The following is an 83,578-nucleotide window of genomic DNA, read 5'->3' on the forward strand; positions in this document are numbered from 1 at the left end:
TTCAGTTTTCAAAGAACTAAAAGCGGGTGAAGAGAATCGAACTCTCGACCAGAGCTTGGAAGGCTCTTGTTTTACCACTAAGCTACACCCGCGTGGTCGGGAAGACAGGATTTGAACCTGCGACCCCCTGGTCCCAAACCAGGTGCTCTACCAAGCTGAGCCACTTCCCGTAATAAGCGCGCCCGAGAGGAGTCGAACCCCTAACCTCTTGATCCGTAGTCAAACGCTCTATCCAATTGAGCTACGGGCGCTTATTCATGATGTTTTTTCGTCGTTGTAATTTGGCGACTCAATTATCTTATCATGCTACATTTTCAAATGCAAGCACTTTTTAAGATTTTTTTGATGCGGCCGAGAGGACTTGAACCTCCACGGGGTTCCCCCCACTAGGCCCTCAACCTAGCGCGTCTGCCGTTCCGCCACGACCGCGCGGAAAAAACAAAAGTGAGCCATGAAGGACTCGAACCTTCGACCCTCTGATTAAAAGTCAGATGCTCTACCAACTGAGCTAATGGCTCGTAAATGGCTGGGCTAGCTGGATTCGAACCAGCGCATGACGGAGTCAAAGTCCGTTGCCTTACCGCTTGGCTATAGCCCATCGAAATAATTATCTTATTTTCAAAGACAAATGTTATTGTAACATAATGTCTAATAAAAAACAACTGCTATATAGCAGAAGTTAAAATGGCGGTCCCGACCGGGGTCGAACCGGCGATCTCCTGCGTGACAGGCAGGCATGTTAACCACTACACCACGGGACCATTTGGTTGCGGGGACAGGATTTGAACCTGCGACCTTCGGGTTATGAGCCCGACGAGCTACCGTGCTGCTCCACCCCGCGACAATACTATTCATATAAAATTATATGGTGGAGGATGACGGGATCGAACCGCCGACCCCCTGCTTGTAAGGCAGGTGCTCTCCCAGCTGAGCTAATCCTCCGAAGTGGTGACCCGTACGGGATTCGAACCCGTGTTACCGCCGTGAAAGGGCGGTGTCTTAACCACTTGACCAACGGGCCAATATGTATGGCAGAGAAGAAGGGATTCGAACCCTCGCACCGCGTTAGCGATCTACTCCCTTAGCAGGGGAGCCCCTTGAGCCACTTGGGTACTTCTCTGTATGGCTCCGCAGGTAGGACTCGAACCTACGACCGATCGGTTAACAGCCGATAGCTCTACCACTGAGCTACTGCGGAATAATGAAGACAATTTGTATCTTATAAAAATTCTCTCTGTAAGTCAAGAAGTTTTTAACAACATCTTGTTCAAACGTGACATGTTTATAATATACTGGATTGCGTTTTTACTGTCAAGATGTTTTCGATATCGGTTTGAGTTTCCCTTTACACTTTCCACAGACATATCTTTTTATATTTATTTGACGCCTTCTTACATATTGAAGTGAACACTCCATACATTCATACTTATAAATCTTTTTTTCCTTCTCTTCATTAATCATTCGTTTACAAAAACGTGGTGCATCAACTTTCTTTAACAACTCACGAAAATCCCTGTCCCTGTGCTTATACCCTCTTCCTGCAATATGTAAGTGATAATGACAAAGCTCATGTTTAATAATCCCGACTAACTCTTCTTCACCATACAATTCGTAATATCGATAATTCAGTTCGATATTATGACTCTTCAATAAATAACGCCCACCAGTTGTACGTAATCTATTATTAAACACCGCTTTATGTAAGAACGGCATCTCAAAGTATTGTAGTGACACTTCTTCCACTAGTCGCTGAATTTCTTGCTCATCCACTCTCATTCCTCCTAAACAAAAAAATATTTTTACACTTTTCTCCCTTCTTATACATATATTAAATAGTACATATACCCATCCTCATGTAAGAAGCGTGGTTTCTAAAAATAAAACATGAATAGAAATCCACTCACCAACCTCTCATCAATAGCATTTTAGATTTTTGAGAGCAGGATTAAACAAGGAGGGATTCCTATGCCTACGTGGCTAAAAAAACAAATGCAACGTGCATATTTTGAAAAAAACCGGTATCAAATTAAGTTATTAAATGAATGCTGGTTTTATTATAGCAAAATACATCAAAGCTCATAATCCATTACACTTTTTATTTCATAAAAAAAGAGCAGTTTCATCTGCTCTCTTCTCTTACTATTCAATCGGCAACATAGATAGTGCAACGCGTCCTTTTTTTGTATCAATATCATCTACCCATACTTTTACAATTTGCCCTACTGATACAACATCTAACGGATGCTTTACAAACTGTTTGCTAAGTTTAGAAATATGTACTAAACCATCTTGCTTTACACCAACATCAACAAAAGCACCAAAATCAACAACGTTACGAACTGTTCCTTCTAGTTCCATACCACGTTTTAAATCTTCTAATTTCAAAATCCCTTTTTTCAAAAGTGGTTTAGGCAACTCATCCCTCATATCTCGTTCAGGACTAATAAGCGCATCTATAATATCAACTAACGTCGGCTCCCCAACTCCTGTTTCTTGAGATAACTTAGAAATCTCTACTTCTTCCAATCTCTTTTGTAATTGCGGTTGTCCTACGTCATCTATCGATAACCCTAGACTCTTCAATAACAATTCAACATTTTTATATTGCTCTGGATGAATACCTGTTCGATCTAATGGATTTGCTCCTTCTAGTATACGCAAGAAACCTATACATTGTTCATAAGTCTTTGCACCTAAACGTGGGATTTTCTTTAATTCCGTGCGCTTCGTGAATTTCCCATCTTCTTCTCTCTTTGCTACAATATTTTTCGCAACAGTTTTCGATAAACCTGAAACATATTGTAACAATGCAACCGAAGCCGTATTTACATTAACCCCAACTTGGTTAACAGCTGTTTCTACTACAAATGTTAATGACTCATTCAGTCTCTTTTGAGATACATCATGTTGGTATTGTCCAACCCCAACTGATTTAGGATCAATTTTCACAAGTTCAGCAAGTGGATCTTGCAGACGTCTCCCAATAGAAACGGCACTTCTCTCTTCAACTTGTAAATTTGGGAATTCCTCACGGGCTAAATCAGAAGCTGAATATACACTAGCACCCGCTTCATTTACAATAATATAAAAGACATCTCGGTTCACACTTTGTAATACATCTACTATAAACTCTTCTGTTTCTCTAGATGCTGTCCCATTACCAATTGCAATCATTTCAACTTGATATTTATCTATAATAGAAAGAACTTTCGTTTTTGCATCCTCATATTTACGAACAGGTGGATGCGGATAAATAACATCGATATGTAGTACTTTCCCCGTATCATCTACTACAGACAATTTACAACCAGTTCTATATGCCGGATCTACCGCTAGCACGACTTTCCCTTTCATCGGAGGTTGTAATAATAAGTTACGTAAGTTCTCAGAGAAAATATGTATTGCTTGTTCTTCAGCTGTTTCTGTTAATTCTTTACGAATCTCTCTTTCGATTGAAGATTGAATTAATCGTTTATAACCATCTTCAATCGCTAATTGTACATAATGTGCACTTTTCGAATCGTTATCACGAATTACTTTCTTATTTAAGAAGGTTACTATCTCATCTACTGGCGGAACAACAGCAACTCTCAATATATCTTCTTTCTCGCCACGATTCATTGCTAATACACGATGTGGTACTACTTTTTGCAACGGTTCTTCATAACTGTAATACATTTCATATATATTCTTTTCATCTTTTTCTTCATCTTTCACGGAAGAAGACATAACACCTTTTCTAAAAGTAACATTTCGAATCCAACTACGATACGCAGCTTCATCTGAAACCATTTCTGCAATAATGTCTTGTGCACCTTGTAAAGCTTCTTCTGCAGATTGCACTTCTTTCTCTACATTAATAAATTCCACCGCCTTTTTAGCCGGATCTTCTTTCTTATATAACAATAACCATTCAGCTAATGGTTCTAATCCTTTTTCTTTAGCAACTGTCGCTTTCGTTCTTCTTTTCTCTTTATATGGACGATATAGATCTTCTACTTCTTGCAACTTTGTAGCTTTAACAATTTGCTGTCGTAGCTCTTCTGTCAGTTTCCCCTTCTCATCAATAAGACGAAGAACTTCTTCCTTCCTATCTTCAAGTTGCATCATATATTGCCATCTCTCTAAAATCGTACGAATTTGCACCTCATCTAAAGAGCCTGTCCATTCTTTTCGGTAACGAGCAATAAATGGAACTGTGTTACCTTCTTCTGTTAATTGAATAACATGACGAACTTGCTTTTCGGTAAAGCCTAATTCTTTCACTAACATTTTCATTAACGCTTGTCGATTATCTACCATTTCCATATACAACCGTAACCTCCTCTATAATAAAAAAAGTTGCCCTTCAAAGAGAGCAACTTAAACTGCCGATTTAAAAATCTATTAGTCCTAAACTAATTTGTAGCGCTTCATCTACACGAATCATCATCACTTCATCTAAGTGAGTGATTTTGTCCGTTAAGCGCTGCTTATCGATTGTTCGAATCTGCTCAAGTAAAATAACAGAATCTCTCTCAAAACCGTACTTTTTCGCATCAATTTCCACATGAGTGGGTAATTTCGCTTTTTGAATCTGTGCAGTAATAGCCGCTACAATCACCGTTGGACTAAAACGATTTCCGATGTCATTTTGAATGACAAGAACCGGACGAACGCCTCCTTGCTCAGAACCAACAACTGGGGAAAGGTCTGCAAAATACACGTCGCCGCGTTTTACAATCAAAATATTACCCCCCGCTAACTAAGCGTTCTACTGTATGAGCTGCTTCATACTCTGCTAAGAAAGCTTCAGATGCAATACCAAGATTAATTTTTCCCATTTCAATGTACCCACGTCGCATTGATTCATGTTGGTAGCGTTTCTTCGTCTTATGTTGACGCAATAACAATTGTGTTGCCTGGCAAATTAGTTCATGGCGATTCTTATTCTCTTGTTTTCCAATTCCGTCCAATTCCGTTACCATTTGCTTTGGCAACCGAACCACGATTTCAGTAGTTACACTTGATTCGGACACAAAAATACACCTCCACCGTCAACTACACACCCAAATATATATATGACACCTATTGTAATAATACCATTGTATGGAGCCTGTTGCAAAGACTTCCTTATTCCTTGCTTATGTTTTCCAATTCACAAACAAAACATTCATCTTCTTAAATTTTTTATCTCATAACTAACTAAAAACAATAGAACTCCTCTTCAAAACTTACGTGCAACTTATATAAAAAATGATTATAAGTAAAAAGCTTCTCATCAAAAAGAGCTTATTATCCAGCAATGAACAGTCACTCCAATGACAAGAAGCAATCATACTACCTTCTATATATTGTTCAAGTAATTAATTATCTCTACAACCTTACCATTCCGTATAAATATTCTTGGCACACGGAAACTGATCGTTGCAATAATTTCATAATTAATAGTCCCTGAGTATTCCGCAACCTCTGTAGCGCTAATATACTCATCTCCTTGCCTTCCAATAAGCGTAACTTTCGTACCAAGTGGCACTTCACAAGGAAGATGAATCATGAACTGATCCATTGTTACTCGCCCTACAATCGGTACCCTTTTACCATTTATAAGCACTTCAAATCCTTGTAACCTCCTAAGCCACCCATCTGCATAGCCAATCGCTACAGTCGCAATCCATTCTTCAGTTTTCGTTCGGTAGGTGACGTTATAACTAATTCCATCACCTTTAATTACCTGTTTAATATGAGCGACTTTCGTATGAAGTGATAGCGCCGGTTCTAATTCAAATGGTAAAAAAGGACGTATTTCTACAGAAGGAGATAATCCATACATTGCAATCCCAATTCGCACTGCATTAAATGTAATCCCTTGAAAACGTAACGTCGCAGCACTATTAGCTGTATGAACAAACTTAGGATCCACTCCGAATTCTTTCAACCAACTTAACTGCTCTAAGAACGTGTTATATTGCTTATCAAAATACGAAGTCTCAACCTCATCTGCCGTTGCAAAATGCGTGTATACTCCTTCTAACTCTAAAAACGGTGCACCCTCTAAACTCTTTAAAAATTCTTTTAGCTCTTTTCTTTCACGTATTCCAATTCTCCCCATACCACTATCAAAGTTAATATGGAATTTCATTACAGATGAACCATCCCAAAGTTTAATTGCTTCGTCCACCCATTCTTTTTGAAAAACAGTTAGCGCTACATCATTTTCAGCAGCTACATTTACATCACGCGGCGGCGAGGGACCTAACACTAAAATCGGCTCAGTAATACCAGCCCTCCGAAGCACTAAAGCTTCATCTAAAAAAGCAACAGCTAACCTTGTTGCACCTGCTTCTAATGCCGTTTTAGCCACCGGTACATAATCGTGCCCATATGCGTTTGCTTTAACTACAGCAAAAATCTCTACATTACTTGGGATGAACTCTTTAATATGTGTAACGTTGTTATAAATGGCATCTAAATCCACTTCCACCCAAGTGTCACGGTAAAATGGTGCTTCTTCCATAAATACACTTCCTTATACACGATATGCGAAGCTTATTCTTTTATATGCTTCTTTTATGAAATCCACCTTCAAACTAAGAAAAGACGTGGTGCACATATATCACCACGTCTAAGAAGTTTACTTCACCTGCTTCGCTGTAACTGAACGAGCAACCATTAACAGCTCCTTCGGCTCTAAACCTTTAGACACGAGCATATATTCTACTCCGTTATGCGACCACGTTACAGAGTCTTTCGTTAATGCACCAATCGTAAATCCAAGATCAACTGGTTCTCCACTTACACTTACCGCTGATGATGCCTCTGCAACTTTTGCCTTTTCTTGTATTAAAGTAAAGGATTTCTTATTTCCAGTGTATGTGAGTATCGCACGCTTGCCACTGTCTGTCTTCAACTCTTTTTCATCTTGCAGAGTCATACCTTGTGGTGTATCAAGTGGATACAAAATAGCAAACGGTTTGTCTTCTTTTGCTGTTGTTTGAACATCTACCTGCGCTCTAGACATATTTTGTTTCGTATCAAATGCACCTTTATCAAATTTCGCATCGAATTTCACTTTAGAGAAATCTACTTTCACAAGAACATTTTGATCATTATCCATTAACTTCACTGAAACTGGAGTCAAGTCGCTCTTATTCAATGTAATCTCTTGTCTCGGCAACATATTTTGATGTTGATAGTTTGTTTTTGTTTTAAAAATATAATACTTATCTGTTTTCTCAAAAGTAAGGTTTTTCTTGTCCTGCAAAATATCTCTTACAAGTGATTCATATAAATAAGCCTGGCTACTATTTTGCGGCCAATCACTTTGAAAACGGAAGCTCTTATTAAGTGCTGGCGTTAATACAAATACACCTTCTTCATTTCTCAAAATAATTTGGCTCTGATCTTTTTTTGCATTTTTTAAATTCACACGATAAAAAGACGGTTCCTTATGCCAAATCTCTACGTTATACTCTTGAGGCTCATTGCCTGTTTTAATAGATAATTTTGCCTCAGCTTGATAACTTTTCATCCCTTTTACTTTTGATTCTAAATCTCTCACGACATCATCTTGCTTCTTTTCCATACAACCCGCCAACACAAAAACGGTCAACAAACCGACAAGAACTAAAAACAGACGCCTTTTCATCAATTCAGCCCCTTTGCCCCTATAAATGAATGGAAGATGTACCTTCCTTATCGCTACCTCAAATATATGAGACAAAGATATAAAATATGCAGACTAGCGTGACAAGCTTTCTAAAACAACTTGAGCAACAGCAAATTCCTTACTATGACTAATTGATAAATGAACAATATACTCTGTACTTGTAATCAGAATTGGCTTACCTCTTTCATCATTTTTCACTTCAATATCTAAAAAACTCACTTCTTTTCCGATACCAGTACCTACAGCTTTTGAATACGCCTCTTTCGCTGCAAACCTTCCAGCTACAAACTCTGTAAGGCGACTTCCTTTCAGCTCCATAGCAACATTACGTTCATTTTCCGTTAAAATACGTTCCATAAATTTAAGCTTTCCATCTAGCATTTTTTCAATACGATTTAATTCAATAATATCGATACCAATCCCTATAATCATTTCAAAATCCCCTTCTTCTATTTAACTTTCTTCTTTCATATTGATAAGAATAACAGAGAATCTTTCTGATGCAAAAGGGGTGATAGTAACCGTATGCTAATAAGATCCACTCATATTTCTTTACAACCGACTATTCTTACCTTACTGCTTATTCATTTAGTCATGATGATATTAGGCGACTTTTTTCTCTTACCACTGGCAGCCTCTAATGAATATATCGCGAAAGGAGAATGGTGGCGTGTCATAACTTCTCTTCTCGTACACGTAGACTTACAACATTTTCTTTCTAATAGTATTTTTTTGTTTGCTCTTGGTTCTTCTATCGAAAAGCAACTCGGACACTTTTCTTTTTTTATTCTATTTTTTCTCTCTGGAATTTCTGGAAATATTTCTTCTTATATTATTATGCCGCTTGAATATATTCACGCAGGTGCATCAGGTGGTATTTTCGGACTATTAGGTGCACAGTTATTTTTATTGTACAATCGATACCGCTCTTCAAAACCAAAAGAAATTGCCATTTTCTCAATTATGATACTTCTATTACTGCTATTTACTTTCTTTAACCCTTCTGCCAATCCGATCAGTCATTTAACAGGTTTAATAACCGGTGGCATTTTAACCCCTTTTTTAACAAAAAAAAACGATGGTGCAAAGCTTATTTAATATAAAAGCTTGCACCATCGATAATTTCTACATCTACTTGTTCACTTAAATCTCTCATTAATTGAAATAAAGACTCATCCTTCATCTTCGCCTCAATCATACAATCAATTTGCGGAACACTTCCCTTTATCCTTCTTAAAAAAGATAAAAATGCGTCTACATTAATATAATCTGCATGAGCTCTTGGATCTTTTCCCTCTCTAGGGCTAGAGATATGCATTTTAATCGGCAACAAAGACGTTTCCCACGTATGAACAACACGTGCCCAATCTTCATACCAATCTTCTTGCTCATTATTCATCATATGGTGATGCAAGTCAAATACGACGGGAATATCTAATTTTTCTCCTAAATATAATGTTTCCTCTAACGTAAAGGTTGTATCATCATTTTCTAATATAATCATTTCTTGAATACCCCTTGGGACATTCGACCAATTCTCTATAAAGCGCTCTAATGCAAGTTCTTTATCTTTATATCCTCCTCCAACATGCAGTACACATCGTTGCTTATGTTCAATCCCCATGCCTTTTAATAATTTTTTGTGCATCTGCAATGTTTTTACAGATTGTTTAAAAACACTCTCTTCAGGTGAATTTAGTACAACAAAATGATCTGGATGGAAATCAATTCTCATATTCATATGAACTGCATATTCACCTAGTTTTTTTAAATTTTCTTTTAACGGACGAATATAGTTCCACTCTAGCAATTCCTCATGATTCGCTAAAGGAATGAGCTTTGAACTGAGCCGAAAGAAAGATATGTCATGCCCTTTATTATGCTTTAATAAACGTAAACAATTTTCTAAATTGGAATTAGCAATTCTTTCAAGCTTACGAATTGCAGCATCACGATCATCTAATTTCTGAAACTGTGCATACGTCATCGTTTGAGATGGAGATGCATTCTTCAAATGCACACTCATCGCAACGTAACCAAGCCTTACAAGCATATAACAGCCCCTTTTCTATCATAACTATTATGTAGTATGCACAATTATAGAAATAAAAAAAAGAGAATGCCGGCATTCTCTTTTTTTTATTAAGCTTGTGGACGGCTATGATGTTTTCTTTCGCCGCGTCCATTTGAAGACTTATCTATCATAACTATTATGTAGTATGCACAATTATAGAAATAAAAAAAAGAGAATGCCCACAAAGGGCATTCTCTTTTTTTTATTAAGCTTGTGGACGGCTATGATGTTTTCTTTCGCCGCGTCCATTTGAAGAACCAGGGCGACCTTGGCCTTCACCTCTACGACCACGACTACCACCATCACGATTACGATCGCGGTTACCATCACGATTGCGATCACGGTTTCCGTCACGATTACGTCCATCACGGTTACGGTCACGATTACGTCCATCGCCACCGCCGCGTCCATCACGACTACGATTACGGTTACCATCACGGTATCCGCCTCCGTTACCGCCGCGTTTTTTAGAACCGCCGCCTCTTGAAACAACAGGTGGTTCTGATGTTAAAGCGATCGGAGTTGTATCCGGCTCTTTAGTCATCATTTTTAAAGCAGCAGCTACTACTGTTACAGAGTCATTTTCTTCTAACATTTCTTCTGCAATACGCTTGTAGTATGCTAAGTTTTCATTTTCAATTGTGCTTTGAAGCTTTTCAGCGATTAAACGTTGTTGACCTTCTAATGCCTCGTCAAGTGTCGGTGCATCCATACGGTCCATTTTACGTTTTGTTGTACGCTCGATATTTTTTAATTGTCCTGATTCACGTGGTGTTACAAATAGCATTGCAATACCTTTTTTACCTGCACGACCAGTACGACCGATACGGTGAACGTATGATTCTGGATCTTGTGGAATATCGAAGTTATATACGTGCGTTACGCCTGAAATATCAAGACCACGCGCAGCAACGTCTGTTGCAACAAGAACTTCAATAGAACCTTCTTTAAATTTACGTAATACAGACATACGTTTCGCCTGAGTTAAATCACCGTGAATACCTTCTGCAGCATAACCACGTAAGTTTAATGCTTCTGATAATTCATCAACACGACGCTTTGTACGACCAAATACGATTGCAAGCTCTGGAGATTGAATATCTAATAAGCGTGTTAACACGTCAAACTTTTTCTTTTCTTGCACTTCTAAATAGAACTGCTGAATGTTTGGCATTGTTACTTCTTTTGCTTTTACTTTAATGTGTTGAGGCTCAGTCATGAAACGCTCAGCAATACGGCGGATTGGATCCGGCATTGTCGCTGAGAATAGTAATGTTTGATGTGTTTCTGGCACATCTGTTAAAATTGCTTCAATGTCTTCAATGAAGCCCATGTTTAACATTTCATCCGCTTCGTCAAGAACAACTGTCTCTACGTTTTGCAGACGAAGTGTTTTACGGTTAATATGATCTAAAATACGACCCGGCGTACCAACAATAATGTGTGGGTGTTTTTTTAGAGCACGAATTTGGCGGTTAATATCTTGACCACCATAAATCGGTAAAATACGAACGCGTTTATGCTTACCAATTTTGTATAATTCTTCTCCAACTTGAATTGCTAATTCACGCGTTGGCGCGATAACAATACCTTGAACCGATTCTTTATGTGTATCCACTTTATCTAATAGTGGTAATCCGAATGCTGCTGTTTTCCCTGTACCTGTTTGCGCTTGCCCAATAATATCTTTACCTTGCAATGCATGTGGAATTGTTTCAGCTTGAATTGGTGTAGCCTCTTCAAAGCCCATACTTTCAACAGATTGCAGTAAAGAATCACTTAATCCTAATTCTCGAAATGTTGTCAATGTTACTTCTCCTTTTCTATCCTATACTTATCATTTAAAAAAAGGCGTTTTCCGAATTTGCGGAAAAGCCCTTTTCCTGAATGCTCACGTATATAAACGGGCGTATATTCTTCACGAAAATACTTCTAAACGTTATTACACTTTATCAATTATAAGTTTTGTATGTGTAAAAAGCAAACCCAACTGTTACCTTATTTTCATATTCAGAGTTTTTTTCTTCACTTTTATTTTTTTATATTTACTGTAAGCGCTTATTATAAGTTTCTTCTATTTTCGTAACTATCATCCCTATTTATATACACCAATTATTTCAACATCGTAATTACTTCTTCTAATTTCATACCGCGAGATGCTTTTATTAATACAACATCTTTCACATCGAATACTGCTTGTAAATCTTTTACTAACTCTTCTTTATTATCATACGCCTTTACACGTTCATTAGGGAAATTAATTTTTGCTCCTTCAGCAATTTGAGCCCCTAATCTACCGTATGTGAATACATGTGAGATTTTTGCTGGATCGATTAATTTTCCTACCTCATAATGGAACTGTACTTCTTGATCTCCAAGTTCTAACATATCACCGAGCACAACGATTTTTTTAGCAAAACCATCTAAACCATTCATTAAATGGAATGCTGCTTCCATAGCCGTCGGGCTTGCATTATAAGCATCGTTGATAATTGTTAAACCACTATTTGTTTTCACAATTTCCATACGCATGCCCGTCATTTGAAGTGTTACTAAACCTTCTTTCATCTCTTCCCACGTTACACCAAAATGTTTCGCAATTGCCATTGAAGCAAGTGTATTATACACATTATGTTTTCCTAACACCGGTAAGTAGAATGAAATATTTTCATCTCTATTCATTTTGAAATATGTCCCAGTTGCTTGTAATGTTACAGTCGTTGGATAATAATCGTTTGCTCTTGCATCACCAAACGTAACCGTTTCTGCTGCTAAATTCATTCCAGGAACACGATTCGTTAATAAAGGCTCATCTCCGTTATATACGAACACGCCACCTTCTTGTAATCCTGTAACAATTTCTAATTTCGCTTCAGCAATTGCCTCACGAGATCCTAAATCCATTAAATGTGCCTCACCAATATTTGTAATGATAGCTGCATTAGGACGAGCTAACTTAGATAAGAATTCAATTTCGCCTCGGCTTGACATACCCATCTCTAATACTGCTACTTCTGTATTTTCTTCTAAGTTTAAAATGGTAAGAGGTAATCCGATATGGTTATTGAAGTTCCCTTCTGTTTTTTGCACTTTGAATTTAGTCGCAAGAAGACTTGTTACAATATCTTTCGTAGATGTTTTACCGTTACTACCCGTTACACCTACAACTTTAACATCCAATTGATCGCGATAGTTTTTCGCTAACATTTGCAATGCCGATAGCGTGTCTTCTACAAAAATAACCGGAAGATTCTCAGGTGGATTCGCTACATCTTTCATCCATAATGTAGCCACAGCTCCATTTTCAACAGCTTTATCTACAAAAGCATGTCCATCGAAGCGCTCCCCTTGAATCGGAACATACAAGTTTCCTTTTTCAATTTTTCTCGTATCAATAGACACGCCTTGAATAGTAATTCCCTCATATTGCTCTGCTAATTCAGTACCATTTACCATCTGTTCCACTTGCTTTAACATTCGCTTTATCATATATAAACGCTCCTTACATAGAGGAAGCACTATTCCTATGAATAGTGCTTCCTCCTTTTTTGTTAGATTGTATATTTAATTTTTTGTTTTTCTTCGTGACGTTCAATCGCTAAACGAATTAGCTCTTCGATTAATTCTGGATACGGTAACCCAGTATGTTGCCATAATAGAGGGAACATACTGAACGGTGTAAATCCTGGCATTGTGTTTACTTCGTTAATATACACTTCTCCATCTTTCGTTAAGAAGAAATCAGCTCGCGTTAAACCTGCACCGTCTAATGATTGGAATGCAATAATCGCATCACGCTTAATTACATTAGATTCTTCTTCTGTCATTTCAGCTGGAATAATTAGCGCCGTATCACCATCGATATATTTCGACTTATAATCATAGAAGTCCTTTTTCGGAACGATTTCACCTACAACTGAACATTTCGGCTCATCATTACCTAGTACCCCAACTTCTACTTCACGACCTACAATATTTTCTTCTACAATAATTTTGCGATCAAATTGGAATGCCTCTACAAATGCATCCTCAAGTTCTTCACGATTTTTACACTTATTAATACCAACACTTGAACCAAGGTTCGCTGGTTTTACGAAGCAAGGATATCCTAACTTATCTTCTACTTTAGAATAAGCTTCCTCACGATTTTTTTCCCATGCACTACGAATGAAGGATGCATATTTTGCTTGTTTTAAACCAGCCTCTGCAAAGATGTTTTTCATAACAACTTTATCCATACCAGCAGATGATGCTAGAACACCATTTCCTACATAAGGGATATTCATTAATTCTAATAGTCCTTGAACCGTTCCATCTTCACCGTTTGGTCCATGTAGTAATGGGAAAATAACGTCAATAGCGTTCTCCTCAGAAGCTGCAGATGGGATAATTTCTGTACTTAATGATAACGGAGAAATCGCATTTTCTGCACCGCTCATTTTTAAAGCTTCAACATCTGTTACTTCGCCTTCAATACGCTCACCACGTACCCATTGACCTTGTTCTGTAATATAAATTGGATGAATCTCGAATTTATCTTGATTTAACGCTTTAATAGCAGCAAGAGCCGTCTGTAGCGAAACTTGATGCTCAGCTGATTTTCCACCATATAATAAACCTAATTTAATTTTCGTCAATGAAATCACCCTAACCAATTGTTTTCATTTTTCTATTTTAGCACTTTTTATAAAAATAGGTAGTTCCTATTTGAAATAAAATGTAACTTCCATAAATAATTAAATAACATCACTTATTGGTTTTTCATTTCATTTTCTATATAGCTACACAAAATAAAATGGCAATCTAATCTAGTTATGTACCTAAAATATGTAGAAATCCCCTTTTTTGTGTATGTCATCTATTCACTAAGAAGATTGTTTGGTTAGTGTGTCTTTTTGCCTTTGCTCAACAAGGCGATCTAAAGAAACATATACAATACCTGCAACTACACATCCTACAGCTAAAATTGTAAATAGAAAGTGACCAAGTAATCGATCTAATAAAAAACCGCCCAAAAGTGGACCAAATGCGCTTCCTGTAATCCACTGCAAACTTGCAGCTCCCATATAAGTCCCTCTCAAATGCTCAGGGGCCAAATTTGCTACAAATGTCATCTGTACAGGCGACATAATCATTTCACCTAACGTATATAAAGCATAAACGAACAGTAGTGTTATTAAAATAATTGTAGCATTTGTATTAAATTCTCCAAACCACTTCGGTAACCACCCTATAAAAAATAATCCAATCCCGAATAAACATGCACCATATAACATCGTCTTCCCGACCGGTTTATCCGTAGCCCATTTTGAAATTTGAAACTGGAATAAAACAACTAATAGTCCGTTTAACGCCATTAAATATGGATATGGATTGTTCGTTCCAAAAATACGCTTCATTTCATTATCAAAATGTAGTGGCAACATGCCTTCCGTTTGAGAAAACCCCATCGAAATGATAATACCTGCTAATAAGTAAATCATTAATGCCTTATCTCGCATTACAATTTTCCAAACTGCCCCAGATTCCTTTTCTTTATGTTCTTCCTTATCTGTCCTCTTTGGCATCGTCTCTTGAATAAGAAGTAATACAAGTAACGCATAAAATAGCATTGTAGAAGAGGCAATAATAAACACAAGGTTCTTTGACAACACAACTACTGATGCTCCCATTATCGGACCAATCGCAGCACCTATATTGTGTCCCATTCGTAATAAACCATATGCCTCTGTTCTTTTTTCTGGTGCCGTTACATCCGCGACCATAGCTGATGCAGCTGGGTGAAATAAAGAATTACTCAACCCTAAAAAAATAGATAAAATTGCATATGGAATAAACCCTTCTATAAATAGAAAACCGAGCATTAATAATGCATTACTTGCCATAGAAAATATCATAATAGGCTTTCTTCCATATATGTCAGCAATTCTCCCTCCTATAAGTGATCCAAAACTTGCAGCAATTGGAGAAAGCGCCATAATAACCCCAACTTCCAACAACGAATCTACCTTATCTTTTAAATATAATGCAAAAAAAGGCATTAACATCATCATTGCAATTCCATTTAACGTCTCTCCAATAAATCGAATCCATACGTTACGGTCCATCTCCCTTAACTCACGCCACGTATTTTTCATCATTTCACCCCTTTAGTTAGCCAACAATTATCTTATAATAAGTTCAGAAAAATGTAAATTTTCAAATAAAAAAATCCATTCTAACAGAATTAGAATGGATTTTTTCGCTTATAAATTTGCAACATCTTCTTCTTTTTTACTATTATTTAAAGCACTATGTTTTCGGCTATATAAGAAGTAAACCGCTATACCAATAACCATCCATATCCCAAAACTAATCCATGCTGTCCCCGATAATTGAAGCATTAAGTATAAACAGAAGATCACTGTTAATGCTGGTAAAAATGGTACAAGCGGAGCCTTAAATGCCCTTGGTAAGTCTGGATGTGTTCTTCTCATTACGATTACCGCAACAGCTACGAGTGCAAATGCTGACAATGTCCCCATATTTACAAGATGTGCTAAAACATTTAAATCTATTAATCCTGAAATCAGTGCCGCAATAATTCCCGTTGTCCATGTATTTAAAAATGGCGTTTTAAATTTCGGATGAACTTTAGCAAGACGCTTCGGCAGTAAACCATCTCGGCTCATCGCATAAGAAACACGAACTTGCCCATACATCATAACTAGCATTACTGTTGTAATTCCTGTAATTGCTCCTACTGAAATTACCCCCGCTAAACCATCTTGTCCAATAAATTGAAGTGCAAAAGCAACTGGATCTGATATATTTAGCTGTCCGTATGGAACAATTCCTGTCAAAATAAGCGAAACAACGATATAAAGAACTGTACAAATTAATAACGATGCAATAATACCAATTGGTAAATCACGTTGCGGACGTTTCACTTCTTCTGCCGCTGTTGAAACTGCATCAAATCCTATAAATGCGAAGAATACTGTAGCCGCTCCAGCCATTACACCATCTAAACCAAATGGCATAAAAGGCGTCCAGTTTTCAGGTTTCACATAATTAAAACCAGCAAAGATAAAAATAAGAACAACTGCTATTTTAATAAATACCATAATGTTATTTACTCGTGCACTTTCACGAACACCCCTAGATAAAAGAACTGTCATCACTAAAATAATTAGAACTGCAGGTAGATCAATTATTCCACCCTTACCTGTACCAGGAGCCGAGGAGAGAATAGTCGGAATATGAATTCCAAACCCCTTTAATAAAGATTGAAAATATGCAGACCAACCGTTCGCTACAGCAGATGTAGCAAGTAAATATTCCAGCATTAAGTCCCAGCCAATTAAAAATGCGAATACTTCCCCCATCGTCGCGTATGTATACGTATACACACTGCCCGAGACAGGAACTGAAGAAGCAAATTCAGCATAACAAAATGCAGCAAAGGCACAAGCTAGAGCGGCAATCGCAAATGATAATATAATAGCTGGCCCAGAATGTTTCGCTGCCACAACACCCGTTAGAACAAAAATACCAGTTCCAACAATTGCTCCGATTCCAAGCATAGTTAAATCTAGCGCGCCCAATGTTCTTGCTAACGTTTTTTGCTTACTTTCTTGCATTAACTTTGCAATTGGCTTCTTTTGAAAAATTTGCTTCATCTTTCACTCCTCCAAGTTTTAAATTTTCTGAAAATTTTTAATTCGCTTTTTTATTTTACTCATTACGCTTTTCCTAGTCAATACTTTTGTCGAAACAAGTAGAAATTCTTCTGAATATGCACAATCCTTATTATTCTTTCTATATATCTTCCCATTATTTTTTTGGTATTATTATACATGTCGATTCCGTGAAAAAGGCATGCCCCCTTATTGAGAGCATGCCTTTTTTACTTATTTCACAGTATATGAACCTTGTTCAATCCAGCTATACATATACTTTTCATCTTCTGTTTCATGTGCTTGTTTTACAATACGAAGCGGACGGAATGTGTCTATCATAACAGCTAATTCAAGCGTCTCTTTCTTCCCTATACTTGCCTCTGTTTTCCCCGGATGCGGTCCATGGGGGATCCCGCTCGGATGAAGTGTAATAGAACCTTCTTCCACACCTTTGCGACTCATAAAGTTTCCTTCTACATAGTAAAGAACTTCATCACTATTAACATTACTATGATAATATGGTGCCGGAATTGACTCTGGATGATAATCGTATAAACGTGGTACGAAAGAGCAAATAACAAAATTATGTCCTTCAAATGTTTGATGTACTGGCGGTGGCTGATGAATGCGCCCTGTAATTGGTTCAAAATCCTCTACATTAAATACCCACGGATATAAATAGCCATCCCATCCCACAACATCTAACGGGTGGTGTCCTAAAACATGTTTATGCATATAGCCTCTTGATTTTGTCATTACGACAAACTCGCCTTTTTCATCATATGTCTCTAATTTTTCTGGACCACGAAGATCTCTTTCACAAAACGGACTATGCTCTAACAATTGTCCGTATTCATTTCGATAACGACGCGGCGTTGTAATTTGGCTATTCGCCTCTACAACAAGAAACTTAGTCTCTCCTTCATCTGGAATAACACGATAAATCGTTCCAATTGGAATCGTTACATAGTCGCCTTTTCTATAGTGAATCGTTCCAAACATCGTTTCAATTTTCCCTGTTCCATAATGAACAAATAACATTTCGTCGCCATCACCATTACGATAGAAATAATCCATTTTTTCTGTTGGACTCACTACTCCAATTAATAAATCTTCATTTCCAAGTATGAAATTCCGTCCACTTATTGCATCACCACTTTTTTTACTTTCTTTCGTTCGAAAGTGGCGATGAGAAAGGGCAACATCCTCTTCATACTGCAACTGACAAGAATGCGATAATGCAGAATGACCTACTTCTGTCGGCATATAATGATGATACAAAATAGACTGCGTACCAGAAAAACCTTTTGTTCCCATTACCTGTTCACGATAAAGCGATCCATCTTTTTTACGAAATTGTACATGTCGTTTATGAGGTAGTTCTCCCATGTGACGATAAAACATGCCCATCACCCGCTTCCTTTTCTTTTTTGATCGTATTACGTAGTGTACCTAAACCAGTAATCGACAGTTCTACAACATCTCCATCTTGTAGCCACTCTTCTGTACCCAGTTCTAAAATACATCCTGTTCCTACTGTCCCAGAACCAATCACATCTCCTGGATATAACGTAACGTCCTCTGAAGCACGTTCAATCATTTCAGCAAATGTATAGTAAATATCTTGGAAGTTTCCTTTTGATAATAGTTTTCCATTTACATGAGCAGTCATTTCTAAATTATATCGATCACCATTACGATAAACGTCTAATTCCTCTTTCGTAACAAGATGTGCTCCTAAAGAAGTTGCAAAGTCTTTTCCTTTCGCTGGACCGAGACCTACTTTCATTTCTGTTGCTTGTAAGTCTCTCGCACTCCAGTCGTTCATAATACAATAACCAAAAATATATTCCTCTGCTTGCTCACGAGAAATATTTCGCCCTTCTCTTCCTATTACGCAAGCAATCTCCAACTCATAATCAAGCTTTTTAGACTTTTTCGGACCAATTACAAAATCACTGGAACCAATTACAGCACGATGATTAGTAAAATAAAAAACCGGAATATCATACCATTCAGGCACAACATCTAATCCTCTTCGTCCGCGAGCTGTTTTTACATGTTGTTCAAATGCGTAAAAATCTCGAATACTACTCGGATTAGGAAGAGCAGCTGTCAATTGTACTTCTTCTAAAGCATATATACCCTTATTTGGATTCTTAATATTCCGCACTACTTCTACATACTCATCCGCTTTCTCTAAAAAAGCAATCATAGAAGAAGGGATTTTCCCTTCACTAGCAAGATTCATATCTATTACTTTGTCACCTTCAAGCCATCCAGCCCGTAGTTCTTTTGAAGGAAGACGAAATGTAACAAATTTCATCCTGATTCCTCCTTATAAAAATGAAATTTCCACCAGCAAAGGGACTTTTGCTGGTGGATACAAATCTTATAAGTTTCCGCGACGCTCTTGTTCTCTTTCAATTGATTCGAATAACGCTTTAAAGTTTCCTTCACCAAATCCACGAGAACCTTTACGTTGAATGATTTCAATAAATAAAGTCGGGCGATCTACAATTGGTTTCGTAAAGATTTGTAGTAAGTAACCTTCATCATCACGATCTACTAAAATCTTTAATTCTTTTAACTTATCAATTTCTTCATCGATTTTTCCAACTCGTGCAGTTAACTCATCATAATAAGTATCAGGTGTATCTAAAAACTCCACCCCATTTGCACGAAGCGCTTCAACTGTTTTAACAATATCACTTGTTAATAAAGCAAGATGTTGTACACCAGCTCCATTATAGAATTCTAGATACTCTTGAATTTGTGACTTTCTCTTTCCATCTGCTGGTTCGTTAATAGGAAACTTAATACGACTTCCATTCGTCATAACTTTCGACATTAACGCCGAATACTCTGTACTAATATCGTCATCATCAAAATGAATCATTTGTTTAAAGCCCATAACATTCTCGTAATAACTAACCCACTCTTCCATTTTTTCAACATTACCAACTACATGATCAACAGCAATTAAACCAGACTCTTCAAATGGAATATTAAATTCTACCTTTTGGAATCCTGGCATAAATGCCCCTTTATAATTTTTACGCTCTACAAGCGTATGAATTGTATCACCATACGTACCAATAACTGCTTTTTTCAATGTACCGTCCTCATCTGTTAATTCCTGCGGTGGAGCAATTGCGACGGCACCACGTTTCACTGCTTCTGAGTATGCTTTATCAACATCATCAACAAGTAGTGCCACATCCTTCACGCCATCACCATGAGTCTTTACAAACTCTGCAATACGATTTTCACTACTTAAAGCTCCAGACACAACGAAACGCATATTTTTTTGCACAAGAACATAAGATACCTTTTCACGGTTTCCAGTTTCTAATCCAGAGTAAGCCACAATTTTGAATCCGAACGCTCTCGCAAGATAATAACTCGATTGCTTTGCATTCCCTACGTAAAATTCCAAATGATCTACATCACGTACTGGAAAAAAGTCCTCCATTTGTGCAGCTAGCGTATCCATAGATTTTTGTTTCATAATATCTTCATCCCCCTGTAAATAGATTAAATGGTCCATACTTAAAACCAACCGAAAACGCTTCCAACGTTAATTAATAGAAATTAGTTAGCAAGCTAACAAATTCTGACCTTTAAAATTTTCTATCTTTTCTGTCAAATTCCTCTTTTTTTCTTACATATAAAATTCGACTTTTTTCTCTTTGAAATAAAGCGGGATTTTATTCAGTGGATTTTTGATTATTCGTTGAATCAAGTTTCAACCGCAACATTTAATTAGCCATGCATGCTGGATAATGAGGTAACTTTAATACTTGAGGGGATATAAGAAGAATATAAAAAAGACTCCAACATATTAACTACTTACTAATACGTTAGAGTCTTTATTTTTTTTGAATGATTGTATTTATATATCTCATACTAATACATTTGCAAGGAATAGAATAAATGATGTTAATATTACCGCTCCACCTAAGGATCCTAATAAATCTGTTTTTGTTACTTGAAACACTTGTTCACTGTTCATATCCCTCATTCTCCTTCCTTTTTTGTTTGATTTAAAACTTCTATTATACTAATACACTTGATAAAAATACGATTAATGCTGTTAATACTACCGCTCCACTTGCTGATCCTACGAAGTCACCTTTTGTTACTTGTAATACTTGCTCTTTCATATCTTTCATTCTCCCTTCCTTTTCTTTTGTTACAAAGCTTCTATTATACTAATACACTTGATAGAAATACGATTAACGCTGTTAATACTACTGCTCCACTTGCTGATCCTACGAAGTCACCTTTTGTTACTTGTAATACTTGCTCTTTCATATCTTTCATTCTCCCTTCCTTTTCTTTTGTTACAAAGCTTCTATTATACTAATACGCTTGATAGAAATACGATTAATGCTGTTAATACTACCGCTCCACTTGCTGATCCTACGAAATCACCTTTTGTTACTTGTAATACTTGCTCTTTCATACCTTTCATTCTCCCTTCCTTTTCTTTTGTTACAAAGCTTCTATTATACTAATACGCTTGATAGAAATACGATTAATGCTGTTAATACTACCGCTCCACTTGCTGATCCTACGAAATCACCTTTTGTTACTTGTAATACTTGCTCTTTCATACCTTTCATTCTCCCTTTTTATAAGTTATCTATATGTAATTTCTAAGAAATGTTTATTTCATAGTTTTTATGTTAACGTTACATTAAATTTGATAACGTAATGTTTGTAACATTAATGTAACATAACTATTATTACGTTGCAATATAATTACGTAAAATTTATTACACTTTTTTTACGTTTTTTTATAATAATCCTCAAAAGCCTTTATTTAATGCGTTTTTCACTAAGTTCACGTTTGTAACATTCGTGTAACATTACAGTCATAAAGTGAAATGTAGTCATATTCCTCTCTATTTTTGTTACAAATCGTTTATTTAGTGACACTAAACCTATCTAATCTTTACTTACTTTTAATATGAGATAAAATACCGTCTTTCCAAGATAAGTTTATATGTTTCCTCTATATAACTATGTATAATAAAAACAAAGAGGTGGTCATTTTGAAATTAATCGCATTAGATATGGATGGTACACTACTATCATCTAATCTTGAAATCTCCAAAGAAAACCTACAAGCAATCCAAACTGCACAAGAAGCTGGTCATATTGTAATGATCTGTTCTGGTCGTGCGAAAGAGGATGCTTTAAAGCTATTGGAAGAATATAAATTATCTCTTCCAGTCGGAGCAAGCAATGGGGCTATTGTTTATGTGGATGGAAAAGTAATTAACTCGCGTTGTATACAAAACGACAAAGTGTACAAACTTGCAAAATTACTAGAATCTGAAGGTTTCCCATATAAGCTATATACGAATAAAGGAGTTTATTCTCCATATACATGGCAAGATCAAGTGATGCAAGCATTCGAAGAAAATAAGCATGCGCTTGATGTTACATTAGAGGAACTTGAACGAATTACAGAAAAGCAAAAGAAATCGAACCTAATTACTGATTTCAAAAAAATAGAAGATGTTGTAAATAACCAAGAACTAGAAATATCTAAATTCTTCATTTTAACGTTTAATGCAGCGCATCGCGCACAACTATTAAGTATATTACAAGAAGATGCTGATATTATGGTTACAGCATCGGCTCCTACTAACTTAGAAATTATGGATAAGAATGGACATAAAGGAAACGGGATACAGCAGATGGCAGCTCATTTTAATATCCCTATTGAAGATACAGTTGCTATTGGTGATAATTTTAATGATGTACCGATGTTAGAAGTAGCAGGCTTATCTGTTGCAATGGGCAACGCTGAAGAAGATGTAAAAAAGCTATGTGATGTTGTAACACTAACAAACAATGAACATGGTGTTGCTCACGCAATCGAGCAATTTGTATTGAAACAAACTTCATCTATTAAATAAAAAAAGGACTCTTTCAATTTGAAAGAGTCCTTTTTTATACGTGATGACAAGCAACAAAATGCTCTGCACCAACATTATGGAATTCTGGTACTATTTTTTTACAAACATCCGTCGCAAATGGGCAACGTGTATGAAAACGACAGCCCGAAGGTGGATTTGCTGGACTTGGAATATCCCCTTCTAGTATAATTCGCTCTCGCTTCACTGTTGGATCTGGTATTGGAACAGCTGATAACAATGCTTTCGTATAAGGATGTAGCGGATTGGTAAATAACTCATCACGCGGTGCTGTCTCCACAATCGTACCTAAATACATAATTCCGATTTTCGTACATAAATGTTCTACTACACTTAAATCATGCGAAATGAATAAATAAGATAATCCCTTTTTCTCTTGTAACTCACTAAATAAATTAATAATTTGTGCTTGGATAGATACATCTAGTGCCGCCACAGGTTCATCAGCTACAATAAATTCCGGATTTAATACCATAGCTCTTGCGATTACGATACGCTGACGTTGTCCACCAGAAAACTCATGGGGATACCGGTCAATATGATAAGGAGCTAACCCACATAACTCCAATACTTCAATTACCTTTTCACGAACATTTTCTTTCGTCGCTAATCCGTGGGCCAACATTGGCTCTCCAAGCGCTTCTCCAATTCTCATTCTCGGATTTAATGAGCTAAATGGATCTTGGAAAACGAGCTGCATATTAGGGCGATGTTTTCTTAATTCATCCTTGGATAAAGAATGAACATCTTTCCCTTTAAACTTCACTTCTCCCTCCGTTTTTTGAACGAGGCGTAAAATTGTTTTTCCTATTGTTGTTTTTCCGCTCCCTGATTCGCCAACGAGACCAAACACTTCACCTTTATTAATAGTAAAACTTACTCCATCAACCGCTTTTACATGCCCAATTGTTCTACTAAATACGCCACCCTTAATTGGAAAATATGTCTTTAGATTTTTCACCTCTAATAATGGTTCAATCATTGTTCCGCACGCTCCTCATATAGCCAGCAAGCTACTTTATGATTTTCATCATTTACATTTAGATTCGGGGCTTCTTTTCCACATATTTCCATACAATGCTCACAACGCCCACTAAAGTAGCAAAACTCACCTAAACCAACTAAATTCGGAACTTGCCCTGGAATAGAATATAGTTTATCTATTCGTTTTCCCATTACTGGTTTTGATTTCAATAATCCTTTCGTATAAGGATGTTTTGGATTTTGGAATATCTCTAGTACTGGGGCTTCTTCAATAACTTTCCCGCCATACATAACGACAACATAATCAGCCATTTCCGCTACGACACCTAAGTCATGTGTAATTAATAAAATCGACGTTTTAAATTCTTCTTTCACTTGTCTTAGTAGATCCAATATTTGAGCCTGAATAGTAACATCAAGAGCTGTTGTTGGTTCATCCGCAATTAATAACTTAGGATTACAACTAAGTGCAACAGCAATCATAATACGTTGTAACATCCCGCCACTCAGTTCATGCGGATAAGAATGGACGATTTCATCAGCGCGGGCTATGCCAACTTTACGAATTAACTCAATTGCCTTCTTATATGCTTCATTTTTACTAAGTAATTCATGCTCCCTTAACGTTTCTACAATTTGCTCTCCTACAGTGAAGACGGGGTTTAGCGATGTCATCGGTTCTTGGAAAATCATCGCAATATCATTCCCTCGTAAACTACGAAGCTCTTTCTCTTTCATTCTTAAAAGACTTTTTCCTTCATATAAAATATCTCCACCTACTACACTGCCTGATTCAGCAATAAGTCCCATAACAGATAACGCCGTTACACTTTTTCCGCAACCAGATTCACCTACAACACAAACAGTTTCACCTTCTCGAACAGAAAAACTAACATGATTCACAGCTTTTACTGTCCCTTCTTCTGTCTGAAAGTGTGTTTGTAAATCTTTCAGCTCTATTACCGCTTTACTCATATCTCCTCACCTACCGTCTCATCTTTGGATCTAATGCATCACGAAGTGCATCACCAAGTAAATTAATTGATACAACTGTTATAAAGATTGCAAAACCAGGCGGAATCCATAACCATGGACGCTTTTGGAAATCGATTAATGAGTTAGCTGCGCTAATCATGTTCCCCCATGATGGTGTAGGTGGAACGACTCCGAGACCTAAGTAACTTAGTGCGGATTCTCCCAAAATAGAACCTGCAACACCTAATGTAGATACGACAATTAAAATGGGTAAAACATTAGGTATTAAGTGATATATAATTTTCCGGTAATCTTTTATTCCTAACACATCCGCAGCTTGCATAAATGCTTGCTCCCTAAGTGATAAAATTTGCCCTCTTACAAGGCGTGCAAGCCCTGGCCAACCTACTAAACTTAAAATAATCATAATGACATACAAACGATAATCAGACGGTACTTTCCACTCTGATAAAATCGCACCCATTATAATAAGTAACGGTAATCCTGGCATCGACATTAAAATATCTGCAAGTCGCATAATAATATTGTCCACAATACCACGATAAAAACCTGCAATCGCTCCTAATAAAGCTCCAAGTATAACCGATAAAACCATTGAAGCTAAACCAATGGTTAATGAAATACGTCCCGCTTGCATAAGCCTTGTTAAAATATCTCTTCCTAATTGATCTGTACCAAGCCAATGAGAAAAACTAGGTGGTTTGTTAATGAGCGCAACTTGTATTTTTCCTGATGCATATGGAGAAAAGAACGGACCGATAAAACAAAATAAAAACATAAAAATTAATGCATAAAACCCTACAAGTGCCATCTTATTTTTCTTTATCTTTTTAAAAGCTTGTCGCCATGGTGATGATTCATTTCTTCTCTTTTTTTCTTTTTTTTCTGTAATTACTGTAACAGTCTCCATTTCTTTCCCCCCTTACTTCAACCGAATTCTTGGATCAACAACTGCATATACGATATCTGCTAAAAAGTTTGAAACGATTGTTAAACAAGAAAGAAACATCGTAAATGCCATCAATACTGTATAGTCACGGAAATTTAATGCTTCTAATTGAATATTACCAATCCCTGGCCAGTTAAAAATTTGTTCAATAATAATTGCCCCAGAAAACAATCCAGGTAATTCAAATGCTAATAACGTAATTGCCGGTAAAATTGCATTTTTTAATGCATGCTTATAAATAACCGTCTTCTCCTTCAAACCTTTCGCTCTTGCTGTTCGTATGTAATCTTGTCTTACAACCTCTAACATACTTGTTCTAAAATAACGAGTTAGCGAGCCGACCCCAAGAAGTGTCAAAATAAATACTGGTAAAATCATATGTTTTGCAACTTCTATCACGTAAGCAAATCCTGTTGAATTACTGCCAACATCAATCATTCCACCTATCGGTAATAACTTAAAGTCAACCGCAAACACCTTAATTAAAAACAAACCGATAAAGAATGAAGGGAATGACATTGCTGCAAAAACACCGATTGTTACAAGTTTATCGAATAAAGAATGTTGCTTCGTCGCCGAGAATACACCGATAATAAGTGCAATTAGCCAAATAAAAAACAATGCAATAATTGCTACACTAAAGGAATTCCAAATAAATTTATTTAATAATGACGTTACAGGCTCTTGATATTGAAGTGAGAAGCCAAAGTCCCCTTGCAATGCATTACCTAACCAATGAAAATAACGCTCAACAATTGGTTTGTTCAACCCATATAACTCCCTCAGTTCAGCTGCTCTTTCCGGTGTAATTTTCGGGTTTGAATCAATATAATCCCCAGGAAGAAGTGCGAACAGGACGAAGATAATAATTGATGTACCAAGCAGTGTAGGAATCATTTGTAACAACCTACGAACAATATATGTTTTCACCCTTTTTCTCTCCAATCTTATGCTTAAAATAGAAGAACATTTTTTCAAAGCGGCACATTACTAACCGAATGAAAAAATGTCTTCTACTTATACATTCTTATCGTTATTTTTCAAATGATAATACTGGTAAGTTTGCACTAATACTGTTGTACTTTTCAGGATCAATTCCTTTTATATTCCCGTTATAACCAGTAATTGTTCTACGGTAGTTTAATAGAATTACTGGTGGATCATCACTTAATTCTTTATACAATTCTTTATAAATAGGTTTACGCTTTTCGATATCTACAGTTTCAATACCTTTTTGAATTAGCTCATCTACTTTTGCATTCTTATAACCAAGACTAGTTTCATTTGCAGTAGACAAATATTCACCAGCTGTTTCACTCGGATCACTTGTAATCGGTGTCGAAACAGAAGCTAAATCATAATCCCCTTTGTTTACCTTAGAAAGCATCGTATTAAAGTCCATAAATTCAGGATTAAACTCTACACCTATTTCTTTATAATTCTCTTTCGCAATCGGAATTAATAAATCACTATCTTTAGCCGAACTTGGACCGAAATAAGAAAGTTTTAATTTTTGACCATCTTTTTCACGAATTCCATCCGAACCAACTTTCCACCCTGCTTCATCTAATAATTTTTTCGCTTTTTCTTTATCGTATTCGTATTTATTAACTCCTTCTTCCGTATAAGCCCAAGAAGTTGGATGAATTGGTACATTGGCTACTGTACCGTATCCTTTTAACGCTGTATCAACATATTTTTTGCGGTCTAATCCGTAAATAAGTGCTTGGCGAACCTTTTTATCCTTTAAGTAAGGCTTATTATTATTCATATAAATATAACTAAATGACGGTGCTGTTTCGATTTGGATATTGGCGAATTCTAAAGCCTTAGCCTGTTCAAGAACCTCATCACCAGTACCTAAGCCAGTATGGTCAACTTCTCCTGTTTGGAATAACTGAAGCTTCGTATCACCAGAAGTAATTTTATAAATGAAGTTTTGAATTTTTGGTTTACCCGCATAATAATTTTCGTTTGCTACAAAACGAACTTCTTGACCTGGAATATACTTTTCAAATTTATATGGACCCGCAGCTAATGGCTTTCCATATAAATCTTTTAAGTAATCTAAGCTTGTATTTTGCTTATAATCTTTTCCATAATAAGCTTTTGATAGTACTGTACCTCCTAAAACAAATATAGCTTGTGAATTCACTTTTTCAGTTGTAATTTTAATTGTTTGTGGATCAACAACTTGAATACCTTCAATTGAAGTTGCTTTTCCTTCCTTATATTCTTTACCACCTTTAACCGCATATTGAGAGATATCTACTTCACCTTCATATGCCTTATCATGTAAAAGCGTCAATGTGAAAGCTACATCATCCGCCGTTAATGGCGATCCATCACTAAATTTCAAATCTTTACGTAAATGGAATGTATATGTTAACTGATCAGAAGAAACGTCCCACTTCTCAGCTAATTCTGGAATTGGTTTCCCTTGTTTATCGGTTGATACGAGAGATGCAAAAATAACTGAAGTTACGTTTCCATCCCAACCATTTTGTTGGAAGTATGGCAAAAATACGCCGCCTGGCTTACTAATACCAACTACTAACGTATCTTTTCTATTCTTCGCTTTGTCTGGCACTTTCGTTTTATCTGTCGCAGCGATCTTTTCAATTTTCACATTTTTTAAATCCTGCTGTTTAACCGGCTCTGTAGAAGCCGCGTCCTCCTGTCCCCCACAAGCAGACAACACAAGCGAACTACTCATTAATACCGAAAATACACCAGCCCATTTTTTTGTCTTTTTCTTCATTGTCCCCACCCTAACTTTTTATGATTATACCCTCTGAACGAATTACCTTATGTATGCCTCCCACAGCAACATTTATAGCCAATCGGAAAAGTCGGTTTTAATCGTAAAAAAATAGACGTTTTTGAGGGGTAACAATCTTATTCCGACCTTTCCGGTAGACTTTATGGTTATTAGCTTATATCGTTCATTATGTTTTGTCAATTCTTTCTAAATAAATATTTTGAGAATTTTTCCAAAATTATCACTCTACATTTATACTTTAAGAAAACTCAGCTATAATTCGTATTAAAAAACTTAAAAATCTACTTCTATTCCTTCAACATGAAACATAGAATACTAATAACCAATTACCAAAAAGGGGGCGAAAATATGGACAACCTATTCCAATACGTCCTGCACTACGTATTATTAACAATTATGATAGTCGGAGCGCTATTACTATTCCCGTTCTTCCCAAAGTTCGTCCTCTTTTTAGCTTTTTTTATCATGCTCGGGATCGCTATTATAATTTCAACGAGAGAAGATGCCACGCAAAAAGAGAGCAGGGTTCAGCGCGTAAAGCTGTAACTTTGCTCTCTTTTCGTTTTCATTCACTAGTCTCTTTTATACATATTTATCCCGCTATTTGCCGGGCAGTAAGAACCCCACCTCAAAATTCAGCGAAAGCAAAAGAAGTTAGGTCGGGGTCGGGCTGCCCGTAAAAGCCCTCACTTTATCTCTCGGGAAATAATTAGCCTTTGTTTTTGTGATTACTCCTATTGAAAAGCCACTAATGACATTTATTTTTCACCTTATCATTTCATACGCTTCACAAGCTATGCAAATTGAGGAACACGGATTTATCTAAGTTACTGTTTCACGTGAAACACATCGTTTCATTTAATCTTTAAAGCAAAATATCATTATGAAAAAGCCACTTCCTCCAACAAAACTGAAAGGAAGTGGCTTTCTACTCTTTACTCCACAATATTCTCTAACTCACTATATAACTTCGCTCGTAACAACTCTTTCATCGTTTTTTCCTCATATAATTTTTCAAGTCTTTCAACATCAGCTACATGTTCCATTTCACATTCTATTGCATATATATCTTCTTCTACATGCATTAACTCATTTTCAATCTCTTCAAGATTCCTAGCTTTTTTCTCTTTTACTGGAACCATTTCAACACTCTTTCTCCCTTGGCGTTTTTGCTTTATTACTTGCTTCTCAAGCTTTTCTTCCCATTTTTGACGAGCCCATGCATAGTTTCCTGCAAACTCAAATAATTTACATTCATCAATCCAGTACGTCTTTTCAAATAACTTATTTAAAAAATAACGATCATGTGAAACAGCTAGGATTGTTCCATTATATTGCTCAAGGGCTTCCTCTAAAACTTCCCTTGATTCAATATCAAGATGGTTTGTCGGCTCATCTAAAATTAGAAAATTGATGTCTTGATACATAAGTTGCGCAAGTCTTAACCTCATTTTTTCTCCACCGCTCAGTTGCGTTACTTTCTTAAATACTGCTGGACCATAAAATAAAAACTTAGCCAATATATGTCTTGCTTCTCCTTCTGTTACAGCTACATACTCTCTAAACGCTTCCAATACATTACTCTTCACATTTCCATACGTATGCTGTGATAAATAACCAATTTTGACACTACTACCAATTCGAATTTCACCAACGTCTGGATTTATTTCTTCTAATAGTAGTTTTAATAATGTAGTCTTTCCTGTACCATTACGACCAACGATAGCCGCACGCTCTTGAAAACGAACATGTAAATTCGCTTGTTCAAATAAAGGTCGTCCAGCAAAACCTTTACTCACTTCTTTCATTACAACAACATCTTTCCCGCTTCTCTCTTGCCCTTCAAACTGAAGACCCATCTGTTTTCGTTCTAAAATTGGCCTCTTTAATTTCTCTATACGTTCTAACGCACGTTCCATATTTCTCGCTCTTTTATGCAATCCTTCATTCGGAGGGTTCGCTTGATTTGCCCATTCACGTAGACGCTTAATTGCTTCTTTCATTTTCTTTATTTTCTTTTGTTGCTCCTGATAAGCTTGAAACTCTTGAAGTAATCTTTCTTCCTTCTCCTCAACGAACTGAGAATAATTCGTATGGTACACGTGAATCTCTCCATCTTCCAAATCAAAAATTTTCGTTACAACTTCATCAAGGAAATAGCGATCATGTGAAATAACTATAACTGTTCCAGTGTATTCTTTTAAAAATTGCTCTAACCATTCAACTGCAAATAAATCTAAATGATTTGTTGGTTCATCTAATAGAAGTAAATCTGGTTTCTGCAATAGCATATATGCAAGGCTTACTTTCGTCTGTTCTCCTCCACTTAATTCCGTAAATACTCTTGAAAATAAGTCTGTCACTTGTAAGCCATTTGCTACCTTCATTATATTTGCCTCGATTTCATAACCACCGAGAAATGCAAATTTTTCTTGAATGACTCCGTACCTCTCCATTAGCTTTTCCAAAGCAGATTGTTCCTGTTCCACCACCATATTTTTTTCTAAAGCATGCATTTCTTTTTCTAATTCCTTTTCTACTTTAAAAGCAGAACTCAATACATCATATACAGTCATAACCTCATCAAACTTCGGAATTTGTGCGACATGACCAATACGTGTACCTTTCTTCATATGGATGGCTCCTGCATCCAAACTCTCCTTTCCCGTTAGAAGTCCAAAGATTGTTGTCTTCCCACTACCGTTACGACCAACTAACCCAACACGTTCACCATTCTTTATTTCAAGCGATATATTTTCAAATATGATGTTTCCACCAAAAGATTTCATTACATTATTTACACTACAAATAGTCATTTTCCGTACTCCTTTCAATATAAAAAACCATGAGAAAGAAACATTCCCCATGGTTTTCGGCATAGAAAAAGGAAGCCAAATAGCTCCCTTTTCACACGTTTATTAAAAATGGGTGAAGAGATTTCTATCGTTCAATAGTCACTATGCAATTGTTAAAAAAGGGCATACGTATCCCGTTAACAACTACATCATGAAAAATCGCACGACAAAAATAAATAAAATCTAAAAATTTGGCACGCGCAGCTAAAGAACGTTTCATCTCATTCACCCCTTTCGTACGGAATTTAATACTTACTTCTTTATTATACTTTCCAATTTCATGTTTGAATAGTCATTTTTCTGAAAATAATGAAGATAGACTAAACATTTCAATAAGTGACATCAAATCTTACAAAACTGTTATGTTCACGTAATGGAAAGCGATAGTACGAAAAGATGCCTCCCTATACAATAAAGATGTAAACAAGCGAGACAAACAAAAGGAGGCAACAAACATGATGAAAGAAATCGTAAAAGCAATCTTTGAGGTATTAGTGAACGGACAAGCAGTTGTAAAAGAACTAAATGAACTATAAAAAGGAGTGAAGAAATATGATGAACATGGTGAAAATGATTTTACACGCTTTAGTCGATGCAAAAGCAGTTAGCCAAGAATTAAACCAACAATAAAAAGGGGTATATGAATATGAAGAAAGCCATTATTATAATTGCAAGCACAGCAATTACCTTATACACAATAAAAAAGAGAAAAAAGAAAAATAATGAAAATGTTCTATATTATCCATACACACTATTAGAGAAAAAATAAAAGACAAGGTACCCTATCGTAATGAGGATATCTTGTCTTTTATTTTTCCCCTATTCCTTTAGAGGATTTCCTTCTCCTTTTCCCGAATGTATTAAGCGGGATTTTTACACATATTTTAAAGGGGCATATATACAAATGGATACACAACAACTATATTTTTTAAACGATATCGGTAAACAAAAACCAGAAAGTATTCGGAATAGAAGCGCTGCATGTCCATTTTGCGATAAAGAACAATTAACGGATATTTTAGCAACTGATGGTTCTATTATTTGGTTAAAAAATAAATTTCCTACATTACAAGATACATTTCAAACAGTGTTAATCGAAACCGATAATTGCGAAGATCATATCGCAACATATACAGAAGAACATATGAGAAAATTAATGCAATTTTCTATTCAACATTGGTTACACTTACAGAAGAACAAGGAGTTCGCATCTGTGATTTTATATAAAAATCACGGTCCATTTTCAGGTGGAAGTTTGCATCATGCACACATGCAAATTATCGGAATGAAATATGTAGATTATCTTGAAAATATTGAAGAAGAAAATTTCCAAGGGTTAATTGTTCAAAAAAATGAATGCATTGAGCTTAATATTTCAGAGCGTCCCATTATTGGCTTCACTGAATTCAATATAATCATTGATAACATTTCATATATAGATGAAATGGCAAATTACATTCAGCAAACTGTACGTTACATACTGACAGATTTCCATAAAGGATGCAGTAGTTATAACTTATTCTTCTATTACTTAAATGGAAAAATCATTTGTAAAGTTGTACCTAGATTTGTCGTTTCACCATTGTATGTAGGATATAAAATACCGCAAGTTTCTACAAAACTAGAAGAGGTGAAAATACAACTCACGCAGTATTTCACGAAAGAAAAGGATGAAATTATTCATAAAAAAACAGAGTAGGTATAGAAAACCTACTCTTTAATTACACCTTTATTTCGATAGTACACATCTTCTAATCCGATGTTATACTTCATGTTATTATCCGTCCACTCTGGCCCTAAATTCCCTGGCCATCCAGATGTATTCGCTATATATTTCAGTAATGCAAAATCAGTCAAACCTTTTTGCACCCCACGCTTATATCCTTTCATTAAATGTGGCATTGCAATTTGCGCATTTGTACGTGGATCTTTCAGCTCATCATCAGTTAAATGCTCTGGTGCAAGCCCGCCGCCGCGGTGTAGTTGAAACAATCCGAATGAAGTTCCATTATCTCCAACACTTCTTGGATTTAATCGACTTTCATGCTCGGCAATTGCAAGAGGTATCCATTCTGGAAGATTTACTTTCTTCGCTTCCTCTATAATGATTTGTTTCATCTGTTTTGCTTCTTCTGAATCAACATAGCTTGTTCCATTCACTAGCTTATCCATTCCTTCAGACTTTCCTTGGAAATATAAATATACTCCAAGAACAACTAAAAATCCTACAAAGAATTTCTTCACTACCTCTACCTCTTTCTCCGCTGAAATTTGTCCCCTTTCAGCCTTCCCTTTACAATTACCTACATTCTATTACTCTTTTATCATAGCAAATAACTATACATATTATCATCATGCTTTAGACCGATTTTGTGAAAAAACAGCTGGTAAATACGTACAAAAATGTAACTTTCATAGACTATAACGCATTTATTGTATATAATTGTAAACTGAACTCTATATATAGAATAGGAGCATACAAAATGAAAAAATGCCTAACACTCTTGTTCAGCATTTTACTACTCATCCCTACCTACACCTCTGCACAAACATCACCAAAACCAAAAGTACTTGTTTTGTATAGTACACAAGACGATAAATTTTCAAATAATGTCCAAATCCTTAATACTCAATTAGGACATTTTACAAATGATATAACCGTAAAAAACTTAAAAGAAGCAACTTCAATTAATAACGTATCCTCCTATACACATATTGTTTATATCGGTGAAACAAAAGAAGCGTTTTCTGATGAAACGAAACAATTTCTAGAAAACTTCTCCGGCCCTGTATTAGTATTAGGACAAAATGTTGAACAATTATCTAAGCGTTTTTCTTTCATTACTTTGAATAGTGATGATATACGAGTTAATAAAATTGAATATCCAGACAAGAAGCTAAAAAATACCTTAGAGGAGGAACGATTAATTCAATCATTTGATACGAATGGAACTGTGCTTGCTAACGCCTTAAGCTCAAATAACACTAACCCACTAATCGTTCAGCATGAAACATCTTATTATGTTGCAACACCTAACCTCTTTGACTGGATGTCTCATTACGTCGGTGAAATGTTATTTTCTTATTTCAGCCAAAAACCAACGAAAAATAAAGTTGAAGCTTATTTACGCCTTGAGGATGTTCACCCCGCAGCAGATATAAATCAATTGAAAGAAATTGCTGAATTACTAAAAGAGAAAAAGATGCCTTACATGATTACTGTTATTCCAGTATATAAAGATCCAGATACAGGAAAGATAATACATTTAAAAGATAAACCAGAACTAGTTGATCTTTTACGCTCTATGCAAGATGATGGTGCAGCAATTATTATGCATGGTTATACTCACCAATTTTATGACAGTGAAACAGGTGAAGGCTTTGAATTTTGGGATATAAAAACAGATCAACCAATTCGCCAACCGAAGCATGAAAAACCGAAGACAAAAGATGACTTTCCAAATATAGAGGCATATAACCAATATGTAAAAAAAGGGGAAGAATTCGAGGAAAAATATACGAAAGATCATATCGAAAAAGGAATTCAAGAACTTGTAGATGCTAAACTATATCCTGTTGCCTTTGAAGCACCTCATTACACGATGTCTCAAAAAGGATATGAAATATTATCAAGGTACTTTTCAACTTATGTAGGACAACTACAGTTAAATGATACAACTTGGAAATCCATGCACTCACCATATTATACAAGTACTCCATCATTTTTACATGGAATGAAACTATTGCCTGAAACAGTCGGATTTATTGAAGAAGATACGCCACAAACTACTGCTAAAATGAAAGAGCGTGCTCTATCTGTTTCTAAATTATCCGATGGAGTTATTGGTGCATTCTATCATCCTTACTTAGGTGCGAAACCATTAAAAGAAGTGTTAAAGGATCTAGAAAGTATTCCAAATATAGAATGGATTGATTTACAAAAGGAAAAGAATGAAGTAAAAATGAAAGATATTCATATTACGACGAATAAAGACGGCATTCACGTTGAAAAACCAACCAGTGCGAATGACATAATTGATTATATAAAGCAATATGGCTTCTTCCTTATGCTAGGATTCGTTATCATTGTCTTTCTTTTATTATTAAAACGTGCGAAAAAATTAGAATCCTAATACAAAACCACCGAGCGGAACGCTTGGTGGTTTTTTGTCCTATATCAAACCATGGCATTTTATTAAATAAATTCAACTTTTACTTTTTCCGTTACATGATTAAAACTATAATTCTCCTATCCTTTCAAATAAAATCGACTTGTATTTTCATATATTGTTTCTGCGACCTTATCAATGGATATGTTTTTTATAGAACTAATTTCCTTTAATACCTCTCGAATCATTCTTGGGTGCGTTATAACATCTTCTTGAAATTCCCACGGACCATCTGTTTCTACCATCATATATTCAAGCGGATAATACGAAACGATTTTTCTAATCTTCTCCTTATGTAAAACATCCGGTGTAATCGAAATATAATAACCATTTTTCATCATCCGTTTCATTGTTTCATCGCTTCCTTTAAACCAATGGAAGTGTGCACGTGAAACTTTATATTTCTCTAGCAAATCACATACAATGTCAGCATCTTCATAAACTGCGTGTAATACAATCGGCAAATTATACTTACTAGCTAGTTCTATAAATTTTTTCAATACAGCTATGTATGGATCTGCAGCAATTCTTTCATCTTCTTTTCTCAAATAATAGGGCAAACCTACTTCACCAATCGCAACAATTTCCTCTGCGTTCTGTTCAATAAGTTGATAAATCTGTTCACACTCTTCTTTATGAATCTGTTGCTCTGGATGAAACCCTATCGCTGGATATATAAAGGGATACTTCTTCGCTAAAGATAACGTTTCCTTACAAGATTGATAATTCATAGATACCGCAATAAGCCCCTTTATTTCCTTACTATTTTCCACCTCTTTTAGTAATCTGCTCTTCTCTTCATCCTTATATTGATCAACATGTATATGACTATCAATCCATTTCATCTTTATGCCCCCATAAAAAAACAAGAAAGGAGTTCCTTTCTTGTTTTAGCATCTATATTATTTAACAATTAAGTTTGTTATGATATCAAATAATCCAATACACACTACGGCAACAGTAAAGTAGCTACAGAAATCTTTAATTGGTAACTTCACTACTTCTTCTTTACGCATCCCATTTTTCTCCCTTCTTACTAGATCCCTAATTATTTTTCTATCTGTATCTATTATGCAAAAAATATGACAAATTTACTATCGAATTAACTTACGTAAACCTTACAATGTTGTAAGGTTTAAAAAAGGATCCCCATCTTTATTCAGATGAGGATTATTAAAAATTAGTTGGTTTTTCATTCTTCATTACAAACAGAAAGTAATACATTGAGACTTTCTAGTTACACTATATGAAAATTACTATCTTTTAACTATCGAATTACATTACAGAAGGCTTACATGTTTGTAAGTTATGTGTAATGTAATTCGATAGTTCCCCTTACTTATATTTCGTACAATAAAGTTAGAAAGTAAGCCAAATAAGAAGAACACTCACATAACCAAATTACATTGCTAGTAGCTACTCTTCTTATACCTTTCACCCATGCTACTACAATGTACCCCCTTCCCCTTTATATAATAAAAAAGCCTTAGTCTATATGGACTAAGGCTTTTTTGTTAATCTCAAAAATACCCTTACCCAGTATTTTTATTTTCGACAAAAAATAGCCGGGGGTATATTTCACTATCTCATCGTTAAAAGTTTGCTCTTCGCATTTATAGGAATATTTGCAACCTCAATCTCTTCAATCGATTCACCGTAACGTCCTTTTGCAAAAACCTTTAATGCTTCATCTCTCTTTAACATATGCTTAACCGTTTTCTTTATTTTCTGCTCTCTACCACGTTCATCGAATGCAATAAATTCATATTCATACCACTCATCACCAATATGCTGACCAATTGTATTCACAACCGTATAGTATTCTTTCGTCTTATAAAATGGATTATATTTATCGATAACTGGTCCAAGTTTCGTAGGCAGTAACATTACTATTATCACTATCATCGCTATTATAGTAGTGATCATTTTTTTCTTCATAATAAACATTCCTCCTCTGCAGGATATATATACATCCATTTTAAAAAGGGGGAATAAAATCTACTATTGAATCTCATTACATTACACTTACATTTTTGTAAGAATTAAAAAAGGTGAACGAATTTGCTCGTTCACCTTTTAGCTTGCTTTAAAGCCACCGCCAAGTACATCACGTACATCATGTATAACAACGAAAGCATCTTCATCTACCCGGCTAATAACTTGTTTTAACTTAACAAGCTCTTGTTTATTAATAACAACATATAAAACTTCTTTATTTTTACCAGTATATCCGCCGCGCCCTTCTAATACAGTAACACCGCGTGTCATATTTTTCGTAATAGCTTCACGAATTAAATCTGGTTGATTCGAAATAATCGTAACAGCCGTTTTTGTGTCCATTCCTTCTACAATGAAATCAATCACCTTCGCTCCAATGAACACAGCCACAAGTGTATACATCGCCTTTTCTTGCCCTATTATAAATACAGAACCAGCAATTACAACAATATCAATAATTAGTACGCCTTTACCTACACTCCAACCTAAATATTGATTTGCTAACTGAGCTAAGATTGCTGATCCTCCCGATGTACCTCCGGCTTTGAACATACAACCTAATCCAATTCCCACAAATAAACCAGCAAATAAAGCTGCTAATAATGTATCACTATTTACATGATACTCAATATGTTCTGTAACGTATAAAAACAAAGATGTTTCTACAATCCCTAAAATTGTATAAATCATTGTTTTCTTATCAAAAAATTTATAACCAACAGCTAGTAAAATTGCATTTATAGCAAAGTTCACAATTCCTGGTGACCAATCAAATAAGTAGTACGTAACAACCGTTAAACCAATAATTCCACCTTCCGATAAACGGTTTGGAATTGCAAAGTAATTAATACCAATTGCGAATAATAATGAACCAATTGTAATTAGTGTTATTTCCTTTATACGTTGATTAACCATAGTTCATACCCTCCCCCCATTTGACATTGTATCACTATCTCCTAGAGGTTTAGAAGTGGTTTTTATTCCGCATTTTCCCTCTTAAAAATTGAAATATTATGTTTAAACAGAGGGTTGATTAATTATTCATATTTGCTCTAACTGCACGGACAAATCGCTCCACATTCCCTTTCTGAATATACTTAGCGCGAATGGTTTCATGACTACAAGTAAATTCAAAATACGGATGAAAATCTATGCTATCTATATACAAATATGAATACTCTTTAAATGTTGAAGAATAGTACGGAAATTTCCCGTAAAAAAGGAGACGTCTAGTAGTGGCAACAAAAACCCCATGTTGATACGATAATATAAAATTATCCTTCTCAAATATCCCTACCACAAAAGCCAGAATCTTTTCATCATCATCTACATACTTTTTCATACTCGATAAAAGTTCATTCATGCATATTCCTCCAAATTCTATTCACTGCATTAACACTTGAAAAGAATCCATGGATTATTACAGACCGGTTTAACTCCTTTATAAAGTATGAAACGCGTTTCCTGTCAAAGATATTTCAAAAAAATAATCCGTTATGCGATTATACACATAACGGATTACGATTAAACTGTAGAGCGTTCCACAAGTTCGTATGGAATTTCCAGCTTTTCTTGTTCAGAACTCTCGTCATTCACTTTTCTATGCAACATTTCAAAAGCAGTTTTCCCTATCTCCTTTAAATTTTGATCAATAGTTGTCAATTGTAACACTTGCGAGATAGGTTGATTATCAAAGCCAATAATCGCTAAATCCTCAGGAACTTGAATCCCTAATTTTTCAACCTCTGTCATAACCCCAATCGCAACTTCATCACCTGCTACTATTAATGCTTCAGGAAGATCCTGCATCTCTTTTAACTTATGAGCCACTTTTACACCATCTTCTAGTGTAAAACATTCTGTAAAAATCCATTCTTCATTAACCTCTTCGTCTATAGATTGCAATTGCTGTTTATAAACATCAAAACGCTTTTGACTACTCGGCCCTAATTTTCTTCCCGTACAATAACCAATTTTTTTATAACCTTTCTCAATCAAATAATCCATTCCTAATTGAAAGGCCGCTGAATGATTCGTATATACACTTGAGATGTTTGAAATATCATTGTCTTCACAAGCAATTATTGCGCCGTAAGAAGCATACGGTTCTATCGTTTCCCAATCATTTGCACGTGAACAAATAATAAGACCATCCAATTGTTTTGTTTTTAACATATGTAAACTTTTCATTTCTTCTTTTTTATTATAATTCGTTTGGCAAAGTAGCACCCTGTAATTATGCGCTAACGCAGTCTCCATCATTCCGCTCACCATCGCATCAAAACACGGATGATTAATATACGGTAAAATCACACCAACAATATTCGTTTTTCCTTTTGATAAATGAACAGCATTTGCGTTTTGCGAGTAATTCAATTTCTCAACTATCTCTATAACCGCTTTTCTTTTTTCTTCACTTACATATGGGTGATCATTCAACACTCTCGAAACAGTCGTAACTGAAACTCCCGCCATCTTTGCAATATCTTTAATATTAGCCATACACTCACCTCTACCTTTAACTTAATGAATCTCATGAACATATGTCAAATCTTCTTATCATTACACCTTCATTCGTTTCTCTTACAAAAGTGTAATTTTTCTGTAAGCTAATTCGATAGTGACTTTCCGCAATATTTCATACAATTAAGTCAGAAACAAGGTAACAACTATTCGAAAAGGAGCGGATTAATATGATGAACAAAATGAAAACGAACAATTTCTTACATACAATGGGCATGGTATTTTTCGCTCTTATCGACGCAAAAGCTGTTGCTTCTACATTAAACAAGTAAGGAGAATGTATTATGAATAACATCACTTTTAACAAATTAGATTTTTTAGGACTAGCTAGTGGCTCGATTCTTCTTACTGCTTTTATTTACGCCGCTACGCTTGTATAACTTTGTGTCCCCTTTCCCCTTTATTATAAATAGTAATAGAAAAGACGACCGTCTATGCCCGGTCGTCTTTTCTTATTTTTGATTTGATTGCAAAGCTTCTTTTAACTCCTCAAACTTCTCATTTAATTGATCTGTCATCATTTTCATAGCGGTTTTTCGATCTATTTGTTCTCCAGCCTCAATTTGAATTGGATCTCCAAAAATCAATTGTGCCTTTTTCCCCTTTATTAATTCTTTTACACTTGATGGACCAACATAAGCTGCTGGTACTAACGGAACATTGGAACGCATCGCAATTGTCACAGCACCCGCTTTTAATGAAACATCTTCCGCTGATCTTGTTCCACTCGGAAAAATCCCTACTACCTTTCCTTCTTTTAATAAACGTGATGGAATTTTAAGTGTACTTGGTCCTGGATTCGCACGATCTACAGGGAATGCATTTACATTTTTAAAGAACCAATTTTTGAATTTCCCTTCAAATAATTCTTTTTTGGCCATGTAATGAATTTGAGTTGGATACATCCCTGTAGCTAACATTAATACATCCATAAAACTTGTATGTGTACATGCAACAACATAGGGTCCACCTTCTGGTAGCTTTTCTCTTCCTTGTACTTCTACTTTCCCAGCTGTTTTAAATATATATTTCAACAAAAATGTAATTGGTTTATACATTTATTTCGTTCCTTTCTAAACATCCGAAGTATAATCATATTCTTATAACAATTATAACACTAAGTTTTAGGAGTTGGTAATAAAATTAAGGATGAATTGTTAAATTTCAATTCTTACAAAAGTGTAATTTTCTTGTAAGCTAATTCGATAGTTACTTCTTACTATATTTCATACAATTAAGTCAGAAACAGGGCAACAATTATTCGAAAAGGAGTGGATCAATATGATGAACAAAATGAAAACGAACAATTTCTTAAATACAATGGGCATGGTATTATCGGCTCTTTTCGATGCAAAAGCTGTTGCTTCTGCATTAAACAAGTAAGGAGAATGTATTATGAATAACATTACTTTTAACAAATTAGATTTTTTAGGATTAGCTAGCGGCTCTCTTCTTCTTACTGCTTTCATTTACGCTGCTACGCTTGTATAACTTTGTGTCCCCTTTCCCCTTTATATAGAAAAAGACGACCGTCTATGCCCGGTCGTCTTTTTAATTTTTTCTTTCTTTCAATTCTTTTAAAAGCTGTATTAGCTCAGCTTGTTGTTTTATCTTTTTACGACCATTTCGATTAATTGCTGCAAGCTCACAGGCAACTCCGACGGCGAAGAAAAACAATAAACTTTCTAACATGTGAAATCCTCCATTTGCCTATTAAACAGCTTGACGTAATTGTTCTTCTTGTAAAACTCTCTTATTTATATTTTCTTCTTTTCTCTGACAAACGTTATTGCGAATAAGCGCTGCAATAACAAGTACAGTCCCTATAATATCAAACATTGTGATTTGATACCCTTGCATCATCATAATAGCTAAAGTCGTAATTGGTACAAAATTAATAAATAAAATCCCATTAATGGATGATAAAATTTTCACACCATAGTTCCAAGCAAGTAGCGCTACAATACCTGGCAATGTCATCATGAATAACAAATCATATTTCACAATAGAAATCGTTCCCATACTCGGAACTGAAATATATCCAAGCGACGTAATAATTACCGTTATAATTCCTGTAACAGTCGTACCGAATACACACGTCAACGTAGAATAACGTAACGTTGACCAATCACTACAAGTTTGACCACCCATCGTATAAATAACCCACCCTACAACACCAATAAATATAAATGCTAATGGGAACATATTATCTTTCAATGTTACAAAGAAACTCATGTCACCTTTTGTAATAACAAACACAGCTCCTACAAAAGCAATAACCATACTCGTTATCATATACTTCTTCGGTTTTATATGCTTATATCCCCATAAAATACAAATAGAAATCATCGGCATAAGTGCTTCCATAATGGAAGCTACCATTACACCCGACTTACCCATTAACATTTGCCCTAAAAATATGAGGACATTATATACTGTAAATGCCATCGTTCCAAAAAAGACGAGTAACTTTCCTCTTCCCTCTAAACAAAATGCCTGTTTTCCTTCTTTCACTAACAACAATACAATCAGCATTATCGCCACTGCTCCATAGCGAATAAGCGAAAAATAAAATGGATCTATGTATTCTAGCGCATGATCAGCAACTGGAAACATCGCTCCCCATGACATACTCGCAATTAAACACGCCAAAGCCCCTATTATCATTTGACCTCTTCTCACCGCAATCCCCCGTTTCTTTCTATTTGCACAAAGAGAATTGTAAAAGAAAAAATATATCACGTAAAATGATTCAAAATGATGTTAACTATCATTTATAATGATAGTTAACATCAAGGGGGATTACAAAATGGAATTAAGAGACTTACAAATCTTTAAAAGCGTTGCCGATCAGGGTAGTGTAAGTAGCGCAGCAAAGGAATTAAATTATGTACAATCAAATGTAACTGCACGTATTAAACAACTAGAAAACGAATTAAAAACCCCACTCTTTTACCGCCATAAACGAGGAATGACTTTAACAGCTGAAGGAAGAAAAATGCTCGTTTATGTTAGTAAAATTTTGCAAGATGTCGACGAACTAAAACAAGTATTTTTAGATAGCGAAACACCTTCTGGTATATTAAAAATCGGTACAGTCGAAACAGTAAGTACACTGCCTACCATTTTATCTTCTTACTATAAAAGCTATCCGAATGTCGATTTATCATTACAAGCGGGTCTAACAGAAGAATTAATTAGAGAAGTACTTGATCATCAATTAGATGGCGCCTTTATATCAGGTCCTATTAAACATCCACTAATCGAACAATACGATGTTAGTACAGAGAAATTAATGCTTATAACACAAAATAAAGCCTTTCATATAGAAGAATTTACAACAACGCCTCTACTCGTTTTTAACCAAGGATGTGGATACCGCTCCAAACTAGAACGTTGGCTTAAAGACGAAGGTTTGCTACCAAAAAGAATTATGGAATTCAATATATTAGAGACAATATTAAACAGTGTTGCACTCGGTCTCGGAATTACACTCGTACCACAGTCTGCTGTCCATCATCTTTCTAAAGCAGGTAAGGTACATTGTCATGCAATCCCTGAAAAATACGGCAGTATTTCAACGGTTTTCATACGCCGTAAAGATAGCTATATGACGAATTCAATGCGTAGTTTTTTAAAAACAATTGAAGACCATCATCATATCAATATGCTGTGAAAGACATTCTTACATGAATGTCTTTTTTTCTTACAAAAGTGTAAGTCTTTCGTAAGCTAATTCGATAGTTGGAAGTATCCATATTCCCTATAATTAAGACATAAGCAGGGCAACAACTATTCGAAAAGGAGCGGATACGCATGATGAACAATATGAAATCAAATAAATTTTTAAATACAATGGGCATGGTGCTATCCGCACTTGTCGATGCAAAAGCTGTTGCAACTACATTAAACAAATAAGGAGAGATTATAATGAACAACATTACTTTCAACAAATCAGACTTTATCGGACTTGCAAGTGGAGCTACTCTTCTTACGGCTTTCATTTATACACTTGCTCAAGGTCTTATTTAACACTTTGTTTCCCCAAACCCCTTTATATATAGAAAAAGCTGCTCGTCTTATAGACAAGCAGCTTTTTAGTTTGTCCCGCTTTAATGGGCAGTAAGACCCCCTCCTCAAAATTCTGCGAAAGCAAAGAAGTTAGGTGGGGGTCGGGCTGCCCATTAAAGTCCGATTGGTTCAACTAATAATCAGTGGGGGATGAAGAACCCCCACACTGATTAAAGTTTCACTTTATTTCATATACAATTTGACCTGTTTTCGTAATATCATATCCGCCAATCGCATTTAATTCATTATGAAATTCTTCCGATTGCAGAATGTCTTTCACAACTTCAATCAGCTCTTCATTTTCTTTATTCTTCAAAATTACTAAATCATACTGTTCTTTCATGATTGGAATAAAGTCCACATTTACAATTTGCGAAAACTTTTCTGAACCTACTCCTACATCAGCTTTTCCATTTGCAACTTGCGTGGCAACACCAAGATGATTCGATTCTTCCCATTCATATCCACTAATATCAGCTTTATTTAATTTTCGGATTCGTAATTGTTCATCCACTAACACTCTAATACCAGAACCCTTTTCTCGATTCACAAACTTTATAGTGGAACCGGATATGTCAGCCCATGTCTTTATTTTCTTCGGATTTCCTTTTTGAACATAAAACCCTACATTTCTGGACAATAAATTAATCATAAGACATGGCTGTCCTACTAAAATACGTTTTACGTAAGGAATATTATATGTACCCGTTTCACCATCAAACAAATGCAAACTAACGATACTTCCTTCTCCTTGATACATTTTCACTAAACTCGTTAAGCTACCTTGATACGCTCTTAAAACATTAGAACTTGGCAAACGATTTTCTATACGTTTAGCTAACATATCTAACGTTAGTTCTTGACCACTAATAATACACGTGTTCAAGATACTACTACCATCGTTTTTCACAGGATTAACTTGTACTTTCCCTGTTTTCATTTGCTTTATATATTGATCTAAATCTGCTGCATCAATGCGCATCTGTCTACCAACTCTATAAGAAGGAAGTTCTCCTTTTTTAATTAAGTCGTATACAGTTAATTTTGATACTTTTAATCGCTTTGCTACTTCTTCCGTTGTGTAGGAATGATGATCCATAGACGATTCCTCACTTTCTCCTTTCATTGTAACAAAGAAAAGAATATTTCTCCTATTTTTTAAAAATAGACATATGTTCAAATTATATTCAATTATAACTAGTTATATTTAGTTATATTTAGTTATAATTAGATGTGTCAAAATGAAAGGGGATTTTTTTATGAATAAATTTATATTACGTTCCATCGGGGCACTTATACTTTCTTTCCTTCTTATATTTAGCGCTGCTTGTACAAGTGGGGAAAAGCATACAAAGTCAGCTGCTAAAGAGGATAAAACAGTTGAACTGACTATCTCAGCTGCTGCAAGCTTACAAGATGCATTAAAAGAAATCGAAAAACAATATAAAGAAAAAGAGCCAAATATCAAACTTTCTTTTAACTTCGGTGCTTCTGGAGCACTTCAACAACAAATTGAACAAGGTGCACCTGCTGATTTATTCTTCTCAGCAGCAGAAGATAAATTCCAAACCCTTGTAAAAAAAGGATTCATTAATGAAAAAGAGGGGAAAAATCTCCTTGGAAACGAACTCGTTCTAGTCGTCCCAAAAGATAGTTCTCTTACAAAAATTCAAGATTTAAAAGATGAAAAAATAAAAAAAATTGCACTTGGTACACCTGAATCTGTACCTGCTGGCAAATATGCAAAGGCTTCTCTAACACACGAAAACCTTTGGAATGATGTTCAAAATAAAGTCGTATTTACAAAAGATGTTCGCCAAGTGTTAACATATGTAGAAACAGGGAATGTCGATGCTGGTATCGTATACAAAACAGAGGCTCTCATTTCGGATAAAGTAAAGATTGGTGAGACAGCAGCAGCTACTTCTCATGAGCCAATCCACTATCCTTTAGGTGTTATAAAGGAATCTAAACATAAGAAAGAGGCGACTTCATTTTATGAGTATTTGCAGTCAAAAGATGCACAATCTATCTTTAAAAAATATGGATTTACAGTCCTGTCTTAATTACTATGAGCATTGATGCTATTTTATCGCCTGTCTTTCTATCTTTAAGAGTAGCTGCATGCGCCACTATTCTCGTTACAATTTTAGGGACAATTGTCGGGCGAGCACTAGCTCGCTCCTCATGGCGATATAAAGTACTATTAGAAACCATATTTTTATTACCAATGGTACTTCCACCAACTGTTATCGGCTTCTTTCTCATTATCATCTTTGGAAACAACAGCCCGATCGGAAAGTGGGTTGAATCATTATTTCAGCAGTCTATTATGTTCACATCTACTGCTGCGATCATTGCTTCTACAGTTGTTGCATTTCCGCTTATGTACCAATCAGCGAAAACGGGATTTTCTATCGCAAATGTACAAATTGAAGAAAGTGCTCGTGACCTTGGCGCAAGTGAATATCAAGTTTTTCTGCACGTTACACTTCCGCTCGCATTTCCTGCCTTACTAAGCGGGATGATTTTGAGCTTTGTCCGCGCGCTCGGTGAATTTGGCGCTACACTTATGTTTGCCGGGAACATTCCTGGTAAAACACAGACAATCCCAACTGCAATTTACATGGCTATTGATGCAAGTAATATGCAACTCGCATGGACACTTGTAGTTATTACTATCGGTATGTCACTCGTATTTCTACTATGTATTCAACTTATTAATAAAAGAATTACTAACTCTTAAAGCAGCTTTTTTCGAAGCTGCTTCTTTATTTCTTAGGAAATAAAATATACCACCGGGAAATAACTGAATTTTACCTCTTATTAAAATATACATTTTATTTGAATTCACTTTCTAAAATAGGCAATTTCCTGTTATTATATGGAGGTGTTTCAAAAAATGAAGAAATGAAAACGCATTTATATCGTGAATTCTTCATCCTGTTTTAGCGATCGGTAATCTTCTACTCTATTAGTGGGGCATTACCGATCGTTAGAACGATATGTAACTATATTGGTATAGCAAACCGAAGGGAGTCTTGTAATGGACATTTTATTAGCGCTTCTTCCTGCAATTGCATGGGGAAACATCTTATTAGTAAGCGTAAAAATGGGCGGTGGTGCATATAGCCAAACGGTAGGTATGACAATCGGTGCTCTATTCTTCGCAACAATTATGTATGTATTTACTCAACCAGCTTTAACAATGACAATCTTAATTGTTGGTTTTATTTCAGGTTTATTCTGGGCTTTAGGACAAGTAAACCAATTAAAAACAGTTGAAAAACTAGGTGTTTCAACTACTGTAACGATTTCTACTGGTATGCAACTTGTTGCAACTTCTATCTTTGGGGTTATCGCTTTCCGTGAGTGGACTACTACTACAACGATCATTCTGGGAACGATTGCAATCCTATTAATCGTAGTTGGTGTTGTATTCACATCATTAGATGATAAAGAAAATGCTCAGCCACCTGGACAATTGAAAAAAGGACTTCTTACTTTAATTGTTTCTACTTTCGGCTATCTTGTATATGTAATTATTATTCGTTGGTATAATATCGATGGTTGGTCTGCTATTTTACCACAAGCAGTTGGTATGTTTGTTGGTGCGGTTGTACTGACGTCTAAACATAAACCATTTAACAAATATGCAATCCGTAATGCTTTGTCTGGTTTACTATGGGGAACTGGAAACTTATTCTTACTTCTTTCATTACCACGTGTTGGAGTAGCAACAAGCTTCCCATTATCTCAAACTGGAATCGTTATCTCAACATTCGGTGCGATTGTATTCTTAGGTGAAAAGAAAACAAAACGTCAATTGATCTTTATTGCACTAGGTAGTGTTTTAATTATCGGCGGCGCTGTATTACTTGGTATGACAAAAGCATAATCTTATATTCTATTAGTAAACCCCTGAAGCATATGTACTTCAGGGGTTTTTTAATTCTAATTATTTTCTAGATATAATTATTTGTATGTTCTTGCCCCTTATAATTGCTCTTCCACTCTAGCAAACCAGCTACACATATAAAGAGATTAATAATAGCTAATATTAGCATGAATTTCCTCCTTCTCATTATCCATTCCATCTACGGTAAGTCTTTTCTTTTTACAAAATTCTCTTAAAGATGATATCGTTTTTATAACATATCTCTACTAGAAAGGAATAAAGGATATGCTAACTAAACATCGAATTTTATTTATTGGTGCCGGTCGTATGGCAGAAGCTATATTTTCCGGATTACTTAAAACAAGCAAAGAGTACATCGAAGAAATTATCGTCTCTAACCGAAGCAACATAGAAAAGCTAAAACAGTTACAACATCGATATAATGTGTCTACTACAACAGATTGGAAACAGCATGTTACATCTGTTGATACGGTTGTTTTAGCAATGCCACCTTCGGCTCATGAAGAGTTATTAGCTGAGCTATCTCCGTTAATATCAAATCAACTAGTCGTAACAGTAGCAGCTGGCATTGGACCATCTTATTTAGAAGCTAGACTCCCAAAAGGCACGCCTGTTGCTTGGATTATGCCTAATACAGCTGCTGAAATTGGAAAGTCTATCTCCTTATATACAATGGGACAATCAGTAAACGAGATACATCAAGAAACCCTGCAACTACTTTTAAAAGGTATTGGTACTTCGCAACTTTGTACTGAGGAAGAAGTTCATCAGCTTACTGCAGTTACTGGAAGTGCACCAGCCTTCCTTTATTACTTTGCTGAAAGCTTAATTGAAGCAACAAAAAGTTATGGAGTTGATGAAGAAACCGCAAAACATCTTGTCATTCAAATGATTTCTGGCTCTGCTTCTATGCTTGAACAAACGCAAAATCCAGCTAACCTTCGCGAACAAGTAACAACGCCAGGTGGTTCCACAGCTGAGGGTCTCAAAACTTTATACGAATATAATTTTTCAGAGGCAATTCAAAAAGCAGTAGAAGCAACAAACAAAAAAGCTAGGGGGAAATAATATGATTTTAACAAGTTTAAAAGACTATACAACATTACATAACGGTGTAAAAATGCCTTGGTTTGGTTTAGGTGTTTTTAAAGTAGAAGATGGTTCAGAAGTAATTGATTCTGTAAAAGCAGCAATTAAAAATGGCTACCGCAGCATCGATACTGCAGCAATCTATCAAAATGAAGAAGGCGTTGGGCAAGCGATTCGTGAATCCGGTGTTTCACGTGAAGAATTATTTATTACCTCAAAAGTATGGAATAGCGATCAAGGATATGAAACAACGCTTCAAGCATTTGAAACTACATTAGAGAAATTAGGTCTAGAATATTTAGATTTATATTTAGTACATTGGCCTGTAAAAGGGAAATATACTGAATCATGGAAAGCATTAGAAACACTTTATAAAGATGGCCGTGTTCGCGCTATCGGTGTGAGTAATTTCCACATTCACCACTTACAAGACGTATTTGAAATTGCTGAAATTAAGCCAATGGTCAACCAAGTGGAATACCACCCACGTTTAGCACAAGAAGAGTTACATGCATTCTGTAAAGAACATAATATCCAGCTTGAAGCTTGGTCACCATTAATGCAAGGACAACTACTAGATAATCCAACGTTACAAGAAATTGCGACAAAATATAATAAATCAACTGCGCAAATTATTTTACGTTGGGATTTACAAAACGAAGTTGTAACAATTCCTAAATCAATTAAAGAACATCGCATTATTGAAAATGCAAACATCTTCGACTTTGAATTAAGTGCTGATGATATGAAAGCAATTCAAGCTTTAAATGAAGATCGTCGCGTTGGTCCAGATCCAGATAACTTTAACTTCTAGTAGAAAAACCACTGCCATATGCAGTGGTTTTTTCATTTAAGAAAACTGAAAATTTAAACTATATTTCATTTAGTTGACACTTCATTATTCAAGGTGTAAGATTTTGAATTATCAAAGAAACAAAAAAATTAATAAAATTTATTCGTTTACTCATTGTATCAAGAGAGGTGGAGGGACTGGCCCTTTGAAACCTCGGCAACAGGTTCATTTTGAATACTGTGCCACTTCCTGCAAGCTTTATGCTTGAAAGATAGAATGAGGGACTTCGTTTATATACGGGTGCATAACTTGTACGTAAAAATCCCTCTTTCTCAATATGAAAAGAGGGATTTTTTATTTTTCATTTCCCTCATCATCATCCAAACTTAATTATTTAGGAGGAAAATCAAATGAAAAAGAAGTTTGTACCCGGTATTGCATCAGTTGTAGGAGTAAGTATTTTATTAACTGGTTGCGGTAGTTATAAAAACGAAGCAAGCGGAGCAAATGCAAAAGACGAGGCACCTAGTAAACAGGTTTTAAACTTATCTTCACCTACTGAAATACGAACAATGGATACGGCTCGTGCTACAGATACTGATTCTGGTCAAGTAATGAGAAACGTATTTGAAGGTTTGTATAATCTTGGTGAAGGTAACAAACCTGTTCCTGGTGTTGCAAAATCTCATGAAGTAAGTGGCGATAAAACGAAATACACATTCCATTTGCGAGATTCAAAATGGTCAAATGGCACTCCTGTTACAGCTAAAGATTTTGTGTTCGCTTGGCAACGTGCCGTAGATCCAGCAACAGCCTCTGAATATGCATTTTTATTCTTTGATATTAAAAACGCAACAAAAATTAACAACAAAGAACTTCCAGCCGACCAACTTGGTGTAAAAGCAGTTGATGACCATACGTTTGAGGTAGAATTAGAGCGTCCTGTTCCTTATTTTATTAGCTTAACAGCGTTCCCAACATTTCTACCAATTAATGAGGAATTCTTTAAAGTACAAGGTGATAAGTACGCTTTAGAAGATAATACAATTTTGTACAATGGAGCTTTTACACTAAGCGATTGGAAGCACGAACAAAGCTTTAAATTTAAGAAGAACCCTACCTATTGGGATAAAGATACTGTCAAACTAGAAGAAATCAATTTTAATGTCGTAAAAGAAAAATCAACAGAAGTAAATTTATTCGAGTCAAAACAATTAGATCGTATAAAACTAACATCTGACTTCGTCGATAAATATAAAAAGGATGCTAACTTTAAAGAACGTCCAAACGTAGGCGTACAATTTTTACGTATGAATCAACAAAACAAAATACTTCAAAACGTTTCTGCACGCCAAGCAATTGATCAAACAATTGATAGAAAATCCTTTGTAAATACGTTATTAAATGATGGCTCTACACCAACATTTGGTCTCGTTCCAAAAAACTTTGCAAAAGGACCTGAAGGAAAAGACTTCCGTACTGCAAACGGCGATTTAACAAAAGTTGATACAAAATCTGCACAAGAGTTATGGAAAAAAGCTAAACAAGAGCTTGGTTCTGAAAAGATAACATTAGAATTATTAACGAGTGATGCTGACCTTGATAAGAAAACTGGTGAATTCTTAAAAGGACAACTAGAAAAGAATCTAGATGGATTAACAGTAAATATAAAACCTCAGCCGCGTAAGCAACAAGTTTCGCTTTTATTAAAAGGTGACTACGAAATCGGAATTGATGGCTGGAGCCCTGACTTTGCGGATCCAATTACATTCCTTGAGCTATTTACAACGAATAACCCTTATAACTTAGATCATTACTCTAATAAGGAATTCGATGAAACAATAGCAAAAGTGAAAACAACTTTAGCTGGTGATGAAAAAGCTCGCTGGGAAGCATTACTAGCATCCGAGAAAATATTATTTAAAGACTCTGTTATCGCTCCTCTTTACCAAAAAGGCGAATCTTATTTAGAACGTTCTTATGTGAAAGGAATTGTGCAAGTAGACTTTGCAGGTCAATTAAACTTCAAGTGGGCAAAAATTGAAAAATAAAGTGAAACTTTAATAAGTGGGGGTTTCTTCATCCCCACTTATTATTAGCCCACACCAATTGTTTTTTTAGCAAAATATATTAAAAATAGGTTCTCTCACACATGAGAATCTGCTTTTTTAATATATTATTCTGAGAAATTAACAATCTATTTTTATTATTGACATATAGTTCTTTTCAGTGTTAATATTCTAAATAATCAAAGAAACAAAATATTTCACCATCAAAATATAATGTCTACTACGTTGAAACATATAACGATAGATTATAGTTCGACATGTATATACATATAGAACACCTGATTACCTATAAACAAATATTTATAATAGGTTTTATCTCCTTCTATAGCTACTTCAAGACACGGACATTATGACGTTACGAACAACACATTTAGGGAGGAACGAACAATGAAGAAAAAAGTTGTACCTGTTGTTGCATCTGTTTTAGGGGCAAGTCTATTACTAACTGCTTGCGGGGGAAATAAAGATAATGCAAGCGGAGCGAAAGCAAACGATAAAGCACCTGATAAACAGGCAATTAACTTATCATTCGCTTCAGAAATTCCAACAATGGATGTTGCAAAAGCAACGGATGGGGAATCCATGAACGTAATGCGTAATGTTTTTGAAGGGCTATATGCAATGGGAGAAGATAATAAACCGGTTCCTGGTGTCGCTGAGTCGGTTGACATTAGTCCCGATAAAACAAAATATACATTCCATCTCCGTGATTCAAAATGGTCAAACGGTACTCCTGTTACAGCAAAGGACTTTGCCTTCGCTTGGCAACGTGCCGTAAATCCTGATACAGCAGCTGAATACGCATTCTTATTCTTCGATATAAAGAATGCGAAACAAATAAACCAAAAACAATTGCCAATTGATCAACTAGGGGTCAAAGCTGTTGATGATAAAACGTTAGAAGTACAACTAGACCGTCCTGTTCCCTACTTCTTAAGCTTAACTACATTCTCAACATTCTTACCAATTAATGAAGAGTACTTAAAGTCTCAAGGCGATAAATATGGTTTAGAAACAAATCATTTAATTTATAACGGTGCTTTCACATTAGATAACTGGAAACATGAACAAAGCTTCCAATTGAAGAAAAATCCTAACTATTGGGATGCTAAAACTGTAAAATTAGAAGAAATCAACTTCAATGTCGTTAAAGATAAGTCTACAGAAGTGAACTTATATGATTCAGGACAAATTGATCGTGTTGCTTTAACTGCAGAGTTTGTTGATAAATATAAGAGCGATCCAAACTTCAAAGAACGCGCTGAAGTCGGTATTCAATTCTTACGATTAAATCAGAAAAATGAAACATTAAAAAATCAACATGCACGCCTTGCTATTAACGGCGCAATGAATAAAAAAGCTTACGTAGAAACAATCTTAAATAACGGCGCTGTTCCAGCTGAAGGAATGGTTCCTGCGAAATTTGCAAAGAGCCCAGAAGGCAATGACTTCCGTAAAGAAAATGGAAATCTAGTCAAGGATGATGTGAAAACAGCTAAAGAAAACTGGAAAAAAGCAAAACAAGAACTTGGTACTGACAAAGTAACAATCGAACTATTAACAAGTGACAATGCTTTAGCTAAAAAGACTGGTGAATATTTAAAAGGTGAATTAGAAAAGAACCTAGATGGATTAACAGTGAATTTAAAACCACAACCACGTAAACAACAGCTAAAACTACTATTAAGTGGTGACTATGAAATTGGTATTGACGGCTGGGGCCCTGACTTCGCTGATCCAATTACATTCTTAGATTTATTTACAACAGATAGTGCTTATAACTTCGATAAATACTCTAACAAAGAGTACGATGAGCTAATTCATAAAGTGAAAACAGATTTAGCTGGCGATGAAAAAGCACGCTTTGAAGCAATGAAGCAAGCTGAAAAAATTCTATTACAAGACGGCGCTGTCGCTCCTTTATACCAACAAGGCCGTTCTTACTTACAACGCTCTTTCATTAAAGGACTTGTAACAACTGACTTCGGTGGTGAGTTTAACTACAAGTGGACAGAAGTTACAAAATAATAAGTGCTAATAAAAAGGTATCCCACCGAGGATACCTTTTTATTTTATACTTCTTTAACTACAGAGCTTCTTCTTCCCTTTACCATTCCTTTTATAGCTAAAGTCATCACTGCTACTGATTGTGTAACCAATACAATAACTAATAATGAAATAATATTTCTCTCTAAACTAACTCCTCCAAATATTATTGTATAATAGCCATTCGCTGCATATGTTGCAGGAAATAATTCACTAATTGTTTGATATGTTTTAGAAAGCATTTCATGTGGCACAGTTACAACCATTTGTGTTAATGAAAGAAAGGCGAAAAAGACTATTGTCAATAATCCTCTTTTCCTTCTTTTTGCATTGAACCAAAACTCATCATAAATATAAACACAAACATCAAATATGTTCTCCACGTCAAAGAAGGTATATGCCCTGACCAAAGATAGCTAACTAAATAATTAATTCCCATAATACAAGACGATATTACTAAACTAATACTTATTAGTTTTACATATTTGAGCATATCTTTTCTCCTTGTTTTTATTTTTCTACTTCTTCAAACTGTAGATTCACCGGATCTTCTAAAAGTGTTTCATAAAAGTTCTCTGCCAAATCTGTTGAAGGGATTTTTTCATCTACTTCATCAAATCGAATACTATCTAGCCACACACAACCTTCTCCTGATAATAAAACACCAAATGCAATACCAAGTGCTTCTTCTTTTATATCTAATACAACCGAGTACGATTGCCAGTTATTCGTATTTTTAATGGGGCGATTTTGCATATTATCCATAGCGAGCGGTTCTGTATCTTTTCCATCTACTCGCATCCACAATCCTGCCCAATCTCTTACATTTTCACTCTTAATAAATGCTGTAAAACGTAATCTCTTCCCTACATATTTATCCGCTCGGAACATTTGCATTAATGTTGAAAATCCTCCATGCGTAACATTCTCTTTTGCTTTTATGTATGCAGATACTTTTCCTTGATGGACAACTTCATAATCTAAACCCATCTCATATTCAGCAGGATGACTTCCACTTAAGATCCATCCTTTCGGTATACCTTTTTGCATTGAAACACCCTCTCTTTCTATATAAAATGACTGAAAGTACTTTCGATATTTCTTTGGTGGCAATTGAAACATTCTTTTAAAAGCTCTCGTAAATGCCTCTTGTGAGGAAAAACCGTATTGCACTGCAATATCAATAACAGCTCTCTCCGTTGACACTAAAACTTGCGCAGCATGAGTTAACCTTCTCTTTCGAATATAATCTGTTACACTCATCCCAACATATCTTTGAAAGATGCGATGAAAATGGTACATCGATACTGCACTGTGGGATGCCACTCTTTCTGTTGTAAGCTCCTCATGTAAGTGATTCTCTATATATTCAATTGATTTTTTTATTATCTCTTTATATTCTTCATGCATTTTAGCCCCTCCCTCACAACTTCAATTTACCATATACATACAAATCGTTTTTGATTTAAATTGCGGATTAGTCCTTGTGACTGCAGGATAATAATTTATTTTCAACACATACATAATTACATGTTTTTGGGAAAAACTTGTATAGAACGAATTTACATAAGGAGGAATTTATAATGAGAATTCTACTATCAGTTTTATTAGCTCTTATGCTAGTACCTGCATTAACAGGATGTAAAGCTCCTGCCAAAGAAGACACAACTTCTAATAAAAAGACGACTGAAGAAGCAAAAAATGAGGCTCCTGCAGATTTAAAACTAAACTTCAATGAATTCGATTTAAAGGCAGACTACCAAGATACAAAGAAAGACTACGAAGCAGACTATAAAAATGTAGCAGCTGACAAGAAAATGGAAGCAAAAATTGAAGATCATAAAGCAGATGTAAAATTAACAGGAGACGAGGCTATCACAAAATTAAGCCCACTTCTACAAGAATTAAAATTTGATAAAGATACTCCTGATCAAGAAGTAATCGATCAAGTAGTGAACGTGTTCAAACTTGATAAAGACTATCAAAAATTCGATTTAGAAGTTGTCTTCTCTGATGGAACGAAAAAAGAATATAAAAGAGAAATAAAATAAAGAAGTAGGCGGTAGTAAGAAGAAAAAATAACCTTGCATAGGCAAGGTTATTTCTTCGTTTCTGCTTGAAAACGTTTATAGTATGTCGATGCTGTTGCAAAATTAATTTCTATATCACGAATCAACGATGAATCTTCTTCTTTAGCTAACTTCTGTAATTTTTTCATTGCTTGTTCCGATTCATTCAAGAAACCGACATATACCTCATGTTCTTGCTCTTTCGACTTCGGAACACGAATTTCTTTTCGTATATGATCAATATCTTCTAACATGCTCGTTGTTACCTTTTGCACATCTTCTTTATATGTAGCAGTCGTTATTTCCTTACCGCCCTTTTCTTTTGCCACTTCAAATAACTGCAGTGCGTTATTAATTTCTTTATTCATTTTCAAATCGTATTTTTCATGTACTGCAAGGTATTCTTTCATTTCTTCTGTTTGTTCTGTAGATTGCTCTACCTTTTCTTTCGGTTCTTTCGTATCCTTATTTCCATTACATCCTGCTAGAAGGATCATACTTCCCATTACAGCAATACCCAAAACCTTCTTCATCTCTTCTTCTCCTTTTATCTACAGCTACTACTCATTATAGTTTCTTTTATCTCCACTTGTTATTATACCGAGAACATCCTACTTTTTACACTTAAGACGACATCGTAACATGTATACCAACATGTTTGTCACAGTATCGTCACTTTATACAAATAACTTTTGCACTGCTTTACTACTCACCTTACAAAACTGTAAGCACACATAAAGAACAAACCATGCTAGACTTACATATGCATAACGCAAACATATGTAAGGTTTTAAGGAGAATCATCTATGTACAACACAATACCTTTTATGGGAGAAGATATTCGTGTCCTTATTCGCGAAAAATCACTTCATATCGAAAATACAGAGAGCCTTCGCCGCGTATTAAAGAAGAAGCATGCTCCATTTAAGTTAGCTCAATATTTAAAACAACAACATACAAATCAATTTCATACCGTGCTCAATATATCGGATAAATCATTAACAATCGAAATCATCGGTCATGTCTACATTGGAAACTTTGCAGATACCTTAAAGGAAATCCCACGTATACCGAAGATTGCTCCTATTATCGTTAAAAAAGCGTATAAAATTACTGACCATACCGATATTATCGACTGTGGGGAAAAAGAAGTCGATAGTAATCGCTGGGTGTGGGATAAACTTGCTGTTTTATATGATACGATCATGAATAATATGTATGAGGTATTTCAAAGAAATGAAAAAAAGAACTGATTCAAACATTCCCTTTGAATCAGTTCTTTTTTGTTAAGCCTCTAAATTTTGTTTTTGCTGCAGTTCAAACTGCTTCTCACTTCTTCTGGCCATAAATAGATAACATAACACTGCTCCTACTTCACAAAGCGCAATAACAACCCCCATCGGTAATGCTGTATTACTTCCACCGATACCTACTAGCGGCGCAACAAGAGCTCCTGAAATGAACTGTAATAAGCCTAATAAAGCTGATGCTGTTCCTGCAGCTTGTTTCTGATTTCTCATCGCTAATGAAAACCCAGTTGTTGATACAACCCCGACACTTGATACGACAAGGAATAACGAACATAAAACACCGATTAAACCTATTCCTAGTACGATTGTCAGTAGTAAAGATAGGCCACCAACAGCTGCGATAATAATACCAGCAACAAATAATGTCTTCTCATTCACTTTCCCCGCTAAACGACCCGTTACCTGACTAGCAATAATAATACCGATGCCGTTAATCGCAAAGAATAAACTAAATTGCTGTGGTGATGCTCCGTATATGTTCTGCAACACAAATGGTGAGCCCGAAATGTATGCAAACATTGCCGCTGTTACTAATCCTTGTGACAATGCATATCCCATAAACAGACGGTCCTTTAACAATTTTCCGTACGTCGCCAAAGTCCCTGACAAACCACCCGTTTCTCTTTCTTCAGAAGGTAATGTTTCACGCAATACAAAAGTAGCTGAGATTAACATGAATACACTTATTGCTCCAAGAACGATGAAAACACCGCGCCACGTTGTAAACTGTAATAATTGCCCCCCAATAATCGGTGCCAAAATAGGTGCTGCTCCGTTTACTAACATAAGCAGTGAGAAAAACTTCGTCATTTCAGAACCTGAATACATATCACGTACCATCGCACGTGATATAACAATCCCGGCTGATCCTGAAGCTCCTTGTAGGAAGCGCAATAACACTAATGTCCAAATAGATGGCGCAACAGCACAAAGTAAAGAAGAAGCAACATAAATAATAAGAGCAATAATAAGAGGTTTGCGTCTTCCGTAAATATCACTAATTGAGCCAACAAATAATTGTCCTACTGACAGCCCAAGCAAACAAGCTGTTAATGTAAGCTGCGCGAGGGATGCACCTGTTTGCAAATCATCCGTTAACTTCGGTAATGAAGGCAAATACATATCAATAGATAATGGTCCAATCGCCGTAAGTGTTCCTAATACAAGAATCATCCATAACCTGTTTGCCTTTACAGGTTTATATATTTCGTGATTAACTTCATTCACTTTTTCAATTCACCCTTTCCTATACAAACTGAATCGTAACAATTATAGTTACATCATAAACATACGTCAAGTACAGCGCATTTTCCTCTTTCATAATGTAAAAAAAGCGATAGAAATTCTATCGCTTTACTTTTTCACATTGCTATTCGTAAATTTAGATACTGAGGACATCATCTCTCCCGTATCTAAATATGTAATTTGAATTGGGTCTCCTACTTCTGTAAACATAGCATATGGGAATTTCTTCACCGGTATCATAAATACCTTTTGTTCATTCTCTAAAAGTACGTACACGATTGTATTTTCACCTGATTTTTCTTTATATACACGTTGTACAATACCTTCTTTTTGCGCTTCTTTTCCTGTTGAGGTTGGTCTAAATGTATCACCATTACCGCTCATTACGTTTTTATAATTCTCAAGCGCTTCTTTCTGCGAAGAACCTGTCGCAAATATTTTTGCATTAGCAGCATATACAACTGTATGTGCACGTACTAGGCCTCCGTCATCGACAACCGGAATAATCCAAGCTGGTTTACCGTATACGTTATAAATGACAGGCATTGTCCCATGCCATTTCTCTCTCTTAAAGGAATTATCTACTACTTCTGTAGCTGCTGAACCATCCATAATCCCCTTTACTTCTTTTCCATTATAGTAATATAACTTGCCTGTGCGTGCATCTACTAATGAATAGCCTAGGGCTGAATCTACTCCTTCTTTTGGAGAAGTAAAGTCTGTAAAATAATACAGTGTTCCATCTTTACCAAAGATCGGGGTCACGCCTTCTTTCGTTCCCCACTCAGTCGGAATTTTCATATCTGTTTGTGAGAATTTCGTATTCCAAAATCCGTGAATATATTTACCAAAGTACGTATTTAACGTAGATGCAGTCTCATGATTTAATACACCATCAACAAATTTAGGTGCCTTTCCTTTATCATATCTTTTCACTTCACCTGTTTGTGCATCTACTACGACAACACCTTCTACCTCAAATCCAGATCTTCCTGAAATAAATTCACCATACGTCATTGTATAATATGGTTTTCCTTTATCATCAACCTCAAATTTAGGTTTTCCTTTAAAGATTAAATTTGGTTCTGCTTGCCTTACCACACGCTCTAAATTATTACCAAAAAACATGCTTGGCACATATTTCATTTTATAACCGAGGTGCAGTTTCGCTTCCGCATCAGGATTCGTACCTGACATCGTTACATACCCTGGAATTGTCTCAGCTTTACGCGCTTTAAAAAATCCTGAAACTTCAATCGGCGCTACATATAAAGCCTCGCCGTTTACCATTTGTGGCGTTAATTCTCCTAGCTCAAAATAAGCTACTTTCGGAATATCACCAAATACTTTTTTCATCTTATTCTCCGCTGTCTTTGGCGGCACTGTAAACGGCTGGTCATTTTCAGTAAATGGCTCTGAAATATCTTTCTCTACCTTAACAACAGAATCATATTTCTTTTGCGAGATTACTATATCGTGCAAATAACCAAAGTAGCCGTAACTTGCGAGTAAAATAAACATTAGAAGTCCTTTTAATGTACCTTCTAATTTCCCTATTTGATCTTGTGAAAATAAAACAAGCCCAATTAAAATTGCTACTGCAACAGAATAATGAGTAAGAATCGAGTCTACCCGATCATCAATTAGCCAAAAGTATTCATAGATTGCAATACCTATCCAAAATAAAACAGGAATAACTAAAATAGATGATTTCTTACCCTTTACACCCTTCTTATCTCCCTTCTTATCCACTGCTCGAAGCTTACTACTACTTCTTGTCCATGGAATCAAAAACAAAGTAAGAATAGCTAAAACTACAAATTTCATCAAAGGCACTGTCCCCTTTTCTTTTGTATTCCCTTTTAGTATAACAAATAAAGGGTATTAAGGTGAAAATAGGAATAGTTATATTTTTTTACTACTTAATACAATCCCGCTCACTACATATAGAATAGATGCAATATAAAAAATTGTACCAATCGTAAAGAAATCTACTAAATATCCCGTGGCAATAACCGCTACTGCTCCGCCAATGGATGTCCACACATGGTATTTTCCAATCTCATAACCAGCCTTTTCCTGCGCAACCTTTCGTGCTAATGAAGTCTTCTCAGTATTACGCTGCACAGCACCTAAAACTCCCATTACAATTTGAAGAATATACACATGCCATACTTCCGTGGCAATCGGAAAGCAAAGCATTAAGATTGCCATGGACCAAGCGTATATGATTAATAATTTTTTATCACCTACTTGATCAGATACCTTTCCCACTAGTGGATATACAAGTGCTGATGTTAAAGCAAATAAGCCATACGCCCAGCCAAATTGCGAGAAGCTATTTCCAATGTTTCGAAGCAATAATATATAAAAAGGAAATACCATACTTCCTGCCATCATGATGATACTTTGCGAAGCCACAAATCTTCTATATGTCATTTTGTATACTCCCTATAAAATAAATTCACAAATCTCTCTTCTGAATCTAATTCCTTCTTTTTCTTGAGAAATTCTTCAATACGAGGATATGCCCTCTTTAACTGCTCTTTCGTTGGATAAGAATAGTACGGCAAATAGTAACTACCGTTATGCTTTAAAGTAACATCAATCATCTTCCGAATGACATCCTCTGTTTTCTTTATCTCACTCTCTGAGCGTCCCTGGTTAATCAAAAGAACCAGCGCAAACATATCATCTTTCGCATAAGACAAAACTGCATTTTCATTCTTTTCCACGTAACGAATCGTAATGTTGAGTAAATTAAACTCTTCTTCATTTAATACGTTACGTAAATCATCTATATACTCCGTGAAAGCATCTATAGGCACAAAGTATTCTTGTAACACTTCGGTCCTATTTGGATTTTCATATTCCATAAAAGCACTATCTGATCTCATAACATTATTACGCGTCTCATACTTTCCATCTGTACGTTCAAAATAACCTCTTTGTATATCCCAAAACGTATTCTTTCCCCAATCACTATAACGTGATAACCCAAGTAAAAATTTCGGTACCGCTATAATATTTTCTTCCTTTAATTCACTGTACTCTTCTCTCATATTTTGATTTTGTGCCAAAGTATAATCTGTCACATACATCTCTTTTAAAAATGAATTTGGAGCAACAGAAATACGCGCTAAGTGCATACGAACATTCTCATCTCTTTTCACTTTCTCTTTGAAATAAGATGCGTATTCTTTATAATCTATCATTCTCGTGTGCATTTCATATAATTCATCATCTGTTAACTTCAGCGTCACATCTAAAATAACTCCAAATAAACCGTAACCCCCAATGACATATGGAAATAACTCTGCATTTTCTTCTCTACTTACATTACGTACCGTGCCATCTGCCATTAACAATCTAAATGAATCTACTGTATCAATTAGTGCCTCATGACGAATATCACGCCCGTGTACATTTACACTTAATGAACCACCAACAGTAAAAATATTTTGAGACTGCATGACCTGTACCGCAAGGCCATATGGATTTATTTTCTTCTGAATATCATTCCACGTGACACCACTTTGAACTGTAATCTGCTTCTTCTCTGGATCAAATTCTAGTATATTATTATATCCTTTCATATCGAGCATCGTGCCATTTGGATAATATGTCTGTCCTCCTTGGCTATGTTGCATGCCTGCAATGGAAATTTTCTCTCCTGAAACTTTTGCATCTCGCACTAATTTTATTAACGAGCGCTCTTCCGTAGCACTTTCAACACGTTTTATTTTTGTCGGAAGCAATTTACCTACATCACTCATAATAGGATGATCAATTTGTTTTTTATACGTATGTACAGACGTTGCAAGCAAAACCGTATATGCAACAATGACCGCCGCTATCTTTCCTTTTTTCAAATGACACTCTCCTCTTCTACATCTTTTCCTCTTTATATTGTACCTATTTTCCTATGAAGAAAGAATACAAAAAAGAGGGACCTTATTTTAGGTCCCTCCTTATCAAAACTGTTACTTTGCTGCTGGCAATTGTATTGGGTCAAACTTTTCATACGACGTATATTTTGCGTTCGTAATAATGTGTGCTTTATCCTTGCCATTGCTACTCATAATCATGTCTATCTTTGCTGATTCATATTTAAAATCTTTTGTAATGATATATTCTGCATCCACTTCTTCTATCTTCGCATTTTGTGCTTGTAACATTTTCTTCTGCGTTTCATCCATGCTAGTTAACATACTTTCTGTTTCTTGCCCTTTTAATGTAAATTTCAGTTTATATTTATCTCCGCTTTTCTCCAGCTTCATTTTATCTAAAACTACTTCCGGTACTTCTAATTTATCTATAATATCTTGAGTCGCTTTCATTCCACCAGCGTTTAATTGCTCCTCTGGTACGGTTACAACTTCTCCTGTATTAGGGTTTTTTACCTCACCAGCAACTTTACCATCCACAGTATACACTACAACATCTGTACCGGAAATATTCATTTCAGAACGAGAATTCTTTGTCTTTGGCTCTAATTGCATCTTAGCCTTTAATATATCCATCTCAGTTCCCTCAGCTTTTACCCCTACACCATATGTCATCGTTACATGTTCTTCATTTTTAAAAGCTTCATTCGTTTTCTTGAAAACATCTTTCGCCGTTAATTCCTTTTCTTTTTGAACGGATTCTTTTTTCGGCTCATCCGTCTTTGCTGTTTTCTCATTACTACACCCTACCCCTAGACTGATTGCAAGTACTAAACTTGAAACAAAAATAATTTTTTTCATATTGTTGCCCCCTTTCCCAAAATAATATCACCTCTTTTCCTATGAAATCTATATAATTTTTAATCTATACTCACTATATAGCGACATGTTTAATAAAGATCTTAAATATGATGTAAATAAAGACAACTCATTTCAGGAGGACATTATGAAGGCGATCATTTGCACACAGTATGGACCACCTAACGTTCTTCAGCTTCAAAATATAGAGAAACCTATACCTAAAAAGAACGAAGTATTAGTTAAAATTCACGCAACAAGTGTATCGACTGGAGATTGTAGAATACGCGGATTTAATAGCCCTCTATTATTTTGGATTCCTATGCGACTTATATTAGGACTTAGAAAACCGAGAAACCCTATACTTGGCGTAGAATTAGCAGGAGAGATAGAGGAGATCGGGACAGATGTAACTCAATTTAAAAAAGGAGATCAAATTTTTGCATTAACAGAACTAAATCTTGGTGGTTATGCCGAATACACATGCGTGCATGAAAGTGGATTAATAACATTAAAACCTACCAATGTAACGTATGAAGAAGCGGCAGTTATTCCTTTTGGTGGAACTTCAGCGTTGCATTTTCTGAGAAAAGGCCGAATAAAAAAGGGGCAACAAGTTCTCATATATGGTGCCTCTGGATCAGTAGGAACAGCTGCCATACAACTCGCTAAATATTTTGGTGCGATCGTTACAGCTGTTTGTAGTAATTCAAATTTTGAACTAGTGCAATCTTTAGGAGCGGATAAAGTGATTGATTATACGAAAGAAGATTTTACTAAGCGGCGCGAGCGTTACGATATTATATTTGATGCAGTTGGGAAGCATAAAAAATCCCTTTGTAAACAAGTATTAGCGCCTAATGAAAAATATGTATCTGTGAATGGAATGATGGCAAAAGTAAGTAAAGAGGATATGATTCTACTAAAAAGACTAACTGAAACAGAACATTTAAAACCTGTTATTGATAGAACTTACCGATTAGAAGAAATTGCTGAAGCTCATATGTATGTGGAAAAAGGGCATAAAAAAGGAAACGTTTCGATTACCTTAAAATAAAATATATTCAGAAAACAATATTGACAATTCTTTTTGTAAGATTTACTATTAGTACCATACTAAAAAACTACATACACATACTCTTATCAAGAGTGGCGGAGGGACTGGCCCGATGATGCCCGGCAACCGAGCTTATGACGTATAAGCTAAGGTGCTAATTCCTGCAAAACGAGTTTTCGTTTTGGAAGATAAGAGAGGAATCTATTTCGTCTATTCGGCACCTCTCTTATTTTTTGGGAGGTGCTTTTTATTTTGGAACGTATATGAAGGGGGATTTATAGATGAAAAAGGTATTATTAAGCATTGTAAGCGGAGCAGTATTATTATTAGGCGCATGTAGTGTGAGTTCAGATAAAGAGGTAAAAGAATTAGACGAGAAAAAGATTACTGTCGGTGTAACAGGTGGACCACATGAACAAATTTTTGAAAAGGTAAAAGAAGTTGCAGCAAAAGATGGCCTCGAAATTGATATAAAAGTATTTAATGATTATGTAGCGCCAAACGTATCATTAGATGAAAAAAGCCTTGATGTAAATAGCTACCAAACGAAATCGTATTTAGATGTATTTAAAGCTGAACGCAATATGAAATTAGCTGAAGTATTTTCAACAGTAACATTCCCTATGGGTGTATATTCTAAAGATATAAAAGATGTAAAAGACTTAAAAGAGGGCGATGCAATTGCTGTACCAAATGACCCAACGAATGAACTTCGAGCTTTAAAATTATTTGAAAAAGCAGGGGTTTTAAAAGTTGATCCAAAGGCTACAGAAAAAGCGACTGCAAAAGATGTAATTGAAAATCCAAAAAAATTAAAGATTGTCGAATTAGAGGCATCTCAATTACCAACGCAACTAAGTGAAGTGAAAGCAGCTGCAATTAACACAAACTTTGCATTAGGTGCAAAATTAAGTCCAGCGAAAGATTCTATTTTCCGCGAAGGAAAAGATTCACCCTATGTGAACTGGGTTGTTGTTCGTACTGAAAATAAAGATGATGCCGTTGTAAATAAATTAAAGAAAGCTTATCAATCTAAAGAAGTAAAAGAGTTTATCGAGAAAAAATTTGATGGTTCAGTTTTACCATCTTGGTAGGAGCTGACGATAATGATTGAATTAAAAAACATATCCAAAGTATTTACAACAAAAAAAGGGAATGTTGAGGCTCTTAAGTCTACTTCCCTTAAAGTAGAAAAAGGCGAGGTATTTGGAATCATTGGGTATAGTGGCGCTGGTAAAAGTACATTGATTCGATGTGTAAATTTATTAGAAAAACCAACGACAGGAAATATCATTGTAAACGAACAAGACTTAACAACGTTATCGACAAAAGAACTAGCAAAAGCGAGACAAAAAATCGGAATGATCTTTCAAGGATTCAATTTACTTAAAACTGTTACCGTTTATGAAAATATCGCATTACCGTTACGGCTTGCTGGCGTTCCAAAATTAGAAATTGAAAAAAGGGTAGAAAAGTATTTACGTATTGTCGATCTTTTTAATCGAAAAGATGCCTATCCGAGTGAACTTTCTGGTGGCCAGAAACAACGTGTTGCCATTGCACGTGCACTATCACATGAACCGGAAGTGTTATTAAGCGACGAAGCAACGAGTGCTTTAGATCCAGAAACAACTGATTCTATTCTTGACCTATTATTAAAGATTAATGAGGAAATCGGGATTACAATTTTATTAATTACACATGAAATGAATGTCATCCAACGTATATGCGACCGAGTTGCTGTTATGGAACATGGAGCAGTAATTGAAAGCGGGACTGTGAAGGAGATCTTCACAAACCCACAACATGTAACAACGAAGAAATTTGTAAATAGTGCATTTGCAGCAAAAATCCCAGCTGAAGTACAAAAAGAACTACAAAGAACCGGAGAAATCGTAACACTTTCATTTATAGGAAATTCTTCTGGTGAACCAGCGTTAGCTATCGCTACAAAACGTTTCCAAGTGTATCCAAATATTTTATCCGGTAATATTACACAGTTAAAACATGAGGCATACGGGAAACTTGTCATTCATATGCAAGGGGAACAAAATGAAATCAACCACGCTTTATCATTTTTACAAGTGCAAGGAATCATCATAGAAGGGGGTAGAACAGATTATGGGAAACAAGTCCTTTTTGGATGAATGGGGTAAAGTCATATGGGAAGCAACCATTCAAACATTTCAAATGACATCTATTTCACTATTCATCTCTATCCTTATTGCACTACCACTTGGTGTCACACTTGTTTTAACAAGACCTGGTGGGCAGCACGAAAATAAAATCATTTACCCAATTCTTAATACAATTATTAATATCATTCGCTCTCTTCCATTTATCATTCTATTATTCTTCATTTTACCTTTTACAAAGTTTCTAATGGGAACCTCCATTGGTGTACAAGGCGTAATCGTACCGCTTGTCGTATTCACGGCCCCTTATATTGCACGATTAATGGAAACTGCTTTATTAGAAGTAGATCGCGGCGTTATTGAAGCCTATCAAGCAATGGGCGTTTCTACTATAAAAATTATTTGGCACGTTATGGTGAAAGAAGCTCGTCCCTCCCTTGTACTTGGATTAACAATTGCAACGATTGGCTTAATCGGCGCAACAGCAATGGCTGGTCTTGTAGGCGCTGGTGGGCTAGGGGACTTAGCATATCGCTTCGGACATTTACGCTATGAACCTGAAGTAATGTATGCAACTGTCTTTATTTTAATTATCCTCGTTCAAGGATTACAGTCTTTAGGGAATGGTATTGCACGAAGGTTGAAGAAAGATTAAAAAAAGAAGGTATCTCACCAAGGTGAGATACCTTCTTTTTTATCTTTTAAATCCACCTTCTGAATGAATAACTTGCCCAGTAATCCACTCAGCTTCTTCACTTACTAGAAATTTAATGAGTCTAGCTGCATCCTTTGGCTCACCAATTCTGCCAAAAGGAAACATCGGCTTTAACCCTTGTTTTATCTCTTCAGTCATCCATCCTGTATCAGTTGGTCCTGGATTAATTGCATTCACTGTTATTCCTAAATGAGCTACCTCTGCTGACAACGTACTAGTAAGAGCATCAATAGCTCCCTTCGTTGTTGCATACGCTAGTTCTCCTACCATAGGACCTTGAAATTGCCCCGAAGTCATATTCACAATTCTACCACCAGATTTTTTATCAAATCCACGGGCAAATTGACTACTGAGCAATGTAGTCGCACGAATATTCACCATATAATGCTTATCTAATTCTTCAGCAGTCAACGTAGAGAAATCATTATTCGTAGAATATGCTGCATTATTAATTAATATATGAGGGTACCCTAATTGTTCAGTAACTTTATTTATAAGCTCTTTCGGTGCATCATTCCGAGTTAAATCTAACTCCATGCTTGATACTCTAACACCGTTTTGTAATAGCTCTTCTTCTAATTGTATTTGTTCATTTTTCTCAACGCCCCATGGCATCTCTTTATCATAATCCGTCCAATACGTAAAAAATATATCGTATCCTGATTCAGCCAATTCTTTGCAAATTGCTGCGCCTATACCGTCTAGACGACTTACCCCTGTAATAACTGCTACTTTATTTTTTAATTGGTTCATCATATACTCCTCCAAGTTTAAAGGACGCATATTTTATATAAGAGATATAAACTTTCCCACAAAAAAGACAGATACATAAAATAGGCACCTATCCTTATAAAAGGGATGTACAAGCCAAATATGCATTCCTTGAATGATTTACAGATAACTAAATAAACCCTCGCTTATGAGAGAAAAATTCATCTATCTAGTTTCTAATCATTACAAGTTCCTCCACATATCTAGTCTTTGCCTCCTTTTGATATATCTCTATTATTAGTCTATCAAAAAAGATGAAATGTTACAAAAAATAAAACAATTACTCAAAACATATATTCGTTCACATTTCCTCTATTGTGAATTTATTCACAATATATATATAATAAACATGTAAATACAATATTGGAGGGATTTCAATGGTTATCAATTTTTTAAGAACTGATAAACGTGCTACTTTCATATTATTACTTTTACGGCTTTACATAGGGTATACATGGCTCGCTGCTGGGATAGGCAAAGTCTTCGGACAATCTTTTGACGCAAGTGGCTTTCTAAAGGGTGCTATTGCTCAAGCATCAGGTGACCACCCTGCAGTACAAAGTTGGTGGGCAGATTTTCTTCAACATTTTGTCCTTCCAAACGCAGACCTATTTAGCTTTTTAGTTCAATGGGGAGAAATTTTAGTAGGTCTAGGTTTAATTTTAGGCGGATTAACAAAAACAGCTGCATTTTTCGGAATCATAATGAATCTTTCATTTTTATTAAGTGGAACCGTTAGTGTAAACCCAAACCTGCTTATTTTGACTATGTTCATTTTAGTTGCAGGGCAGAACGCTGGACGTATTGGATTAGATGGCTATGTTTTCCCTAAACTTTTCCGTAAAAACAACCACGGAACATATAAATTAAGTAAAACTGCATAGTAACAGTTTACTTTTAAAATATAAATAAGAAAAAGAGCCTGAATATAGGCTCTTTTTCTTATTTCTCCTAATTTAAACTTTTAACGAGCCACGAAAACCTCTGGCAGCATAGTAAGAGTCTGCTCCATTATGGTACACGAACACATGTCCAAAGCGATAATCGCAAAATAAAGCACCACCGAGTTCTCGAATATCTGAAGGTGTTTGTACCCAACTTGATGATTTCATGTCAAAATCGCCAAGTTGTTGCAATTCCCGATACTGTTCTTCCGTTAATAATTCAATGCCCATAGCATTGGCAACATCAATAACGTTATTTTCTGGTTTATGTTTTTTTCTTGATTCTAACGCTTCAAGATCATAACAAAGACTTCTGCGGCCTTTAGGACTCTCCTTTGAACAATCATAGAAAGTATATTCGTCCTTTTCTTCATCATAACCAACAACATCCGGTTCACCACCAGTTACTTCCATTTCGTTAAGTGACCACATTTTTTCATTATTAGTAGTCAGCTTCGCTTCAACTTTAGCCCATTCAAGACCTTCATGGCGGTTCATGTTTTTCTCAAAACGAGCTTGCAATACTTTCAATAACTCTTCACGTTTTTCTACTAGTAAGTCATTTTTATTTCCTGTCATATTAGTCCTCCCTGATTTATGTACTGATAGTAGTTTAAGTATATATTTTATAATAAATCATCTCAATATGAAGACCGTTTCAACCTTATGTCTTGTACAAACATCCCTTACAAAGTCCTAAAACCCTCCATACTCTCTCCAAGAATATAGTGTGAAAACCACATCAAGTTCTGCTTCATAATAGCCACATGAACTCCTGGTTGGTCAGAACTATATGCCATTCCTTTAAATATAATTAATTCTGTATCAACTTCCATATCCATTAATCCTTGATATAGATCATATGCATTTGTAATTGGAATTCTTGCATCCTTTTCCCCATGTTGAATTAAGGTAGGCGTACAAGCTGATTTAATATACGTCATAGGTGATGTCTTCGTATATATCTCTGGATCATTCCATGGAGTATTTCCTAAATACATTCTAATAAAGTAAGGTATATCTGTATTTACATAATGGGTACTCCAGTTAGTTATTCCACCGCCAACTGAAATAGCTTTAAACCGACTACTAAACGTAGAACAGAAAGCTGATACATATCCACCGTTGCTCCATCCCATAACTCCTACTCTATCCTTGTCTACCATCCCTTTTTCTACTAGTTCATCCACTCCAGATATAACATCATCGTAGTCAGCAATCCCCTGTTTTCTATAGTTAGCTTTTAAAAATTCATTACCATAACCTGAACTTCCTCTGTAATTTGGTTCTAAAACGATAAAGCCTTTTTCAACAAACTGTTCAATCGGATATTTCTCATTGAAGCAGTCTGAAAATATCGGAAAAGATGCCCAAGCCGGACCGCCGTGAATTACTACTAATAAAGGATATTTTTTATTAGTGTCCAACTCTACTGGCGTTGATAAAACACCTTCTATTTCAAGACCATCGCTACTTTTCCATGAGATGATTTCCCTGTTACTTCTAAGTTTCCCTTTGAAAAAGCTATTTTCATCCGTTATTTTTTTATCGTCTAAATAGATTTCAAAGGTTTCATTTGTTATAGCCTTATTGTAGGATACATGTTTGCCATCCTTTGTTATAGAAGCATCCATTATAAAGCCATCTACTTTTTCGCTTAATATTTCCACAGTGCCATCTTCGGCTAGCAAACCAATAAGATAATTCGTTTTATTCTGCCACCTAATTAAAACCCCTTTAGCTGTCCACTGTAATGGCATAACCGTACTATCAAAATTTGTTACAGGTTGAATTACCTTTCCGGTATTTATATCATATATCTCTAACGTACTATCTTGTATATGGTTTCTATAGTAACCCTTCTCTCTTATGCTTGCTGTGTAACATATTTCACTGCCGTCAGGAGAAAAGCAAACACTCCCTCCCAACAACTTATCCACATTCAGCTTTTGTAGCTCTCCAGCTTTAATATGGAGTATGTATAGATCTCCATTTATATAATCTGCCATATTTGAGCTTGGTGTCGCCATAAATACAACCTTTTTACCATCATTTGAAATATCAAATTCATGGATATGAAAATCCTTACCATCCGTTAATTGATAAACAACTCTGTTCTTGTGTTCATCTGTATCACTTTGTATCACCTTCTCTATTTCAATGTAATATAAACAATTATTCTGGTGTTCCTTACCTATATGTTGAAAATCTCCATATAGGTCCTTACGTTTCTTTATCTCCTCACATTCTTTTGACTGCGTAACATAATAAAGACCCTTGCCAGTAGGACCCCATTTGAATGTACTGACTCCTTCTTTCTCATCGGTAATTTGAACCTCTCTATAACCATCTAGTGACTTAACAAATATCTGATTTTTCCCATCACCAACTGGACTAAGATATGCGATACACCTAGCATCTGGAGACCATAATGGGTGTGTACTATCTATATCACCATTTGATAATGGGTAACTCTGCTTCTTATCTTTTTCATATATCCATACATGATTCCTATATGTATTGTCTTTCCAATCAGCCGTCTTCTTAACAAATGCTACGTTTTTACCATCATCACTTATGTTTGTACTTGATACGGTTGGCAATGAAATAATCTCTTCTATACTTAGATATGTTTTTTCATTCACTTTCATCAATATCCCCCCTTGAAATGTCCATAAATCTCTCGTCTCTTTTTGCCGTAATAAAGGAAATTGTTCACGAATACTTAAAATGATAACGGAAAATTCAGATAAATAAAAGTGAAGTCGATAAAGTAAAACTTTAATTTATGGAGTTCTATCCACTTACCAATTCTAGATGTTCTTTTTCGACACAAAAACACCCCTTTTAGATACAAATTTGTAAATTTATTTTAAAGCTATAACTATATATTGGTTTGGAATAAAATTTGATAAAAATGAAGTCACAAATCTTTATTTAACAACAAAAAAATTCATTTTGAAAAAACGATTGATCAAAATAGAATCACTCTTTTTAACTAAGTATGAGATTTTTATAAAAAAATTTTAATCAAAACTCACTTAGAATCTTTACTTGAAGGAATAAAGCTTCGCATCTTTTTTGTGAACATCGTTAAACTAAGATAAATTTTGACCGTATCTGTAATTAATTGTAAAATATTATACGTAGAAAGGTATTATAAAATAAATATAGAAGGGGTATGTTTTTTAGTTTTAAAGGGGCTAAAGCACATCTATTTTATGTTTTGAAAGGGAGAATTGAAAAATCATATGAAGAATTTCAAAAAGAGTACAGGTAAAATTTTACTAGCATCTGGATTAGTAGTTTCTATGTCAGCTTGTAGTGTAACAAATTTATTTGGAGAAAAAGAAAAAACAAATGCTGAATCTGGTAAACAAGAAAGTAAAGAAACTAAGACAGAAGGTAAATCATCTGAAACAAAGGAAAAATCAACTAACTCAAAAGAAGAAAGTAAAGATGTTAAGATGATTATGGTTTTGCCTGAGGATTACCCACAACTTATGGTAGACATTGAAGAAGACTTATTAAGACGTCTAGATTACTATGATGCTTCTGTGAGGGATAATAAAAAGGGAAGTAAGTCAAATGAAGAGGTACGAGATAGTATTAAAGACTTAGATAAAGTATTTAATAAAATAGAGCGTATAGATGCACCAGGAAAATACAAGGAAGATCATAAGGAAATTGTAAAAGCTGTTCAAAAGTTAAAAGAATCTTTCAAAGAAGTATCGAAGTTATTTGATTACTCTAAAACACTTAAAGATACGGATGATGCAATCATAGATAAAGCAAACAATAAATTAGATGAAGCAAAACGCATTTGGAAACCTGTATTTAATAAGTTAAAAGCGGAAGCTAAGGGTGGTTCAACAACTACTTCTACAACAAGTGGTACTAGTTCTTCTAACTCACCGAGTTTATCTAGTGGTAATACAGTTAAAACATACAGTACCCAAGATAAAACTGGTATATTCAAAGGAAAAATTGATACACCAGACGAGGATTCCGCTAAGTTTAAGAATGTACAGAACAACTATAAAGACGGTACAGAGCTTGTAGGTAATTGGGGTATTGATTACGGAGACGGAGTCAAAACTACGTTAGTCCTAAAAGCAGATAAGACATTTGAAACATATGCAAATGGTTCTTATCCAAATAAAGATAATTACTTAACAGGAACATACCAAGCAGACGTTTCTTCCCATCAGTTAACGCTAATGGTGGAAAAAGGAACTCAAAATGGTCAAGAAGTGAAATTGGAAAGACCTATTTATTCATCATATGAGGTTAAAAATTTAGATGGTAAAGCGTTACAGATTTTCCACATAGACGAACAAGTAACAATTTGTTATGTAAAACAATAAATAACTAAAGAAACTCTGTAAAATGATTTTTACAGAGTTTTTTCTTAGTTTTAATTTATTTCAAACGTATAACTATACTTATTAACCTACCAATCTCCTACTCAACAGTAACAGACTTAGCTAAGTTACGTGGCTTATCAACGTCACACTCGCGGTGAAGTGCTGCGTAGTATGAGATAAGTTGTAATGGAATAACTGCTACTAGCGGTGCTAGCGCTTCGTGTACAGCTGGTAATACGAAGCTGTCTCCTTCCATTTCTAAGCCTTTCATTGAGATGATACATGGGTTAGCTCCGCGTGCTACTACCTCTTTCACGTTGCCGCGAATTCCAAGGTTTACGTGCTCTTGTGTAGCAAGTGCGATAACTGGTGTACCATTTTCGATTAAAGCGATTGTACCGTGTTTTAACTCTCCTCCAGCGAATCCTTCTGCTTGGATGTAAGAGATTTCTTTTAGTTTTAACGCACCTTCTAATCCTACGTAGAAGTCTACGCTACGTCCGATGAAGAAACAGTTACGCGTTGTCGCTAAAAATTGTTTTGCTAATGCGTCCATTTCTTCTTTTTGATCACAAAGTTCTATCATTGCATTTGCTACAAGTCCTAGTTCGTGTGTTAAATCGAAATCAAGAACTTCACCTTTTGCTTTAGCAATATCAGCCGCTAAAATTGAAAGTACTGCAAGCTGTGCTGTGTAAGCTTTCGTTGATGCAACTGCAATTTCTGGTCCAGCGTATAACGGAAGTGTATAATCAGCTTCACGAGAAAGCGTAGAACCAGGCACGTTTGTAATTGTTAATGCTTTATGGCCCATTTCATTTGTTTGCACAAGTACTGCACGGCTATCAGCTGTTTCACCACTTTGTGAAATGTAAATGAAGAATGGTCTTTCTGTTAATAATGGCATGTTGTAAGAGAATTCACTTGCCACGTGTACTTCAACTGGCATTTTTGCAAACTTCTCGATAAATTGTTTTCCAACAAGACCTGCATGATAACTCGTTCCACATGCAATGATGTAAATACGATCGCTATCTAAGATCGCATTGCGGATGTCTTGATTTAATTCAATTTCGCCATTTTCATCTTGATACTTTTGAATTATATTACGGATTACAAGTGGTTGCTCATCGATTTCTTTAAGCATGAAATGAGGATATGTTCCCTTTTCAATATCACTTGCGTCTAATTCCGCTGTAAACGGTGCACGTTCAATCGTTTCACCTTGTAAGTTTTTAATTGTAATACTTTCTTTCGTTACGATTACGATTTCTTTATCCATTAACTCAATAAATTGATCTGTAACTTGTAACATCGCCATAGCGTCGCTTGCCACAACATTAAAGTTGTCACCAACACCTACTAATAGCGGGCTTTTGTTTTTAGCAACATAAATCATGTTTGGATTTTCAGCATCAAGTAATCCGATTGCATAAGAGCCATGTAAAAGAGATAGCGTATTACGGAACGCTTCTTCTACACTTAATCCTGTGCTCACTTGTTGTTCCATAAGCTGTACGATAACCTCTGTATCTGTTTCACTTACGAACGTTACATCTTGTAAATATTCCTTTTTCACTAATTCATAGTTTTCAATTACACCGTTATGAACTAATGTAAAGCGTTTTGATGTACTTTGATGCGGATGCGCGTTTACTTTACTTGGAACACCGTGTGTAGCCCAGCGTGTGTGTCCGATACCCACGCTTGCTGCTACGTTCTCATCTACGATTTCACGAAGTTTTGCGATACGGCCTTTTTCTTTGTATACAACAACGCCGTTCTCTGCTTGTACTGCAATACCTGCTGAATCATATCCACGATATTCTAGCTTTTCTAAACCTTTTAATAAAATTTCCTTTGCATCTTGCTCTCCAATAAATCCTACGATTCCACACATGTTTAGTCGCCGTTACAAATGCTTACACTGCTCTGCGAACATGTAACGACATAGTCCGATACCATTTTTATTTATACTAAAAAACGGATTACATATTGCTAGCCCTGTAAGCTTGTAACGGCTTTCACCTTCCTCTCGATTGGGTTTAAGTCCGTATATACTTATACAGCTAGTTTTCATCCGTTCCTCTTCTCTCATCACACTTTCACCTTTGTCCACTAAGTCACCTTAATGATTTAAGTAAAAGCTTGCGGTTGTGATGAACAACCGGGAGTCATCCGCCGAAATCTCGATAAACCCCACCTCGTCAACTACACTATTTGTAGTTCTGGCGCTTTTATAATTTACAATATTTCCTTTGAGAAAAAGAACAAGACCATCTTATAACAAACATGGATAAACCGTCAATGAAATTTTTTTCATCGTCTATAAAACATATGAAAAAGGAGCACTTTTTGTGCTCCTTTTTCATATAAATTCAGCTAATCATTCAGCGCCAACTTCAGCTTTCACAACTTCTACAATGCGATGTACATATGCATCACAAACTTCTTGTGTTGGTGCTTCTGCCATTACACGAATAAGTGGCTCTGTTCCAGATGGACGAACAAGAATACGGCCATCACCGTTCATTTCTTCCTCTACAACACGAATAATTTCTTTAATTTTTTCATTTTCTAATGCTAATTTTTTATCTGTTACACGAACGTTTACTAACAATTGTGGGAATTTCGTCATTTCTCCTGCAAGCTCAGATAATGGCTTTTTCGTCATTTTCATGATGTTTACAAGTTGAAGTGCACTTAACATTCCATCACCAGTTGTAATGTAATCAAGTAAGATAATATGGCCTGATTGTTCTCCACCTAGGTTGTAACCTCCACGCTTCATTTCTTCCATTACGTAGCGGTCACCAACTGCTGTTTTATCACTTGTAATATTATTTGCTTCAAGTGCCTTGTAGAAACCTAAGTTACTCATAACAGTTGAAACAACTGTATTATGTTTTAATTGACCAGTTTCTTTCATATATTTCGCACAAATGAACATAATTTGATCACCGTCAACGATGTTTCCTTTTTCGTCTACAGCAATTAAACGGTCGCCATCGCCATCAAAAGCAAGTCCGATATCCGCACCTTTTTCTTTTACCAATTCAGCTAAGCCTTCTGGATGTGTAGATCCTACACCCTCATTAATATTCATACCGTTTGGAGAAGTTCCCATTGTTGAAATATCAGCTTCTAGGTCTGCAAATAAGTATGGAGCTAGAGAAGAAGTTGCACCATGTGCACAATCTAAAGCGATATGTAGGCCAGAGAAATCTTCTTCAACAGTTTGTTTAATGTACTGTAAATATTTTTGTCCACCTTCAAAGTAATCGCTCACTTGTCCAAGATTAGTACCTGTCGGACGTGGTAGTTCATCAACTTCTTTGTCTAATAAAGCTTCAATCTCAGCTTCTTGCTCATCTGTTAATTTAAAGCCGTCTGAACCAAAGAATTTAATACCGTTATCTTGTACTGGATTATGAGATGCAGAAATCATAACACCCGCTTGTGCATCTAGTGCTTTTGTTAAATAAGCAACGCCCGGTGTAGAAATAACGCCAAGGCGCATTACTTCTGCTCCAGTTGATAATAGACCTGCTACTAAAGCTCCTTCTAACATATGACCAGATACACGTGTATCACGACCGATAATTACTTTTGGACGATCTGTATCTTTTGTTAATACATAACCACCAAAACGTCCAATTTTGAAAGCTAATTCAGGTGTTAACTCCTTATTTGCAACTCCGCGTACTCCATCTGTACCAAAATATTTACCCATTATGATTCGCTCCTTTTTCTTGCTCTTTTTGATTATCTACTGTTGGTTCTTGACTCGTTTCTTTATCTTTATCTTGATTTTGATTTTGGTTTTGATTCTTTTCCTGTTCTTTTTCTGAATCAGGTTCAGGATTTTTTGGTTTCTCATTTTGATTTTCTTGATCCGTATTTGAATCCGGTTGTTGACCGTTACCCTGTACTTCTTTATCTGGTTTTTCTTTCTTCACAATAGTAACTTTAGCACTTTTTTGTTTTGGCTCTATTGAAATATTACCAGGACCGCTCACTTGAATGGAAATATCTTTCGTCCCTGAGGATACATTTTGCAGATTAATTACCGCTGTTATTTGAGCAGCTGTTATTTTATCTACTATACTTGCTTCTCCTGAAATATCAACACTTATCTTTCCATCTTGCGGCGAAAGTAGCTGAGCAGTAACATCTTTAGACAGTCCATTTTTCTGGATTGGGATACCATCAATCGTTTTTGTTTTCGTTTGTTTTGTTTTTTGCACTCCCACCGAAACCTTCACTTGATTCGGTTTTGCACTTGTTACACCCTTGGGTAATAAAACAGAGGCATCGAATGTTGTAGACTCTGTCAATTGACTAAGATCTACTTCGACCCCCTCTAGCGATTGTATATTATCCAAAATATCTTTTGGACCAGCTATCGTTACTTCTCTCGGTTCAACACTGATATTTGTAACCGCCAATCCTTCTGCTAAACTCCCCTTCTTCGTATACGTTACAGGAACAGTTTTTTCAGTATTATTGGCTGTAGTTTGCGTTGCCACATTCAACGTTACACTAATCTTAGATGGACTTGTTCTTACATTTAAACGTTTTCCTTCTTTATTGTATAATGTAACTTCGGGCGTTTTTGTAACAGTTTTATTAACACCTTTTAAATCAACATACGCTTTGGCAGAGGAAATGCTTTCAATTTCTTCTTTCGTCCCAACTACCTCAACAGTATCCGGTTTAAGGCTTGATTTTTCTAGAGTAGCCCCCGCTGGCATCTGATCCTCATTTGATAATTTCAGATCTACATGAACATATTTTCTCGCCTTTTCATGAAGAGTAACTTTAATTGTTGATGGCTGAACTGTTCCTTTCACATCATCTGGAAGCCCGTTCGTTTTTAAAGAAATCTCATAAGTTCCTTTTGGACTATCTCGCAAATCAACCGGTATGTCAAATTGTTTTTTTGCTTTTGCTGTAGCAACTGATGCTTTTGGGCCTTCTAATTTTACTTTAACGCCCTCTGCCGGAATACCACTTACAATATATTTCTCCTCATCATACTTAAGATTAATAGCATAATTAGTTAATGTTTCTTTCGTATCATTTGCAAAAGGTAATATACCTGATGTCGTATTTTTTTCAGTTAACGTCGCTGACATAAAAAGCATACACGCCAATAGTAATGAGATCCCTTTTAAAAACCAATGATTCTCCATTAACTTATCCATGACGCTTTCTCCTCCAATTCCATAAAGACGAAGAAGTCGTTTTTTCGTTTCCACTAAATTCAGCTAATAACATATCTTTCAGCTGTTCTGTCTTCAAATCACGATGCAACTTACCATTTTTCGTTAAAGAAATTTGACCAGTTTCTTCAGACACAACTACTGTAATACTATCAGTAACTTCACTAACTCCCATTGCAGCACGATGTCTAGTTCCTAATTCTTTAGAAATAAACGGACTTTCTGATAATGGAAGATAGCATGCTGCTGCTTTAATTGTACTTCCTTGCATAATTACCGCTCCGTCATGAAGAGGTGTATTTGGAATAAAAATATTAATAAGTAATTCCGATGATACGTTTGCATTAAGCGGAATACCCGTTTCCACATAATCACCCATACCGGTCTCTTTTGACAAAGTAATTAATGCACCAATTCTACGTTTCCCCATATATTCGGTTGCTTTTGCTATCGCTGTTGCAACCATTTCAGGTTCATCATCCTCATGCGTTCCAACACGCGAAAATAAACTCCCACGCCCTAGCTGCTCAAGTGCTCTTCGCAATTCTGGCTGAAAGATAATAATAACGGCTAAAAATCCCCACGTTAATACTTGTTCAGTTAGCCAAGATAGCGTACGCAATTCAAGGAAAATACTGATCATCTTAACGACGATAATAACTGTAATCCCTTTTAAAAGTTGAACAGCTTTCGTCCCTCGGATTATAAGAATTAGCTTATATATAATAAACCATACAATGGCAATATCTAATGCCGTACTAAGATATTTCAAAATGGTCGTATCTTCAAAAGGCATGCTATCCCTTCCTCCTACTTACGAGCAATTCTATCCATATATTGAAATATTGTTTTATGCTCTATCTGTATGTATTTCCAACAACTAGTTAATTATACCATACATGAAACAAACGACAATTACAAACAACCCCCTTTAGCTCAAATTGGTAAGATGTCAAACATTTTTATTGTACAGTATAATATAAATCATTATTATACGCTTATTTTCAAATAAAAAAAGCAACTTCTCAGTTGCTTTTCTTACATTTATTTTAGTTTTTCACCGAATAAAGAACCCATTAAAGCAACTGCTGTTGTTGCCGTTCTATTTCTCTCATCTAAAATCGTATTTACCTCAACAAATTCAGCAGATGTGATAATATCAGCTTCTGCTAACATTTCCATCGCCAAATGACTTTCACGATAAGATAGACCGCCAATTACAGGCGTTCCAACACCTGGTGCATCATGAGGATCAAGACCATCTAAATCTAATGATAAGTGTACACCATCGGTATGAGATAAATATGCGATTGTTTCTTCCATCACAGCCGTCATCCCCATACGATCAATTTCATGCATTGAGAACACTTTAATACCTTCATTGCGAATGAAATCTTTTTCTCCTTCATCCAATGCACGCGCACCGATAATTACGACATTCTCTTTTTTCACCTTTGGATATGCTCCGTATAAATCTACAAGTGAAGAATGTCCATAACCTAAACTTGCTGCAAGTGACATACCATGAATATTTCCAGATGGTGAAGTTTCCTCTGTATTTAAATCACCGTGTGCATCATACCAAATAACGCCTAAGTTTTTATAATGTTTTGCTACACCAGCTAATGTACCGATAGCAATACTATGGTCACCACCTAATACAAGTGGAAAACGACCTTCTTCTATAATATGATCCACCTTACTTGCTAATTCATTACATACAGTTGCAACTTGTGTAAGGTTTCTTAATTTTGTATTTTCATCTATCTCTTTTTCTCTCTCTATACATATATCTCCCATATCTTTAACGTCATATCCAATTTCTTCAATTCTTTCAATTACCCCTGCATAACGGATCGCGCTCGGTCCCATATCAACTCCACGACGCATCTGTCCTAAATCCATTGGAACTCCAATAACTGAGATTTCTTTTTTCATAGATAGTATCCCCCTTTTATGCCTTCACTAAATATTTTAAATCTTTTATATAGTCTGACTCAACTCGACATTTTTCTGTATGGATATACAATTTATTCACTTATATTCACGTTGAAAACCAAATTTCAAGACTATTCTATGTATAAAGTTAACTTAATGAAACAATCGCAATCACTATTATTAAATAATAATAATAAAACACTCCTATATTTAGAAGTGTTTTTCTGATGCTATTTTCCATACTGTTGCAATATTCTTCGTTGTCATTTCAATATTTTCTTCTGCTACTTTATATGCTTCTTCTAGTGTCATCGGTCTCGTTGTGATACTAAATACCGCATCTATTCCTTTCTCGTACACAGCTGAATAATCAGATGATACAGACCCTCCAATAGCAATTACAGGCACAGAAAAACGTTTTGCACGCCCCGCAACACCCACAGGAGCCTTTCCATATGCAGTTTGTTTATCTATTCTACCTTCACCAGTTATAATAAGATGTGCATCTTCTATATGTTTATCGAAATTTGTATAATCTAATACAATTTCAATGCCCCTACGCAAGTCTCCCTTTAACACTGAAATAACAGCCGCTCCCATTCCTCCCGCTGCCCCTGCACCAGGTATTTCAGATACATCAAAAGATACATATCGTTTAAGCATATTCGCATAATGTTGTAAATTCTCATCTAGCTCTTTCATCATCTCTATATTTGCACCCTTTTGTCTCCCAAATACGAAAGATGCTCCCTGCATTCCGACTAATGGATTATCCACATCACATGCCGCTTCTATCTTTACCCCCTTTAAGCGTGGGTCCATTCGTGAAAAATCAATAGTAACAATCGAGTGTAATGTGCCTCCAGATGGATCTATTACTTCACCCTTACCATTTATAAACCTTACTCCTAAAGCCGCTAACATACCTGCCCCGCCATCATTTGTAGCACTTCCTCCAAGTCCTAAAATTATGTACTCCACTCCTTGATCTAGCGCATGTAATATAAGTTCTCCTGTTCCTTTTGTCGTTGTAATAAGTGGGTTGCGCTTTTCAACTGGAACGTGCTGTAATCCTGATGCTGCTGCCATTTCAATAAACGCTGTCTTTTTATCTTTAGAAATGCCATAAAAAGCTTGTATACCTTCTCTAAGCGGTCCTGTCACACTAATTGATATAATTCTCCCCCCTGTAGCATCAACAAGTGATTCAACCGTCCCTTCTCCTCCATCTCCAATTGGTATTTTCACATACTCTGCATTAGGAAAAATTGCTCTAAAACCTCTTTCAATAGCTCCACATACTTCTATAGCTTTTAGGCTTTCTTTATATGAATCAGATGCAATAACAACTTTCACAATTATCTCCCCATCCCTTATTTTTACGTTTTCTTCATTTTAAACGACAAGTATAAAAGTTGTCTTTTTAAACACAAAAAAAGCTTACATCGTATGATGTAAGATATTTTATTTAGGTGGAGCCTAGCGGGATCGAACCGCTGACCTCCTGCGTGCAAGGCAGGCGCTCTCCCAGCTGAGCTAAGGCCCCTAATTAATTAGGCGGAAGACTGGATTCGAACCCGCGACCCCACCTTGGCAAGGTTGTATTCTACCACTGAACTACTTCCGCAAAAATGATGAGCCATGAAGGACTCGAACCTTCGACCCTCTGATTAAAAGTCAGATGCTCTACCAACTGAGCTAATGGCTCGTAAATGGCTGGGCTAGCTGGATTCGAACCAGCGCATGACGGAGTCAAAGTCCGTTGCCTTACCGCTTGGCTATAGCCCATTAATATTTACTAGTATGGTTATCTTTTCAAAAAAATAAACCCTCTCAGGTTATTTTAAAGAAAATGGTGGAGGGGGGCAGATTCGAACTGCCGAACCCGAAGGAGCGGATTTACAGTCCGCCGCGTTTAGCCACTTCGCTACCCCTCCGACATTTTAAATATATATGGTGGAGGATGACGGGATCGAACCGCCGACCCCCTGCTTGTAAGGCAGGTGCTCTCCCAGCTGAGCTAATCCTCCAAAAGTGGTGACCCGTACGGGATTCGAACCCGTGTTACCGCCGTGAAAGGGCGGTGTCTTAACCACTTGACCAACGGGCCAAAAAAGTTTTAAACCTATTCCCAAGCTTCCAACCGGGCTTGAACCGGTGACCTCTTCCTTACCATGGAAGTGCTCTACCAGCTGAGCTATGGAAGCATAATGGCTCCGCAGGTAGGACTCGAACCTACGACCGATCGGTTAACAGCAAATAGCACTACCACTGAGCTACTGCGGAATAATATTAGCTTGGCGACGTCCTACTCTCACAGGGACAAGGTCCCAACTACCATCGGCGCTAGAGAGCTTAACTTCCGTGTTCGGTATGGGAACGGGTGTGACCTCTCTGCCATCATCACCAAACTTTTATGAAAGGCATATTCCTTCAAAATGTAAGAAGAAATTTTACATATATATTCCTTCAATACTAGA

General features: G+C 35.7%; 83 protein-coding genes, 21 tRNA genes, 1 rRNA gene and 2 riboswitches. Of the genes, 26 read left to right on the top strand and 79 right to left on the bottom strand.

The genetic code is table 11. The features are described 5' to 3' along the window. Positions 1–21: 21 nt before the first annotated feature. The 13 genes from DN401_RS20740 to DN401_RS20800 all read right to left on the bottom strand — a co-directional run bounded on the left by DN401_RS20740 (position 22) and on the right by DN401_RS20800 (position 1,770). A tRNA-Gly gene (locus tag DN401_RS20740) sits at positions 22–92 on the bottom strand. A 1-nt stretch (position 93) separates the two neighbouring features. Continuing rightward, positions 94–170, bottom strand: a tRNA-Pro gene (locus DN401_RS20745). Positions 171–177: 7 nt separating this feature from the next. After that, a tRNA-Arg gene (locus DN401_RS20750) sits at positions 178–251 on the bottom strand. A gap of 95 nt (positions 252–346) precedes the next feature. Continuing rightward, positions 347–429: transfer RNA gene (locus tag DN401_RS20755), tRNA-Leu, on the bottom strand. Positions 430–445: 16 nt separating this feature from the next. Beyond that, a tRNA-Lys gene (locus DN401_RS20760) sits at positions 446–518 on the bottom strand. Positions 519–523: 5 nt separating this feature from the next. Further along, positions 524–598 (bottom strand) — tRNA-Gln (locus DN401_RS20765). A gap of 87 nt (positions 599–685) precedes the next feature. Then, positions 686–761: transfer RNA gene (locus DN401_RS20770), tRNA-Asp, on the bottom strand. Positions 762–764: 3 nt separating this feature from the next. Continuing rightward, positions 765–841, bottom strand: a tRNA-Met gene (locus DN401_RS20775). A gap of 25 nt (positions 842–866) precedes the next feature. Beyond that, a tRNA-Val gene (locus DN401_RS20780) sits at positions 867–942 on the bottom strand. A gap of 4 nt (positions 943–946) precedes the next feature. Beyond that, a tRNA-Glu gene (locus DN401_RS20785) sits at positions 947–1,021 on the bottom strand. 8 nt (positions 1,022–1,029) lie between these two features. Beyond that, positions 1,030–1,120 (bottom strand) — tRNA-Ser (locus DN401_RS20790). Between the two features lie 3 nt (positions 1,121–1,123). After that, positions 1,124–1,198 (bottom strand) — tRNA-Asn (locus DN401_RS20795). A 113-nt stretch (positions 1,199–1,311) separates the two neighbouring features. Continuing rightward, positions 1,312–1,770: a SprT family protein gene (locus DN401_RS20800; protein ID WP_000344234.1), complete on the bottom strand. Its 459-nt coding sequence runs from the start codon at positions 1,768–1,770 to the stop codon at positions 1,312–1,314. 195 nt (positions 1,771–1,965) lie between these two features. Between DN401_RS20800 and cmpA the strand changes: the two genes are divergently transcribed. Next, complete coding sequence (gene cmpA / locus DN401_RS20805) at positions 1,966–2,082, top strand: cortex morphogenetic protein CmpA (RefSeq protein WP_001143642.1); 117 nt, start codon at positions 1,966–1,968, stop codon at positions 2,080–2,082. A 57-nt stretch (positions 2,083–2,139) separates the two neighbouring features. Here the strand turns inward: cmpA and DN401_RS20810 are convergent, their stop codons facing one another. From DN401_RS20810 to acpS, 6 genes are all read right to left on the bottom strand, one after another. Continuing rightward, positions 2,140–4,308, bottom strand: coding sequence for a Tex family protein (locus tag DN401_RS20810; RefSeq protein WP_000426246.1), 2,169 nt, complete (start codon positions 4,306–4,308; stop codon positions 2,140–2,142). 67 nt (positions 4,309–4,375) lie between these two features. After that, a complete protein-coding gene (gene ndoA, locus DN401_RS20815; RefSeq protein ID WP_000635963.1) occupies positions 4,376–4,726 on the bottom strand; it encodes a type II toxin-antitoxin system endoribonuclease NdoA in 351 nt (116 codons plus the stop codon). A 4-nt stretch (positions 4,727–4,730) separates the two neighbouring features. Continuing rightward, positions 4,731–5,018, bottom strand: coding sequence for an antitoxin EndoAI (locus DN401_RS20820; protein ID WP_000004570.1), 288 nt, complete (start codon positions 5,016–5,018; stop codon positions 4,731–4,733). 308 nt (positions 5,019–5,326) lie between these two features. Next, positions 5,327–6,496 (bottom strand): alanine racemase, encoded by a 1,170-nt coding sequence (alr, locus tag DN401_RS20825; RefSeq protein WP_000390615.1) that lies wholly within the window; start codon positions 6,494–6,496, stop codon positions 5,327–5,329. Between the two features lie 117 nt (positions 6,497–6,613). Further along, positions 6,614–7,564, bottom strand: coding sequence for a LolA family protein (locus DN401_RS20830; RefSeq protein WP_002004297.1), 951 nt, complete (start codon positions 7,562–7,564; stop codon positions 6,614–6,616). A gap of 156 nt (positions 7,565–7,720) precedes the next feature. Then, complete coding sequence (gene acpS / locus DN401_RS20835; RefSeq protein ID WP_000583416.1) at positions 7,721–8,080, bottom strand: holo-ACP synthase; 360 nt, start codon at positions 8,078–8,080, stop codon at positions 7,721–7,723. 93 nt (positions 8,081–8,173) lie between these two features. Between acpS and DN401_RS20840 the strand changes: the two genes are divergently transcribed. Further along, complete coding sequence (locus DN401_RS20840; protein WP_000908523.1) at positions 8,174–8,746, top strand: rhomboid family intramembrane serine protease; 573 nt, start codon at positions 8,174–8,176, stop codon at positions 8,744–8,746. On the opposite strand, the gene uvsE is transcribed toward DN401_RS20840, so the two are convergent. The 14 genes from uvsE to DN401_RS20910 form a co-directional block, all read right to left on the bottom strand. Next, entirely contained in the window at positions 8,739–9,701 is a 963-nt protein-coding gene (gene uvsE / locus DN401_RS20845; RefSeq protein ID WP_000961166.1) for a UV DNA damage repair endonuclease UvsE, read from the bottom strand. The two genes, DN401_RS20840 and uvsE, sit on opposite strands and share 8 nt — an antisense overlap. Before the next feature lie 226 nt (positions 9,702–9,927). Then, entirely contained in the window at positions 9,928–11,529 is a 1,602-nt protein-coding gene (gene cshA / locus DN401_RS20850; protein ID WP_000206592.1) for a degradosome RNA helicase CshA, read from the bottom strand. Between the two features lie 305 nt (positions 11,530–11,834). Beyond that, positions 11,835–13,211, bottom strand: a complete 1,377-nt coding sequence (murF, locus tag DN401_RS20855; RefSeq protein WP_000595958.1) for a UDP-N-acetylmuramoyl-tripeptide--D-alanyl-D-alanine ligase — start codon at positions 13,209–13,211, stop codon at positions 11,835–11,837. Between the two features lie 62 nt (positions 13,212–13,273). Beyond that, complete coding sequence (locus DN401_RS20860; RefSeq protein ID WP_000161427.1) at positions 13,274–14,359, bottom strand: D-alanine--D-alanine ligase; 1,086 nt, start codon at positions 14,357–14,359, stop codon at positions 13,274–13,276. A 228-nt stretch (positions 14,360–14,587) separates the two neighbouring features. Then, the gene (locus DN401_RS20865; protein WP_000799721.1) at positions 14,588–15,859 is read right to left on the bottom strand and encodes an MDR family MFS transporter; all 1,272 of its coding nucleotides are present in this window, start codon (positions 15,857–15,859) and stop codon (positions 14,588–14,590) included. Positions 15,860–15,967: 108 nt separating this feature from the next. Then, positions 15,968–17,383 (bottom strand): branched-chain amino acid transporter BcaP, encoded by a 1,416-nt coding sequence (locus DN401_RS20870; protein ID WP_000809361.1) that lies wholly within the window; start codon positions 17,381–17,383, stop codon positions 15,968–15,970. Between the two features lie 231 nt (positions 17,384–17,614). Continuing rightward, positions 17,615–18,787, bottom strand: coding sequence for a homogentisate 1,2-dioxygenase (locus DN401_RS20875; RefSeq protein ID WP_013141710.1), 1,173 nt, complete (start codon positions 18,785–18,787; stop codon positions 17,615–17,617). After that, on the bottom strand, positions 18,753–19,709 hold the full coding sequence (locus DN401_RS20880; RefSeq protein ID WP_000674004.1) for a fumarylacetoacetate hydrolase family protein: 957 nt from the start codon (positions 19,707–19,709) through the stop codon (positions 18,753–18,755). Before DN401_RS20880 ends, DN401_RS20875 begins: the two co-directional genes overlap by 35 nt. Positions 19,710–19,775: 66 nt before the next feature. Further along, positions 19,776–20,894: a 4-hydroxyphenylpyruvate dioxygenase gene (gene hppD, locus DN401_RS20885; protein WP_000810922.1), complete on the bottom strand. Its 1,119-nt coding sequence runs from the start codon at positions 20,892–20,894 to the stop codon at positions 19,776–19,778. A gap of 393 nt (positions 20,895–21,287) precedes the next feature. Beyond that, on the bottom strand, positions 21,288–21,398 hold the full coding sequence (locus tag DN401_RS20890) for a DUF3948 family protein (protein WP_001083690.1): 111 nt from the start codon (positions 21,396–21,398) through the stop codon (positions 21,288–21,290). Positions 21,399–21,441: 43 nt separating this feature from the next. Then, positions 21,442–21,549 (bottom strand): DUF3948 family protein, encoded by a 108-nt coding sequence (locus DN401_RS20895; protein WP_000664237.1) that lies wholly within the window; start codon positions 21,547–21,549, stop codon positions 21,442–21,444. 43 nt (positions 21,550–21,592) lie between these two features. Beyond that, positions 21,593–21,709: a DUF3948 family protein gene (locus tag DN401_RS20900; protein WP_000654250.1), complete on the bottom strand. Its 117-nt coding sequence runs from the start codon at positions 21,707–21,709 to the stop codon at positions 21,593–21,595. A gap of 34 nt (positions 21,710–21,743) precedes the next feature. Further along, the gene (locus DN401_RS20905) at positions 21,744–21,851 is read right to left on the bottom strand and encodes a DUF3948 family protein (protein WP_000664237.1); all 108 of its coding nucleotides are present in this window, start codon (positions 21,849–21,851) and stop codon (positions 21,744–21,746) included. A 43-nt stretch (positions 21,852–21,894) separates the two neighbouring features. After that, a complete protein-coding gene (locus DN401_RS20910; protein ID WP_000677736.1) occupies positions 21,895–22,011 on the bottom strand; it encodes a DUF3948 family protein in 117 nt (38 codons plus the stop codon). Between the two features lie 432 nt (positions 22,012–22,443). On the opposite strand from DN401_RS20910, the gene DN401_RS20915 reads away from it, so the two are divergent. Next, entirely contained in the window at positions 22,444–23,316 is an 873-nt protein-coding gene (locus tag DN401_RS20915; protein ID WP_000766420.1) for a Cof-type HAD-IIB family hydrolase, read from the top strand. Between the two features lie 34 nt (positions 23,317–23,350). Here DN401_RS20915 and DN401_RS20920 read toward each other — a convergent pair whose 3' ends face one another. The 5 genes from DN401_RS20920 to DN401_RS20940 form a co-directional block, all read right to left on the bottom strand. Further along, a complete protein-coding gene (locus DN401_RS20920) occupies positions 23,351–24,316 on the bottom strand; it encodes an ABC transporter ATP-binding protein (protein WP_000572377.1) in 966 nt (321 codons plus the stop codon). After that, complete coding sequence (locus DN401_RS20925; RefSeq protein ID WP_000030739.1) at positions 24,313–25,293, bottom strand: ABC transporter ATP-binding protein; 981 nt, start codon at positions 25,291–25,293, stop codon at positions 24,313–24,315. Before DN401_RS20925 ends, DN401_RS20920 begins: the two co-directional genes overlap by 4 nt. A 10-nt stretch (positions 25,294–25,303) precedes the next feature. Next, on the bottom strand, positions 25,304–26,224 hold the full coding sequence (opp4C, locus tag DN401_RS20930) for an oligopeptide ABC transporter permease (protein WP_000451077.1): 921 nt from the start codon (positions 26,222–26,224) through the stop codon (positions 25,304–25,306). Positions 26,225–26,236: 12 nt separating this feature from the next. Beyond that, positions 26,237–27,193 (bottom strand): ABC transporter permease, encoded by a 957-nt coding sequence (locus tag DN401_RS20935; RefSeq protein WP_000860748.1) that lies wholly within the window; start codon positions 27,191–27,193, stop codon positions 26,237–26,239. Positions 27,194–27,296: 103 nt separating this feature from the next. Further along, a complete protein-coding gene (locus DN401_RS20940; RefSeq protein ID WP_000730692.1) occupies positions 27,297–29,024 on the bottom strand; it encodes an ABC transporter substrate-binding protein in 1,728 nt (575 codons plus the stop codon). Between the two features lie 369 nt (positions 29,025–29,393). On the opposite strand from DN401_RS20940, the gene DN401_RS20945 reads away from it, so the two are divergent. Then, complete coding sequence (locus DN401_RS20945) at positions 29,394–29,591, top strand: hypothetical protein (protein ID WP_000369254.1); 198 nt, start codon at positions 29,394–29,396, stop codon at positions 29,589–29,591. 389 nt (positions 29,592–29,980) lie between these two features. Here the strand turns inward: DN401_RS20945 and abc-f are convergent, their stop codons facing one another. Then, a complete protein-coding gene (gene abc-f, locus DN401_RS20955; RefSeq protein WP_127064216.1) occupies positions 29,981–31,912 on the bottom strand; it encodes a ribosomal protection-like ABC-F family protein in 1,932 nt (643 codons plus the stop codon). A gap of 73 nt (positions 31,913–31,985) precedes the next feature. Next, a complete protein-coding gene (locus DN401_RS30265; RefSeq protein WP_000830643.1) occupies positions 31,986–32,120 on the bottom strand; it encodes an RAxF-45 family protein in 135 nt (44 codons plus the stop codon). 420 nt (positions 32,121–32,540) lie between these two features. Between DN401_RS30265 and DN401_RS20960 the strand changes: the two genes are divergently transcribed. Further along, the gene (locus DN401_RS20960) at positions 32,541–32,669 is read left to right on the top strand and encodes a hypothetical protein (protein WP_002023099.1); all 129 of its coding nucleotides are present in this window, start codon (positions 32,541–32,543) and stop codon (positions 32,667–32,669) included. 135 nt (positions 32,670–32,804) lie between these two features. Further along, positions 32,805–33,599 carry a DUF4931 domain-containing protein gene (locus DN401_RS20965; RefSeq protein WP_000381026.1) on the top strand — a complete coding sequence of 265 codons (795 nt, stop codon included), beginning with the start codon at positions 32,805–32,807 and terminating at the stop codon, positions 33,597–33,599. An 11-nt stretch (positions 33,600–33,610) separates the two neighbouring features. On the opposite strand, the gene DN401_RS20970 is transcribed toward DN401_RS20965, so the two are convergent. Then, positions 33,611–34,144, bottom strand: a complete 534-nt coding sequence (locus DN401_RS20970) for a transglycosylase SLT domain-containing protein (protein WP_000713249.1) — start codon at positions 34,142–34,144, stop codon at positions 33,611–33,613. A gap of 239 nt (positions 34,145–34,383) precedes the next feature. Here DN401_RS20970 and DN401_RS20975 point away from each other — a divergent pair, with 239 nt between their 5' ends. After that, entirely contained in the window at positions 34,384–36,033 is a 1,650-nt protein-coding gene (locus DN401_RS20975; protein ID WP_000710595.1) for a DUF2334 domain-containing protein, read from the top strand. 116 nt (positions 36,034–36,149) lie between these two features. Here DN401_RS20975 and DN401_RS20980 read toward each other — a convergent pair whose 3' ends face one another. The 5 genes from DN401_RS20980 to DN401_RS21000 all read right to left on the bottom strand — a co-directional run bounded on the left by DN401_RS20980 (position 36,150) and on the right by DN401_RS21000 (position 40,569). Next, a complete protein-coding gene (locus tag DN401_RS20980; RefSeq protein ID WP_000871100.1) occupies positions 36,150–36,914 on the bottom strand; it encodes a TatD family hydrolase in 765 nt (254 codons plus the stop codon). 736 nt (positions 36,915–37,650) lie between these two features. Continuing rightward, positions 37,651–38,007 carry a YxeA family protein gene (locus DN401_RS20985; RefSeq protein ID WP_000728416.1) on the bottom strand — a complete coding sequence of 119 codons (357 nt, stop codon included), beginning with the start codon at positions 38,005–38,007 and terminating at the stop codon, positions 37,651–37,653. 138 nt (positions 38,008–38,145) lie between these two features. Further along, positions 38,146–38,982: a YitT family protein gene (locus tag DN401_RS20990; protein ID WP_000248045.1), complete on the bottom strand. Its 837-nt coding sequence runs from the start codon at positions 38,980–38,982 to the stop codon at positions 38,146–38,148. Positions 38,983–39,100: 118 nt separating this feature from the next. Further along, entirely contained in the window at positions 39,101–39,430 is a 330-nt protein-coding gene (locus DN401_RS20995) for a PH domain-containing protein (protein ID WP_001004246.1), read from the bottom strand. A 161-nt stretch (positions 39,431–39,591) separates the two neighbouring features. Further along, positions 39,592–40,569 (bottom strand): LacI family DNA-binding transcriptional regulator, encoded by a 978-nt coding sequence (locus DN401_RS21000; protein ID WP_001273903.1) that lies wholly within the window; start codon positions 40,567–40,569, stop codon positions 39,592–39,594. Positions 40,570–40,874: 305 nt separating this feature from the next. On the opposite strand from DN401_RS21000, the gene DN401_RS21005 reads away from it, so the two are divergent. Then, positions 40,875–40,970, top strand: a complete 96-nt coding sequence (locus tag DN401_RS21005; protein ID WP_001059999.1) for a DUF3948 family protein — start codon at positions 40,875–40,877, stop codon at positions 40,968–40,970. Between the two features lie 72 nt (positions 40,971–41,042). On the opposite strand, the gene DN401_RS21010 is transcribed toward DN401_RS21005, so the two are convergent. Further along, positions 41,043–41,648 carry a lysophospholipid acyltransferase family protein gene (locus DN401_RS21010; protein ID WP_000277778.1) on the bottom strand — a complete coding sequence of 202 codons (606 nt, stop codon included), beginning with the start codon at positions 41,646–41,648 and terminating at the stop codon, positions 41,043–41,045. Positions 41,649–41,985: 337 nt separating this feature from the next. On the opposite strand from DN401_RS21010, the gene DN401_RS21015 reads away from it, so the two are divergent. Further along, positions 41,986–42,081 carry a DUF3948 family protein gene (locus tag DN401_RS21015; RefSeq protein ID WP_001060007.1) on the top strand — a complete coding sequence of 32 codons (96 nt, stop codon included), beginning with the start codon at positions 41,986–41,988 and terminating at the stop codon, positions 42,079–42,081. Between the two features lie 60 nt (positions 42,082–42,141). Here the strand turns inward: DN401_RS21015 and DN401_RS21020 are convergent, their stop codons facing one another. Together DN401_RS21020 and DN401_RS21025 are read right to left on the bottom strand one after the other, a co-directional pair. Continuing rightward, positions 42,142–42,282 carry a YrzO family protein gene (locus DN401_RS21020; protein WP_000894065.1) on the bottom strand — a complete coding sequence of 47 codons (141 nt, stop codon included), beginning with the start codon at positions 42,280–42,282 and terminating at the stop codon, positions 42,142–42,144. Positions 42,283–42,303: 21 nt separating this feature from the next. Beyond that, positions 42,304–43,272, bottom strand: coding sequence for a DMT family transporter (locus tag DN401_RS21025; RefSeq protein WP_002182372.1), 969 nt, complete (start codon positions 43,270–43,272; stop codon positions 42,304–42,306). Positions 43,273–43,399: 127 nt separating this feature from the next. Here DN401_RS21025 and DN401_RS21030 point away from each other — a divergent pair, with 127 nt between their 5' ends. Both DN401_RS21030 and DN401_RS21035 read left to right on the top strand, forming a co-directional pair. Then, positions 43,400–44,266 carry a LysR family transcriptional regulator gene (locus tag DN401_RS21030; protein WP_000423031.1) on the top strand — a complete coding sequence of 289 codons (867 nt, stop codon included), beginning with the start codon at positions 43,400–43,402 and terminating at the stop codon, positions 44,264–44,266. A gap of 254 nt (positions 44,267–44,520) precedes the next feature. Further along, the gene (locus tag DN401_RS21035) at positions 44,521–44,622 is read left to right on the top strand and encodes a DUF3948 family protein (protein WP_001060017.1); all 102 of its coding nucleotides are present in this window, start codon (positions 44,521–44,523) and stop codon (positions 44,620–44,622) included. Between the two features lie 217 nt (positions 44,623–44,839). Here DN401_RS21035 and DN401_RS21040 read toward each other — a convergent pair whose 3' ends face one another. After that, positions 44,840–45,760: a substrate-binding domain-containing protein gene (locus tag DN401_RS21040; RefSeq protein WP_002180310.1), complete on the bottom strand. Its 921-nt coding sequence runs from the start codon at positions 45,758–45,760 to the stop codon at positions 44,840–44,842. 160 nt (positions 45,761–45,920) lie between these two features. Between DN401_RS21040 and modA the strand changes: the two genes are divergently transcribed. The 7 genes from modA (at position 45,921) to DN401_RS21075 (ending at position 54,559) form a co-directional block, all read left to right on the top strand. Continuing rightward, a complete protein-coding gene (gene modA / locus DN401_RS21045; RefSeq protein WP_149287914.1) occupies positions 45,921–46,727 on the top strand; it encodes a molybdate ABC transporter substrate-binding protein in 807 nt (268 codons plus the stop codon). Positions 46,728–46,732: 5 nt separating this feature from the next. Beyond that, on the top strand, positions 46,733–47,407 hold the full coding sequence (gene modB / locus DN401_RS21050; protein WP_000020526.1) for a molybdate ABC transporter permease subunit: 675 nt from the start codon (positions 46,733–46,735) through the stop codon (positions 47,405–47,407). 300 nt (positions 47,408–47,707) lie between these two features. Beyond that, positions 47,708–48,559, top strand: a complete 852-nt coding sequence (locus DN401_RS21055) for a GRP family sugar transporter (RefSeq protein WP_000353544.1) — start codon at positions 47,708–47,710, stop codon at positions 48,557–48,559. A gap of 285 nt (positions 48,560–48,844) precedes the next feature. Next, complete coding sequence (gene proC / locus DN401_RS21060) at positions 48,845–49,648, top strand: pyrroline-5-carboxylate reductase (protein ID WP_000956253.1); 804 nt, start codon at positions 48,845–48,847, stop codon at positions 49,646–49,648. A 1-nt stretch (position 49,649) separates the two neighbouring features. Further along, positions 49,650–50,483, top strand: coding sequence for an aldo/keto reductase (locus tag DN401_RS21065; RefSeq protein ID WP_000604203.1), 834 nt, complete (start codon positions 49,650–49,652; stop codon positions 50,481–50,483). A gap of 152 nt (positions 50,484–50,635) precedes the next feature. Then, a riboswitch (SAM riboswitch) is annotated at positions 50,636–50,740 on the top strand. Between the two features lie 132 nt (positions 50,741–50,872). After that, positions 50,873–52,513 carry a peptide ABC transporter substrate-binding protein gene (locus DN401_RS21070; RefSeq protein WP_000726480.1) on the top strand — a complete coding sequence of 547 codons (1,641 nt, stop codon included), beginning with the start codon at positions 50,873–50,875 and terminating at the stop codon, positions 52,511–52,513. Positions 52,514–52,918: 405 nt separating this feature from the next. Next, positions 52,919–54,559 carry a peptide ABC transporter substrate-binding protein gene (locus DN401_RS21075; RefSeq protein ID WP_000731086.1) on the top strand — a complete coding sequence of 547 codons (1,641 nt, stop codon included), beginning with the start codon at positions 52,919–52,921 and terminating at the stop codon, positions 54,557–54,559. Positions 54,560–54,603: 44 nt separating this feature from the next. On the opposite strand, the gene DN401_RS21080 is transcribed toward DN401_RS21075, so the two are convergent. The 3 genes from DN401_RS21080 to DN401_RS21090 are packed head-to-tail and all read right to left on the bottom strand — an operon-like array spanning position 54,604 to position 55,987. Next, positions 54,604–54,882, bottom strand: a complete 279-nt coding sequence (locus tag DN401_RS21080) for a hypothetical protein (RefSeq protein ID WP_000156944.1) — start codon at positions 54,880–54,882, stop codon at positions 54,604–54,606. Continuing rightward, positions 54,879–55,070: a hypothetical protein gene (locus DN401_RS21085; RefSeq protein ID WP_000922547.1), complete on the bottom strand. Its 192-nt coding sequence runs from the start codon at positions 55,068–55,070 to the stop codon at positions 54,879–54,881. Before DN401_RS21085 ends, DN401_RS21080 begins: the two co-directional genes overlap by 4 nt. A 17-nt stretch (positions 55,071–55,087) precedes the next feature. Further along, positions 55,088–55,987 (bottom strand): helix-turn-helix transcriptional regulator, encoded by a 900-nt coding sequence (locus tag DN401_RS21090; RefSeq protein ID WP_000544202.1) that lies wholly within the window; start codon positions 55,985–55,987, stop codon positions 55,088–55,090. A 173-nt stretch (positions 55,988–56,160) separates the two neighbouring features. Here DN401_RS21090 and DN401_RS21095 point away from each other — a divergent pair, with 173 nt between their 5' ends. After that, a complete protein-coding gene (locus DN401_RS21095; RefSeq protein WP_001221552.1) occupies positions 56,161–56,628 on the top strand; it encodes a YusW family protein in 468 nt (155 codons plus the stop codon). Between the two features lie 47 nt (positions 56,629–56,675). On the opposite strand, the gene DN401_RS21100 is transcribed toward DN401_RS21095, so the two are convergent. Further along, a complete protein-coding gene (locus DN401_RS21100) occupies positions 56,676–57,179 on the bottom strand; it encodes a hypothetical protein (RefSeq protein ID WP_000756525.1) in 504 nt (167 codons plus the stop codon). A 273-nt stretch (positions 57,180–57,452) separates the two neighbouring features. On the opposite strand from DN401_RS21100, the gene DN401_RS21105 reads away from it, so the two are divergent. Then, complete coding sequence (locus DN401_RS21105) at positions 57,453–57,899, top strand: hypothetical protein (RefSeq protein ID WP_000282860.1); 447 nt, start codon at positions 57,453–57,455, stop codon at positions 57,897–57,899. A gap of 33 nt (positions 57,900–57,932) precedes the next feature. On the opposite strand, the gene DN401_RS21110 is transcribed toward DN401_RS21105, so the two are convergent. The 5 genes from DN401_RS21110 to DN401_RS21130 all read right to left on the bottom strand — a co-directional run bounded on the left by DN401_RS21110 (position 57,933) and on the right by DN401_RS21130 (position 63,949). Continuing rightward, the gene (locus DN401_RS21110) at positions 57,933–59,192 is read right to left on the bottom strand and encodes a multidrug effflux MFS transporter (protein WP_232305183.1); all 1,260 of its coding nucleotides are present in this window, start codon (positions 59,190–59,192) and stop codon (positions 57,933–57,935) included. 117 nt (positions 59,193–59,309) lie between these two features. Continuing rightward, entirely contained in the window at positions 59,310–61,028 is a 1,719-nt protein-coding gene (locus tag DN401_RS21115) for a DUF3981 domain-containing protein (protein ID WP_000674035.1), read from the bottom strand. A gap of 78 nt (positions 61,029–61,106) precedes the next feature. After that, a complete protein-coding gene (locus DN401_RS21120; RefSeq protein WP_000222352.1) occupies positions 61,107–61,640 on the bottom strand; it encodes an MFS transporter in 534 nt (177 codons plus the stop codon). Continuing rightward, a complete protein-coding gene (locus DN401_RS21125; RefSeq protein ID WP_000715437.1) occupies positions 61,637–63,073 on the bottom strand; it encodes an FAD-binding oxidoreductase in 1,437 nt (478 codons plus the stop codon). Before DN401_RS21125 ends, DN401_RS21120 begins: the two co-directional genes overlap by 4 nt. A 111-nt stretch (positions 63,074–63,184) precedes the next feature. Beyond that, entirely contained in the window at positions 63,185–63,949 is a 765-nt protein-coding gene (locus tag DN401_RS21130) for a DUF6612 family protein (RefSeq protein WP_000720094.1), read from the bottom strand. Positions 63,950–64,094: 145 nt separating this feature from the next. Here DN401_RS21130 and DN401_RS21135 point away from each other — a divergent pair, with 145 nt between their 5' ends. The 4 genes from DN401_RS21135 (at position 64,095) to DN401_RS21150 (ending at position 67,793) form a co-directional block, all read left to right on the top strand. Further along, positions 64,095–65,003 carry an NAD(P)-dependent alcohol dehydrogenase gene (locus tag DN401_RS21135; protein ID WP_000643881.1) on the top strand — a complete coding sequence of 303 codons (909 nt, stop codon included), beginning with the start codon at positions 64,095–64,097 and terminating at the stop codon, positions 65,001–65,003. Positions 65,004–65,083: 80 nt separating this feature from the next. Beyond that, positions 65,084–65,198, top strand: a riboswitch (SAM riboswitch). A gap of 86 nt (positions 65,199–65,284) precedes the next feature. After that, positions 65,285–66,097 carry a MetQ/NlpA family ABC transporter substrate-binding protein gene (locus DN401_RS21140; protein ID WP_000756994.1) on the top strand — a complete coding sequence of 271 codons (813 nt, stop codon included), beginning with the start codon at positions 65,285–65,287 and terminating at the stop codon, positions 66,095–66,097. Between the two features lie 12 nt (positions 66,098–66,109). Beyond that, complete coding sequence (locus tag DN401_RS21145; protein WP_000571314.1) at positions 66,110–67,150, top strand: methionine ABC transporter ATP-binding protein; 1,041 nt, start codon at positions 66,110–66,112, stop codon at positions 67,148–67,150. Continuing rightward, positions 67,125–67,793 (top strand): methionine ABC transporter permease, encoded by a 669-nt coding sequence (locus DN401_RS21150; RefSeq protein ID WP_000527136.1) that lies wholly within the window; start codon positions 67,125–67,127, stop codon positions 67,791–67,793. The genes DN401_RS21145 and DN401_RS21150 overlap by 26 nt, the downstream gene beginning before the upstream one ends. Positions 67,794–67,832: 39 nt before the next feature. On the opposite strand, the gene DN401_RS21155 is transcribed toward DN401_RS21150, so the two are convergent. Beyond that, positions 67,833–68,609 carry an SDR family oxidoreductase gene (locus DN401_RS21155; protein ID WP_048655827.1) on the bottom strand — a complete coding sequence of 259 codons (777 nt, stop codon included), beginning with the start codon at positions 68,607–68,609 and terminating at the stop codon, positions 67,833–67,835. Between the two features lie 392 nt (positions 68,610–69,001). Here DN401_RS21155 and DN401_RS21160 point away from each other — a divergent pair, with 392 nt between their 5' ends. Continuing rightward, complete coding sequence (locus tag DN401_RS21160; protein WP_000236367.1) at positions 69,002–69,508, top strand: DoxX family membrane protein; 507 nt, start codon at positions 69,002–69,004, stop codon at positions 69,506–69,508. A gap of 72 nt (positions 69,509–69,580) precedes the next feature. On the opposite strand, the gene DN401_RS21165 is transcribed toward DN401_RS21160, so the two are convergent. Continuing rightward, positions 69,581–70,147, bottom strand: coding sequence for a DUF4256 domain-containing protein (locus DN401_RS21165; RefSeq protein WP_000147394.1), 567 nt, complete (start codon positions 70,145–70,147; stop codon positions 69,581–69,583). A 107-nt stretch (positions 70,148–70,254) separates the two neighbouring features. After that, entirely contained in the window at positions 70,255–72,219 is a 1,965-nt protein-coding gene (locus DN401_RS21170; RefSeq protein WP_000867231.1) for a S9 family peptidase, read from the bottom strand. Positions 72,220–72,807: 588 nt separating this feature from the next. Between DN401_RS21170 and DN401_RS21175 the strand changes: the two genes are divergently transcribed. Then, positions 72,808–73,935, top strand: coding sequence for a DUF3994 domain-containing protein (locus DN401_RS21175; protein WP_011109777.1), 1,128 nt, complete (start codon positions 72,808–72,810; stop codon positions 73,933–73,935). A 97-nt stretch (positions 73,936–74,032) separates the two neighbouring features. Here the strand turns inward: DN401_RS21175 and glmS are convergent, their stop codons facing one another. The 17 genes from glmS to rrf form a co-directional block, all read right to left on the bottom strand. After that, on the bottom strand, positions 74,033–75,835 hold the full coding sequence (glmS, locus tag DN401_RS21180) for a glutamine--fructose-6-phosphate transaminase (isomerizing) (RefSeq protein ID WP_000334163.1): 1,803 nt from the start codon (positions 75,833–75,835) through the stop codon (positions 74,033–74,035). 12 nt (positions 75,836–75,847) lie between these two features. Next, positions 75,848–76,033, bottom strand: a complete 186-nt coding sequence (locus DN401_RS21185; RefSeq protein WP_001206405.1) for a hypothetical protein — start codon at positions 76,031–76,033, stop codon at positions 75,848–75,850. 288 nt (positions 76,034–76,321) lie between these two features. Beyond that, positions 76,322–77,668 carry a phosphoglucosamine mutase gene (gene glmM / locus DN401_RS21190; RefSeq protein ID WP_000521476.1) on the bottom strand — a complete coding sequence of 449 codons (1,347 nt, stop codon included), beginning with the start codon at positions 77,666–77,668 and terminating at the stop codon, positions 76,322–76,324. Further along, positions 77,661–79,142 (bottom strand): CdaR family protein, encoded by a 1,482-nt coding sequence (locus tag DN401_RS21195; RefSeq protein WP_000359601.1) that lies wholly within the window; start codon positions 79,140–79,142, stop codon positions 77,661–77,663. The genes glmM and DN401_RS21195 overlap by 8 nt, the downstream gene beginning before the upstream one ends. After that, entirely contained in the window at positions 79,135–79,956 is an 822-nt protein-coding gene (cdaA, locus tag DN401_RS21200; protein ID WP_001115697.1) for a diadenylate cyclase CdaA, read from the bottom strand. The genes DN401_RS21195 and cdaA overlap by 8 nt, the downstream gene beginning before the upstream one ends. Before the next feature lie 248 nt (positions 79,957–80,204). After that, positions 80,205–81,098 (bottom strand): arginase, encoded by an 894-nt coding sequence (gene rocF, locus DN401_RS21205; protein ID WP_000711563.1) that lies wholly within the window; start codon positions 81,096–81,098, stop codon positions 80,205–80,207. A 210-nt stretch (positions 81,099–81,308) separates the two neighbouring features. Beyond that, complete coding sequence (locus DN401_RS21210) at positions 81,309–82,454, bottom strand: glycerate kinase (protein WP_000869587.1); 1,146 nt, start codon at positions 82,452–82,454, stop codon at positions 81,309–81,311. 117 nt (positions 82,455–82,571) lie between these two features. Continuing rightward, positions 82,572–82,644, bottom strand: a tRNA-Ala gene (locus DN401_RS21215). A gap of 10 nt (positions 82,645–82,654) precedes the next feature. Then, a tRNA-Gly gene (locus DN401_RS21220) sits at positions 82,655–82,725 on the bottom strand. Positions 82,726–82,733: 8 nt separating this feature from the next. After that, a tRNA-Lys gene (locus DN401_RS21225) sits at positions 82,734–82,806 on the bottom strand. A gap of 5 nt (positions 82,807–82,811) precedes the next feature. Next, positions 82,812–82,886, bottom strand: a tRNA-Gln gene (locus tag DN401_RS21230). 65 nt (positions 82,887–82,951) lie between these two features. Next, positions 82,952–83,035, bottom strand: a tRNA-Tyr gene (locus DN401_RS21235). Positions 83,036–83,052: 17 nt separating this feature from the next. Beyond that, a tRNA-Val gene (locus DN401_RS21240) sits at positions 83,053–83,128 on the bottom strand. A gap of 5 nt (positions 83,129–83,133) precedes the next feature. Further along, positions 83,134–83,208, bottom strand: a tRNA-Glu gene (locus tag DN401_RS21245). 24 nt (positions 83,209–83,232) lie between these two features. After that, positions 83,233–83,305, bottom strand: a tRNA-Thr gene (locus tag DN401_RS21250). Between the two features lie 4 nt (positions 83,306–83,309). After that, positions 83,310–83,384 (bottom strand) — tRNA-Asn (locus DN401_RS21255). A 9-nt stretch (positions 83,385–83,393) separates the two neighbouring features. Continuing rightward, positions 83,394–83,509, bottom strand: a 5S ribosomal RNA gene (gene rrf / locus DN401_RS21260). Between the last annotated feature and the right edge of the window lie 69 nt (positions 83,510–83,578).

It is taken from the genome of Bacillus sp. BF2-3 (genome assembly GCF_008368795.1).
Lineage (GTDB): Bacteria > Bacillota > Bacilli > Bacillales > Bacillaceae_G > Bacillus_A > Bacillus_A cereus.

Bases quoted from the DNA above. Each gene is read 5' to 3' on its own strand.
- DN401_RS21090 (WP_000544202.1), bottom strand. From the start codon at position 55,987: ATGCATGAAGAATATAAAGAGATAATAAAAAAATCAATTGAATATATA.
- DN401_RS20870 (WP_000809361.1), bottom strand. From the start codon at position 17,383: ATGAAGCAAATTTTTCAAAAGAAGCCAATTGCAAAGTTAATGCAAGAA.
- DN401_RS21010 (WP_000277778.1), bottom strand. From the start codon at position 41,648: ATGTATAAACCAATTACATTTTTGTTGAAATATATATTTAAAACAGCT.
- DN401_RS21115 (WP_000674035.1), bottom strand. From the start codon at position 61,028: ATGAAATTTGTAGTTTTAGCTATTCTTACTTTGTTTTTGATTCCATGG.
- DN401_RS21095 (WP_001221552.1), top strand. From the start codon at position 56,161: ATGAGAATTCTACTATCAGTTTTATTAGCTCTTATGCTAGTACCTGCA.
- DN401_RS21150 (WP_000527136.1), top strand. From the start codon at position 67,125: ATGGGAAACAAGTCCTTTTTGGATGAATGGGGTAAAGTCATATGGGAA.
- DN401_RS21155 (WP_048655827.1), bottom strand. From the start codon at position 68,609: ATGATGAACCAATTAAAAAATAAAGTAGCAGTTATTACAGGGGTAAGT.
- DN401_RS21005 (WP_001059999.1), top strand. From the start codon at position 40,875: ATGAATAACATCACTTTTAACAAATTAGATTTTTTAGGACTAGCTAGT.
- modA (WP_149287914.1), top strand. From the start codon at position 45,921: ATGAATAAATTTATATTACGTTCCATCGGGGCACTTATACTTTCTTTC.
- DN401_RS21070 (WP_000726480.1), top strand. From the start codon at position 50,873: ATGAAAAAGAAGTTTGTACCCGGTATTGCATCAGTTGTAGGAGTAAGT.
- proC (WP_000956253.1), top strand. From the start codon at position 48,845: ATGCTAACTAAACATCGAATTTTATTTATTGGTGCCGGTCGTATGGCA.
- DN401_RS20900 (WP_000654250.1), bottom strand. From the start codon at position 21,709: ATGAAAGATATGAAAGAGCAAGTATTACAAGTAACAAAAGGTGACTTC.
- DN401_RS30265 (WP_000830643.1), bottom strand. From the start codon at position 32,120: ATGAAACGTTCTTTAGCTGCGCGTGCCAAATTTTTAGATTTTATTTAT.
- DN401_RS21105 (WP_000282860.1), top strand. From the start codon at position 57,453: ATGTACAACACAATACCTTTTATGGGAGAAGATATTCGTGTCCTTATT.
- DN401_RS20875 (WP_013141710.1), bottom strand. From the start codon at position 18,787: ATGTTTTATCGTCACATGGGAGAACTACCTCATAAACGACATGTACAA.
- DN401_RS21170 (WP_000867231.1), bottom strand. From the start codon at position 72,219: ATGAAAGTGAATGAAAAAACATATCTAAGTATAGAAGAGATTATTTCA.
- DN401_RS21160 (WP_000236367.1), top strand. From the start codon at position 69,002: ATGGTTATCAATTTTTTAAGAACTGATAAACGTGCTACTTTCATATTA.
- DN401_RS21140 (WP_000756994.1), top strand. From the start codon at position 65,285: ATGAAAAAGGTATTATTAAGCATTGTAAGCGGAGCAGTATTATTATTA.
- DN401_RS21135 (WP_000643881.1), top strand. From the start codon at position 64,095: ATGAAGGCGATCATTTGCACACAGTATGGACCACCTAACGTTCTTCAG.
- DN401_RS20980 (WP_000871100.1), bottom strand. From the start codon at position 36,914: ATGAAATGGATTGATAGTCATATACATGTTGATCAATATAAGGATGAA.
- DN401_RS20880 (WP_000674004.1), bottom strand. From the start codon at position 19,709: ATGAAATTTGTTACATTTCGTCTTCCTTCAAAAGAACTACGGGCTGGA.
- DN401_RS20905 (WP_000664237.1), bottom strand. From the start codon at position 21,851: ATGAAAGAGCAAGTATTACAAGTAACAAAAGGTGATTTCGTAGGATCA.
- DN401_RS20960 (WP_002023099.1), top strand. From the start codon at position 32,541: ATGAATATGAAGAAAGCCATTATTATAATTGCAAGCACAGCAATTACC.
- abc-f (WP_127064216.1), bottom strand. From the start codon at position 31,912: ATGGGGAATGTTTCTTTCTCATGGTTTTTTATATTGAAAGGAGTACGG.
- DN401_RS21075 (WP_000731086.1), top strand. From the start codon at position 52,919: ATGAAGAAAAAAGTTGTACCTGTTGTTGCATCTGTTTTAGGGGCAAGT.
- DN401_RS21035 (WP_001060017.1), top strand. From the start codon at position 44,521: ATGAACAACATTACTTTCAACAAATCAGACTTTATCGGACTTGCAAGT.
- uvsE (WP_000961166.1), bottom strand. From the start codon at position 9,701: ATGCTTGTAAGGCTTGGTTACGTTGCGATGAGTGTGCATTTGAAGAAT.
- murF (WP_000595958.1), bottom strand. From the start codon at position 13,211: ATGATAAAGCGAATGTTAAAGCAAGTGGAACAGATGGTAAATGGTACT.
- DN401_RS20975 (WP_000710595.1), top strand. From the start codon at position 34,384: ATGAAAAAATGCCTAACACTCTTGTTCAGCATTTTACTACTCATCCCT.
- DN401_RS21145 (WP_000571314.1), top strand. From the start codon at position 66,110: ATGATTGAATTAAAAAACATATCCAAAGTATTTACAACAAAAAAAGGG.
- acpS (WP_000583416.1), bottom strand. From the start codon at position 8,080: ATGATTATAGGGATTGGTATCGATATTATTGAATTAAATCGTATTGAA.
- DN401_RS20945 (WP_000369254.1), top strand. From the start codon at position 29,394: ATGGACAACCTATTCCAATACGTCCTGCACTACGTATTATTAACAATT.
- DN401_RS21030 (WP_000423031.1), top strand. From the start codon at position 43,400: ATGGAATTAAGAGACTTACAAATCTTTAAAAGCGTTGCCGATCAGGGT.
- DN401_RS21120 (WP_000222352.1), bottom strand. From the start codon at position 61,640: ATGACATATAGAAGATTTGTGGCTTCGCAAAGTATCATCATGATGGCA.
- DN401_RS21165 (WP_000147394.1), bottom strand. From the start codon at position 70,147: ATGACAGGAAATAAAAATGACTTACTAGTAGAAAAACGTGAAGAGTTA.
- DN401_RS21130 (WP_000720094.1), bottom strand. From the start codon at position 63,949: ATGAAAAAAATTATTTTTGTTTCAAGTTTAGTACTTGCAATCAGTCTA.
- DN401_RS20990 (WP_000248045.1), bottom strand. From the start codon at position 38,982: ATGGTTAATCAACGTATAAAGGAAATAACACTAATTACAATTGGTTCA.
- DN401_RS20995 (WP_001004246.1), bottom strand. From the start codon at position 39,430: ATGAATGAACTTTTATCGAGTATGAAAAAGTATGTAGATGATGATGAA.
- DN401_RS21100 (WP_000756525.1), bottom strand. From the start codon at position 57,179: ATGAAGAAGGTTTTGGGTATTGCTGTAATGGGAAGTATGATCCTTCTA.
- DN401_RS20940 (WP_000730692.1), bottom strand. From the start codon at position 29,024: ATGAAGAAAAAGACAAAAAAATGGGCTGGTGTATTTTCGGTATTAATG.
- glmS (WP_000334163.1), bottom strand. From the start codon at position 75,835: ATGTGTGGAATCGTAGGATTTATTGGAGAGCAAGATGCAAAGGAAATT.
- hppD (WP_000810922.1), bottom strand. From the start codon at position 20,894: ATGAAACAAAAATCTATGGATACGCTAGCTGCACAAATGGAGGACTTT.
- cmpA (WP_001143642.1), top strand. From the start codon at position 1,966: ATGCCTACGTGGCTAAAAAAACAAATGCAACGTGCATATTTTGAAAAA.
- DN401_RS21055 (WP_000353544.1), top strand. From the start codon at position 47,708: ATGGACATTTTATTAGCGCTTCTTCCTGCAATTGCATGGGGAAACATC.
- DN401_RS21085 (WP_000922547.1), bottom strand. From the start codon at position 55,070: ATGCTCAAATATGTAAAACTAATAAGTATTAGTTTAGTAATATCGTCT.
- DN401_RS20925 (WP_000030739.1), bottom strand. From the start codon at position 25,293: ATGAGTAAAGCGGTAATAGAGCTGAAAGATTTACAAACACACTTTCAG.
- DN401_RS20840 (WP_000908523.1), top strand. From the start codon at position 8,174: ATGCTAATAAGATCCACTCATATTTCTTTACAACCGACTATTCTTACC.
- DN401_RS21000 (WP_001273903.1), bottom strand. From the start codon at position 40,569: ATGGCTAATATTAAAGATATTGCAAAGATGGCGGGAGTTTCAGTTACG.
- DN401_RS20890 (WP_001083690.1), bottom strand. From the start codon at position 21,398: ATGAACAGTGAACAAGTGTTTCAAGTAACAAAAACAGATTTATTAGGA.
- DN401_RS20830 (WP_002004297.1), bottom strand. From the start codon at position 7,564: ATGGAAAAGAAGCAAGATGATGTCGTGAGAGATTTAGAATCAAAAGTA.
- DN401_RS21185 (WP_001206405.1), bottom strand. From the start codon at position 76,033: ATGAGAGAAGAGGAACGGATGAAAACTAGCTGTATAAGTATATACGGA.
- modB (WP_000020526.1), top strand. From the start codon at position 46,733: ATGAGCATTGATGCTATTTTATCGCCTGTCTTTCTATCTTTAAGAGTA.
- DN401_RS20910 (WP_000677736.1), bottom strand. From the start codon at position 22,011: ATGAAAGGTATGAAAGAGCAAGTATTACAAGTAACAAAAGGTGATTTC.
- DN401_RS21020 (WP_000894065.1), bottom strand. From the start codon at position 42,282: ATGTTAGAAAGTTTATTGTTTTTCTTCGCCGTCGGAGTTGCCTGTGAG.
- DN401_RS21015 (WP_001060007.1), top strand. From the start codon at position 41,986: ATGAATAACATTACTTTTAACAAATTAGATTTTTTAGGATTAGCTAGC.
- DN401_RS20895 (WP_000664237.1), bottom strand. From the start codon at position 21,549: ATGAAAGAGCAAGTATTACAAGTAACAAAAGGTGACTTCGTAGGATCA.
- DN401_RS20810 (WP_000426246.1), bottom strand. From the start codon at position 4,308: ATGGAAATGGTAGATAATCGACAAGCGTTAATGAAAATGTTAGTGAAA.
- DN401_RS20865 (WP_000799721.1), bottom strand. From the start codon at position 15,859: ATGAAAAATACGTGGCGTGAGTTAAGGGAGATGGACCGTAACGTATGG.
- cdaA (WP_001115697.1), bottom strand. From the start codon at position 79,956: ATGCCTTTTGAAGATACGACCATTTTGAAATATCTTAGTACGGCATTA.
- rocF (WP_000711563.1), bottom strand. From the start codon at position 81,098: ATGAAAAAAGAAATCTCAGTTATTGGAGTTCCAATGGATTTAGGACAG.
- opp4C (WP_000451077.1), bottom strand. From the start codon at position 26,224: ATGGAGACTGTTACAGTAATTACAGAAAAAAAAGAAAAAAAGAGAAGA.
- DN401_RS20985 (WP_000728416.1), bottom strand. From the start codon at position 38,007: ATGAAGAAAAAAATGATCACTACTATAATAGCGATGATAGTGATAATA.
- DN401_RS20965 (WP_000381026.1), top strand. From the start codon at position 32,805: ATGGATACACAACAACTATATTTTTTAAACGATATCGGTAAACAAAAA.
- glmM (WP_000521476.1), bottom strand. From the start codon at position 77,668: ATGGGTAAATATTTTGGTACAGATGGAGTACGCGGAGTTGCAAATAAG.
- DN401_RS21065 (WP_000604203.1), top strand. From the start codon at position 49,650: ATGATTTTAACAAGTTTAAAAGACTATACAACATTACATAACGGTGTA.
- DN401_RS21195 (WP_000359601.1), bottom strand. From the start codon at position 79,142: ATGGATAAGTTAATGGAGAATCATTGGTTTTTAAAAGGGATCTCATTA.
- alr (WP_000390615.1), bottom strand. From the start codon at position 6,496: ATGGAAGAAGCACCATTTTACCGTGACACTTGGGTGGAAGTGGATTTA.
- DN401_RS20920 (WP_000572377.1), bottom strand. From the start codon at position 24,316: ATGATTGAACCATTATTAGAGGTGAAAAATCTAAAGACATATTTTCCA.
- DN401_RS21040 (WP_002180310.1), bottom strand. From the start codon at position 45,760: ATGGATCATCATTCCTACACAACGGAAGAAGTAGCAAAGCGATTAAAA.